This is a genomic window from Nitrobacter sp. NHB1, assembly GCF_036964665.1.
Lineage (GTDB): Bacteria > Pseudomonadota > Alphaproteobacteria > Rhizobiales > Xanthobacteraceae > Nitrobacter.
In genome coordinates this window covers 918,400-1,033,742 of the sequence record NZ_JBAMDA010000001.1, presented here as the reverse complement: position 1 = coordinate 1,033,742, position 115,343 = coordinate 918,400, and the positions used below count along the sequence as shown (strand labels likewise).

General features: G+C 61.7%; 95 protein-coding genes, 2 tRNA genes and 1 pseudogene (2 of these 98 only partly in view). 61 read left to right on the top strand and 37 right to left on the bottom strand.

What is annotated here, in order from left to right; genetic code table 11:
• The 7 genes from V4R08_RS04840 to V4R08_RS04810 form a co-directional block, all read left to right on the top strand.
• Positions 1 to 211: the 3' portion of an N-acetylmuramoyl-L-alanine amidase gene (locus tag V4R08_RS04840; protein WP_335580183.1), read on the top strand. 1,058 nt of this gene lie to the left of the window's left edge; only the last 211 of its 1,269 coding nucleotides appear in the window; the start codon falls outside the window, past its left edge; its stop codon occupies positions 209 to 211.
• Between the two features lie 204 nt (positions 212 to 415).
• Positions 416 to 2,902 (top strand): penicillin-binding protein 1A, encoded by a 2,487-nt coding sequence (locus V4R08_RS04835; protein WP_335578300.1) that lies wholly within the window; start codon positions 416 to 418, stop codon positions 2,900 to 2,902.
• A gap of 196 nt (positions 2,903 to 3,098) precedes the next feature.
• Positions 3,099 to 4,230, top strand: a protein-coding gene (prfB, locus tag V4R08_RS04830) for a peptide chain release factor 2 (RefSeq protein ID WP_335578299.1) whose coding sequence is annotated in 2 segments (ribosomal slippage) — positions 3,099 to 3,167 and positions 3,169 to 4,230 — 1,131 coding nt in all. Because the reading frame shifts where the segments join, the coding sequence is not laid out codon by codon here.
• 538 nt (positions 4,231 to 4,768) lie between these two features.
• The gene (locus tag V4R08_RS04825; protein ID WP_335578298.1) at positions 4,769 to 6,166 is read left to right on the top strand and encodes a TolC family outer membrane protein; all 1,398 of its coding nucleotides are present in this window, start codon (positions 4,769 to 4,771) and stop codon (positions 6,164 to 6,166) included.
• 303 nt (positions 6,167 to 6,469) lie between these two features.
• Positions 6,470 to 7,177, top strand: a complete 708-nt coding sequence (locus V4R08_RS04820; protein WP_335578297.1) for a PopZ family protein — start codon at positions 6,470 to 6,472, stop codon at positions 7,175 to 7,177.
• Positions 7,178 to 7,384: 207 nt separating this feature from the next.
• The gene (locus V4R08_RS04815; RefSeq protein WP_335578296.1) at positions 7,385 to 10,249 is read left to right on the top strand and encodes a valine--tRNA ligase; all 2,865 of its coding nucleotides are present in this window, start codon (positions 7,385 to 7,387) and stop codon (positions 10,247 to 10,249) included.
• A complete protein-coding gene (locus tag V4R08_RS04810; protein WP_335578295.1) occupies positions 10,246 to 11,412 on the top strand; it encodes an MFS transporter in 1,167 nt (388 codons plus the stop codon). Before V4R08_RS04815 ends, V4R08_RS04810 begins: the two co-directional genes overlap by 4 nt.
• Here the strand turns inward: V4R08_RS04810 and V4R08_RS04805 are convergent.
• Positions 11,393 to 12,013: a DNA-3-methyladenine glycosylase gene (locus V4R08_RS04805; RefSeq protein WP_442935630.1), complete on the bottom strand. Its 621-nt coding sequence runs from the start codon at positions 12,011 to 12,013 to the stop codon at positions 11,393 to 11,395. The two genes, V4R08_RS04810 and V4R08_RS04805, sit on opposite strands and share 20 nt — an antisense overlap.
• Positions 12,014 to 12,240: 227 nt before the next feature.
• Here V4R08_RS04805 and lipA point away from each other — a divergent pair, with 227 nt between their 5' ends.
• Both lipA and V4R08_RS04795 read left to right on the top strand, forming a co-directional pair.
• On the top strand, positions 12,241 to 13,200 hold the full coding sequence (lipA, locus tag V4R08_RS04800) for a lipoyl synthase (RefSeq protein WP_335578294.1): 960 nt from the start codon (positions 12,241 to 12,243) through the stop codon (positions 13,198 to 13,200).
• 10 nt (positions 13,201 to 13,210) lie between these two features.
• Positions 13,211 to 13,678, top strand: a complete 468-nt coding sequence (locus V4R08_RS04795; RefSeq protein WP_335578293.1) for a type II toxin-antitoxin system RatA family toxin — start codon at positions 13,211 to 13,213, stop codon at positions 13,676 to 13,678.
• Between the two features lie 11 nt (positions 13,679 to 13,689).
• Here the strand turns inward: V4R08_RS04795 and V4R08_RS04790 are convergent, their stop codons facing one another.
• A complete protein-coding gene (locus V4R08_RS04790; RefSeq protein ID WP_335578292.1) occupies positions 13,690 to 14,316 on the bottom strand; it encodes a CinA family protein in 627 nt (208 codons plus the stop codon).
• 1 nt (position 14,317) lies between these two features.
• Entirely contained in the window at positions 14,318 to 15,523 is a 1,206-nt protein-coding gene (locus V4R08_RS04785) for a bifunctional 2-C-methyl-D-erythritol 4-phosphate cytidylyltransferase/2-C-methyl-D-erythritol 2,4-cyclodiphosphate synthase (protein WP_335578291.1), read from the bottom strand.
• Positions 15,524 to 15,749: 226 nt separating this feature from the next.
• Between V4R08_RS04785 and dusB the strand changes: the two genes are divergently transcribed.
• The 9 genes from dusB (at position 15,750) to V4R08_RS04740 (ending at position 27,691) form a co-directional block, all read left to right on the top strand.
• Positions 15,750 to 16,799 carry a tRNA dihydrouridine synthase DusB gene (gene dusB, locus V4R08_RS04780; protein WP_335578290.1) on the top strand — a complete coding sequence of 350 codons (1,050 nt, stop codon included), beginning with the start codon at positions 15,750 to 15,752 and terminating at the stop codon, positions 16,797 to 16,799.
• Positions 16,796 to 17,971 (top strand): two-component system sensor histidine kinase NtrB, encoded by a 1,176-nt coding sequence (locus V4R08_RS04775; protein ID WP_335578289.1) that lies wholly within the window; start codon positions 16,796 to 16,798, stop codon positions 17,969 to 17,971. Before dusB ends, V4R08_RS04775 begins: the two co-directional genes overlap by 4 nt.
• 9 nt (positions 17,972 to 17,980) lie before the next feature.
• A complete protein-coding gene (ntrC, locus tag V4R08_RS04770) occupies positions 17,981 to 19,423 on the top strand; it encodes a nitrogen regulation protein NR(I) (RefSeq protein ID WP_335578288.1) in 1,443 nt (480 codons plus the stop codon).
• A gap of 191 nt (positions 19,424 to 19,614) precedes the next feature.
• Complete coding sequence (locus V4R08_RS04765) at positions 19,615 to 21,915, top strand: sensor histidine kinase NtrY-like (protein ID WP_335578287.1); 2,301 nt, start codon at positions 19,615 to 19,617, stop codon at positions 21,913 to 21,915.
• A 17-nt stretch (positions 21,916 to 21,932) separates the two neighbouring features.
• On the top strand, positions 21,933 to 23,303 hold the full coding sequence (gene ntrX / locus V4R08_RS04760; RefSeq protein WP_335578286.1) for a nitrogen assimilation response regulator NtrX: 1,371 nt from the start codon (positions 21,933 to 21,935) through the stop codon (positions 23,301 to 23,303).
• A gap of 28 nt (positions 23,304 to 23,331) precedes the next feature.
• Complete coding sequence (locus V4R08_RS04755) at positions 23,332 to 24,189, top strand: D-amino-acid transaminase (protein WP_335578285.1); 858 nt, start codon at positions 23,332 to 23,334, stop codon at positions 24,187 to 24,189.
• A 184-nt stretch (positions 24,190 to 24,373) separates the two neighbouring features.
• Positions 24,374 to 24,622 (top strand): RNA chaperone Hfq, encoded by a 249-nt coding sequence (gene hfq, locus V4R08_RS04750; RefSeq protein WP_009797508.1) that lies wholly within the window; start codon positions 24,374 to 24,376, stop codon positions 24,620 to 24,622.
• Between the two features lie 23 nt (positions 24,623 to 24,645).
• A complete protein-coding gene (gene hflX / locus V4R08_RS04745; protein WP_335578284.1) occupies positions 24,646 to 26,025 on the top strand; it encodes a GTPase HflX in 1,380 nt (459 codons plus the stop codon).
• Between the two features lie 229 nt (positions 26,026 to 26,254).
• Complete coding sequence (locus V4R08_RS04740; protein ID WP_335578283.1) at positions 26,255 to 27,691, top strand: NAD-dependent succinate-semialdehyde dehydrogenase; 1,437 nt, start codon at positions 26,255 to 26,257, stop codon at positions 27,689 to 27,691.
• Positions 27,692 to 27,743: 52 nt separating this feature from the next.
• On the opposite strand, the gene mazG is transcribed toward V4R08_RS04740, so the two are convergent.
• Positions 27,744 to 28,565 (bottom strand): nucleoside triphosphate pyrophosphohydrolase, encoded by an 822-nt coding sequence (gene mazG, locus V4R08_RS04735; RefSeq protein WP_335578282.1) that lies wholly within the window; start codon positions 28,563 to 28,565, stop codon positions 27,744 to 27,746.
• 236 nt (positions 28,566 to 28,801) lie between these two features.
• Between mazG and queC the strand changes: the two genes are divergently transcribed.
• From queC to V4R08_RS04675, 12 genes are all read left to right on the top strand, one after another.
• Positions 28,802 to 29,518: a 7-cyano-7-deazaguanine synthase QueC gene (queC, locus tag V4R08_RS04730; RefSeq protein ID WP_335580181.1), complete on the top strand. Its 717-nt coding sequence runs from the start codon at positions 28,802 to 28,804 to the stop codon at positions 29,516 to 29,518.
• A gap of 193 nt (positions 29,519 to 29,711) precedes the next feature.
• Positions 29,712 to 30,008: a hypothetical protein gene (locus V4R08_RS04725; RefSeq protein ID WP_335578281.1), complete on the top strand. Its 297-nt coding sequence runs from the start codon at positions 29,712 to 29,714 to the stop codon at positions 30,006 to 30,008.
• 55 nt (positions 30,009 to 30,063) lie between these two features.
• Positions 30,064 to 31,335 (top strand): divalent metal ion exporter subunit IhpA, encoded by a 1,272-nt coding sequence (ihpA, locus tag V4R08_RS04720; RefSeq protein WP_335578280.1) that lies wholly within the window; start codon positions 30,064 to 30,066, stop codon positions 31,333 to 31,335.
• Complete coding sequence (gene ihpB, locus V4R08_RS04715) at positions 31,332 to 32,312, top strand: divalent metal ion exporter adaptor subunit IhpB (RefSeq protein ID WP_335578279.1); 981 nt, start codon at positions 31,332 to 31,334, stop codon at positions 32,310 to 32,312. Before ihpA ends, ihpB begins: the two co-directional genes overlap by 4 nt.
• Entirely contained in the window at positions 32,305 to 35,517 is a 3,213-nt protein-coding gene (locus tag V4R08_RS04710; RefSeq protein ID WP_335578278.1) for an efflux RND transporter permease subunit, read from the top strand. The genes ihpB and V4R08_RS04710 overlap by 8 nt, the downstream gene beginning before the upstream one ends.
• Positions 35,518 to 35,740: 223 nt before the next feature.
• Positions 35,741 to 36,058, top strand: coding sequence for a hypothetical protein (locus V4R08_RS04705; RefSeq protein ID WP_442935629.1), 318 nt, complete (start codon positions 35,741 to 35,743; stop codon positions 36,056 to 36,058).
• Between the two features lie 98 nt (positions 36,059 to 36,156).
• Positions 36,157 to 36,567 carry a FixH family protein gene (locus V4R08_RS04700; RefSeq protein ID WP_335578276.1) on the top strand — a complete coding sequence of 137 codons (411 nt, stop codon included), beginning with the start codon at positions 36,157 to 36,159 and terminating at the stop codon, positions 36,565 to 36,567.
• Positions 36,564 to 37,979, top strand: a complete 1,416-nt coding sequence (locus tag V4R08_RS04695; RefSeq protein WP_335578275.1) for an efflux RND transporter periplasmic adaptor subunit — start codon at positions 36,564 to 36,566, stop codon at positions 37,977 to 37,979. Before V4R08_RS04700 ends, V4R08_RS04695 begins: the two co-directional genes overlap by 4 nt.
• Positions 37,976 to 41,158 carry an efflux RND transporter permease subunit gene (locus V4R08_RS04690; protein ID WP_335578274.1) on the top strand — a complete coding sequence of 1,061 codons (3,183 nt, stop codon included), beginning with the start codon at positions 37,976 to 37,978 and terminating at the stop codon, positions 41,156 to 41,158. Before V4R08_RS04695 ends, V4R08_RS04690 begins: the two co-directional genes overlap by 4 nt.
• Before the next feature lie 152 nt (positions 41,159 to 41,310).
• On the top strand, positions 41,311 to 42,240 hold the full coding sequence (locus V4R08_RS04685) for an IS1595 family transposase (RefSeq protein WP_335578273.1): 930 nt from the start codon (positions 41,311 to 41,313) through the stop codon (positions 42,238 to 42,240).
• A 169-nt stretch (positions 42,241 to 42,409) separates the two neighbouring features.
• The gene (locus tag V4R08_RS04680) at positions 42,410 to 43,963 is read left to right on the top strand and encodes an ATP-binding protein (protein ID WP_335578272.1); all 1,554 of its coding nucleotides are present in this window, start codon (positions 42,410 to 42,412) and stop codon (positions 43,961 to 43,963) included.
• Position 43,964: 1 nt separating this feature from the next.
• Positions 43,965 to 44,111 (top strand): hypothetical protein, encoded by a 147-nt coding sequence (locus V4R08_RS04675; protein ID WP_335578271.1) that lies wholly within the window; start codon positions 43,965 to 43,967, stop codon positions 44,109 to 44,111.
• 340 nt (positions 44,112 to 44,451) lie between these two features.
• Here V4R08_RS04675 and V4R08_RS04670 read toward each other — a convergent pair whose 3' ends face one another.
• From V4R08_RS04670 to V4R08_RS04635, 8 genes are all read right to left on the bottom strand, one after another.
• The gene (locus V4R08_RS04670; protein WP_335578270.1) at positions 44,452 to 45,276 is read right to left on the bottom strand and encodes an MBL fold metallo-hydrolase; all 825 of its coding nucleotides are present in this window, start codon (positions 45,274 to 45,276) and stop codon (positions 44,452 to 44,454) included.
• Positions 45,273 to 46,064, bottom strand: coding sequence for a TatD family hydrolase (locus V4R08_RS04665; RefSeq protein ID WP_335578269.1), 792 nt, complete (start codon positions 46,062 to 46,064; stop codon positions 45,273 to 45,275). The genes V4R08_RS04670 and V4R08_RS04665 overlap by 4 nt, the downstream gene beginning before the upstream one ends.
• Positions 46,065 to 46,078: 14 nt before the next feature.
• Positions 46,079 to 48,067: a methionine--tRNA ligase gene (gene metG / locus V4R08_RS04660; RefSeq protein ID WP_335578268.1), complete on the bottom strand. Its 1,989-nt coding sequence runs from the start codon at positions 48,065 to 48,067 to the stop codon at positions 46,079 to 46,081.
• Between the two features lie 52 nt (positions 48,068 to 48,119).
• Complete coding sequence (locus V4R08_RS04655) at positions 48,120 to 49,160, bottom strand: DNA polymerase III subunit delta' (RefSeq protein ID WP_335578267.1); 1,041 nt, start codon at positions 49,158 to 49,160, stop codon at positions 48,120 to 48,122.
• Entirely contained in the window at positions 49,157 to 49,849 is a 693-nt protein-coding gene (gene tmk, locus V4R08_RS04650; protein WP_335578266.1) for a dTMP kinase, read from the bottom strand. Before tmk ends, V4R08_RS04655 begins: the two co-directional genes overlap by 4 nt.
• Positions 49,849 to 51,093 (bottom strand): D-alanyl-D-alanine carboxypeptidase family protein, encoded by a 1,245-nt coding sequence (locus V4R08_RS04645; protein WP_335578265.1) that lies wholly within the window; start codon positions 51,091 to 51,093, stop codon positions 49,849 to 49,851. Before V4R08_RS04645 ends, tmk begins: the two co-directional genes overlap by 1 nt.
• Positions 51,094 to 51,210: 117 nt before the next feature.
• A complete protein-coding gene (locus tag V4R08_RS04640) occupies positions 51,211 to 52,149 on the bottom strand; it encodes a septal ring lytic transglycosylase RlpA family protein (RefSeq protein WP_335578264.1) in 939 nt (312 codons plus the stop codon).
• Between the two features lie 151 nt (positions 52,150 to 52,300).
• On the bottom strand, positions 52,301 to 52,585 hold the full coding sequence (locus tag V4R08_RS04635; protein WP_335578263.1) for a PilZ domain-containing protein: 285 nt from the start codon (positions 52,583 to 52,585) through the stop codon (positions 52,301 to 52,303).
• Between the two features lie 617 nt (positions 52,586 to 53,202).
• On the opposite strand from V4R08_RS04635, the gene V4R08_RS04630 reads away from it, so the two are divergent.
• The 18 genes and pseudogenes from V4R08_RS04630 (at position 53,203) to V4R08_RS04555 (ending at position 66,046) form a co-directional block, all read left to right on the top strand.
• Positions 53,203 to 53,292 (top strand) — tRNA-Ser (locus tag V4R08_RS04630).
• A 178-nt stretch (positions 53,293 to 53,470) separates the two neighbouring features.
• Positions 53,471 to 54,682, top strand: coding sequence for a tyrosine-type recombinase/integrase (locus tag V4R08_RS04625; protein ID WP_335578262.1), 1,212 nt, complete (start codon positions 53,471 to 53,473; stop codon positions 54,680 to 54,682).
• Positions 54,683 to 54,805: 123 nt separating this feature from the next.
• Positions 54,806 to 55,069, top strand: a complete 264-nt coding sequence (locus tag V4R08_RS04620) for a hypothetical protein (RefSeq protein ID WP_335578261.1) — start codon at positions 54,806 to 54,808, stop codon at positions 55,067 to 55,069.
• The gene (locus V4R08_RS04615) at positions 55,066 to 55,320 is read left to right on the top strand and encodes a hypothetical protein (RefSeq protein ID WP_335578260.1); all 255 of its coding nucleotides are present in this window, start codon (positions 55,066 to 55,068) and stop codon (positions 55,318 to 55,320) included. The genes V4R08_RS04620 and V4R08_RS04615 overlap by 4 nt, the downstream gene beginning before the upstream one ends.
• 38 nt (positions 55,321 to 55,358) lie before the next feature.
• Positions 55,359 to 55,793: pseudogene (locus tag V4R08_RS18205) on the top strand (bifunctional DNA primase/polymerase); the annotation flags it as partial.
• A 258-nt stretch (positions 55,794 to 56,051) separates the two neighbouring features.
• Complete coding sequence (locus tag V4R08_RS04610; RefSeq protein WP_335578259.1) at positions 56,052 to 57,422, top strand: AAA family ATPase; 1,371 nt, start codon at positions 56,052 to 56,054, stop codon at positions 57,420 to 57,422.
• 250 nt (positions 57,423 to 57,672) lie between these two features.
• A complete protein-coding gene (locus tag V4R08_RS04605) occupies positions 57,673 to 58,017 on the top strand; it encodes a hypothetical protein (protein ID WP_335578258.1) in 345 nt (114 codons plus the stop codon).
• 181 nt (positions 58,018 to 58,198) lie between these two features.
• Positions 58,199 to 59,638, top strand: a complete 1,440-nt coding sequence (locus tag V4R08_RS04600; RefSeq protein ID WP_335578257.1) for a terminase TerL endonuclease subunit — start codon at positions 58,199 to 58,201, stop codon at positions 59,636 to 59,638.
• On the top strand, positions 59,629 to 59,973 hold the full coding sequence (locus tag V4R08_RS18200) for an HNH endonuclease (RefSeq protein WP_442935628.1): 345 nt from the start codon (positions 59,629 to 59,631) through the stop codon (positions 59,971 to 59,973). Before V4R08_RS04600 ends, V4R08_RS18200 begins: the two co-directional genes overlap by 10 nt.
• Complete coding sequence (locus tag V4R08_RS04595) at positions 59,957 to 61,216, top strand: phage major capsid protein (RefSeq protein ID WP_335578256.1); 1,260 nt, start codon at positions 59,957 to 59,959, stop codon at positions 61,214 to 61,216. Before V4R08_RS18200 ends, V4R08_RS04595 begins: the two co-directional genes overlap by 17 nt.
• A complete protein-coding gene (locus V4R08_RS04590) occupies positions 61,216 to 61,917 on the top strand; it encodes an HK97 family phage prohead protease (protein WP_335578255.1) in 702 nt (233 codons plus the stop codon). Before V4R08_RS04595 ends, V4R08_RS04590 begins: the two co-directional genes overlap by 1 nt.
• Positions 61,918 to 61,919: 2 nt before the next feature.
• Entirely contained in the window at positions 61,920 to 62,450 is a 531-nt protein-coding gene (locus V4R08_RS04585) for a hypothetical protein (RefSeq protein ID WP_335578254.1), read from the top strand.
• Positions 62,447 to 63,511 carry a phage portal protein gene (locus V4R08_RS04580; RefSeq protein WP_335578253.1) on the top strand — a complete coding sequence of 355 codons (1,065 nt, stop codon included), beginning with the start codon at positions 62,447 to 62,449 and terminating at the stop codon, positions 63,509 to 63,511. Before V4R08_RS04585 ends, V4R08_RS04580 begins: the two co-directional genes overlap by 4 nt.
• The gene (locus tag V4R08_RS04575; protein ID WP_335578252.1) at positions 63,511 to 63,717 is read left to right on the top strand and encodes a cold-shock protein; all 207 of its coding nucleotides are present in this window, start codon (positions 63,511 to 63,513) and stop codon (positions 63,715 to 63,717) included. The genes V4R08_RS04580 and V4R08_RS04575 overlap by 1 nt, the downstream gene beginning before the upstream one ends.
• A gap of 229 nt (positions 63,718 to 63,946) precedes the next feature.
• Positions 63,947 to 64,123, top strand: coding sequence for a hypothetical protein (locus V4R08_RS04570; protein ID WP_335578251.1), 177 nt, complete (start codon positions 63,947 to 63,949; stop codon positions 64,121 to 64,123).
• A 322-nt stretch (positions 64,124 to 64,445) separates the two neighbouring features.
• Positions 64,446 to 64,631, top strand: a complete 186-nt coding sequence (locus V4R08_RS04565) for a hypothetical protein (RefSeq protein WP_335578250.1) — start codon at positions 64,446 to 64,448, stop codon at positions 64,629 to 64,631.
• A 437-nt stretch (positions 64,632 to 65,068) separates the two neighbouring features.
• Positions 65,069 to 65,200: a hypothetical protein gene (locus V4R08_RS04560; protein ID WP_335578249.1), complete on the top strand. Its 132-nt coding sequence runs from the start codon at positions 65,069 to 65,071 to the stop codon at positions 65,198 to 65,200.
• A 378-nt stretch (positions 65,201 to 65,578) separates the two neighbouring features.
• The gene (locus V4R08_RS04555) at positions 65,579 to 66,046 is read left to right on the top strand and encodes a hypothetical protein (RefSeq protein ID WP_335578248.1); all 468 of its coding nucleotides are present in this window, start codon (positions 65,579 to 65,581) and stop codon (positions 66,044 to 66,046) included.
• Positions 66,047 to 66,173: 127 nt separating this feature from the next.
• Here the strand turns inward: V4R08_RS04555 and V4R08_RS04550 are convergent, their stop codons facing one another.
• Complete coding sequence (locus V4R08_RS04550) at positions 66,174 to 66,584, bottom strand: (R)-mandelonitrile lyase (protein WP_335578247.1); 411 nt, start codon at positions 66,582 to 66,584, stop codon at positions 66,174 to 66,176.
• 122 nt (positions 66,585 to 66,706) lie between these two features.
• Here V4R08_RS04550 and pxpB point away from each other — a divergent pair, with 122 nt between their 5' ends.
• Genes pxpB through V4R08_RS04535 form a run of 3 tightly spaced genes read left to right on the top strand, consistent with a single transcriptional unit; the run spans position 66,707 to position 69,272 of the window.
• On the top strand, positions 66,707 to 67,438 hold the full coding sequence (gene pxpB / locus V4R08_RS04545; RefSeq protein ID WP_335578246.1) for a 5-oxoprolinase subunit PxpB: 732 nt from the start codon (positions 66,707 to 66,709) through the stop codon (positions 67,436 to 67,438).
• Positions 67,435 to 68,445 (top strand): 5-oxoprolinase subunit C family protein, encoded by a 1,011-nt coding sequence (locus V4R08_RS04540; protein WP_335578245.1) that lies wholly within the window; start codon positions 67,435 to 67,437, stop codon positions 68,443 to 68,445. Before pxpB ends, V4R08_RS04540 begins: the two co-directional genes overlap by 4 nt.
• Positions 68,446 to 68,504: 59 nt before the next feature.
• Positions 68,505 to 69,272: a LamB/YcsF family protein gene (locus tag V4R08_RS04535; RefSeq protein ID WP_335578244.1), complete on the top strand. Its 768-nt coding sequence runs from the start codon at positions 68,505 to 68,507 to the stop codon at positions 69,270 to 69,272.
• Between the two features lie 10 nt (positions 69,273 to 69,282).
• Here the strand turns inward: V4R08_RS04535 and V4R08_RS04530 are convergent, their stop codons facing one another.
• From V4R08_RS04530 to pcsA, 4 genes are all read right to left on the bottom strand, one after another.
• Positions 69,283 to 69,432: a hypothetical protein gene (locus V4R08_RS04530; protein WP_335578243.1), complete on the bottom strand. Its 150-nt coding sequence runs from the start codon at positions 69,430 to 69,432 to the stop codon at positions 69,283 to 69,285.
• A gap of 280 nt (positions 69,433 to 69,712) precedes the next feature.
• Positions 69,713 to 70,687, bottom strand: a complete 975-nt coding sequence (locus V4R08_RS04525; RefSeq protein WP_335578242.1) for a quinone oxidoreductase family protein — start codon at positions 70,685 to 70,687, stop codon at positions 69,713 to 69,715.
• Positions 70,688 to 70,772: 85 nt separating this feature from the next.
• Positions 70,773 to 71,504: a TerC family protein gene (locus tag V4R08_RS04520; RefSeq protein ID WP_335578241.1), complete on the bottom strand. Its 732-nt coding sequence runs from the start codon at positions 71,502 to 71,504 to the stop codon at positions 70,773 to 70,775.
• Complete coding sequence (gene pcsA, locus V4R08_RS04515) at positions 71,501 to 72,235, bottom strand: phosphatidylcholine synthase (protein ID WP_335578240.1); 735 nt, start codon at positions 72,233 to 72,235, stop codon at positions 71,501 to 71,503. The genes V4R08_RS04520 and pcsA overlap by 4 nt, the downstream gene beginning before the upstream one ends.
• A gap of 149 nt (positions 72,236 to 72,384) precedes the next feature.
• Between pcsA and V4R08_RS04510 the strand changes: the two genes are divergently transcribed.
• Both V4R08_RS04510 and hspQ read left to right on the top strand, forming a co-directional pair.
• Positions 72,385 to 73,611 carry a UbiH/UbiF family hydroxylase gene (locus V4R08_RS04510; RefSeq protein WP_335578239.1) on the top strand — a complete coding sequence of 409 codons (1,227 nt, stop codon included), beginning with the start codon at positions 72,385 to 72,387 and terminating at the stop codon, positions 73,609 to 73,611.
• Between the two features lie 141 nt (positions 73,612 to 73,752).
• Positions 73,753 to 74,085, top strand: a complete 333-nt coding sequence (gene hspQ, locus V4R08_RS04505; protein WP_335578238.1) for a heat shock protein HspQ — start codon at positions 73,753 to 73,755, stop codon at positions 74,083 to 74,085.
• A gap of 286 nt (positions 74,086 to 74,371) precedes the next feature.
• Here the strand turns inward: hspQ and V4R08_RS04500 are convergent, their stop codons facing one another.
• The gene (locus V4R08_RS04500) at positions 74,372 to 75,121 is read right to left on the bottom strand and encodes an invasion associated locus B family protein (RefSeq protein ID WP_335578237.1); all 750 of its coding nucleotides are present in this window, start codon (positions 75,119 to 75,121) and stop codon (positions 74,372 to 74,374) included.
• A 375-nt stretch (positions 75,122 to 75,496) separates the two neighbouring features.
• Here V4R08_RS04500 and V4R08_RS04495 point away from each other — a divergent pair, with 375 nt between their 5' ends.
• The 3 genes from V4R08_RS04495 to V4R08_RS04485 all read left to right on the top strand — a co-directional run bounded on the left by V4R08_RS04495 (position 75,497) and on the right by V4R08_RS04485 (position 80,039).
• The gene (locus tag V4R08_RS04495) at positions 75,497 to 77,212 is read left to right on the top strand and encodes an extracellular solute-binding protein (protein WP_335580180.1); all 1,716 of its coding nucleotides are present in this window, start codon (positions 75,497 to 75,499) and stop codon (positions 77,210 to 77,212) included.
• 4 nt (positions 77,213 to 77,216) lie between these two features.
• Positions 77,217 to 78,722, top strand: coding sequence for an AMP-binding protein (locus V4R08_RS04490; RefSeq protein WP_335578236.1), 1,506 nt, complete (start codon positions 77,217 to 77,219; stop codon positions 78,720 to 78,722).
• Positions 78,723 to 78,803: 81 nt separating this feature from the next.
• Positions 78,804 to 80,039: a GGDEF domain-containing protein gene (locus V4R08_RS04485; RefSeq protein ID WP_335578235.1), complete on the top strand. Its 1,236-nt coding sequence runs from the start codon at positions 78,804 to 78,806 to the stop codon at positions 80,037 to 80,039.
• A 5-nt stretch (positions 80,040 to 80,044) separates the two neighbouring features.
• Here the strand turns inward: V4R08_RS04485 and mfd are convergent, their stop codons facing one another.
• Together mfd and V4R08_RS04475 are read right to left on the bottom strand one after the other, a co-directional pair.
• Positions 80,045 to 83,566: a transcription-repair coupling factor gene (mfd, locus tag V4R08_RS04480; RefSeq protein WP_442935627.1), complete on the bottom strand. Its 3,522-nt coding sequence runs from the start codon at positions 83,564 to 83,566 to the stop codon at positions 80,045 to 80,047.
• The gene (locus tag V4R08_RS04475; RefSeq protein ID WP_335578233.1) at positions 83,566 to 83,856 is read right to left on the bottom strand and encodes an FAD assembly factor SdhE; all 291 of its coding nucleotides are present in this window, start codon (positions 83,854 to 83,856) and stop codon (positions 83,566 to 83,568) included. The genes mfd and V4R08_RS04475 overlap by 1 nt, the downstream gene beginning before the upstream one ends.
• 158 nt (positions 83,857 to 84,014) lie before the next feature.
• Here V4R08_RS04475 and recG point away from each other — a divergent pair, with 158 nt between their 5' ends.
• Positions 84,015 to 86,114 carry an ATP-dependent DNA helicase RecG gene (gene recG, locus V4R08_RS04470; RefSeq protein WP_335578232.1) on the top strand — a complete coding sequence of 700 codons (2,100 nt, stop codon included), beginning with the start codon at positions 84,015 to 84,017 and terminating at the stop codon, positions 86,112 to 86,114.
• A gap of 3 nt (positions 86,115 to 86,117) precedes the next feature.
• Here the strand turns inward: recG and V4R08_RS04465 are convergent, their stop codons facing one another.
• Complete coding sequence (locus V4R08_RS04465) at positions 86,118 to 86,837, bottom strand: DUF502 domain-containing protein (RefSeq protein ID WP_442935678.1); 720 nt, start codon at positions 86,835 to 86,837, stop codon at positions 86,118 to 86,120.
• Positions 86,838 to 86,994: 157 nt separating this feature from the next.
• A complete protein-coding gene (glmS, locus tag V4R08_RS04460; protein WP_335578230.1) occupies positions 86,995 to 88,821 on the bottom strand; it encodes a glutamine--fructose-6-phosphate transaminase (isomerizing) in 1,827 nt (608 codons plus the stop codon).
• Positions 88,822 to 89,170: 349 nt separating this feature from the next.
• On the opposite strand from glmS, the gene V4R08_RS04455 reads away from it, so the two are divergent.
• A complete protein-coding gene (locus V4R08_RS04455) occupies positions 89,171 to 89,365 on the top strand; it encodes a hypothetical protein (protein ID WP_335578229.1) in 195 nt (64 codons plus the stop codon).
• A gap of 81 nt (positions 89,366 to 89,446) precedes the next feature.
• On the opposite strand, the gene V4R08_RS04450 is transcribed toward V4R08_RS04455, so the two are convergent.
• The 6 genes from V4R08_RS04450 to V4R08_RS04425 all read right to left on the bottom strand — a co-directional run bounded on the left by V4R08_RS04450 (position 89,447) and on the right by V4R08_RS04425 (position 99,486).
• Positions 89,447 to 89,520, bottom strand: a tRNA-Cys gene (locus V4R08_RS04450).
• Between the two features lie 109 nt (positions 89,521 to 89,629).
• Positions 89,630 to 90,364 carry a tRNA-uridine aminocarboxypropyltransferase gene (locus V4R08_RS04445; protein ID WP_335578228.1) on the bottom strand — a complete coding sequence of 245 codons (735 nt, stop codon included), beginning with the start codon at positions 90,362 to 90,364 and terminating at the stop codon, positions 89,630 to 89,632.
• Positions 90,365 to 90,418: 54 nt separating this feature from the next.
• Entirely contained in the window at positions 90,419 to 93,517 is a 3,099-nt protein-coding gene (locus V4R08_RS04440) for an efflux RND transporter permease subunit (protein WP_335578227.1), read from the bottom strand.
• Complete coding sequence (locus tag V4R08_RS04435; RefSeq protein ID WP_335578226.1) at positions 93,517 to 96,642, bottom strand: efflux RND transporter permease subunit; 3,126 nt, start codon at positions 96,640 to 96,642, stop codon at positions 93,517 to 93,519. Before V4R08_RS04435 ends, V4R08_RS04440 begins: the two co-directional genes overlap by 1 nt.
• A 65-nt stretch (positions 96,643 to 96,707) precedes the next feature.
• A complete protein-coding gene (locus V4R08_RS04430; RefSeq protein WP_335578225.1) occupies positions 96,708 to 98,081 on the bottom strand; it encodes an efflux RND transporter periplasmic adaptor subunit in 1,374 nt (457 codons plus the stop codon).
• Positions 98,071 to 99,486, bottom strand: a complete 1,416-nt coding sequence (locus V4R08_RS04425; RefSeq protein ID WP_335580179.1) for an efflux transporter outer membrane subunit — start codon at positions 99,484 to 99,486, stop codon at positions 98,071 to 98,073. The genes V4R08_RS04430 and V4R08_RS04425 overlap by 11 nt, the downstream gene beginning before the upstream one ends.
• 648 nt (positions 99,487 to 100,134) lie before the next feature.
• Between V4R08_RS04425 and V4R08_RS04420 the strand changes: the two genes are divergently transcribed.
• A complete protein-coding gene (locus tag V4R08_RS04420; RefSeq protein WP_335578224.1) occupies positions 100,135 to 101,175 on the top strand; it encodes a cysteine synthase A in 1,041 nt (346 codons plus the stop codon).
• A gap of 18 nt (positions 101,176 to 101,193) precedes the next feature.
• Here the strand turns inward: V4R08_RS04420 and V4R08_RS04415 are convergent, their stop codons facing one another.
• The 4 genes from V4R08_RS04415 to V4R08_RS04400 are packed head-to-tail and all read right to left on the bottom strand — an operon-like array spanning position 101,194 to position 105,729.
• Complete coding sequence (locus V4R08_RS04415) at positions 101,194 to 101,937, bottom strand: amino acid ABC transporter ATP-binding protein (RefSeq protein WP_335578223.1); 744 nt, start codon at positions 101,935 to 101,937, stop codon at positions 101,194 to 101,196.
• Between the two features lie 14 nt (positions 101,938 to 101,951).
• Positions 101,952 to 103,472 carry an amino acid ABC transporter permease gene (locus V4R08_RS04410; protein ID WP_335578222.1) on the bottom strand — a complete coding sequence of 507 codons (1,521 nt, stop codon included), beginning with the start codon at positions 103,470 to 103,472 and terminating at the stop codon, positions 101,952 to 101,954.
• Entirely contained in the window at positions 103,469 to 104,674 is a 1,206-nt protein-coding gene (locus V4R08_RS04405; protein ID WP_335578221.1) for an amino acid ABC transporter permease, read from the bottom strand. Before V4R08_RS04405 ends, V4R08_RS04410 begins: the two co-directional genes overlap by 4 nt.
• Positions 104,675 to 104,694: 20 nt before the next feature.
• Positions 104,695 to 105,729 (bottom strand): amino acid ABC transporter substrate-binding protein, encoded by a 1,035-nt coding sequence (locus V4R08_RS04400; RefSeq protein WP_335578220.1) that lies wholly within the window; start codon positions 105,727 to 105,729, stop codon positions 104,695 to 104,697.
• A gap of 591 nt (positions 105,730 to 106,320) precedes the next feature.
• On the opposite strand from V4R08_RS04400, the gene metC reads away from it, so the two are divergent.
• Together metC and V4R08_RS04390 are read left to right on the top strand one after the other, a co-directional pair.
• Entirely contained in the window at positions 106,321 to 107,517 is a 1,197-nt protein-coding gene (gene metC / locus V4R08_RS04395) for a cystathionine beta-lyase (RefSeq protein WP_335578219.1), read from the top strand.
• A 254-nt stretch (positions 107,518 to 107,771) separates the two neighbouring features.
• Positions 107,772 to 109,463: a Na/Pi cotransporter family protein gene (locus V4R08_RS04390; protein WP_335578218.1), complete on the top strand. Its 1,692-nt coding sequence runs from the start codon at positions 107,772 to 107,774 to the stop codon at positions 109,461 to 109,463.
• Positions 109,464 to 109,476: 13 nt separating this feature from the next.
• Here the strand turns inward: V4R08_RS04390 and V4R08_RS04385 are convergent, their stop codons facing one another.
• From V4R08_RS04385 to V4R08_RS04365, 5 genes are all read right to left on the bottom strand, one after another.
• Positions 109,477 to 109,800, bottom strand: a complete 324-nt coding sequence (locus V4R08_RS04385; protein WP_335578217.1) for a lipid-A-disaccharide synthase N-terminal domain-containing protein — start codon at positions 109,798 to 109,800, stop codon at positions 109,477 to 109,479.
• Positions 109,793 to 110,557: a glycosyltransferase family 2 protein gene (locus tag V4R08_RS04380; RefSeq protein ID WP_335578216.1), complete on the bottom strand. Its 765-nt coding sequence runs from the start codon at positions 110,555 to 110,557 to the stop codon at positions 109,793 to 109,795. Before V4R08_RS04380 ends, V4R08_RS04385 begins: the two co-directional genes overlap by 8 nt.
• Positions 110,558 to 110,770: 213 nt before the next feature.
• Positions 110,771 to 112,513, bottom strand: coding sequence for an ArnT family glycosyltransferase (locus V4R08_RS04375; protein WP_335578215.1), 1,743 nt, complete (start codon positions 112,511 to 112,513; stop codon positions 110,771 to 110,773).
• A 47-nt stretch (positions 112,514 to 112,560) separates the two neighbouring features.
• Positions 112,561 to 114,684 carry a penicillin-binding protein 1C gene (gene pbpC, locus V4R08_RS04370; protein WP_335578214.1) on the bottom strand — a complete coding sequence of 708 codons (2,124 nt, stop codon included), beginning with the start codon at positions 114,682 to 114,684 and terminating at the stop codon, positions 112,561 to 112,563.
• Positions 114,681 to 115,343, bottom strand: the end of a protein-coding gene (locus V4R08_RS04365; RefSeq protein WP_335578213.1) for an alpha-2-macroglobulin family protein. The gene runs 4,554 nt beyond the window's last position; the window shows 663 of its 5,217 coding nt (coding positions 4,555-5,217); the start codon falls outside the window, past its right edge — the gene reads right to left on this strand; it ends in the stop codon at positions 114,681 to 114,683. The genes pbpC and V4R08_RS04365 overlap by 4 nt, the downstream gene beginning before the upstream one ends.

Here is a 115,343-nt window from a genome sequence, read left to right as displayed (position 1 = left end):
GCACAAGCACCCTCTGAAGTCGGCCGGGTTCAGGGTGCTGAAGGCGCCCGATGTGCCGTCGGTGCTGGTTGAACTCGGTTACGTTTCGAACAAGGCGGACCTCCACCAGATGACATCGGAAAGCTGGCGCTCCAAGACGGTCCGCTCGGTCGCGAAGGCCGTCGAGGCGTTTCTGGCAAAAAGGGTGGTTTCGGTCGCGCCGGCGGACTGAAAGGTGATGCCTCAAGGGCGGAAGCCCTAGTTTGGCCACAGCCGCCGCCCTATAGAAAAGTTGTCGCAAGTTCGCAGAATCGGCCAGAACCGGAGTACATGTCCGGCGGATGCTTCGACGAGCGAAATGCATCGACCGACGATTAAGACCCTCGGACGCGTCGTCATATCGCCAGGCCGCCGGTAACGAAACGGACATTCGATAATGCGCTTGCTGCTGCGATTCATGGGTTTCCTGTTTGCAGCGGGAACCATCCTGTTTCTGGTCGGCGTCGCAGCGGCTGCGGCATTGATCTGGCATTTTTCCAAGGACCTGCCGGACTATTCCCAGCTTCAGAATTATGAACCGCCGGTGATGACGCGTGTCCATGCGTCCGACGGTTCGCTGCTCGGCGAGTACGCGAAGGAACGTCGGCTCTACCTGCCGATACAGGCAGTGCCGAAGCTGGTCATCAACGCGTTCCTGGCCGCGGAGGACAAGAATTTCTATGAGCATGGTGGCATCGATTATCCCGGCATGCTGCGCGCGGCGCTGCTTTATGTCCAGAACCTCGGATCCAACAAACGGCCGCAGGGCGCCTCCACGATCACCCAGCAGGTTGCCAAGAACTTCCTGCTGACCAATGAAGTTTCCTTTACCCGCAAGATCAAGGAAGCGTTGCTCGCGATGCGCATCGAGCGGGCCTATTCGAAGGACAAGATCCTCGAACTGTACCTGAACGAGATCTACCTCGGCCTCGGCGCCTATGGCATCGCGGCCGCATCGCTGGTGTATTTCAATAAATCGGTCAATGAGTTGACCGTCGCCGAGGCCGCCTATCTGGCGGCTTTGCCCAAAGCGCCCTCGACCCTGCATCCGGTCAAGAACCACGACCGCGCGGTCGAACGGCGCGACTACGTCATCGACCGGCTGCTGGAGAACGGCTGGATCAACCAGGCCGATGCCGACAAGGCCCGCAAGGCTCCACTGATCGTCACCAGCCGGGCCAACGGGGCTCATACCTTTGCCGGCGAGTATTTCGCCGAGGAAGTTCGGCGCGACCTGTTCGAACGCTACGGCGAAAAGAAGCTCTACGAGGGAGGTCTGTCGGTCCGGACGACGCTCGACCCGAAACTGCAGGCGATAGCGCGTAAGACCATGGCCAATGGCCTCGTCACTTATGACGAGGCCCAGGGCTGGCGCGGCGCAATGAGCAAGCTCGATATCTCCGGCGACTGGGGCGTGAAACTCGCCGACGTCAAATCGCTGTCCGACATCGCACCGTGGCGGATGGCGGTCGTGCTCGAGTCCGACGACAAGTCCGCACGGATCGGCTTTCAGCCTGGCCGCGAGCTTGGTGGTGCCGTGAGCAAGGAGCGGCAAACGGGCTTGATCACGCTCGACGGGGTGAAGTGGGCCAAAGCCGCGTCCAAATCGACGCGAGGTCATTCGCCGACGAAGGTGTCGCAGGTGCTTTCGCCCGGTGACGTGATCTATGCCGATCCTCTGATTGCAAAGGACGGCAAGGTGGTCGACGGCGAATACCGGCTGCGGCAACTACCCGAAGTGTCCGGCGCGATGGTGGCAATGGATCCGTGGACCGGCCGCGTGCTGGCAATGGTCGGCGGTTTCTCGTTCGATCAAAGCCAGTTCAATCGCGCAACACAGGCCTATCGGCAGCCGGGCTCCTCGTTCAAGCCGATCGTCTATTCCACGGCGCTCGACAACGGCTATACGCCATCGACCGTGATCGTCGATGCGCCGATCGAGATCGATCAGGGACGGGGCTCCGGCGTGTGGCGGCCGGAAAATTACTCGAAGGAAAAATACTACGGGCCGCAAACGCTCCGGAATGCGCTGCGGCTCTCGCTCAACACCGTGACGGTCCGGCTGGCGCAAGACATCGGCATGCCCTTGATCGGCGAATATGCCAAGCGCTTCGGGGTCTACGACGAACTGCCGAACTATCTCTCCTACGCGCTGGGAGCCGGCGAGACCACGGTGTTGCGCATGGTGACCGCGTATTCGATGTTCGACAATGGCGGCAGGCGCGTGAAGCCGACCCTGATCGATCGCATTCAGGATCGCTATGGCCATACCATCTACAAGCACGACACGCGCGAATGCCGCGGGTGCGATGCGCCGGAAGGCTGGAAAAACCAGCCCGAACCCCAGTTGATCGACCACCGAGAGCAGGTGCTCGATTCGATGACGGCCTATCAGATCACCTCGATGATGGAGGGCGTGGTGCAGGCCGGCACCGCCACGGTCATGCGCGATGTCGGCAAGCCGATTGCCGGCAAGACCGGCACCACCAACGACCAGAAAGACGCCTGGTTCATCGGATTCTCGCCCGACCTCGTCGTCGGCGTCTACATCGGCTACGACAAGCCGCGCAATCTCGGCCGTCGCGCGACCGGCGGACACCTGGCGGCGCCGATCGCGCGTGATTTCATGAAGGCCGCGCTTGCCGACAAGCCGGCCACTCCGTTCCGTATCCCCGCCGGCATCAAGCTGGTTCGCGTCGATGCCAAGACCGGTATGCGCGCCGGGCCTGGCGATACCGGCAAGACCATCCTCGAAGCCTTCAAGCCCGGCACCGCACCGCCCGACAATTATTCCGTGATCGGCGTGGCCGACGGACGCCAGCCGCAACCGCTGCCCGACGCCGACCGCAGCCTGTTCCGGCCCGGGACCGGCGGGCTTTACTAACGCGTATTCCGCAAAAGTAGATACCGGTTTTGCGATCAGAATACGCGCAAGTTCTTGTTTGAGAGCATTTTCGTACGGCTCACCGGATTTCACTTAGCCGGAAAATGCTCTACGCGATTGCGCTTTGCGGCCTTCGCGGCTACATCACCGGCCATTCATTGTTGAACGACGGCGCGAGCCGTGGATCCGAGAAGCCATGCGCGCTGAAATCGAAAGACTCGTTGAAGAGATCAAGCAGTCGGTCGGGCTGCTGAGGAGGCATCTTTGACGTCGACACATCGACCGCGCGCCTGGCGGAGCTGAACAAGCTCGCCGAGGATCCCGATCTCTGGAACGATCCCCAGAAAGCCCAGAAGCTGATGCAGGAGCGGACCTCGCTGGAGGATTCGCTGACCGGTATCGGCAAGGTCGAGCACGAGCTCGAGGACCAGATCGGCATGATCGAACTCGGCGAGGCCGAGAACGATCAGGCCGTCGTCAACGAATCCGAAAATGCCCTGAAGAACCTCAAAAAGGAGGTCGCCCGCCGCGAGCTTGAGGCGCTGCTCTCGGGAGAGGCGGATCGCTTCAACACCTATCTCGAAGTTCATGCCGGCGCGGGCGGCACCGAAAGCCAGGACTGGGCCTCGATGCTGCTGCGCATGTATGCGCGCTGGGCGGAGAAGCGTGGTTTCAAGATCGAGTATCTGGAAGAAACGCCTGGCGAGGAAGCTGGCATCAAGTCGGCGACTATTCAGGTCAGCGGCCACAATGCTTATGGCTGGCTCAAGACCGAGGCGGGCGTGCATCGTCTCGTGAGAATCTCGCCGTTCGATTCCAACGCACGACGCCATACGTCGTTTTCGAGCGTGGCGATCTTCCCGGTAGTGGACGACAGCATCAAGATCGACATCAAGGAATCCGACGTTCGCACCGATACCATGCGCTCCGGCGGCGCCGGCGGCCAGCACGTCAACAAGACCGAATCGGCGGTGCGGCTGACGCATATTCCGACCGGGGTCGCGGTGGTTTGTCAGGCCGGACGTTCGCAGCACAAGAACCGCGCGCAAGCCTGGGACATGCTGCGAGCGAGACTCTATGAAATCGAACTCAAGAAGCGGGAAGAGCAGGCCGCCGCGGATCAGGCTGCCAAGACCGACATCGGCTGGGGCCATCAGATCCGGTCCTACGTCCTGCAGCCCTACCAGATGGTGAAGGACCTCCGAACCGGAGTGCAAACGTCGGACACTTCGGGTGTGCTCGACGGTGACCTCGACGAATTCATGGCGGCGACGCTGGCGCAGAAAGCCTTCGGCATCACGCCCGGCGCGGTCGAAGATGTGGATTAGAGCATTTCCCGGTGAAGTGGACACCGGTTCACCGTAAGGAATGCAACCACCCAATAGCTTGGAGCGCCCGTTCTGACTCCATCAGAACGGTTCTAGTCGTGGATGAACACCAATGGGCCGCAGAGATGGATCGGCGGTCATCTGATTGATTATTCATTGCGCTCATTCGACTAAGGTAAAGCAATATTTCGAATATTCGTGCTCCTCGACAAAAATAACAATAGAATCATAATATTGCCTGTTTTTGTTATTTCTTTTAATTTTCGTTTTTGATTAAAGGTACGGAAATATAAGAAAATCAGGTAAGATGGTGCGGGCTTTTGGGGACTGCTAGTTCCGGCCATTCGAGTCTGATCGGAGTGTCAAGTGTGGCCCCAAAGCCCCAGCCAGAGAGTTTCGGTCGGGATCGCCCGCAAAGGGTTTCGTAGCTCTCTGGCGGCGAATATGTTTGTGCGGGGACAAGTGACTCGAGATAGGGCGATCGGGTGCACAGGCGCAGCCTCGCTGGGTCCGGCAAAGGAAGAATGGAACTCCGCGGATGGGTGGTGTGAGACTACTGGCCGGGGCTGCCGCGTTGGCTCTTGTGACTGCATGGCCGGGGGCGGCGACACCGGCGCGCGCCGACACGATCGAGTCTGCGCTGGTGCGCGCCTACCAGAGCAATCCTCAGCTCAACGCGCAGCGCGCCTCGGTGCGCGCCACCGATGAAAACGTGCCGCAGGCCCTGTCGGGCTATAGGCCCAAGGTCGCCATAACCGCGAGCGGCGGTTATCAGTATACGGATGCCACGCAAGGTGTGCCGGGAGGTCCGGCGACGGCGCTTCACGGCGCACAGGCGCCGGCGGCAGTCGGCGCCACGGTTTCGCAGACGCTCTTCGACGGCTTCCAGACCTCCAACAAGACCCGCGCGGCGGAAGGACAGGTGTCGGCAGCGCGCGAGGGCTTAAGGGTTCTCGAACAGACCGTGCTGCTCGCTGCGGCAACCATCTACATGGATTATTTGCGCGACTCCGCCATCGTGGAAGTCCAGCGCAGCAACGTCCGTGTGCTCGAGGAGACGCTGAAGCAGACCCAAGATCGTTTCAGCGTCGGCGAAGTCACCCGCACCGACGTTGCGCAGTCGCAAGCTCAGCTTGCTGCCGGCCGCACCCAGCTTTTGACCGCCGAATCCACCCTCACGACCACACGTTCGAATTTTCGCCGCATCATCGGCAACGAACCGAGGCAACTGGCGCCGGGTTCGCCGGTCGATCGTTTCTTGCCGGCAACGCTTGCAGGCGCCACGAATCTAGCCCTGACCCAAAATCCCAATGTCACCGCGTCGATGTACGGTATCGATGTCAGCCACCTGCAGGTCAAGGTAGCCGAGGGCGCGCTGTTCCCGACCGTGACTCTCCAGGCCAACGTGCAACAAGGTTACGCACAGCAACTCACGATTCCGAAGCAGTTCTTTGCATCCGCGATCGCGCAGGTGTCGGTGCCGATCTACCAGGGTGGCGCGGAGTATTCGCTGATCCGTCAGTCGAAGGAAACGCTGGCGCAACAACGTCTCAGCCTCGAGCAGGTCCGCGATCAGACGCGCGCCAGCGTGGCGCAGGCATGGGGCCAGCTCCTCGCGGGCAAGTCGCAGGTGGCGTCGGCGCAGGCGCAAGTCAAGGCGTCCGAGATCGCGCTCAACGGCATTCGCGAAGAGGCCAAGGCCGGGCAGCGGACTACATTCGACGTGTTGACCGCGCAACAGACGCTCGTCAACGCGCGCGTGGCGCTGGTGACGGCCCAGCACGATCGCGTGGTCGCATCCTACGCCGTGTTGAATGCCGTCGGCCGGCTGTCGCCGCAGGTGCTGAAGCTAAAAACCACTGTTTACGATCCGAGTGTCCATTATCACCAGGTTCGCGACAGTTGGGCCGGCGTGCGTACGCCGGACGGGCAATGATCGCGCTCTGACAGAGGACCGTGTCCACAGCCCTTTGCTTGCAATCAATCGTTGCCGTGCCATACCTTTGCACAGGGCCGCGAAGCGATTCGTGCGATGTCCGGTGTTTACCGGCCTTGCTGCAGACGTCCGAGGCGGAGACATTGATATCGGCATCGATTCGATATCGGCATCGATTCGCAACGTCTGATCCGGGGACAAATCGGGTTTGCGATCAAGTCCGCGCCCGCATCTGGAACCGGAAAATCCTCTGTCGCATGATGCCAGGACGCTGGCGAGGATCGTGAAGATGTGGAGTTGGACATGACGCAACCAGCAACGGTCCAAGAACCCTCGATGGAGGAAATTCTGGCGTCGATCCGCCGCATCATCGCCGACGACGAAAAGCCCGCGGCGGCTGGAAAGACAGCAACCGCCGATGTCGCGATTGCAAAATCCCAGCCGGCCACATCACCCGCCTCTCAGCCGGCCGCGCCCACGAAGCCGGCCGCCATGATCGCCATTCCTTCGTCCGCGGCCGCGCCGAAGCCGGCCGCCGACAACAGTCAGGACGACATCGATGCTTTGCTCGCAAACCTCGATGCCGCAACGACCGAGGAGGAGGTCCGCCCGGCCCAGGCCGACGAGGTGTTTGAACTGACCGACGAGATGGCCCTCCCGTATCCGGCGCAGGCCGCTTTCCAGAAGGTCGAGCCGCAGGACGATCTGGAATTCGCAGAGACGACGCCGACCCCGGCCACCCGGCCGCGTCCGGTCGCCGTCGATCGGCCAGCCGTTCCGAATGCCGTGCCGGCAGCGCAAATCCTGTCGCATTCGACGGTTTCGGCGGTCGAGACCGCCTTTAATTCGCTCGCCAGCACGGTTTTGAGCAACAACGCCCGCACCCTTGAGGACCTCGTCAAGGAGATGCTGCGCCCGATGCTGAAGTCCTGGCTCGACGACAATCTGCCGGGGCTGGTCGAGCGCATCGTCAAGGCGGAAATCGAGCGGGTGTCGCGCGGGCGCTCGTGACCCGTTCCCGGGGTGCGCAATGCCATGGCCGCCGGGTCGGCGAAGGTCGGAACTTGCCCCTATCGGAAGTCTTAAGGCCGGCATCTGCCGTCTTTGGGCCGCTTTGTCCGGCGGTCTTGTTGACTTGGCGCGCGCTGAAAGGCTTTTAGGGTCAGACGCTTCATTCCGCGAACTCGCCTGAAACGGCGCCGACTGTGATTGCATCCCATGATCGAAAAGACCTACCAGCCCGCTGATATTGAAAGCCGCATGTCCCGCATCTGGGAAGAGGCCGGCGCGTTCAAGGCAGGGCGGGCCGAGCGCCGCGACGCCGAACCGTTCACGATCGTCATCCCGCCGCCGAACGTCACCGGCTCGTTGCACATGGGTCACGCGCTCAACAACACGTTGCAGGACGTGCTGTGCCGCTTCGAGCGGATGCGCGGCCGTGACGTGCTGTGGCAGCCCGGCACCGATCACGCCGGCATTGCCACCCAGATGGTGGTGGAGCGGCAGTTGACGGAGCGCCAGGAACCCGGCCGCCGCGAGATGGGCCGTGCCAGGTTTCTCGAGCGGGTTTGGCAGTGGAAGGCTGAAAGCGGCGGCGTTATCGTCAACCAGTTGAAGCGGCTCGGCGCGTCCTGCGATTGGTCGCGTGAGCGTTTCACCATGGACGAAGGCCTGTCGCGCGCGGTTGCCAAGGTGTTCGTCGAACTGCACCGCGCCGGCTTGATCTACAAGGACAAGCGGTTGGTCAACTGGGACCCGAAGCTGCTCACCGCGATTTCCGATCTCGAGGTGAAACAGATCGAGGTCAAGGGCAGCCTGTGGCATCTGCGCTATCCGATCGAAGGCAAGGGCTTCAATCCGGACGATCCGTCGACCTATATCGTCGTCGCCACCACGCGGCCGGAGACCATGCTGGGAGACACGGCCGTCGCCGTGCATCCGGATAACGAGAAGCTTGAGCACCTGATCGGCAGCAACGTCGTGCTGCCGCTGGTCGGCCGTCTCATTCCGATCGTCGGCGACGACTATGCCGATCCGGAAAAGGGCACGGGCGCGGTCAAAATTACCCCAGCCCACGACTTCAACGACTTCGAGGTCGGAAAGCGCCACCGCCTGCCGCAGATCGGCGTGCTCGATCGGGAAGGCCGGCTGACGCTATCCGACAACGAGGATTATCTGCGCGGCCTGCCCGAAGGCGCGCTGATGCTGGCGGAGGAACTTCACGGCACCGACCGTTTCGCCGCGCGCAAGGCGATCGTCGCACGTCTCGAAGATTTCGGTTTCCTCGACAAGGTCGAGCCGCACGCGCACATGGTGCCGCACGGCGACCGCTCCGGCGCGGTCATCGAACCCTACCTGACGGATCAATGGTACGTCGACGCCAAGGAACTGGCGCAGCCGGCGATGGCGGCCGTGCGTTCGGGTGATACGACGTTCGTGCCGAAGAACTGGGAGAAGACCTACTTCGAGTGGATGGAGAACATCCAGCCGTGGTGCATCTCGCGCCAGCTCTGGTGGGGTCACCAGATTCCGGCCTGGTATGGTCCGGACGGCAAGGTGTTTGTCGCGGAGACGGAGGACGAAGCGGTCGGCCATGCGCTCGGCTATTACGCCGAGCAGGGTATCATCACCGTGGACCAGGGCGCCGAAATGGCGCGCGATCCGGCAAAGCGTGAGGGCTTCATCACGCGAGACGAAGACGTGCTCGACACCTGGTTCTCTTCGGCGCTGTGGCCGTTCTCGACGCTCGGCTGGCCGGACGAGACGCCGGAGTTGAAGCGCTACTATCCGACCAACGCGCTGGTCACCGGTTTCGACATCATCTTCTTCTGGGTCGCCCGGATGATGATGATGGGCATCTATGTCATGAAGGAAGCGCCGTTCTCGACGGTCTACATCCACGCTCTCGTCCGCGACGAGAACGGCGCCAAGATGTCGAAGTCGAAGGGCAACGTCATCGATCCTTTGCATCTGGTCGACAAATACGGCGCCGATGCGTTGCGCTTCACGCTTGCGGCGATGGCGGCGCAGGGCCGTGACATCAAGCTGTCGTCGCAGCGGGTCGAAGGCTATCGCAATTTCGCGACCAAGCTCTGGAACGCCTGCCGCTTCGCGGAAATGAACGATTGCGTGGTTCCTGCGCAGTTCGATCCGACCGTCGCGAAGGAAACGCTCAACCGATGGATCGTTCATGAGACCGCGCGCGCCACGTGCGAGATCACCGAGGCCATCGAGGCCTATCGTTTCAATGACGCTGCCGGTGCGATCTACCGCTTTGTCTGGAATGTCTACTGCGATTGGTATCTTGAGCTCGCAAAGCCCGTGATGATGGGCGAGGACGGTCCCGCCAAGTTCGAGACCCGTGCCATGGTGGCCTGGGCGCGCGATGAAATCCTGAAGCTTTTGCACCCGTTCATGCCGTTCCTCACCGAGGAATTATGGGCGGTGACATCGGCACGGACGCAACTGCTGACGCTGACGCCATGGCCGATCAAGGCCGGTCTCACCCGCGCGCAGCATGCGTTGATCGCCGCCGCCGCCGCCGATCCCTTCGCTGCGTCAGAGCCGCTTGCCGAACCGTTGGAGCCGACGTTCCGCGACGATGCGGCGGAGGCCGAGATCGGCTGGGTGGTCGATCTCGTCACCGCCATCCGCTCGGTTCGCGCGGAGATGAATATTCCGCCCGCAACGCTGACGCCGCTGGTGCTCGCAGGCGTATCCACTGAGAGCAAGGCGCGGGCGCAGCGCTGGAGCGATGTCGTCAAGCGACTGTCCCGGCTCGCGGACATCTCATTCGCGGACCGTGTGCCGCAAGGCGCCGTGCAACTGCTGATCCGCGGCGAAGTCGCCGCGCTGCCGTTGAAAGGCATCGTTGATGTTGCCGCCCAGCGCGCGCGTTTGGGGAAGGAAATCGCCAAGGCCGATGCCGATATCAATCGCGTCGATTTCAAACTCGCCAACGAGAAGTTCGTCGCCAACGCGCCCGAAGAGATCGTCGAGGAAGAAAAGGACAAGCGGGAAGCCGCCGTTGCGCGCAAGGCGAAATTCGCCGATGCGCTGGAGCGTTTGAAGGCTGCTGAGTGAGCGCTGCGCGGCCGCCATCGTTGCGCCCGTTGAGTTTGCTCTGGCTCGGGGGTGTCGGTCTGCGGCTCACGATCCTTGCCGTGCCGCCGGTGCTGGCGGTCATCATTTCGGATCTTGCGCTGTCGGGAACCGAGGTCGGGATTCTCAACGCCATTCCGGTCAGCCTGTTCGCGCTGATCGCGGTTCCCGGATCGCTGCTGATCGCTCGCGTCGGCGCCGTCAATGCACTCGTGGTCGGCCTCCTGATTGCCGCAGCCGGATCGGCGCTGCGCGGTTTCGCCATCGACGCGATGACGCTGTTCGCCGCGACCGCGCTGATGGCGGCGGGCGTGGCCGTGATGCAGCCGGCGCTGCCGCCGTTGGTGCGGCAATGGGTTCCGCGCCGGATCGGTTTCGCCACAGCCGTCTACACCAACGGCTTGCTGTGCGGCGAAATCTTTCCGGTCGTGCTCGCCGCCGTCATCGTACCCTTGCTGGGAGGCGGGTGGCGCGCAAGCCTCGAACTTTGGTCGGTTGCGGCGGCAGCGATCGCGCTGATCGTCGTCATCGCTCGGCCAAGCGGGGAGGCCATGTCGGCTCAGCACCGTCGCTGGATGCCGGACTGGCGCGACCCGCTGCTCTGGAAGGTCGGTCTTGTCGCCAGCGCGAACAACCAGCTTTATTTCTGCACGAATGCCTTCCTGCCCGGCCTGCTGCTGCAAACCGGCCATACCGAGCAGATCGGGCCGGCGCTGTCGGCGCTCAACCTCGGGCAGTTGCCGGGATCGATTCTCGTGATGGTCGTCGCGGGCCGCCTGGAGCGGAGAAGGTGGCCGCTGATTCTTTGCGGTGTATTCGGCTTGCTGGGCGCTGTTGGCGTCGCAACCACCACGAACCTGTGGGGAATTGTCGGCGCGTCGGCGCTGGTGGGCTTCACCTGCGCCGTCGGCCTGACTCTTGTGCTAACGCTGCCGGCGCTGCTGGTGGCCCCCGATGACGTGCCCCGCATGTCGGCAGGAATGTTCACCATCGGCTACGGCATTGCGATGGTGATCTCCATTGTCAGTGGGATGGTCTGGGATATCACGGGGAATGCCGCCTTCGCGTTCGTGCCGATCGGTCTTGCCGTCGTGCCGATGGTCGTGCTGCCGCTGGGGATCGATTTCAGAACCCAGCGTTTCTGAACGGCTTGCTAAGGAATTTCGATCCCTTCAATCCGAATCGCCATGGCAGGTCGGCGGCCTTGGTGATGCCGATGCGGACGCCGGCGACGACTTCAACCTTGCCTGTGCGCCGATAGACCGCGATCGGTGGCGCATCGAGCGGCAGCGCGTTGTGCGCAATCGATATGCCGAGCGCCTCGCACAGTTTGCCCGGCCCTGAACACAGCAGACGCTCCTCGTGCAGCCCGCGCCGTCGCTGCATCGCCGGAATGCCGTAGGTCGGTCGTAGCGCGCGGATCAGAACCGCAGCGGCCGAGCCATCCTTTTCGCACACGAAGTTCATACACCAGTGGATGCCATAGGAGCGATAGACATAGGCGAAGCCGGGCGGGCCGAACATCACCATGTTCCGCGGCGTCGGCCCTCGATGGGAATGCGCCGCCGGCTCGGTGTGGTGATAGGCCTCCACCTCGACGATGATGCCGCCGACCCCGTCCACCAGCAGCGTCGCGCCGATCAGGTCGGGCGCGATGTCGTGCACGCTACGCCCGAAAAACGAGCGTTTAAGCGGTTTGCCGAGAACAGGCGGGTTCGAACTGTAGGAAGGCGCGATTGGAGTCATTTTCAGGCGGCGATCGGGGCGGGCGGTACGGTATGGGATATGTTACATATCTGACGGCGCTGGCGAAGTGGGTTGCAGCGCTACGCCGGGCGGATTACCTAGAGCATGATCCCGAAAAGTGGAAACCGGTTTTCGGATAAGATCATGCTCAATCGAAAGGACTAAGGCTAGAGTTGGTTCAATGCAGTTGGATCAGATTCTAGAGTCTCCTGCACAACGGATCATTCATGGTCGTCGTCCTCGATACCGTTTCTGCCAATCCCGTCCGGCCGCGCCATCCGGAAAAGGTCAACCGGCCCGACGCGCTGTCGCCGCCGAAGCCGGACTGGATTCGCGTGCGCGCGCCGAATTCGCGCGGCTATGTGGACACGCGGCGGATCGTCAAGGAGAACGGTCTCGTCACGGTGTGCGAGGAGGCGGGCTGCCCGAACATCGGCGAGTGCTGGGACAAGAAGCACGCGACCTTCATGATCATGGGCGACACCTGCACCCGCGCCTGCGCCTTCTGCAACGTCAAGACCGGACTGCCGGGCGCGCTGGAAGCCTCGGAGCCCGAATATGTGGCCGAGGCGACGCGCAAGCTGGGGCTGGCGCACATTGTCGTCACATCCGTTGATCGCGACGACCTCAATGACGGCGGCGCCGAGCATTTCGCCCGCACCATCCGCGCGATCCGTGAGCGCTGCCCGGCCACTACCATCGAAATCCTGACGCCGGATTTCCTCCGCAAGGATGGAGCGCTGGAAAAGGTCGTGGCGGCGAAGCCCGACGTCTTCAACCACAACCTCGAAACCGTGCCGTCGCGCTATTTGACGGTGCGGCCGGGCGCGCGCTATTTCCACTCCATCCGCCTGCTGCAGCGAGTGAAGGAGATCGACCCGACGATCTTCACCAAGTCGGGGATCATGGTCGGGCTCGGCGAGGAGCGTCACGAGGTCTTGCAGGTGATGGATGACCTGCGGTCGGCGGATGTCGACTTTCTCACCATCGGGCAATACCTGCAGCCGACCCGCAAGCATCATGCCGTGATGCGTTATGTCACGCCGGAGGAGTTTTCCGGCTACGAGACCGTCGCCTACACCAAGGGCTTTCTGATGGTATCGGCGAGCCCGCTAACGCGCTCGTCGCACCATGCCGGCGAAGACTTTGCGAAGTTGCAGGCCGCGCGCGCAAAATTGCTGCGTTAAGCCGCGCAGGATGCCGACATTCTCCAGCAAGCGCCGCGTGCAACACAGTTCGCAACAGATGTTCGATCTCGTCGCGGACGTTGAGCGCTATCCGGAGTTCGTGCCGCTATGCCAATCACTGAAGGTGCGGCAGCGTACGTCTGCGGCCGATGGCACGGAAGTCGTGGTGGCCGATATGACCGTGTCGTTCAAGCTGGTGCGGGAGACGTTTACGAGCAAGGTGACCCTGGACCGACCAAACCGCAAAATCCTGGTCGAATATCTGCGCGGTCCGTTCAGCCACATGGAAAACCGCTGGACCTTCGAGCCGAAGTCGGATCTGGCCTGCGACGTCGGGTTTTTCATCACCTATGACTTCAAGAGTCGAATGTTGGCGATACTGATGGGCGCGATGTTCGACGCTGCGTTCCAGCGCTTCGCATCGGCATTCGAGAAGCGCGCGGACGCCGTCTACGGTACGCCGCATACCGCGAAATAAAGCGACGTCTCTCAGGTTTTCTTCGGAGAGGGTTTTAGCGGTCCCGCGGTCCGGCGCCGCTCGGCCACACGACGCAACGGCGCTCGCGCCGTTCGCGGCCGCAAGCGGCTGACGCTTTCGCGCCGGACTTTTGCGGGCGGCTTGGGTCCCCGCGCCAGTTCCATCAGCATCCGCAGCGCTTCGACGACCGAACGTTGCCGCACCGAGCTACGGCCGATCGCTCCGAAGCGGCATTCGCGATGGGTCAGGCGGCCGTCACGCGCGGCAACAGCGAAATGAACGAGGCCCACGGGCTTGCCGGGCGTCGCGCCGCCGGGACCCGCGATCCCGGTGATGGCGACGGCCAGATCGGTGCCGGCGCGTTCCAGCGCGCCGACCGCCATGGCGGTTGCGGTTTCCTTGCTGACCGCACCAAAACTGTCGAGGGTGCCGGCCTTGACGCCCAACATCGCGCGCTTGGCGTCGTTGGAATAGGTGACGAAACCGCGATCGATCACGTCCGAGGAGCCGGGAATGTCGGTCAGCGCGCCGGCGACCAGCCCGCCGGTGCAGGATTCGGCCGTTGCAATGGTGAGCTTGCGCATCCGGCAAAGGTCGAGCAGCGAACGCGACAGGGCGCGTGTGTCGCTGCCGCCCATGTCAGGCGCTCCAGCCCTTGTCGTCCCTATCGTTCCAAGGCAGGCGGACAGTGGCGCTGGCTGTCGCCGCGATGCCTTCCTCGCGCCCGGTGAAGCCGAGCCGCTCGCTGGTGGTCGCCTTCACGGCGACGCGCGAGACCGCGACGCCGGTAATTTCGGCGATGCGCGCGCGCATCGTATCGCGCAAGGGTCCGACCTTGGGCCGCTCGCAGATCATGGTGACTTCGAGATTGGCGATGCGGCCGCCGCGCGCCGCGACGCGGTCGACGGCGTATTTCAGGAATTTGTCGGAAGCCGCGTCTTTCCACTGCGGATCGCTCGGCGGGAAATGCGAGCCGATGTCGCCGTCCGCCAGCGCGCCCAGGATGGCATCGACCAGCGCGTGCAGGCCGACGTCGCCGTCGGAATGGGCGCGGAAGCCGCGATTGTGCGGCACCTTCAAGCCACACAGCATGACATGGTCGCCTTCGGCGAAGGCGTGGACGTCGTAGCCGGTGCCGGTCCTGATGTCGCCGAGCGATGCGGCCAGGCGCGCTTCCTCGCGCACGAAATCTTCCGGAGTTGTCAGTTTCATATTGGCAGCATCGCCTTCGAATGTCGCAACCGTCAATCCCACCCACTCGGCGAGCGCGGCGTCGTCGGTGAAATCGTCGCGGCCGTCGTGCGCCGCGCGGCGATGGGCGTCGAGGATCACATCGAAACGAAACGCCTGCGGTGTTTGCGCGATCCGTAGTCTTGCACGATCGGGGGTCGCATTGACGGCACCGGAGTCGTCGACCTGTTTGATAGTATCGGTAACGGGAATGACCGGCACCGCCGCACCGGTTATATCGGCGGCGTTGATCGCGCGCGCGATCAGCGCCGGCGTCACGAACGGCCGGGCGGCATCGTGAATCAGCACGATGTCCGGCGCATCGTTGGCGAGGGCCTCGAGGCCGGCATGAACCGAGGCCTGGCGCGTAGCGCCGCCATTCGCCGGCGGCCGATAGCGAAACCCGGCGACGGCCTGATTGAACATCGCAAGGTCATCCGGATTGAGCACCGGCTGGACCGCGAAAACGGCGGGGTGATCGCAGAACGCCTCCATGGCTCGCGCAATCACGGTCCGTCCGGCGATGGTCCGGTATTGTTTGGGACCGCCGGTCCCGGCGCGGAGGCCGCGGCCTGCGGCAACAATGATGGCGGCAGTTCGTTTTGAGGTCGGCATTGGAATCGATGAGGTCGAATCAGGTTGTCGGGAGGAGGAAACTCCGCTGCCCTTACCATGCCCGGGCCAAAAACAGCAGGACACTCAACCGTGGACGATAGGGATTATTTGTGTTGCAGCGCACTTGCAAGATACCAGAAACTGGCTACGGTATAGGCATCAATCAGTTTTGCCTAATAAATAAGCTGACTATTTCAGAATCGCTGCGACGGAGCAGTTTTGGACCATGAGCACGAACCCGACAGGTCCAGCACCATCATCAGGTCTCGGGCCATTCACCGTTGGGGATATTCCGGTCACCAGCCGGGTTCTTCTCGCGCCGATGTCGGGGATCACCGACAGGCCTTTTCGGAGCCTTGCGGAAGCGCTGGGGGCAGGGCTCGTCGTCTCCGAAATGACGGCCAGTGACGATCTCGCCCGCGGACGGCCCATGTCCGTGCTCCGCTGTGAGGCCACGGGCGGCGGACCGCACGTCGTTCAGCTTGCCGGCTGCGAGACACACTGGATGGCAGAGGGCGCGCGGATCGCCGAGGCCGCCGGCGCCGACATCATCGACATCAACATGGGCTGCCCCGCCCGCCATGTGACCGGCGGCCAGTCGGGCTCGGCGCTGATGCGCGATCTCGACCATGCGCTGCGGCTGATCGAGGCGACGGTCGGCGCGGTGAAAGTGCCGGTCACGCTCAAGATGCGGCTCGGATGGGACGATCGCTCGCTCAATGCGCCGGCGCTGGCGCAGCGCGCCGAATCCGCCGGCGTCCAGATGATGACCGTTCACGGCCGCACCCGTTGCCAGTTCTACAAAGGCAGTGCCGACTGGCAGGCGGTGCGGGCAGTCAAGGACGCCGTCGATATTCCCGTGGTCGTCAATGGCGACATCACATCGTTCGATGCGGCCGTCGTTGCGCTGGAGGCGTCGGGCGCCGATGCCGTCATGGTGGGACGTGGTGCGCAGGGCCAGCCCTGGATGCCGGGCCAGATCGGACGCCGGCTCGAAACGGGTGTCGCGGAACCGCCTCCTTCGCTCGCGGAGCAGTTGGTATATATCCGCGCGCTCTATGACGACCTGCTGCGGCACTACGGCCTGCGCATCGGGCGTCGTCATGCGCGAAAACATCTTGGCTGGGCGCTCGATGTCGCGGCGACGGTCGGCTCAGTACCGACATCGGTCCTCAAGACGTGGCGGGGAAAAATTCTGACGGCCGACGATCCGGCCGGCGTGCAGCGGTCCCTGGCGGATGCATTCGAGGATTTTGCGTGGAGTGCCGCAGCATGACACCGCTCGCGGAGCGCTCACATATCGCGCCCTCCGACGGCGAGGCCATTCTCAATGCTCTGCCGAACCCGGTGCTGCTGGTTGCACCCGATGGCAGGATCGTCAACGCCAACATAGCGGCGGAATCCTTCTTCGAAATGTCGGCGCAGTTCCTGCAACGACAGCCGCTGAAGGAGGTCGTTCCGTTCGGCAGCCCGCTGCTGACGCTGATCGATCAGGTTCGGAACACCGGCTCGCCCGTGAACGAATTCAGGGTCGATCTCGGCACGCCGCGGATCGGCCGCGATCGCCAGGTGGACCTGCACGTCGCGCCTCTGACGGAACGGGCCGGCCATGTCGTGGTGATGATTCAGCAGCGCACCATCGCCGACAAGATGGATCGGCAGTTGACCCACCGCAGCGCGGCGCGCTCGGTGACCGCGCTCGCGGCCATGCTCGCGCACGAGATCAAGAATCCGTTGTCCGGCATTCGCGGTGCGGCGCAGCTTCTCGAGCAGGGCGCGTCGTCGGAAGACCGGATGCTGACCCGGTTGATTTGCGACGAAGCCGACCGCATCGTCACGTTGGTCGACCGCATGGAAGTATTCGGCGACGAACGTCCGGTGACGCGCGGTCCGGTCAACATTCACGCGGTGCTCGATCATGTCAAACGGCTCGCGCAGTCCGGATTCGCGCGAAACGCCAAGTTTATCGAGGATTACGATCCCTCGCTGCCGCCGGTTCTGGCCGATCGGGACCAATTGATTCAGGTCTTTCTGAACCTCGTCAAAAATGCCGCCGAAGCCGTCGTCGATCTCAAGGGCGAGGGAGAAATCCAGTTCACGACCGCGTTCCGCCCGGGCCTCCGTCTTTCCGTGCCGGGCAAGAAGTCGCGAGTGTCTTTGCCGCTGGAATTTTGTGTCAAGGACAACGGCCACGGTGTAGCGGAGGATCTGTTGCCGAACCTGTTCGATCCATTCGTAACCACGAAGCCGACAGGAAGCGGGCTCGGCCTCGCGCTGGTCGCCAAGATCGTCCGCGATCACGGCGGAATCGTCGAGTGCGAATCGCAGCCGCGCAAGACCACCTTCCGCGTTCTCCTCCCGATGTTCGACACCGGCCCAAAACAGCGGCAAAGCGATGATGCCGCCGTGCCGGGAATGCCGTCACCTGCCTCACGCGATTTAGGATGAGGACGAAACATGCCCGCAGCCAGCATACTTGTCGCAGACGATGACGCGGCCATCCGCACGGTGCTCAACCAGGCGCTGTCGCGTGCAGGATATGAAGTGCGGCTTACCGGCAATGCAGCGACGCTGTGGCGATGGGTCAGTCAAGGTGAGGGGGACATCGTCATCACTGACGTCGTGATGCCGGACGAGAGCGCCTTCGATCTGCTGCCGCGCATCAAGAAGATGCGGCCGAACCTGCCGGTCATCGTGATGAGCGCGCAAAACACGTTCATGACGGCGATCCGCGCCTCCGAGCGTGGCGCGTATGAATACCTCCCGAAACCTTTCGACCTCAAGGAACTGGTCGCCATCGTCGGCCGCGCACTCGCCGAGCCCAAGGAGCGTGCAGCCAGTCGCGGGGGCGAGAACGAATTCGATTCCATTCCGCTGATCGGACGCTCGCCGGCCATGCAGGAAATCTATCGCGTGCTGGCGCGGTTGATGCAGACCGACCTGACCGTGATGATTTCCGGCGAGTCCGGCACCGGCAAGGAACTGGTCGCGCGCGCGCTTCACGACTACGGCAAGCGGCGCAACGGCCCGTTTGTCGCCGTCAACATGGCGGCAATCCCCCGCGACCTCATCGAGTCGGAGTTGTTCGGCCACGAGCGCGGTGCGTTCACGGGCGCCAACACCCGCGCCTCCGGCCGTTTCGAGCAGGCCGAAGGCGGGACCCTCTTCCTCGACGAAATCGGCGACATGCCGATGGAAGCGCAGACGCGCCTGCTGCGCGTGCTTCAGCAGGGCGAATACACCACCGTTGGCGGGCGGATCGCGATCAAGACCGATGTCCGCATCGTTGCGGCGAGCAATAAGGACCTCCGCGTCCTGATCCAGCAGGGGCTGTTTCGCGAGGATCTGTTCTTCCGCCTCAACGTGGTGCCGCTGCGGCTGCCGCCGCTGCGCGAACGCATCGAGGATCTGCCTGATTTGATCAGGCACTTCTTTGCCCTGGCCGAAAAGGACGGGCTGCCGCCCAAGAAGCTCGATGCGCTCGCGCTCGAGCGCTTGAAGCGGCATCGCTGGCCCGGCAACGTCCGCGAACTGGAAAATCTGGCGCGCAGGCTCGCGGCGCTCTATCCGCAGGACGTCATCACCGGCCCGGTGATCGATGGCGAACTTGCATCTCCTCCGGTCGTCTCCGGATACGGCGGACAACAAGGCATCGATAGTCTCGGCGGCGCCGTCGAGATGTACCTGTCGTCGCTGTTCTCAGGCTCCCCGAATGGCGTCCCGCCGCCGGGCCTGTACCACCGCGTTCTCAGGGAGATCGAGGTCCCGCTTCTCACCGCTGCGCTGGCCGCGACCCGCGGCAACCAGATTCGGGCCGCTGACCTGTTAGGTTTGAACCGCAACACGCTGCGCAAGAAAATCCGCGATCTGGATATCCAGGTCTATCGGATTGGAGGATAGCGGCCCCATCCGGCCAGGTTTCGACGATTTTCCGGTGCGAATCGACGACTTGTCCAAAGCTTGTCGTTCCGCGCTACGGTTGCGCCGCGGAAATGTCTCAATTGCGCAACATTGTTGTAGGAATGCATCAGTTCGCTGTCGGGGTATCGGCCGATAGTCAGCGAACCTCCACCGCTCAAACCTTTTCGCGGATGACTAGCGCAGACACGCCGGTTTCAGCACACGATCCGACACTCGCCGAACCGCGCGGCTGGACCTTGCGCCGGTTGCTGGTGCCGGTCGCGATCGGCCTCGCGCTACTGTCGGCGTTTCTGACCTTCGTCGTTTTGGTCGGCCTCACGCCAATCGAGCCGACCCACCGGGTCGTCATCACATTCCTGCTGATCGACGCCGGCGCCATCCTTCTGCTTGTCGGCATTATCGCCCGCGAGGTCTGGACCGTGGTTCAGGCCCGCCGCCGGGGGCGCGCCGCGGCGAAGTTGCATGTCCAGATTGTCAGTCTGTTCTCGGTGATCGCGGTGCTGCCGGCGGTCCTGGTCTCGGTGGTGGCCAACGTCACTATCGATCGCGGCCTCGACCGCCTCTTTTCGGGTCCGACCAAGGAAGTCATCCAGAACTCGCTGATCGTCGCCAACGCCTACCTGCACGAGCACGCCCAGCTCATTCGCGGCGATATCCTTGGCATGGCCAACGACATTTCCAACGCGCGGCCGCTGTACGACCAGGACCGCGGAACGTTTCGCCAGCTTCTGACTTCGAGCGCGAAGGCCCGCAACCTGCCGGGCGCGATGCTGATCGACAAGGATGGCCATCTGCTCGAGTCGGCGCAAACCGGCATCGAGCGGACCTACACCACGCCGAACCCGGACTTCCTCAAAAATGTGAACGCGGACGAGCCGCAGATCGCGGTGTTTCCTGAGGCGAACTATGTCGCCGCCGTCATTCGCCTGCGCTCGTTCCAGGACACCTTTCTTTACGTCGCAAGACTCCTCGATCCACATGTCGTCGCGCAACTGAAGCAGACCGAAGCAAGCGTTGCCGAATACGCCACGATCGAGGCCCGGCGCCTTGGCATCCAGGTGGCGTTCGCGCTGATGTTCGCCGTGATCGCGCTAACCATCCTGATGGCGTCGGTATTGCTGGGCCTGAACTTCGCCGACCGGTTCGTCGCGCCCGTCCGTCGCTTGATGAACGCAGCCAACATCGTATCCACCGGCGACTTGAACGTTCAGGTGCCCGTCCTGAAGTCGGAAGGCGATCTCGCCCAACTCGGCGAAACCTTCAACAAGATGACGGCCGAGTTGCGGATGCAGCGCGATGAACTCGTCAACGCCAGCGGCCTGATCGACAGCCGGCGCCGCTTCATCGAGGCTGTGCTGTCGTCGGCGAGCGCCGGCATCATTGGCGTCGACGGCGCCAACACCATCGGCGTTCTCAACCGCTCGGCGGAGAAATTGATCGGTCATTCCGAATCGGAAACGCTGGGACGCCCGCTATCCGACGTCATTCCGGAGTTGAACGACCTCATGCGGTCGGCGAGGGAGGGGACCCAGCGGCTGGTGCAGGGGCAGATCACCATCAATCGAGACGGCAACGAGCGCAACATCTCGGTGCGTGTCAGCGCCGAGCAAACCAGTCAGTCGCGCGATAGCTATATCGTCACGCTGGACGATATCACCGAACTTGTGACCGCGCAGCGCACTTCAGCGTGGGGCGACGTGGCCCGGCGAATCGCGCATGAAATCAAGAATCCGTTGACGCCGATCCAGCTCTCGGCCGAGCGCATTCGCCGCAAATTCGGCAAGGTGATTACCGAAGACAAGCCAATCTTCGAGCAGTGTACCGATACGATCGTGCGTCAGGTCGAGGATATCAGGCGGATGGTCGATGAGTTCTCGCGTTTTGCGCGAATGCCGAAGCCGGTGATGGAAGGAGAGGACGTCGCCGATACGGTCCGCCAGACGGTTTTCCTCATGCGTGTCGGACATCCCGAAATCGATATCGGGGCCGATATCAAGCACGAACCGATGCGCGCGCAGTTCGACCGGCGGCTGATCTCGCAGGCCCTAACCAATATCATCAAGAACGCGACCGAAGCTATCGAGACCGTGCCGCCGGAGACGCTTGGAAAAGGTCGGATCGACGTCATCGCCGCGCGGGAGGGCGACGACATCGTCATCGACGTGATCGACAACGGCATCGGCCTGCCGAAGGTTGGACGAGCGCGGTTGCTGGAGCCCTACGTCACGACCCGCGAGAAGGGCACCGGCCTCGGTCTTGCGATTGTGGGGCGCGTGCTGGAAGACCACGGCGGAAAGCTCGAAATCAACGACGCATCCGTCATAAGACCGGGAGCGCGAGGAGCCTGGATGCGGTTGCGGTTTGCGGTGTCCGGGAGCGCGAATGCTGAAACCGGTGGGAGCAGTGGCGCGACTAACGACGATACCTTGACCGGCGACGAAACGAAAACAGAGGTTGCAACCGGCAACTGACCAGACGGATCCAATCTATGGCACACGATATTCTGATAGTTGACGACGAGGCGGATATCCGCGACCTCGTTGCGGGCATCCTGGAAGACGAGGGTTTCACGACCCGAACCGCGCGCAACAGCGATGAGGCGCTTGCGGAGGTTTCAAGCCGCCGTCCGCACATGGTGTTCCTCGATATCTGGCTGCAAGGCAGCAAGCTCGACGGGCTGCAACTGCTGGAGATGATCAAGCAGGACAGCCCCGACATGCCGGTCGTCATGATCTCCGGCCACGGCAACATTGAAACGGCTGTCGCGGCGATCAAGCGCGGCGCCTATGACTTCATTGAAAAACCGTTCAAGGCGGATCGCCTGATTCTGGTGGCAACGCGTGCGCTCGAAACGTCGCGTCTCAAGCGTGAGGTTAGGGAATTGAAGCAGCTTGCGCCGGCAGCCGGCTCGCTGGTCGGCCGTTCGCCATGCATGAACCAGCTTCGGCAGACCATCGAGCGCGCGGCGAAGGCCAACAGCCGCATCATGATCGTCGGCCCTTCCGGATCCGGTAAGGAGCTGGCCGCGCGAACGCTTCACAATCAGTCGGGCCGCTCGGAGGGACCGTTTGTCGTTATCAACGCCGCGGCGATTACGCCGGAACGAATGGAGTTCGAACTGTTCGGCGTCGAGCAGACCGACGGTCAGCAACCCCGCAAGGCCGGGGCGCTGGAAGAGGCGCACGGCGGGACGCTGTTCATCGACGAGATCGGCGACATGCCGCGCGAGACTCAGAACAAGATCATGCGCGTCCTGGTCGACCAGACCTTTCAGCGCTCCGGCGGCGTGACCAAGATCAAGGTCGATGTGCGCATCATTTCGTCGACGGCGCGCAACCTGGAGGAGGAGATCGCCGCCGGCCGTTTCCGCGAGGATCTTTATCATCGGTTGTCGGTCGTGCCGATCCGGGTTCCGCCGCTCTCCGAACGCCGTGAGGACATTCCCGAACTGATCGAGTTTTTCATGGACCATATCTCCACCGCGAGCGGGTTGCCCAGACGCAATATCGGCGACGACGCGATGGCCGTGCTGCAATCGCACGTCTGGCCCGGCAACGTCCGGCAGCTCCGTAACAACGTCGAGCGCGTGATGATCCTGGCCGGCGGCGGTCCGGAGGTGATCATCACCGCGGATATGCTGCCGCAGGATGTCGGCTCGATGGTCCCGGCGATGCCGACCGGCGTCAACGGCGAGCACATCATGGGCCTGCCGCTGCGCGAGGCTCGTGAGGTGTTCGAGCGCGACTATCTGATTGCCCAGATCAGCCGCTTCTCCAACAATATCTCGCGAACGGCGGAATTCGTCGGCATGGAGCGCTCGGCGCTGCATCGCAAACTCAAGGCGCTCGGCGTCAACTAAAACCCATTTCGGTGGTCGGACGCGCCGGATGTCACGAATTGCTTATGTCAACGGCCGATATCGCGATCTGCGCGACGCTTGCGTTAACGTCGAGGACCGCGGCTATCAGTTTGCCGACGGCGTTTATGAGGTCTGCGAGGTGCGCGGCGAGAGACTGGTGGATTTTCCCCGGCACATGGCGCGATTGCAGCGGTCGCTGCGCGAGTTGCGGATCGCCGAACCGATGCCGCTCCCGGCGCTCGGCATTGTCATGCACGAGGTGGTGCGGCGCAACCGTGTGACCTACGGTCTGATTTATCTGCAGGTGACCCGCGGCGTGGCGCGGCGCGATCATGCATTTCCGCCGCATCCCGTGAAGCCGAGCATCGTCGTCACGGCCCGTGCGCTCAACTACGAGAAAAACCAGCAAACCGCCGCCAACGGCATCAAGGTCGTCACCGTGCCGGAAAATCGCTGGCCGCGGGTGGATATCAAGTCCGTATCGCTGTTGCCCAACGTGCTGGCAAAGCAGGAAGCGCGGGAGCAGGGGGCCTATGAGGCCTGGTACGTCGGTAGCGACGGATTCGTTACCGAGGGCGCATCGAGCAACGCCTGGATCGTGACGAAAGACGGCCGCGTCGTCACCCGCTCGGCGGACCACGGCATTCTTGCCGGCATCACGCGGGCCGTTCTCATGGAGGTCATGGACGCTCTTCAGATCAGATTGGAGGAACGCCCATTCACGCCGGCGGAAGCGTGCGCGGCTGCGGAGGCTTTCGTGACCTCGGCCTCCCAGATCGTCATGCCCGTCGTCGCGATCGACGGACAGACGGTAGGGAATGGTCAGCCGGGGGGTATTGCCAGACGGCTGCGGGAAGAATTCCACCGTTTTTCAGCATTTTCCTGATAGTTTTTGCGTATCCGGACGAACCCGTCGCCCGAACCGGCTTGCCTAACACCATGCTCTGCCCTCTAATCAAGGCGCCGGGTCCACGAGGAGGATCTCAGAGGGGGCCGGCGGCCAGGAGACGCTCCCCGGAGAGCTGTGTCCGGTTAAAAAAAACGCAAAGCGAAACTGCGGGATAAAAAAAATGGCGATAGACCGCGCACAAAACCTTCAGGACACCTTCCTCAACCACGTTCGAAAGACCAAGACTCCCCTGACGATCTTTCTGGTGAACGGGGTCAAGCTGCAGGGAATTGTCACCTGGTTCGACAATTTCTGCCTGCTGCTCAGGCGCGATGGTCATTCGCAGCTTGTCTACAAACATGCGATTTCGACCATTATGCCGGGCGCCCCGATCCAGTTGTTCGAAGGCGGCGAGGACGCTCCGCTTTGATCACATATCTGAAAGTTTCCTGATTGGAACCCCGGAATCCCGAGGGGAGCATCGGCCGTTCAGGGCCGATGCAGGGCAAACCGACCGGGCGGGCAATCGTCATCGGCCCTTATCTGCGGCTGCGGCGCGGCAATGCCGACACGCCGCAGGTGGGACACGCCATGCGCGATACCGACGCCCGGCTGGATGAAGCCGCCGGTCTTGCGCGTGCGATTGACCTCGACGTGGCCAAAGCGATCGTCGCGCAAGTCACCCAGATCAGGCCCGCGACATATCTCGGCAAGGGCAAGGTCGAGGAATTTGCCGGCCTGATTGCCGCCGAAGGCGCCGATCTCGTGGTGATGGATTGTGCGCTGTCGCCGATTCAGCAGCGCAATCTGGAAAAGGCCTGGAGCACAAAGGTGCTCGACCGGACCGGCTTAATCCTCGAAATTTTCGGACGCCGCGCCAAGACAAAAGAGGGCGCGCTTCAGGTCGAACTCGCTCACCTCAACTACCAGCGCAGCCGACTGGTGCGCTCCTGGACCCACCTCGAACGGCAGCGCGGCGGCTTTGGCTTCATGGGCGGCCCCGGCGAAACCCAGATCGAGGCCGACCGCCGCCTGATCGGCGACCGCATAGCGCGGCTGGAGAATGAACTGAAGAAGGTGCAGGCGACGCGACGGCTGCATCGCGCCGGGCGGCAGCGCGTGCCCTATCGCGTGGTCGCGCTGGTCGGCTACACCAATGCAGGGAAGTCGACGCTGTTCAATCGGCTGACGCGCGCGGAGGTCCAAGCCGCCGACATGCTGTTTGCAACCCTCGACCCGACGCTGCGCGCGCTGGCGCTGCCGCACGGCGGCAAGGCCATGCTGTCCGACACCGTCGGATTCATATCCAATTTGCCGACCCAGCTTGTCGCTGCGTTTCGCGCGACGCTGGAAGAGGTGATGGAGGCGGACGTTATCCTCCATGTTCGCGACATTTCGCACGAGGACGCGGAGGCGCAGCAACACGACGTCGAGGCTGTGCTGCGTCAGCTCGGCATCGATCCCGGACACGGCGCGCGCATTCTCGAGGTCTGGAACAAGATCGATCGCTTCGACGCGGATCAACGTGAAAATCTGGAAAACATCGCTGCGCGCCGCTCGGTAGAGGTGCCGTGTTTCCTCGTCTCCGCCGAAACCGGCGAAGGGCTGGATACGCTGCTGGCGGCGATCGAGGATCGGCTTGCGGCGACCCGAACCACGCTGGACCTGTCGGTCGATGCCTCCGACGGCGCGGCGATCAGTTGGCTGCACCGCAATTCCGAAGTGCTTGTCAAGGAACTGCGCGACGGTCGTTACGATATGACCGTCCGCGTCGACGAAACCAAACGCGACATCCTCGTCAACCGATACGCCGCGATACCGCACCCGCTTTGATGGATTGCGCCATCCCGTCCCTCTTCGCAAGGCAGGCAGGACGGACTTGACCGGCAAGGTGGCGGCACTAGATCACAATGGTCTTGGATTGAATCGATCCAAGATCATGAACGTGATCGATTCCTATATTTTTGAGCGGGATGCGGGCGGAAAGCCGCTACACACTTTTCCTCATCCCGCTCTATTCCATACCCCTCGAGCAATCGCAGGACAGCCGCAGGAGATGCCCGTGAATTATCAGAACACATCGCTGCTGATCGACGGCAAGTGGCGTCCCGGTGCGTCCGGCAAGACCATCGCCGTGCTCAACCCCGCTACCGAAGAGCAGATCGGCACGGTGGCTCATGCGGATCGCGTCGACCTCGACGAGGCGCTCGCCGCTGCCGACAAGGGCTTCAAGGTCTGGCGCGCCGTCGCGCCCTTCGAGCGCGGCAAGATCATGCGAAAGGCGGCGGCCTTGATGCGGGAGCGCGTCGACAAGATCGCAACGCTGATGACCATGGAGCAGGGCAAGGTTCTCGCCGAGGCCAGGATCGAGACGCTGGCGGCGGTCGACGTCATCGAATGGTTCGCAGAAGAATCCCGCCGAGCCTATGGCCGGGTGATTCCGGCGCGCGGACCCGGTATCTACCAGATCGCGATCAAGGAGCCGGTCGGCCCGGTGGCGGCTTTCACGCCATGGAATTTCCCGATCAATCAGGTCTGCCGCAAGCTGTCTGCCGCGCTTGCCGCCGGCTGTTCGATCATCGTCAAGGCGCCCGAGGAAACACCGGCGTCTCCGGCCGAACTGCTCCGCGCGTTCGTCGATGCGGGCGTGCCCGACGGCGTGATCAATCTCGTATTCGGCGTGCCTGCCGAAATCTCCGAATACCTGATCCCGCATCCGATCATTCGGAAGATGTCGTTCACGGGCTCGACCGCTGTCGGCAAGCAACTTGCGGCGCTCGCCGGACTGCACATGAAGCGTGCGACCATGGAACTCGGCGGCCACGCACCGGCCATCGTGTTCAACGACGCCGACATTGCAAGCGCCGCGAAGATCATCTCGGGCGCCAAATTCCGTAACGCAGGCCAAGTCTGCATCGCACCGACACGCCTTCTCGTGCAGGACAAGGTCTATAAGGATTTTGTCGGCAAGTTCACGGAAGCCGCCACGGCGATCAAGGTCGGCAACGGGCTCGACGCCGATTCAACGATGGGCGCGCTCGCCAATTCCCGCCGCATGACCGCCACCGAGAGCTTCGTGCAGGACGCGGTGGGTAAAGGCGGCAAGCTCGTGGCCGGCGGTCATAGGGTCGGCAACAAGGGTTATTTTTTCGAGCCAACCGTGGTCACTGATGTGCCGAAGAACGCCCGCGCTATGAACGAGGAGCCGTTCGGCCCGCTGGCGCTGATCTCGCCGTTCTCGACCTTCGAGGAGGTCGCGGAGGAGGCGAACCGCCTGCCGTATGGCCTCGCGTCCTACGCCTTCACCAGTTCGACCAAGACCGCGACCGCCATCGGCGCTGCGATCGAGAGCGGCATGGTGGCGATCAACAATGTCGGCCTGGCCCTGCCCGAAAATCCGTTCGGAGGCGTCAAGGATTCAGGTTACGGCTCCGAGGGCGGAATCGAGGCGATGGAGGCCTACCTCATCACCAAGTTCATCAGTCAGACGGGGGTGTAAGCCGGTCTGTCGGTTTGCGGGGACGACACGGATTCACGGGGACCACGACCGGTCAGGTTCTCTCCTGCGCCTTCGCCTCGTTCCACAACGCATCCATCTCGGCAAGAGATGCGTCCTCCAGCGAGCAGCCCCTTGCAGCAAGCGCCTGTTCAATATAAGCGAACCGCCGCTCGAATTTCGCATTGGTCCCGCGCAGCGCCATCTCCGGATCGGCATCGACATGACGTGCGAGGTTAACCAGTGCGAACATGAGATCGCCGGTCTCGGACGCGATGTCAGACTTGTCGCCACAATCCAGCGCCGCTTCGATTTCATCCGCCTCCTCGCGGATTTTATCGAGCACCGCGCGGGGATCGTTCCAGTCGAACCCGACGGTCGAGGCCTTTTGCTGCAAGGCTATTGCGCGCGCCAACGCAGGCTGTCCGGCCTTGATGCCCGCGAGCAGGCCTGAGACGGGCGCTTCCTGCATCGGTTTGCGCGCCGCACGCTCGGCCTTTTCTTCCGCCTTGATGCGCTCCCATGTTCCTTTCACGTCAGATGGCGCGATAGTGCCCGAACTGTCGGCGAACACATGCGGATGCCTGCGGATCATCTTGCGCGTGATGGCCTCGACCACATCGCCGAACGAAAAGGCGTTCTGCTCTTCGGCCATGCGGGCGTGAAACACGACCTGCAATAGCAAATCTCCGAGTTCATCGCAGAGATCGATCAGATCATGACGGGTGATCGCGTCCGCAACCTCGTAGGCTTCCTCGATGGTGTAGGGCGCAATGGTCGCAAACGTCTGTTCGAGGTCCCACGGGCAGCCGGCGCCGGGCGTTCTCAATTGCGCCATGATTTCGATCAGGCGTGAAATATCGCGGGAAGGGATCATCGGTTCACCGGTATCGGGAAATCAGCGCTCTCTATGCCGCAAGCCGCGCCGCCGTCCCAGCAGAAAAGCGGACGGTCAGCAACGCAATCTTAGAGCGTTTTCGAGCGAAGTGGATACCGGTTCGCGTGAAGAAAACGCGTCAAATCAAAATCATAGAGCCTCGCTTCTGATTCCATCAGAAGCGAAAAGGCTCTAGCCGATTGGCGAGGGTGCCGATGGATGCTATTGGCATCGTCATGATCGATCAGCCAGCCTCCCGAACCGCGCTAGTGCTGTTCTCCGGAGGGCAGGACTCCGCGACGTGCCTTGCCTGGGCGCTGCAACGCTTCGCGCACGTCGAAACGCTGGGATTCGACTACGGTCAGCGCCACGCCATCGAACTCGACTGCCGCGACGCATTGCTCGCGGGCATGACATCGCTACGCCCGGACTGGGCGGAGAAACTCGGTGAGGGGCATACACTTGCCATTCCGACGCTGGCGGAGGTTTCCGACACCGCGTTGACCCGCAACGTCGCGATCGAAATGGGCGAGGGCGGATTGCCCAATACCTTCGTGCCCGGCCGTAATCTCGTGTTCCTGACCTTCGCGGCGGCGCTGGCCTATCGGCGCGGCATGACGGATATCGTCGGCGGCATGTGCGAGACCGATTATTCCGGCTATCCGGATTGCCGCGACGACACCATCAAGGCGCTGCAGACCGCGCTCAACCTGGGAATGGACAGGCAGTTCGAACTGCATACGCCGCTGATGTGGCTCGACAAAGCGGCGACGTGGGCGCTCGCGCATGAACTCGGCAGGGCAGGGTTGGTCGATCTGATCCGCGAACACTCGCACACCTGTTATCTCGGCGAGCGCGGCGAGCGCCATGACTGGGGCTATGGTTGCGGCAAATGCCCGGCGTGCCGGTTGCGCGCAAAAGGCTGGCGCGAGTACGCGGCGCGGGCGGCTTGACGGAACTCCCGCGACGACGGTCCGCGCCCTCGCCTTCGATGACATGGCGGACGTGTTATAGTGTTGCGGTCGACTCGACGTTCGCGGTCGTGTTAAATAAAGTCTGCCGGCTTGGAACGAGTAGCCTTTGACCCTCACTGCCACCAATGATGGAACGCATCGCCTACGCGCTTCGCGCGGCAGGTTCGCGGTCGTGTCTCTGATCGTCGTTTACTTGTTATCGGGCGCCCTGCACCAATTCTTCCACATGGATGTGACCGCTCCCAAGGGTGAGATCATCGTCTCGATGGCGCCAATCCATACGGACACGAACGGGCCGGGAATGATCGCAGACCACCACTGTCATGGTTGTTTTCCCGTCTCACTTCCGAATCCGCCGACGCTCTCTGTTATCATTGCTCCAGAGGCCGCCGCGATTCCGCGGGTGCTTTCGCGGGCCTCTGATCTTGTCCCGGATACCGAGACTCCGCCACCAAAAATCCTGACATGAACGTGTTCGCGGAGCGCATTGACGCTCTGAATCCGTCGTTCGTCAGGAATATTTCATGTTGTCAAAATCCGCCGCGCGTCTCGCGTGGGCGATGGCATTGCTGGTCAGCCCCTGGCTGACGGTACCGTCGCATTCGCAAACGCTTACGTTGAAGACCGCGCTTCAACGCGCGCTCGCCGCCAGCCCGCGTCTGACCGCCGCCGAGCGCGACGTCGGCATCGCGACCGGCCAACGCATCCAGGCTGGCGCGCTGATCAATCCCGAAGTGTCCTATGAGCAGGACAACTCGTTCGGCTCCAGACGCTATCGCGGAACGAAGTCGGCCGAGACCACGCTACAGATCAGCCAGCTATTTGAGCTTTTCGGCAAGCGCGATGCGCGAATTGCCGTCGGCCGCGCCAGCATTGAGACCGCGGCCATTCAGCGCAAGGCCGTTCGCCTCGAAGTTCTGTCGGAGACAGCCGTCGGTTTTCTGGGCGTCCTCGGTGCGCAGCGCAGAATCCAGATACTGGACGAGCAGGTCGCCGCAATCGACAAGTTGACGCCGCTGTTGCAGCGGCGGGTGGACGCCGGCGCTTCGTCGCCTGCTGAAATCGGCCGGGCGGAAGTCGCGTCCGCATTGGTGAAAGCGGACCGCGAGCGGGTTCGCTCGACGCTTGCCAGCGCCCGGCGCGAATTAGCGGTGCTGATGGGAGACACCGCAGCAAAGTTCTCGGCTGTTTCCGGACGACTGGACGTTCGGGGCCGGCCACCGTCTTTTAAGGCCGTTGTCACCGCGATCGATTCAAATCCGCAACTGATGCGTTGGACCGCGGTCTACGCGCAGCGCAACGCCGAACTTCTGCTGGCCCGGCTGAAGCCCTATCCGGACGTTCGCGTCAGCGCCGGCTGGCGTCATTTCAACGAGACCAACGACGACGCGGTCAGGCTCTCGCTGTCCGTCCCCATTCCGGTTTTCGACCAGAACCAGGGCAACATCCTGTCCGCTCAGGAAAGCCTCGCGAAGACCCGCGCCGAGCGCAAAGCCAATCGCAACACGCTGATCGTGCTTGCCGGCCGCGCCTACGATTCGCTTCAGGGGGCGTTGCGCGAGCTGAAAGTGCTGCGCGATGTCGCGATCCCGAAATCGCGCCAGGCCGCCGATGCGATCTTCGAGGGGTACGGGCAGGGGCGCTTCACGTTGCTCGAAGTGCTGGATGCGCAAGCAAGCGTCGCTCAGGCGCGCCTGCGCGAGCAGGAGGCCCAGCAGAACTTCCACGTCGCCGTCGCCACCATCGAGGGACTCGTCGGAAACCCGTTCTCACTGACGCGGGAGAAGGCGCGATGAGGACGCTCACGATCATCGTTGCGGCCATAGTGGTGCTGGCGCTCGCAGGCGTCGGCTACCGCATGATGGAGTCGGAGAAACCCAAAGCGCCGGCGACGCAGACGAGCCATAAGAACGAGAAGACAGCAAACGAGCACATCGAGCAGGACGAGCACGGCGCCGACCGCATTCTGATCAGCGACGTCAAGCTCGCCGCCGCCGGTGCGATACTCGCAGAGGCCGGTGCGGCCACGCTCAGCGACACGCTGTCCTTCAATGGCGTGCTGCGCGCTAACCAGGAGGCCGTGGTTCAGGTCACGCCGCGTTTTCCGGGTATCGTCCGCTCGATCAGGAAGCGAATCGGCGACGCGGTCACCAAAGACGACCAGCTCGCCTCGATCGAAAGCAACCAGAGCCTGACCGTCTACGATCTGAAGGCGCCGATCAGCGGTACCGTGATCGACCGCCAGATATCGCTCGGCGAGTATGCCTCGGAACAGAAGCCGTCCTTCGTCGTCGCCGACCTGTCGACGATCTGGGTTGACCTGTCGATCTATCGTCAGGATCTGAAGCGAGTCCGGACCGGAGACGAAGTGCTGATCGACCCGGACGACGGCGGCGCGGACATCAAGGGCCACATCTCCTATGTCGCGCCGATCGGATCGAGCGACACGCAGACAGCGCTTGCCCGGATCGTTCTGGCAAATAAGAACGGACGCCTGCGTCCGGGACTGTTCGTCACGGCGCGGCTTGTGCTGGCAAAGCGCCACGTGCCCGTCGCCGTGCGCGCGGGAGCGATTCAAACGCTGGAAAACAAGACGGTCGTGTTCGTCCGGGAGGGCGGTGACAAGATCGAGGCCCGTCCCGTCGAGATCGGAGAATCCGATTCGAAATTCGTGGAGATTCGAGCGGGCATGTCGGCGGGAGAACCCTATGTCGCCGAGAACAGCTTCGTCGTGAAGGCGGAGATGGGCAAGGGCGAGGCAGGACATGATTGACACCGTCCTTGCCTTTTCTATCCGCCAGCGCTGGCTGATGATGCTGTTCGTGCTGGGGGTCGGAGTCTTCGGAGCCTGGAGCTTCACCCGGCTGCCGATCGATGCCGTGCCTGACATCACGAACGTCCAGGTGCAGATCAATACCCGCGCGCCAGGTTATTCTCCGTTGGAAACAGAACAGCGGATTACGTTCCCGGTCGAGACGGCGATGGGCGGTCTCCCGAAGCTTGAATACACGCGATCGAGTTCGCGCTACGGCTTGAGCCAGGTCACGGTCGTCTTTCTCGACGGCACCGACATCTACTTCGCGCGCCAGCTCGTCAACGAGCGCATCCAGCAGGTGAAGGACCAATTGCCGGCCGGCGTCGAAGTTGCGATGGGTCCGGTGTCGACCGGGCTCGGTGAAATATTCATGTACACCGTGGAGGCCAGGCAAGGAGCCAAGGCACCCGGCGGCGAATTCACGCCGAGCGACCTGCGCACGATCCAGGACTGGATCATCAAGCCGCAACTGCGCACCGTTCCCGGCGTGATCGAGGTCAACACCATCGGCGGATACGAACGCCAATTTCATGTCTTGCCGGATCCGGGGCGTCTGTTGGCTTACAATCTTGGATTCCGCGACGTGATGACGGCTCTCGCCGCCAACAACGCCAACGTCGGCGCGGGCTATATCGAACGCAACGGCGAACAATATCTGGTCCGGACACCAGGGCAGGTCGCCAACATAGCGGAGATCCAGGACATCGTCATCGGATCACGCCGGGGCATTCCCGTCCGCATCCGCGATGTGGCCGACGTGAAGGAAGGCAAGGATCTCCGGACGGGGGCCGCGACGCTGGACGGCAAGGAGACCGTGCTCGGCACGGCGATGCTGCTGATCGGCGAGAACAGTCGCGCTGTCGCGAAACGGGTGGCCGCCAAGCTCGGCGAGATCGCACGGTCGCTTCCCGACGGCGTGATCGCGCGTACGGTCTACGACCGAACGGATCTGGTCGATGCGACCATCAGAACCGTCCAGAAAAATCTGATCGAGGGCGCGCTCCTCGTCATTGCGGTGCTGTTCCTCATTCTCGGCAACATTCGCGCGGCTATCGTGACGGCGTGCGTGATCCCCCTGGCCATGCTCTTCACCATCACCGGCATGGTCGAGGCGAAAGTCAGCGCAAACCTGATGAGCCTCGGTGCCATCGATTTCGGCATCATCGTCGATGGCGCGGTGATCATCGTCGAGAATTGCCTGCGGCTTCTTGCGGAGGAGCAGCGCAGGAAAGGCGGGATTCTGTCGCTCAAGGAACGCCTGCGGACGATTCTCGACGGATCCCGCGAGGTGATCAAACCCAGCCTGTTCGGCACCATGATCATCGCGGTCGTGTATCTGCCGGTGCTGACGCTCACCGGCGTCGAAGGAAAGATGTTCACGCCGATGGCGCTCACCGTGCTGATGGCGTTGCTGGGCGCCGCCATCTTTTCCGTGACTTTCGTTCCCGCGGCGGTCGCGATCGTTGTAACCGGCAAGGTCTCCGAGAAGGAGAACGTCTTCATGCGCGGGGCGAAGCGAGTCTATCTGCCGCTGCTGAAAGGTGCGATCCAGTATCGGCATCTGGTGGCGTCGGGGGCTGTCGTCATCGTGTTTGCAAGCGGCATTGCCGCGACCCGCATGGGCGGCGAATTCATTCCGTCTCTCGACGAGGGGGACATCGCCATCGCCGCGATCCGGATACCGGGGACCAGCCTGACCCAGTCGCTCGATCTCCAGATGGCGCTGGAAAAACGGATCAGGAAAATTCCGGAGGTGAAGGATTTCTTCGCGCGAACCGGCACTGCCGAGGTCGCCACCGATGCGATGCCGCCATCGATCTCGGACGGCTACGTCATGCTCAAGCCGCGCGAGGAGTGGCCCGACCCGTCGAAGCCGAAATCCGAACTGGTGGAGGAGATCGAGCACGCTGCGAACGAGATTCCGGGCAGCAACTATGAAATCTCGCAACCGATCCAGTTGCGGGTCAACGAACTGATTTCGGGTGTACGCAGCGACCTTGGCATCAAGATCTTCGGCGACGATCTGGACATTCTCCAGGGCGCCGCGAAGCAAGTGCAAGCCGCGATCACGAGTATCCCCGGCGCGACCGACGTGAAGACCGAGCAGGTGTCCGGGCTTCCGATTCTGACGGTCAAGCTCGACCGCCGGGCGTTGTCGCGGTACGGCCTGAGCACTGCGGACGTCCAGAACGTCGTGGAGATTGCGATCGGCGGCAAAAGCGTCGGCAAGCTGTTCGAGGGCGATAGGCGCTTCGATATCGTGGTCCGCCTCCCCGAAAATCTTCGGGGCCGTCTGGATTCGATCCGCGCCATCTCCATTCCGCTGCCTCCCGTCGAGAACGCAGCGGCGGAGACGACGAAGGCCGCATGGTCAGCATCGTCCGTGGCGCAGATGCGATACGTGCCGCTGTCGTCGGTGGCAACAATCGATATCGCGCCGGGTCCCAACCAGATCAGCCGCGAAAACGGCAAGCGTCGCATCGTCGTCACCGCCAATGTCCGCGAGCGGGACCTCGGATCGTTCGTGGCCGACGCGCAACGGGCGGTCGCGGAGAAAGTCAAACTGCCGCCGGGCTACTGGATCGGCTGGGGAGGGCAGTTCGAGCAACTCGTTTCGGCAACCAGACGCTTGACCATTGTGGTGCCGGTTGCGCTAGCGCTCGTGCTGCTGCTGTTGTTCATGAGCTTCGGATCGGTCGCCGACGCGCTGCTGGTGTTCAGCGGCGTTCCGCTGGCCCTGACCGGCGGCGTTCTGGCGCTGCTGCTGCGTGGCATCCCGCTGTCCATCAGCGCCGGCGTCGGTTTCATCGCGCTGTCCGGTGTCGCGGTTCTGAACGGCATCGTCATCATCGCCTTCATCGAACGGCTGCGCCGGGAGGGAAAGCCGGTGTTCGACGCCGTGTATCAGGGCGCATCGACCCGGTTGCGACCGGTCCTGATGACGGCGCTCGTCGCCTCCCTCGGATTCGTTCCAATGGCCATCGCGACCGGCGCCGGCGCGGAGGTACAGCGGCCATTGGCGACCGTCGTGATCGGCGGCATCGTCTCGTCGACCATCCTGACGCTGCTGGTGCTGCCGGCGTTGTATATCCTGTTCCGGAAAGACTCCGAGCCGGCGCACGATCTGTCCGCAGCAGAAACCTCTCCGGGAACGGCGGGGTAGTTCTATCGGACCGGGCGAGTATGATATCGGATTCCTGATCGCATTCAGGCGGCAAATGCCTGCAATCGCACCGATATAGCGGATTCTCCCGTGATCACGGTTGTCGCTGATGTGGCCGTTCGGTTCCGAACATGTGAAAATTGCTGCTTTCCCGGTCCGGCGTGCCATGGCAAGGTAGTTCATGGGTTTTCGTCGCCTAATCGGTCATCTGCTGGCGGTCTTCGTGATCGCGGGGCTTGTCATGGCCCCATTGGTTTCGCCGGTGGCGGCGATGGGGCCGTCCAACGTCGCGATGTCCGGCATGGTATCGATGGCCGACGAGATGCCGTGCTGCCCGGACACGCAAAAGCAAAAGAAGAACGATTGCAAGGATTGCCCGCTGCTTGCGATTTGCATGCTCAAAAATTCGGTAACTCAACCTGTTGCCGATGCCATCATTATGCGGCTTGCCAAGCATTACCAGCTTGCGGCTCATGACGACCTTATGAGCGACGGGCTCGATCGTCCTCCGCCCGACCATCCTCCTCGAACCCTGGTCTGATCGGCGCACCAGCGCCGCTCCACTCCGCGCGGCCGAAGCCCTGCGCGGTTGATGCATGCCGCCTTGCGGCAGACCAGCACTGTTCGAGGATTTTACAGATGAATTCGTCACGTTACGCGCGCGCCCTTCGGGGTGCGTTGATCGCCATGACCGCAATCGGCATGGCCGGCACCGCAGCCCTTGCGGACATCAACGACTACAAGTTCGAATTGGTCGATCAGACCGTGCAGGCCGGACCCGACAAGGTCATCACCGTCAGGCTGATGAATACCAAGACCGGAAAACCGGTTCCTGACGCGGTGATCTTCGCCACCCGTCTCGATATGGCGCCCGACGGCATGCAGGAGATGGCGACGAAGATCACGCAGACGCCGGGAAGCGACCCCGGCGTTTACAGGTTCAAGGCGACGTTCGGCATGGCGGGGCGTTGGCAGTTGTCGCTCGGTGCCAAGGTCCAGGGCGAGACCGGCACCGTCGAGAACAAGTTCGTCATCACGGCGCAAAAATGAAACCGGCCGTCCTGACGGGCGTTGCCGCCGCCGCGCTTATCGCGGCGGCTGGCGGCGCATTCATTGCCGACCATGTGCGCAGGGTTGGCTCGATTCACTTGGTGACGCCGGCCCCGGCAGAGTCCGCCGGCGCAGCGATTTACTATCGGGATCCCGATGGCAAGCCGTTCTACTCGCTGACTCCGAAGAAGACGGAGGATGGACGCGCGTACCGTCCGGTCCCGCCGGGTGCCGACCTGAGCTTCGACAATCCCGCTCACGAGACGACGAGCTCCGAGGCTGCCGATGCCGAGGGCGACGACCGTAAGATCGAATACTACCGCAATCCGATGGGCCTGCCGGATACGTCGCCGACGCCGAAGAAAGACTCGATGGGGATGGATTATATCCCCGTGTACGAGGGCGAGGATACTGGCGACGGTTCGGTCAAGCTGTCGCCGGGCAAAATCCAGCGCACAGGCGTGCAATCCGAGCGAGCCGTACCTCGCATCATCCGGACGTCGGTGCGGGTACCCGGCACGATCCAGCTCGACGAGCGACGGGTGTCGGTGATCTCGATGCGCGCGGAAAGCTGGGTGCAGAAGGTCTCGAACGTCACCACCGGGTCCGCCGTCAAGAAAGGGCAACCGTTGATGGAGATCTACAGTCCGGCGATTTCGTCGGCCGCGGCGGAGTACATCTCCACGATCAACTCGCCCAACACGACTACTCCAGAGCGCTACGGCCGCGGATCGCGGCAACGCTTGATGAACCTCGACGTTCCGGATGGCGCGATCGTCGCCATGGAAAGGAGCCGGGTGGTTCCGATTGCGATCGAATGGACCGCGCCGCGGGACGGCATCGTGCTGGAACGCAATGCCATCGAGGGCATGCGGGCACAGCCCGGCGAGGTCCTGTTCCGCGTCGCCGACACCTCGGTTGTGTGGGCCGTGGTCGATGTCGCCGAGCGAGACCTCGGTGTGGTGCGGGTAGGGCAACCGGTCACCGTGAGGGCACGCAGTTTTCCGGGACGCACGTTCGCCGGAAAGATCAGCGTGATCTATCCGCAAGTAAACCGCGAAACGCGCACGGCGCGGGCCAGGGTCGAACTCGCCAATCCCGATTACGCCTTGCTTCCCGACATGTATATCGACGCGGAAATCGACACGGACAATCCGACTCCGGTTTTGGCGATTCCGGAAAGCGCGGTGCTCGATACCGGGGCGCGACAGTCCGTGCTGGTGGACAAGGGGGAAGGGCGCTTCGAACCGCGCGAGGTGAAGCTTGGCCGGCGTGGCAATGGTTACGTCGAGGTACGAGAAGGTGTGCATGACGGCGAGGCTGTCGTGGTGTCGGCGAACTTCCTGATCGATGCCGAAAGCAATCTGAAAGCTGCGCTGAAGGGCTTTTCGGAAGCGGGGAGCCAGCCATGATCGCGCGCCTGATCGCCTGGTCGGCTCGCAATCTGCTGCTGGTCCTGTTCGGTGCTGGTTTCGCGGCCGCCGCGGGCATCTACGCCCTAGTCCACCTGCCGCTTGACGCGATTCCTGACCTGTCGGACACGCAGGTCATCGTCTACACCGATTACCCCGGCCAGGCGCCGCAGGTCGTCGAAGATCAGGTGACCTATCCGCTGGCGACGGCGATGCTGACGGTGCCGAAATCCAAGGTCGTGCGTGGGTTCTCGTTTTTCGGCGTGTCGTTTGTCTACGTGATCTTCGAGGATGGAACGGACATCTACTGGGCGCGCTCGCGCGTACTCGAATCCCTCAATAGCGCGTCCTCGCGATTGCCATCGGGCGTAACGCCGACAATCGGCCCCGACGCCACCGGGGTCGGCTGGGTCTACCAGTACGCCGTGGTCTCCAAGGAACTCAATCTATCGGACACGCGGGCCATACAAGATTGGAACCTGAAATTCGCCCTGGCAAAGGCGGGAGGCGTCGCCGAGGTCGCCAGCGCGGGCGGGTTCGTGCGCCAATACAATGTCATTCTCGATCCGCAGCGCATGCGCGACCGCGGGATCACGATGCAAAAGATGCGCGACGCGATCCGCGCCAGCAACGCCGACGTCGGCGGCAGGACGGTCGAACTATCCGAATTCGAATACGTCATTCGGGGCAGGGGCTACATCAGGGATATCAACGATCTCGGCAACATCGTGCTCAAGACCGACAACGGCACACCGGTGTTGCTGCGCGACGTCGCCCGCGTCGAACTCGGGCCGGACGAACGGCGCGGAATCACGGAATTGAACGGAGAAGGAGAGGTCACGAGCGGCATCGTCCTGCAACGCTTCGGCGCCAACGCCCTCGATGTCATCAATAACGTCAAGAAGCGGTTCCAGGAGATTGCCACCAGTCTGCCGAAGTCGGTCGAGATCGTTCCGGTCTACGATCGGTCGACCTTGATCAATGCCGCCATCGCGACGCTCAAGCATACGCTGGTCGAGGAAAGCATCATCGTCGCACTGGTCTGCATCGTCTTCCTGCTGCATGTCAGGAGCGCGCTGGTCGCGATCCTGATGCTGCCGGTCGGTGTGCTGATGGCGTTCGGCGCGATGAAGCTGCTCGGGATCGGTTCAAATATCATGAGCCTCGGCGGCATCGCGATCGCGATGGGCGCCATGGTGGATGCGGCGATCGTGATGATCGAGAACGCGCACAAACGCCTGGAACGCGCCGCGCCGGGCCAATCACGTCTTCAGATCCTGATCGATGCCGCATCCGAAGTCGGACCCGCGCTGTTCTTCAGCCTGCTGGTCATCACCGTCTCCTTCATGCCGATCTTCACGCTGGAATCGCAGGAAGGACGTCTGTTCAGTCCGCTCGCCTTCACCAAGACGTTTGCCATGGCTGCGGCCGCTCTTCTGTCGGTTACGCTGGTGCCTGCGTTGATGGTGATCTTCGTCCGCGGCCAGATCGTTCCGGAGCACAAGAATCCGATCAACCGGTTCCTGGTCTGGATCTACCGACCGGTGATTAAGGGCGTGATGCGGGCGAGGGCGCTGGTCATCGTTCTCGCCATCGCAATCCTCGCCGTCACCGTCTGGCCCGCCCGACAGCTCGGGACCGAGTTCATGCCTGACCTCAACGAGGGAACGCTGCTCTACATGCCGACGACGTTGCCGGGCATTTCCGTCACCAAGGCGGGCGAACTGCTGCAGACCCAGGACCGGATCATCCGGTCGTTTCCGGAAGTGGCATCGGTGTTCGGCAAGGCGGGCCGCGCTTCCACCGCAACGGACCCGGCCCCGCCTGAGATGTTCGAAACCATCATCAATCTCAAACCGAAAGAACAGTGGCCGCCCGGCGTGACGATCGACACTCTGATCGCGAAGATGGACAAGGCGTTGCAGTTTCCGGGTGTCTCCAATGCCTGGACCATGCCGATCAAGGCCCGCATCGACATGCTGTCGACCGGCATCCGCACCCCGGTCGGCGTCAAGGTGATCGGTCCCGATCTGGCCGGAATCGACAAGCTGGCGAAACAGGTCGAGCGGGTTCTGAAGGCCGTGCCAGGCACCTCCTCGGCCTATGCTGAGCGCGGGATTGGTGGGTACTATCTGGACATCACGCCCGATCGCGCGGCGCTCGCGCGTTACGGCATCATGATTCAGGACGTGCAGGACACTATCGCCACCGCGCTCGGCGGACAGACGGTGACTACGACGGTCGAGGGCCGTCAGCGCTTTAGCGTCAACATGCGATATCCCCGCGACCTTCGCGACAGTCCCGGGAAGATCGCGTCCGACGTGCTCGTGCCGATGCCGCAGGGAGGGGCCGTGCCGCTGGGCGAGGTGGCCAAAATTACCCTGGATCGCGGGCCGACTTCGATCCGGACGGAGAACGGGCAACTCGCGGCTTACGTCTACGTCGACATTCACGATCGCGATCTCGGCGGGTACGTGGCCGACGCGCAGAAAGCGGTGCAGGCCAACATCGCGTTTCCGCCGGGCTACTACGTGATCTGGAGCGGCCAGTACGAGTATCTCGAGCGTGCCACCGCGCGTCTCAAGATCGTCATACCGGTGACATTGCTGATCATCTTCCTGCTGTTGTATCTGAACTTCCGCTCGATCACTGAAACCATGATCGTCATGCTATCGCTGCCGTTTGCTTTGGTAGGTGGCCTTTGGCTGATGTGGTGGCTCGGGTTCAACCTGTCCGTCGCCGTCGCCGTCGGGTTCATCGCACTCGCGGGCGTCGCCGCCGAGACCGGTGTGGTCATGCTGATCTATCTCAACCAGGCCTATGCCGCGATCGAGGCCCGGCGCGCGGCGGAGGGGCGGTCGGTCACGCGCAAGGACCTCTACGACGCCGTTATGGAAGGCGCAGTCGGGCGCGTCCGCCCCAAGATGATGACCGTCGTCGCGATCATGGCGGGGCTGCTTCCGATCATGTGGAGCACGGGGACCGGATCGGAAATCATGCAGAGGATCGCGGTGCCGATGATCGGCGGCATGGTCTCGTCGACGCTGCTGACGCTGATCGTGATCCCGGCGATCTTCGGCCTGATCAAGGGCATTGGGCTGCGGGATGGCAACGGTCATCAGCCGCCGGCCTACACTGGGAGTGTCGAACGTGCGACCGCTCCGGAACTTGTCGAATGAAACGGTTGGATGAGCGACGACAACATATCGTGCGTGAGCCGGATCGGCTGTGACTGAATTCGCATAAGGTATATTATGGAATATAATATGGCGATGTTTCACTTGACGTACCCACTGGAAAATGATTCTATGCGGCCATAGGAGTTCTGGCCATGGCCAAGTCTGTTCTGTCCGATGCTAGGTTTCACAATGAGGTAGCGGCCTTCGCTTACGTGGAAGCGGAGCTTTGGCCGAACGGTCCCGTTTGCCCTCATTGTGAGAACGCGGATCAGGCCAAGATTGGCCGCCTTCAAGGCAAGACCACTCGCGTTGGGCTGCGCAAGTGCTACGCCTGCCGCAAGCCGTTTACCGTGCGGATCGGCACCATTTTCGAGGACAGCCACCTTCCCCTACGGCTGTGGCTTCAGGCAATCCACTTGCTTTGCAGCAGCAAGAAAGGCATTTCCACCCGCCAGCTTCAGCGGACCCTTGGCTGCGGCATGAAGACCGCTTGGCACCTTGGTCACCGCATCCGCCACGGAATGGCTCCGCTGCCTTCCGCTGGCCCATTGGGAGGTGCCGGTAAGATCGTCGAAGCCGACGAAACCGAATTGGCTCGGTCCCGCAAGACCAAGCGTCCGGCAGACTTCCGCCGCAAGACCCATAATCCGGTCGTCATGAGCCTTGTAGAACGGGGCGGCGATGTCCGTTCGACGTTTCTGGATCATCGCATGGCAATGTCCGTCATTCGGCAGAACGTGCATCACGAAAGCCGCCTGATGACTGACACCGCCGCGCGCTACAAATACCCGCCGGTTGCCAGCCATGAAATGGTCGATCACTCCAAGTTCGAGTGGAAGCGCGACGACGTGTATACGAACACGCTGGAGGGCTTCTTTTCGGTCTTGAAGCGCGGCCTTGTCGGTATCTATCAGCACGTCGATAAGAAGCATCTGGACCGCTATCTGGCAGAATTCGATTTCCGCCAGAACACCCGCGCCAAGCTTGGCATCAACGATGAGCAGCGTGCCGATCTGGCCCTTAAGGGGTTCGCCGGTAAGCGGTTGACCTATCAATCAGCTAATTGCGAAACGGAAGCCTAAGGCTCCCTTTCAATTAGAGTTGCCACTAAGAAAGTCGCGGAAAAAGCGCCGATTCTGATTGGACATTGGCTACCAGAGAGGGTGATTACCACGTATAGTCACCCCTTCGACCTGATGCTGAAACACCTTATTTGGGGTGTCGAGCCAAACTCGACATACTATATGTAGCATGTCCGACCAATTTTCGTTCGACTTTGAATCTCCAATTAGCGCCAATGATAATCCGGCCATCTGGACTCCGCGCGATATTTGGGCGCGCCTCAATCAAACTGTTCTCGAATATCTGGGAGAGGATCGACGATTTGAGCGGAAGGGTTGCAAGAAGATCAATCTGGACGACCTAGCGACATACTACAGCACTTTTTCAAACACTCCGGATGGTGGTCTGCTCATTTTCGGAATCGACAACGACGCTACGATTGTCGGATGCAATTCGCTCAGCGGAGCGCAACTCAATGATATTGAAACAACCCATCTAATGCGCTGCCCGCAGGCCAAGCCGGAATTTAAGCGACTTCCGGTTATCGTAAATGGTGCGCCGGATTTCTGCGTGGCCATATACGTGCCGTACATTGGCAGGCTCGTGGAAACCAACAAGGAAGAGGCTTGGATTAGATACGGCGAAAGCCGTCACAAGATGAGTATGGAGGAAAAGCAAGACTTCCGCTCAACCAGACAAGAACTCTCATTCGAACAAGAACCTGCTCCATACAAATTTCCAGAGGATTTTGATCTTCGTGTTATCCAAGATTTTTGTGACGAATATCGGCGCGTCGAAGGCGTCAAATTCACGAATGAGGAATTGCTGATAGACCGGCGGCTCCTTCAAAAAGACGATGAAAAACTTACACCTCTGAATGGGCTTGTTTTGTTGGCTGCAAAGGATCCCGGCAAATCGATACCAGGATGCAGGGTGCGCATTCAAAGGTTCGCCGCCGAACAGGAAGGTCAAGGAACGTCTTACAATCCCCAGCGAGATCGAACAGTTGAGGGGAATGTCGTTAGTATTCTGCGTGACTGTCAGGCGGTCATCGCTAGTATGCTTTACGATGTAACTTGGCTGGACGATCAAGGAAAATTCGTCACCACCCCAGAATATCCATTCCATGCTTGGTTCGAGACGATTGTAAACGCTGTAGTTCATCGCTCCTATAGTTTCAGTGGCTCTGAAATATTCGTCAAATTTTTTCCAGATCGCATGGTGGTGGATAGTCCGGGCGGCTTCATCCCGCCCGTGAATGAAAAAACTATCTATGAAACAAGGTCGGCCCGAAATCATAATTTGATGGATGCGATGCGTCATCTCGGATACGTGCGAATGGCTCGTGAAGGTGCCCGCCGTATTCGTGAGAGCATGAAGGAATTCAATCTCCCAGAACCTAAGTGGGAGCAAGAAGCCGTGCATGGCGTTGTGGTTCGCGTAACTCTGAGAAACGACCACGCAAGCCGAAAGAGAGCAACGGACACGGATGTAGCCCATCATTTCGGCGTTGATACTTGGAAACTCCTTCAGGAATACGAAATCAAAATTCTGGCTTACGCCTACCGCAATAAGCGAATTCAGGTTTCAGAGGCAGCAAGAGTGACAGGCCGGACATGGCATACGAGCAAAAAGGATTTAGACAAATTAGCCCGTAATGGACTTCTGATATTTCACGCCGGGGAGTACGAGCGTGATCCTAAGGCTCACTACACGGTTCAAATGTCAGAAAGCGGTGAGTGATATGCCCGATAAAAAACCAAAGCACGACGACCCTGAGCAGTCCAAACGCTTCCTAGAGGCCGCTAAAGAGGCCGGAGCGGACGAGACTGAAAAGGGCGCGAAGCGCGCCTTTAAGGCTGTGGTGAAGCCTCGGAAGCCCCAGAAATGAAAACGCCGCTCGACCCACAAGGGGAGCGGCGCAATTCAATGCGGCGTGTTCCTGTCTACACTAACGGCCCCCAGGTAGTGGTGGACCGTGCCGGTACTGCCCCGGCGATTCCGCGTTTCTCTTAAATCCGTTCCCACACATAGCACATTTCGGGCGCGGTCGCATCTCGAAACACCAGGAAAGATTCAGCCGCAAAATCAGTGACCCAGAGGACGATATTGCCTTGGGTATGCGAAGTGAAACATCGCCTATAATATAAGGTAAGAAAGTCAGATGCTTATGCACCGGAATAGAATTGCTCGCTCAGATTTGGCGCGGTCCAAATGACACAGCATTGCTGTTATTCGAGTGCTGAGGCACGATGGGGACCGTCAATCTCCAGCCGCATCCCGTCATAGGCCGGCATCACATTTGCCGGCAGTTCGCGACGCAGCACCTCGTAATCCAGATCGGAGTGCATGTTGGTGATGACGGCGCGCTTCGGCTTGAAGCGGTCGATCCACGACAACGCATCCGCGACGCTGAAATGGCTGGGGTGTTGCTTGTAGCGCAGACCGTCGACGATCCACAGATCGAGATTTTGCAGCGCCGGCCAGCTGTCGCTTGGAATATCATTCAGGTCAGGCGTATAGGCGGCGTTGCCGATCCGATAGCCCAGCGCTGGAATGCCGCCGTGCTGCACGAGAAAGGCCGACAGTGTGAGCGCGCCGCCCTTGCCGTCGATGGCCTGGCTTTCGCCAGCCTCGATCGCGCGTTGCTCCAGGATCGGCGGATAGAAGCTGCCTTCGGGTGACTCGAAGCAATACGAGAACCGCTGCATGACATCCGCGGCAGTGGATTGATTGAGATACACAGGAATCCGCCGGCGCTGATGCAAGACCACCGAACGCAGGTCGTCGATCCCGTGGGTCTGGTCGGCGTGTTCGTGGGTGAGAAACACCGCATCGATGTGGTCGACATTGGCGTCGATCAACTGCTCGCGCAGGTCGGGCGAGGTGTCAATCACAACACGCGTTGTCCCCTGCTTCGATGCCCGCTCCACCATCAGCGAACAGCGGCGGCGGCGGTTCTTCGGGTTTGTCGGATCGCACGCGCCCCAGCCCAGCGCCGGACGCGGCACGCCGGCGGACGATCCGCAACCGAGAACGGTCAGCGTCACCGTCATGCGGACGTTTCCACAGGCGGCACCTTGGAGAACAGCCGGAAGAAATTCTCCGTGGTCTGTCGTGAAATCTCTTCGAGGGAAACGCCGCGCGTATCGGCCAGCACCTTCGCGGTCTCGACGACGTAGGAGGGCTCATTGCGCTTGCCGCGAAACTTGCCGGGCGCAAGATATGGCGCGTCGGTCTCGACGAGAATCCGGTCTGCGGGCAATTCGGCAGCGAGCGCACGCAACGCATCGGATTTCTTGAAGGTCAGGATGCCCGTGAAACCGATATACAATCCAAGCGCGACCGCCTTCATCGCCAGTTCGCGGCCGCCGGTGTAGCAATGCAGCACCGCACGGAACGCGCCCTTCGCCATCTCATCTTCAAGGATTTGTCCGCAATCCTCGTCCGCCTCGCGGGTGTGGATCACTAGCGGCAAACCGGTGGCGCGGGCGGCGGCGATGTGGGTGCGGAATCCCCGCGCCTGCGCGTCGCGCGAGCCGTGCTCGTAGAAATAATCCAGCCCCGCCTCCCCCAGCGCGACGGCCTTTGGATTTTGCGTCAGCGCGATCAATTCGCTCGCAGTAATTCCGTCCTCCTCGTCGGCGTGATGCGGATGAGTGCCGACCGAGCAATAGACGTTCGGAAACCGCTCCGCGATCGCGAGCAGTTTCGCCTGCTCCCTCACCCTGGTCGAGATCGTCACCATGCGCTCGATGCCCGCCGCTGCCGCGCGCGAAACAATTCCGTCGAGATCATCGGCGAAATCCGGAAAATCGAGGTGGCAGTGGCTGTCGACAAGCATCGGCGGTTATCGGTTCAGGCCACGGACGGTTCGACATAGCGCGGGAATACGGGGACCGACGCTGGCAACGTCGTGCCCGGCTTGATGCGGACATGACCGCCAAGCATCGCAAAATTTCGCTCAGAGGCGGGAATGCCGAGGAGGTCGAGCATCGTCGCGCATGACGCGGGCATCGCGGGCTGCGCCAGGATCGCGATCTGGCGCACCACCTCGGCCGTGACATACAGCACCGTCTTCTGCCGCGCCGGATCGGTCTTCGCCAGTACCCATGGCGCTTCGCCGGCGAAATAGCGGTTGGCTTCGGCGACGACGGCCCAGACCGCATTGAGCGCCTGGTGAATCTGCTGCGTATTCATCGCGTCGCGCGCGATCGCAATCATGCCGTCGGCCTGCGCGAGGATGGCTTTGTCGTTGTCGCTGAAATCGTCTGGCTCCGGCAGAACGCCGTCATGCTGCTTCGCGATCATCGACAGCGAGCGCTGTGCAAGATTGCCGAAGTCGTTGGCGAGGTCGGCGTTGATGCGCGCCACGATCGCCTCGTGGTTGTAGCTGCCGTCCTGCCCGAACGGCACCTCGCGCAGAAAGAAGTAGCGTACCTGATCGACGCCGTATTGCGCGGCGAGGTTGAAAGGATCGACGACATTGCCGACCGACTTCGACATCTTCTCACCGCGATTGAACAGGAAGCCGTGGGCATAGACCCGCTTCTGCAACGGGATGCCCGCCGACATCAGGAAGGCAGGCCAATACACCGCGTGGAAGCGGATGATGTCCTTGCCGATGATGTGGACGTCGGCCGGCCAGTAGTGCCAGTTCCTGTCGTTATCGTCGGGAAAGCCGACACCGGTAATGTAGTTGGTCAGCGCGTCGACCCAGACGTACATGACGTGCTCGGGATCATCGGGCACCTTGACGCCCCAGTCGAAGGTGGTGCGCGAGATCGACAGATCCTTCAGGCCGCCCTTTACGAAGCTGATGACTTCATTGCGGCGGGAATCCGGTCCGATGAAATCGGGCTGCTTGTCGTACAGCGCGAGCAGCCTGTCCTGATAGGCCGACAGTTTGAAGAAATAGCTCTTCTCCTCGACCCACTCGACCGGCGTGCCCTGCGGGCCCCGCCGCACGTTGTCCTCACCAACGACCGTCTCGTCCTCCGCGTAATAGGCTTCGTCGCGCACCGAATACCAGCCGGCGTAACTCGACAGGTAGATGTCGCCATTCGCCGCCATGCGTTTCCAGATTTCCTGGACCGAATGGTGATGCGCGGGTTCCGAGGTGCGAATGAACCGATCGAACGAAATATTCAGCGTCTCGTCGAGCTTCCGCAGCAGTTCGGCATTTCGTGTAGCGAGTTCAAGCGCGGATATGTTTTCCCGCTGCGCGGTCTGAACCATCTTCTGTCCATGCTCGTCGGTGCCGGTCAGGAAGAACACGTCCTTGCCGTCGAGTCTCTGGAAGCGCGCCAGCGCATCGGTGGCAATCGCCTCATAGGCGTGCCCGATATGCGGCGCGCCGTTCGGATAAACGATCGCTGTGGTGATATAGAAAGTGTTGGTGCGGGCCGGCGCGACGCTCGAAGGCGTCGGCGGCGCGGTCGTGCCGGGCCGACGTGACGTCGCGGGCTTTGCGGACTTCGCCGGACGCTTTGCTGCGGGTCGCTTCGGCGCAGCCTTTTTCGCAGTAACCTTTTTCGTCGCCGCTTTTTTCGGAATTTTTTTTGTCGCTGGCCGTTTTTTGGCCGCTCGCTTCGCCGCCTTCTTTGCTGTCTTTTTGACTTTCTTCGGTACGCGCGCTTTTGCTGTCTTTTTGGTCTTCTTCGGGGCGCGCGCTTTTGTCGTCGTCTTCGTGCTCGTCTTTTTCGTGCGTTTGCCGGTCTTTCGAGGGCTCGCCTTCTTGCTGCGCTTCTTCACGATAGAGGCGCGATCGGTGGCGGCGTGGCGCGATTTGCGCGCCTTGCCTGCGCGGGACTTCTTGGCCGGTTTCTTCTTAGCGGGAGCCACCACGAATTCCTTATGAGTGAGGCTGAAGGTCGAGAACGATCATGGCTGGAGCGTTTTACCGCGTTGCTTCTGCAAGAAGCCCGAACACCGAAAAAACCAGCGGTTTTCGCTCGAGATTGTAGGTTTCCGTCTCGCGCGCGGCGTTGTTGATCTTTTCCCATACCTCCGCCAGCCGTGCAAGGCGAGGAAGATTGGCGTTGGCATCGCCGGTGCGGAGACGCTCGGCGACCCAACGATCGACACTGTCGACGAAGGCGCCAAGAGCAGCGCGATCGCTGCCGCCAAGCGCATCGCCCAGTGCGTGGAGTTCGCGCGGGTCGACCTGCGGAAGGCTGTCCAACAACGCCGTCGTCCGCTGATGAAGCTTCAGCGCGCCGCCTCCCACCAGGGCCAGCGCTCGCGCCACGCTGCCTTCGGCCGCGTCGGCGGCTTCCCGTAGCGACGCATCGTCGGGCGCGATCTGCGCCGCCTCGGCGGCCGCCCGGATCACATCGTCGGCGACCAGCGGCCGCAGCGCGAGTTTGCGGCAGCGCGACTGGATCGTCGGCAACATCCGGGCCGGCGCGTGGCTGACCAGAAGAAACAGCGACTGACGTGGCGGCTCCTCAAGAACCTTGAGCAGCGCGTTGGCGGCATTGGGGTTGAGTTCGTCGACGGTATCGACGATGCACACCCGCCAGCCGCCCACGGCCGCGGTCGAACCGAAAAAGGCGATTGTCTCCCGGGTCTGCTCGACGCTGATGACTGTACGCATCACACCCTTTTCGTTGGGCGTCCGCTCCAGCGTCAGGAGCCCGCCATGCGTGTCGGCCGCGACATGGCGGGCAACCGGATGCATCGGGTCCAGTTCGAGCGTTTCCGCCGATTGCACCCCTGCCATGGCGGGGTCGGCGTGCGCTAGCACAAACCGCGCCATCCGATAGGCCAGCGTCGCCTTGCCGATCCCCGGAGCGCCGCCGATCAGCCACGCGTGCGGGATGCGGCCGCCTCGGTAGGCGTCGAGCAACGTTCGCTCCGCCTCGCCATGACCGAACAGCGCGGTGGTTTCGCGCGGATGCAGGAAAGACTTCTCCGCAGCGGTGGGGCGGGCGATCATGCCCGTGTGACCGTTTTGGTGGAGTCCGCTGTCAGCACGCGGTCGCGCAGTGCTGCCCACACGCCGGCGGCGACGGTATTGATGTCGGCATTGGCGTCGATCACCACGCAGCGTTGCGGGTCGCTCGCGGCGATGTCTCGATAGGCGCCGCGGAGATTCTGGTGAAAAGCAACGTCCTCGGCCTCGAAGCGGTCGGGTGCGCGGCTGCCGCGGCGAGCGGCGGCGCGCTGCATCCCGACCTCTACCGGAACGTCGAGGATCACGGTCAGATCAGGCTTGAGATCGCCAATGGTGACGCGCTCCAGCGCGTTCAGCACGCTTGGCAGCACGTCGCCCAGCCGGCCCTGATAGGCACGGGTCGAATCGGCAAAGCGGTCGCAGAGCACCCAGATGCCCTGCTCCAGCGCGGGCTTGATGACAGTATGAACATGGTCGTCGCGCGCCGCAGCAAACAGCAAGGTTTCCGCATAGGCGCCAAGCATTTTTCCCATGCCGGATAGCACGAGGTGACGAATGATTTCGGCGCCCGGCGATCCGCCGGGTTCGCGCGTGACGATGGCCCGCAGTTTCGCCGCGTTGAGGCGCTCGGCGAGGATTTTGATCTGCGTCGATTTGCCGGACCCCTCGCCGCCCTCGAAGGTAATGAAGCGCCCACACAGCAGGCCCGCTTTGGGTGCGGCCTCGGTCATCAGAGCCTCGCGACGCCCGAGCGCACCATCCCGATGACAAGCGCGATTGCCCCGTCCATCGCGCGGCGCATGGTCGAGCCGACACCGATGGCGTCCGTGGCATGAACCGGCGTCTCGACCGCGACTTCCTTGCCACGCCACACCCTGATGACCCCGACCGGCTGTCCCGGCGCTATCGGGGCGTGAACGGGGCCCGTATAGACGATGCGTGCGATCAGCTTGTCGCTGCCGGTCTTCTGGACCATGACCTGAACCGGTTCAGACGCGGCGACCCGAACCGAGCCGCTGTCGCCGCCAAACACCTTGGCGTAGCCGACCGGCTGTTCCGCTGCGAACAAGGTTCGGACTTCGAAATTCCGAAAACCCCATTCGAGCAACTTCTTGGCGGCGGTCGCGCGGTCGTCGGCACTCTCGAGGCCGTTTACCACGACGATCAGCCGCGTGCCGTTCTGGACGGCCGAGCCGACCAGGCCGTAGCCGCCCTCCTTGGTGTAGCCGGTTTTGAGCCCGTCGGCCCCGTCCATCGCGGTCAGCAGCGGGTTGCGGTTGAACTGGCGGATCTTGTTCCAGGTGAATTCGCGTTCGCCGAACAGCTTGTAGAAATTCGGATACGTCAGAACGATGTGGCGCGCCAGCATAGCAAGCTCGCGAACCGTCATCTTGTTGTTCGGATCCGGAAGGCCGTTGGAATTGGCGAAGGTCGAGCGGGTCATGCCCAGTTCCCGCGCCCGCGCTGTCATCTTTTCCGCGAAGGCGCTCTCGTTCCCGGCGATACCCTCCGCCAGCGCCATGCAGGAATCGTTGCCGCTCTGGATGATCGCGCCGTGCAGGAGATCGTCGACGGAGACGCGGCTGTTGATCGCCGCGAACATGGTCGATCCGCCAGAGGGCGCCCCGCCCTTGCGCCAGGTGTTTTCGCTGATGAGGAACTCGTCGGTGAGCTTGACCTTGCCTTTCCGGATGGCGTCGAACACCACCTCTACCGTCATCAGTTTCATCATGCTGGACGGCGCACGTAGCTCGTCGGCATTCTTTTCGAACAGCACGCTGCCGCTGTTAGCTTCGATCAGAATCGCGGTCGGGGCGCTGGTCTCATAGACCTCTTCCTTCTTGGCGCCCTGTACGCTGTTGTTTGCAGCCAACGCGATGCCATTGAGGCCGATCGCAAGGCCGACCGCGGCGGCCATCAGACCGCGCCAGGCGAACCTCCGGCGTTTGTCAGGCGTGGAAGATCTGGTTGTCATGCGCCGTGTTCCGAATGGGCCATTCTAACAGTTGGAACCATCGCGAACAACACGGACCACGCCCGAGGAGCACCGGGGAATGTCAAGACGGCGGGATCGGTTGCTGGTGGGCGGCGCTTAGTAGAGTCCGCGCCCCGAGAGCAGTTCGCTCGGTCCGCGCGGGTCGATGGGCGCATAAGCGGCGACCGGGTGGACATCGCCTGACACGCTGTCGCCGCTGGCGTCGTATGAAACCGCTCGCGGATTGTCCGGCCTCTGTGGATGCGACCGGACGCGGCTGGACGCCGACATTTCGGAAGTCGCATTGATGGAGTCAGCGTCCATCGAGGTATGTCCGAGCGTATAGGGTCGCCCGTCCGGCGTCGGAACATCGCTGCGGATCGGCCGCTCGGACGACGCGAGTTGAGGCACAAACGGCCGTGCCGACGCGATCCTGACCGTGGATGGCGACGGCGCCGGTTCGCCGGTTCGTAGGGTCGCCATCAGTTGCCGGTCATCCGAACCTTCAAGCGGCGCGCGTCCGACATATTCGACCCGTACTCGCGCGACGCCCTTGCTCTTGAACTTCAGCAACTCGGCGGCCTTGTTTGAGACGTCGATCAGCCGGTTGCCGTGATACGGTCCGCGATCGTTGACGCGAACGATCAGGGATCTGCCGTTGCCGAGGTTGGTCACCCGTGCATAGCACGGCAACGGGAGCGTCGGGTGCGCGGCGGACAGTGAGGCCATGTCGAAAACCTCGCCGTTGGCAGTCAGACGGCCATGAAAGGCGTCACCGTACCATGAAGCGAGTCCTTCAGCACGGTAATGGGTATTTTCCTCAGGAACGTAGACGCGTCCGGCGACAGTGTAAGGCTTGCCGACCCGGTAAGTGCCGCCGCCTTTCGGCACCGGCTCGCCGAAGCCGACGACCCGGGGGCTGCTCGAAACTCCGTACTTCGGATCAATCCGGCTAAACTTGCCCGATGAACTGCAATTGGCCAGCATCAAGCACGCGCCCGCGGCGGCTACAGCGCGTGCAGCACGTCCAATTCGATCTGAATCTGGTTTCCCCATCCGTCCCCAAGACCAATTCCCGGACGCCATGCCACGCATCGTAGCGCCGGTCAGCATGATACGGCCCACATCCATACCAAGCCGTGAACATATCGCAGCGCAAACACGGCGGAAATGGGGTGAGCCGTCGGTTGACGGAACGAATAGTAAATCAGGGGTTGCTGCCCGGCTCGGTCGAGCCGTCCTCCGCACCGGGCTGATCGAAGGTAACTCCGATCCGGTTCTGCTTGATCCAGATCACCCGACAGTGGCGGATCACACGATCCTTCTCGGTCATGAGCTGGAAATGCGACGGGACAAAAGCCGGATTCGGAACCTCGACGGCGGCTCCATCGGCGGACATGTTCAACAGCCGGCATCGCATGCTCAATCCGCTAGCAGAAATGTAAGCCGATTCGTCGATTTCGACGCGCGGATGTTTGCGGCGATCATCCATTGGTGAATTTCTTTGTCTTTACGTAGGAGCACCATCATGATCGCGACGCGCGCGCAACACCCCGCATTACCCGGCGGAATGAACTCTATAGCGGCCGGCCTAACGAAACACCAATGCGCATGAAGTTTCCCGGCAGCATAGGGCCGCATTCTCATTCTCCGCTAACGGCTTTCCGCGCGGGAGGGTCTTCGTCGCCCGTCAGAAAGCGATCCCGATCTATCGGAAGGCATACGGAAGAGCGCATCACCCTCCCCGAGATGTATCGAAGCCTGGCTGTGATGCTCCAAGACGGCGCGTCCCGAGGTGATACAGAGGCGCAATCGAGAACGGACCATCAGCTTAAGGAAACGATCAGCACAAACAGGCATATCTTTGTAAAACCGTCTGTTTTTAAATAACGGAAGCTGACTTTCTGCTGAAAACGAAATCGGCGAAGGCGTGATCGTGTCCTGCTCCAGTATTGCGAAGCAGGCTCGACGACTTGGCCTTCGATCTGCCTCCGTCCGCATCGCGGAATCGAATCATCCTTCCGCGACCAATCTGGCTTCTTTCAGAAAACCCGTTCGCATTGCGCTTCGGCGAGGCGTGCGCTAAGCGGTCGAAATTCCTGAGACGACGGAAGGGTGGCCGAGTGGTTTAAGGCACCGGTCTTGAAAACCGGCGTGGGTGCAAGCCCACCGTGGGTTCGAATCCCACCCCTTCCGCCAGTAAAGTGTCCACACCATATCAAGCTAATGCGGATTGTCGAGAGAAGTGGCTATATAGCGGCTGTGCCGCAGCCACTTCCTCGCTTTCAACGGTTCGGATCATTCCGAATTGTTGCTAATCGATCCGTAGAATTAGCGACATTTTAGCGAGGGATATGGCGTAGGTTTGGAGGACACTTTGGGAAATCTCACCGCTGCCAAGGTTAAGAATGCAAAGCCTGGCGATCGTCTTGCTGATGGCGATGGCCTGCGGCTCGACGTGGATGCCAACGGCAATGCGTCATGGGTCTTTCGTTTCAAATCACCGGTCACGGCGAAGGAACGATACCTAGGATTAGGACCTGCCCGCGACGTCGCGCTTTCCGAGGCGCGCGATTTGGCAGCCGACGCCCGCAAACTTGTTCGCAGCGGAGTCGACCCGATAAATCAGAAGCGGGAAAAAAAGGCTTCTGCGCGAGTTGCCGCGCGCCGTGACATGACCTTTCGGCAGTGCGCCGAACGATTCATCGATAGCCGCGAGGCGACGTGGAAAAACCCCATCCATCGCCAGCAATGGAAGAACACCTTACGGGATTACGTCTATCCGGTAATCGGTTCATGGCCAGTGGCGGAGGTCGACGTTGCCGCGGTTCTTAAAATCCTTGAACCGATCTGGCAGAAAAAGCCGGAGACAGCCTCGCGCATTCGCGGCCGGATCGAAGCCGTGCTAGATTGGGCGACGATGGCGGAGTACCGCAGCGGCGATAACCCGGCTGTCTGGCGCGGTCGCCTTGCCCATTTGCTGCCCTCGCGAAAGAAGGTGCGCGCCGTCCGCCACCACGACGCCCTGCCCTACGTTGAAATGCCGAAGTTCTGGAAGTCGCTTTCGGCTGACACGTCGGAGTCCGCCGCGCTGCTCAGATACATCATCTTGACCGGCGCGCGTTTCAGCGAAGCGGCCCGCGCTGAGTGGTCCGAGATCAACACGGAAAAGCAGATATGGACCGTGCCAGCCGTTCGAATGAAAGGCGGTCGCGAACACGTCGTGCCGCTGACTGACGAAGCAATGGCAGTCCTCGAACTTTCCCGCACGAAGGCGGGGCTGATATTCCCCGGCCAGCGCGTCGGCCGACCGATCAGCGACGTGAGCATTGCCAAGGCGATCAAGCGCCACACTGCCCTGCCTGCGACGTGTCACGGCTTTCGATCGTGCTTCAGGGATTGGTGTGGCGACAAAACGGACGTGCCGCGCGAGATCGCCGAAGCTGCATTGGCACATGCCATCAGCAACGATGTTGAGGCGGCTTATCGACGCTCATCAGCAATCGAAAAACGTCGCGCTCTCATGGTGCTTTGGAGTCGGTACTGTTGCGAAGCGGTCCGACCCGTTGACAAAATTCCTAAAACGTAGTATGGTGCCTGCGTTCTAAGGGTAAGAAGACACGGCCACGTTGGCGGGTGACACGTAAGCGGGTACGACCCCCCGGTGTCATTTTCACCCTGAACGACTGCAACCGGATTGCAGCCGAGGCAGATGCGCAAATTACATGCGCTCGTCTCGGCTTTTTGTTGCCCGATGGCGAGCCATATCAAAATGGAGCTCGCCGTGGCTAAATCACTTGACCTTCAAAACCGACTGGCCGTCTCGGTCTCGGAATTCTGCCGCCTCACCGGCAGCAGCAAGTCTTATTTCTATTCCCTCCCCGACAATGAGCGGCCGAAGATGGTGAAGCGCGGTGGCCGCTTCTTCATTCCGATTGGCGAAGTGCATCGCTTTGTTGGCGAGGTGGCGGCATGAGAATCACCGCAATCTCCAAAATCAAAAATCCGAAGACTTGGGAAAACGGCGATCACCCTCTCGCCTTTTTCGATGTGGAATTCGCCGGCGTTCGGATCAGCAAGTGCTTGCTCGTTCGCACCGCGCGCGGCTTCAATCACACTTCGCCGCCGAAAACGAACGGCGAGCGGCTGGTCGAATTCACCGAAGGCTCGCTGTCGAAGGCTGCGGCGGACGCGGCCTATAACGCGCTGCTGATTCTCGGCAACTGACGCCGATTGAAAAACCCGCCGACGCGGGAGCAACTCTTATGCATCAATCAAAGAAAGCAATCAAACGTATGTCATCTAAAACTTCGAGCTTTTTCGACTTTTACGAACGTCACGGCTTCGCTCTGCATCAAGTCCATGAGGGCGATAAAGCCCCGATCGGCAAGGAGTGGCAACTCCGACACACGAAGGACACCCTGCGATGGGAGACGTGGGTCGCCGACGGCTACAACATCGGCATTAACCCCGGCGCATCCGGGATCGCGGTTTGCGATGTCGAACGGGGCTGCGAGACAGTCTTCAAGGAATGGTGCAACAACCTCGAATTTGAGCCACCGCCCCCGCACATGACCAGCCCCTCCGGTGGCTTTCATACATATTTCCGACTTCCCGACTCGGCGACATTTCAAAAGCAGGGCAAAGGGCAGACAGGATGGGGCGATCTCCTGGTTGGCAACGCTAACGCTGTGTGCCCGCCAAGTTATTTCACAAACCCCCGCAACATCGCCGGAAAGACGCCTGGGCCTTACGTCTCGACTGGCGTTGAGGATATTTACGACGGCAATGTGCTGCGCCCCGCATTGACGACAGCGCCCCCCAAGGGCGAGGTAGACCTGTCACGCTTGGCGCCGGCTGACCATGCGCCACTTCCGCGGGGGCGCGCTGAAACGGTGCTTGCGGAGGCGTGCGCGGAGCTTCGGGCGCTGGACGGCACCGGCTCGCATCCCGTCATCTTGAAGGTTGCCAATGCGGTTGGCGCCCATGTCGCGATTGGTAATATCGGTCGCGAGTTTGCCTATTACGCGCTGGCGGAAGCGTTCAGCGAGAGCGGAGTGTCGAGCGAAGGATGGGAGCGCGCAATAAATAATAGCTTCGACAACGCGATGACATTTACGGATATGCCGCTGAGGGACAAAACCGCCAAGGAGATGTTTGCGGATGTCATCATTGGGGCGCCTCCAACTCCGCAACCGCCTCTAGAGCCCTACACCGGCCCGATTCCCCTACCCGGGCCTGCCGAAGATGATGGCTATTACGAAGAACCCGGCAACGCCTTTGTTGAGCGATCGTTCAGCGCAGCCGAATTGGCAGGCTTGCCGGTTCCGGAGCGCGATTGGTTCATTCGCGAGTGGATTCCGAACGGTCAGGTTACGATGATCTACGGCGACGGTGGCGTCGGTAAATCGCTGGTCGCGTTGCACATGGCGGCTTGTGCGGCATCCGCGGTTCCGTGGTTCGGTCGACCGGTCAAGCATGGCAATGCCATCTTCATGACGGCCGAAGATAGTCGGGACGAAATCCACATCCGCCTCGCCGCCATCTCGCGCGAGCATGGCATTTCGCTTGAGCGCATGGCGAGTCTGTATCCTTCCAGCTTTGCGGACACAGATGCCGTGCTGGCTTCGCTGAATGGCGAGGGCGTTCTAAATGCCACGGGGCTCTATGACGAGCTAGTCGACGTCTGCGAGGCTGGAAAGCCATCGCTGGTCGTTCTGGATACCCTCGCGGACATCTACGGCGGCAACGAGGTCATTCGCCAGCAAGTGCGGTCCTTCGTCGGCATGCTTCGCAAGATCGCATTGCGCTTCAAATGCGCGGTTGTGGTGCTGGCGCATCCGTCACTTTCTGGCTTGAACAGCGGTTCGGGTACGTCAGGCTCGACGGCTTGGAATAACTCCATCCGCTCCCGGATGTATTTCGATTGGGTGAAGGACGAGGGACAAGTGGGCGATCCCGATCTGCGTGTCTTGAAGCTGATGAAATCGAACTATTCGAAGATCGGCACCGAAATCCCCATGCGCTATCAGCGAGGCGCCTTTGTCCCTGACCGCGCACGCGCAGTAACGGGCGATCCGCTGGAGCGGCAAGCAAAGGCTGATCGGGTGTTTCTCGAACTGCTTGAGAAAGCCACGGGCCAGAACGTCCACGTCCATGTAGCTCCGGGGCGAGGATACGCGCCAAAGACGTTTCAGAGCGACGGCGGTTCGCAAGGCGTCAACAAGAGCGATCTTGAAATGGCGATGAAACGCCTTCTCGACACCAAGCGAATTGTCAACGCACCGTACGGCCGATCGGGTGGTTATCGCTTGGAGGTCGCCAGATGATGGGCGTCTATCGCCCGTCTATCCCTCCGTCTATCGCATGCAGATCGCCCGTCTATCGGGCGTCCATCGCCCGTCTATCACCGCATATATCAACCCCCTTATACCCCCTGCGATAGACGCCGCTTGGGCGCGGCGCCCACGCATCAGAACCATTGACCAATGCTGGCGGCTGCCATAGCCAAGACCATGGGTCAATGGCATAGGTTGACAAAAGTCCGTGATCGTAGTAAACTTTTGTTACATGAGTATATTGACCGATGGCACGCTCGCCACCCGCCTATCCGCCGCGCTCAATAGCGCTGGCATCCCCTACGGCCTGACGCTTCAGCATCAAGAGTCGGACAACGATCCGTTCAACCCAACGGTGACGTGGGTTGACCACGATGCACAGGGCTGGGTGGACAACTACTCCCAGCAAGACCTCACTGGCACGCTCATTCAAGCGAATGATCGCAAAGTCTTCATTGTTTGCAGCAGCTTAGACCTTACGCCTGCGACTGTTGATCGCCTCGTCATCAGTGGCATCACGTACACAGTGGTCAATGTCGCGCTCGATCCAGCATCTACATGTTGGGTCATTCAGGCGCGCAAGTGACGTACAACACCATATCTTGTGCTGGTGCCAATACCCCGAAATGGGGGGGACCGTTCGCCGCAGTAGGCGGGCAGACGCTTTCTCGCTCCCCGAAAAAATCGGGTAAGAAATGAGCGCCGAAGACGCCATTAAGTTCTTGGAATCACTAAAAATTCCAGAGGGTCCGCTAGCCGGGAAACCGGTGAGATTGGCCGATTTCCAAAAGCAGTACGTCCGCGGCGCGCTGGCAGATGGCGTTTCCATCGCAGCGCTATCGGTCGGGCGCGGCGCCGGCAAAACAATGCTGGGTTCCGGCCTGTCCTTGGCGGCGCTGCTCGGCAAGATCGATCGCCAGCCGCGGCGCGAAGTCATCATCGGGGCCAAGACCCGCGACCAGGGCCGCATTGCGTGGTCCTTCATCGAAGGTCTGGCCGAGTCGCTCCCGACCAAAACCCGCAAACTGCTGACGTTCGTCCGCTCTCCGCGCCTTGAGGTGCGGTTCGAGGGTGACGGCGGTGGTCATGTCCTGCGCGTGCTGGCATCGGACGCCAAGAATGCTTTGGGACTGGCACCGGTATTCAGCCTGCTCGATGAGCGCGGGTTCTGGGACCGGGACAAAGGTGACGCCTTGGAAGCGGCCATCTTCTCGGCGCTCGGCAAGCGGTCCGGGCGAGCCATGGTCATCTCGACGTCGGCGCCGGACGATGCCCACTCGTTCAGCAAATTACTCGATGCGCCGGGCGAGAACGTCTACGTCCAGGAACACCGCGCGCCGGCGGGCTGCGCTCCCGACGATCTCGAAGCGATCAAGGCTGCGAATCCCGGAGCGGTCACCGGCATCGGATCCTCGCTCGACTGGCTCCAAGGCGAGGCACGCCGCGCCCTTGCCCGCGGTGGCAGCACGCTATCGAACTACAGGCTTTTCAACCTCAATCAGCGCGTGTCCGGCGAAACCCGCGACATGCTGCTTACTACCGATGAATGGCTCAACTGCGAGGTGGACGAACTCCCCGAGCGCGCCGGCAGCGTCGTCGTCGGAATTGATCTCGGAGGCAGCGCCTCCATGACTGCGGCAAGTTTCTACTGGCCGGACACGGGTCGCCTCGAATGCCTTGGATGGTTCCCTTCGCAGCCTTCGCTCCTCGACCGGGGACAGCGGGACGGCGTCGGCAGCCGCTACACCGAAATGGCGAGCCGCGGCGAATTGACGACGCTTGGCGCGGCAACCGTTCCTGTGGCGCCGTGGGTATCCGAGGTCATTCGTCACGTCGAGGGCGAGCGCATCGCCGCACTGGTCATGGACCGATACAAACAAGCGGAGCTTGGTCAGGCGATCGACGCCGCCGGCATTCGCTGCCCGATCGTATGGCGCGGTTTCGGCTTCAAGGACGGTTCGGCCGACTGTCTTCAATTCCAGCGCGCGTGCTTTGACGGGCTGGTAAAGGCGAAGCCGTCGCTGTTGCTGCGTAGCGCGTTCGGCGATGCCGTATGCCTCCGCGACCCGGCCAACAACATCAAACTGGCTAAGGCCCGTTCGCTCGGACGTATCGATGCAGCGAGCGCGACCGTGTTGGCGGTCAGCCATGGCGCGCGAATGCTTGCAGCGCCAGTTCGCAAAGCGCGGGCGCCCGTATGGTTGTGAAAACCTACGATCGCAAATCGGCGCACGTCATTCGCGACAAGCGATGGCCCGCGCTCCGCTATCAGGCCAAGCAACGCGACAGATGGCGTTGCGTCAAATGCGGATTCCGCGGCCGGCTCGAAGTCGATCACATTAAGGCGGTACGCGACGCGCCAGAATTAGCGTTCGAATTATCGAACCTCCAGACGCTTTGTCGCTTCTGCCATTCCAAGAAAACTCAGATCGAAGTCGGTTTCTTCACTGAAGTCGACCCGAAACGCGCCGCCTGGCGCGATCTTGTCCGCCAGTTGGCGAAACCCCAAACCCACGAGGTACTAAATGTTGACGTCAGTTAAAATTCAGCGGGAACAGAGCGAGCTTCGCTCACAGCTTGCGGTGCTTGCCGGCAAGCAGACGCCCGACGATACAGAGCTTCGTCAGATGACTGAGCTTGATGGCCGCTATCAGGCCAATGAGCAGCGTTTCCGTGCTGCTCTGATTTCCGAAACCGAGGAACGCTCGGCAGCCAAGGACGATCTGGAAGGCCGTTCGGATCGCGAGTACGCCGATCTCATTTCGCGATTTGAGCTTCGACAGGTTGCGCAATTCTATGACGAGGGCAGGTCCCTGTCCGGTCAGACTGCGGAAGTGGTCGAGGAAATGCGTTCGAAGGGCAGCTATCGCGGCGTGCCCGTTCCGCTGGCGGCTCTTGAGCAGCGCAGCGGCGAGACGATCAGTTCGGGAACGCCGGATCCGATCGTTACCAAGCCGATCATTGACCGGCTCTTTCCGCAGTCGGTTGCAGCGAAGATGGGCACGAGCCTTATCAACATCGACACCGGCGCGGTCGAGTATCCCGTCGTCACGTCCAGCGTAACGGCAGGCTGGGCCGATGGCGAGCTAGCGGACGTTGCGGCTGCGCAGGCATTTGCGACGACGGACAAACCGCTGAAGCCGGAACAGAACTTCGGCGTTCAAATGGTTTTGTCACGGAAGACCCTCAAGCAGTCGGCAGGCATTGAGGACGCGGTTCGTCGCGATATGAATTCCGCGATTGCCGCCGGTCTCGATAAAGCGATCTTCCTCGGCACTGGCGCGAACGGTCAGCCGCTCGGCGTCATTTCGGGTCAGGCGACGTACGGGATCAGCACCACGGCGATTTCGGCCGCTGCGAGTTGGAGTGCCTTCCGTGCTGCGGTTGTGGCGTTCATGCTCGCCAACACCGCGAACGGCGCTTCGGACGTGAATCTTTTGATCCGCCCCGAAGTGTGGAGCGATCTTGATGACACGTTCGCGGATTCCGGTTCGGGTATCACCGAATGGGATCGGCTGCTGAAGAACATTCCGGCCGGCAACATTGCCATGAGCAACAATGCGCTTGTGGCTCCTGCGGGTTCTCCGCTCGCCAGCAAGGCTTTGCTTACGACTTCGGCCGGCGGGGTCGCTCCGATCTTCGCCGCTCTTTGGGGCGGAATTGACCTGGTGAGGGATCCCTACGCTGGGGCAGCCGCTGGATCGCTGAAGCTCACGGCAATTCTGACTGCGGACGTGACCGTTGCTCGTCCGTCTCAGTTGGCTGTGCTCACGGGCATTCAGTAATGTCAGATGGATTCGCCATCGGTATAGGCGAATTGGAATTGCGCGCTTCCCCTCGCGGGGGGAGGCGTCGCATCCGTGGTCGCTTTCCGTACCGCAAGCGCGCCATCCTCAGCGATGGAGGCGCACGCGGTAAACCGGTCAAGGAGCAGTTTGAAGCCGGCGCCTTTTCATATTCGATCAAATCCGATGCAGAAATTCATTTGCTCAGTGGTCACGACTATTCGAAACCACTCGCCAGCAAGAACACCGGAACACTGACATTCGACGACGGTCCGGAAGCGTTGCAGTTCGACGCGGATATTGCGCCGGAAATCGCGGACACGTCATATGGCAGCGATTTGATTAAGCAGATTTCGAGCGGCCTCGTGTTTGGCTTATCGCCGGCATTCAGAATTCCGCCGCCTGCGGCTGTGCCAGCGCACAAGGCGCAGAAGGTTGAAGACGAAGACCCGAAGCTCGGCCGCGCGATTATTCGCACAATCTTCGAAGCGATCCTGACGGAACTGTCGATCGTAACGAGGCCCGCATATTCCGACGCCAGTGTCGTGCTGCACGACGCGCTCGGCAACGTCATCAATCCCGAAGACATGACGGACGAAGAGAAACTTGCCGCGGGCTGGACCTACAACGCGGCTGGAATCCTGATCCCGCCGCCACAGACAATCAAGCGCGCGATGCCCGCGCCGCTTCGCTGGAGATAACAATGTACGTCGTTGCAGATCATATCGATGAAGCCTCGCCCGCCGAGTATCTCAACACTTCCCCCGCATTGCCAATGGGCGACTTGGCGTGGCAGCGGATTGAAGGCTGGATCAGGTACCGCTACACGCCCCGCACGGTCATTTGGTTCGTCAACGGCTCCGGCTATTTCGAGCCGAACCGGTTGCCCTACAGCATCACGGCGACTGAGGTGTGGTCAAACCGGGCGAAAGAGTGGGAATCGGCAACGCTCGATCCCAGCCCGCGCGGTGGATTTTATCTGCCATGCACAGGACCATGGCGCATTACCGCAACCGTCGGCGGCGGAAGCCCTGCGCCTGTTGTGCCGCCGCTTGTTCTCGAAGCCTGGAAGCGGCTCGCGACGTATTTCGCTGCGGCACCTGGCACGCCTGGCGCGACGTCGGAATCCATTTCCGCAGGATCAATCAGCATTGCGACCCGACGCTCCGAAAGCTGGGTGTCGCAAGCAATGGTCAATTCCGGCGCTGCCGATCTTTTGAGGACATTCCGATGAAATTTCTTGATCTCTTTCGACGTGGCGCACCCGCAGTTGAAAAGCGTAGTAGCGGCGCTGGGTACACCGCGGAAGTGATGCAGGCTCGCTGGGCTTACGTTCAGGGCCGCACCGGTTTGGCAGAACTCACAGGCACTGTGTCGAGTTGCGTGTCGCTCTGGCAGAACGGTTTCGCGCTCGCAGCCGTCGATGGCACTGACATGCTCGATCGACGCACCATGGCAATGCTTGGGCGGTCGCTGGCATTGCGCGGCGAATTCGTGGCTCTGATCGACGGCGACGAATTGGTGCCGGCGTCGGATTGGGACGTGTCAACATATCAGAGCAAGCCTAAAGCGTACCGTTTGAGCGTCCCCGAATCCGGTGGCGGTCGCAGCATGACCGCACTCGCTGGCGAAGTTCTTCACGTTCGGATCAACGCCGACAATGCGGCGCCATGGTCGGGCGTCAGTCCGCTGCGCACCGCATCGCTAAGCGCTGGTCTCTTGCACGCGGTCGAGACAGCTTTGAGCGAGGTTTTCCAGAACGCACCGCTCGGCTCGCAAGTCGTGCCGATGCCTGAGAACCCGGAGCAAGACAACACGGCACTGGCGAACAGCTTTATCGGCAAAAGGGGGCGGATCCTTGTTAGAGAGTCGGTCGCGGTGACGGCGGCCGGCGGGCCAACGCCTATGCAGGACTGGTCGCCGAATGATCTTTCGCCCGATCTCGAAAAGAGCATGACCAAGGAGACGCTGGACGCGGCGCGGGATTCAATCCTCGCCGCCTTCGGTGTTCTGCCCGGCCTGTTCAACAGCGCCACCACGGGGCCGATGGTGCGCGAATGCCAGCGGCATCTTGCCCAATGGGCGCTTCAGCCCTTGGCGGAATTGCTCGCCGAGGAAGCCAGCGAAAAGCTTGGCGGTGCGGTGACGATCGACACCATGGGGCCGACACAGGCATTCGATAGCGGCGGTTCGGCGCGAGCGTTCGCTACCCTGGTCCAGGGCTTGGCTATGGCAAAGGAAAGCGGCGTCGACGCAAAGGGCGCGCTGGCAATGCTCGATTGGGAGGCAAAGTGATGGCAACCGGCGTTGTGAAGTTTTTTCTCGATTCCAAGGGCTACGGATTTATTGGTCCGGATGACGGCAGTCAGGATATTTTCCTGCATGTGCATGGGTTGGCGGACAAGCTTCGCTATCCATCTCCGCAGGACCGCGTGGAATATGACGTCGGTCGCGGCCCTGACGGGCGGCTGCGCGCGAACAACGTCGCGATAATCAATTAGAGTTCGGCCCGTGGACTCCTACGCGGGTTGATGGCAGCCGGCGATGCTGGCGAGAGCGGCTCGGATCGATGGTCCGGGCTTTTTCTTTGTGTAGTACTACTACGCGTCCGTAGTTTGTCAACGGAATAGCACAATTATAACAACAACTTAGTCGGCGTCAAGATATCGACGTCGCGGGCTGAATAAGCCATGTTCGTCTGCGGCCATGGGGCCGTCGAAAGGAAAACACATGACAACGCAGATTGAAGAAGCCGATCCCCAATTCACCGCGCGCGTTCTGATGAGCCTAGTGGTCGATGTCGCCGCGCTGGCTGAGAACGTTGAGCGGATGAAAGTGCAAATCCACGCGATGGCGAAAGAGAACGGCGTCTATATTCCCGATGATGAGGGTGACGACGTGGATTAAATCCGGAAGTGCGAAATAGCCCTTACAAAACAACGGCTATTGACGGACACCCCTTCCGCCACAATCACAATAGATATATTCCCTCGTTACAGGGAGCTTGTTGGCCTCCAAGTTCAGCCAGACATGACCAAGGCTCTGGACGGCTGGCGTCGTCGCCAGGAGGATCTACCAAGTGACCGGAGACGACTTGTAGGCTGGTCGGGATTGCCTTAAGTCGAAACAGAAATATAGATTGCGCCTTCCGATCCGTGCCTTAGAGTTGTCGGAAGGTTGAGGGCGATCAGGGCAGCTTGTAGAGATTGGAATTCAGAAAGGCGAGATGATGACAGAAGGACTGCGCGCGAACCAAGCAACGATCGAGGCATTAAAGAACATTATGCAGGGACTTCACGTCGCAATGGACGCCGTTCTCAAAGACAAGGACGAAAAGCTGGCCGAGGAGACCTTGCAAAAGTTAGATGAGCGTCTTGGCACCCTTATTACCAAACTGACCACCGAGCCGCGCTAACTATTAAATCCCACCAACGCTTCCTCCCATTCGGGGGCACCGTAAAGCGACAGCTCTTCCGCTCCCCTGTCCGCCCTCACTTCCCACCTCTTCCGCCATCTCGGTATGCATCACGCGTTTAACACGATTTCCCCCACGCCGCTTGCCGTCCAAGAGGCCCATCAGTTGAGTATAGCTGGTTGCTGCTGCTGGTCGTCGGCGACGGAACCTGTGCGCCTTGGCCTACGGACAAGCCCTACCGCGATGCGCCGCAGCCCTCGTCGGGCGTACCTCGTGGTCTCAAGTTTATTTGCCTCCTCCATCTTCCGGCCGAGGCTGCGAACTCCGATATTGCTCTTTTCGCCTTCCGCGATCTAGAGTTGCACCATCAGGGACGGCGCCGGTCGCTTTTACGATAGGCGATCGTTCTGTTCCGCTGTTTGAGGCACGACAACACCATGCCCCTGGTCATGTTTGGCGCAATCGTTGGCTGCGGCCTGCTCTTTTATGCAAGCTATCGCTACGTGCGATCTCATCCGTCGACGCGCAAAGAGGAAGAGGCGCCGAAAGAGATCGCGAAAGACGATTGAGCAGCCGCGCAATAGAGAATTCGGCTGAAGCATCATTCGCGCTTTTTGACTACGCGAAACGCGGCGATCTCGGGGGCGAAAGCTTCCTCCCTGTTAAAGAAATTCCAATGGAATCGGCTTTAACAGGCTGGTAAATCTATGTTTTGAGGAATGGTAAACGGAGGACATTCACTTCCATCGCCAGGCGGTGCTTGGCGATGCGCGAGTTGACCGTCCGCATTCCACGAGCTTCACGGTCCTGCCCAACAGCGCCCCCGGAAAGACAAAAAACCGCCATTTGCGTCTGGATACATGTCCAGATGTGCATGGGGACGGACGCGCCAACAACTTGCGGACGCGTGCGCCGCGTCGCCTCCATTCTCAATAGGGGGATAGCGGGTGAGTGAAGGCGATCCGACCGACGACACCCTCGAGGCGATTGCGGGCCTCGTCGACACGCCGGAAACTTCCGAGGAACGAAACGACACCGGGGGCGCCCCTGAGTCGGAGGCGACAGACCGGCCCAGGGTTTGCCCGACCGAGGAAATACCGGCGGCGACTTCGGTCGTGCCCGATCCCGCTTCCGATTCTCCTTCCGATTTCGTCGAAACCGACAGCTACACCAAGTATGGGCCCGGCCCGCTCGCCGCCGTCCGGTTCAAGTGGACCACGCGCCGCGATGACAGCGGCGACTATTTCGTTGATGAAACGATCGGAGAAAGTTCGCACCCGCTTGTCAGCGGTCCCATGACAAAAGAAGCCGCGATCAAGTTTGTCGACGACCGCGAGCATGACGCCTGCCAGCGGTTTGAAGCGCTGCGAAGCGAGATGGCCGGTGGCGAAGTCGGCCCGCGCGACGACGAGTAGCCCGCCCCGGCCCCACACCGAACTGACGGGAGAACGCTCCTTCGAGCCGGCGGCTGTTTGCTCTCGCGTCGAGAGGGCCACCCGTCACGGATTGAACCCGGGCGACCCGTCACGACTTTTGATTTGGTCAGCCGCCGACTTGACCGCCGTATTGCTCGTCGGTGACGTGTTCCATCCAGGTGACGGCGCTTCCGTCGAGGGATTCGTGCACCGCGATGTGGGTCATAGCGGTGGTCGGCGCCGCGCCGTGCCAGTGCTTTTCTCCCGGCGGAAACCATACCGTGTCACCGGGGTGTATCTCTCGGATCGGCCCACCCTCGGTTTGGACCAGCCCGACGCCGGAAACCACGTATAGCGTCTGGCCGAGCGGATGGGTGTGCCATGCGGTGCGTGCGCCGGGCTCGAACGCGACGCTCGCGGCCATGACGCGTGAGGGCGCATTCGCAGCGGCGATGATCGGCTCGACCAAAACCGTGCCGGAAAAATACTCCTTGGGCCCAGTTTTTGCCGGCCGCGAACCTGCTTGATGGATATCCATGGGTGACCTCCTGTGGCGCTTGCCATCAATAATTCATTTGCACGTATTATTGCTGCAAATCCATCTATCGCCAAGACAATGCTGACGGCTGGAATCCCCGCTGACGAACTTATCGATCGGTCATGACCGCAACTTTGTCTCCGCCCCGCCTTCTGCCAAGCGGCGATGCCGCCATCACGGTGGAATTCGGCCGCGTCATCGACGAGCAGGCCAACCGTCGCGTGCTTGCGCTCGACCGCGCACTTGCGGACGCGCCGATTGACGGCGTCACCGAAACCGTGCCGACCTACCGATCGCTGCTCGTTCACTACGATCCGGTCCGGGTTGGTTTCGATGAACTCGGCGAACGCCTGACGGCACTCGCTCGATTGCCGGCGCCGCCGGCGACCGCGACCCGGCGCTGGCGCATCCCCGTCGCCTATGGTGGCGAGCATGGCATCGATCTCGAAAATGTCGCCAGGACGTTGAACCTGACGCCGGACGATATCGTCGCGCGTCATGTCGCTGGTGATTATCGCGTCGCCATGATCGGATTTACGCCGGGCTGGTCCTATCTCAGCGGCCTCGACGATTCACTTCGAATGCCGCGACGCGCGAGCCCGCGCCTGCTCACACCCGCCGGCGCAATCCCGATCGGCGGTCTCCAGACTGGTATCCAGTGCCTCGCCGGACCCAGCGGCTGGCACCTGCTCGGCCGGACCGCCGTGCGCACCTACCAGCTTCACCGCGATCCTGTTTTCCTGCTCGAACCGGGAGATGCCGTCACGTTCCATGCGGTCGACGACAAGCAGTTCCTCGAACAAGATCGCGCCGCCGCGCGCGGGGAGTTCGTCGCGGAACTAGTGACCTCATGAGCAAGCTTGTCGTCACCGCTGTCGGACCCGCGACGTCGGTTCAGGACGGCGGGCGCTACGGCGTGCAGCGCTATGGCCTGACGCCGAGCGGCGCGGTGGATCGCCTCGCACTGGCGGCCGCCAATTGCCTGGTCGGCAATCCGCCCTTTGCCGCTGCGATCGAAGTCGGGCCGTTCGGCGCCGCTTTCGTCGCCCGCGAGGGCAAGGTACGCGTTGCGCTCGCGGGCGCCGTGCGGAACGTCGAAGTCGCAGGCCGCCCGGTGTCGCTCAACGAATCCTGCACGCTCGATGACGGCGAAAGCCTGACGCTCGGCTTCGCACGCGGCGGGATCTTCAGCTACCTCGCCATCGAGGGTGGCGTGAAAGGCGAGCCGATGTTCGGCAGCCTCGCCGTCAATGCACGCGCCGGCCTCGGCGGTCCGTTTCCGCGGCCGTTGCAGGCCGATGACGCCCTCGATGTCGATGCAGCAAAGGCCGCGACCGAGCGACGGATCGACCTTCCGGCGGTATCCGACGGCCCGATCCGCGTCGTGATGGGGCCGCAGGACGACGAATTCGGCGACGCAAAGGATCTGTTCCTCCGCAGCGAGTGGAAAATCTCGTCGGCAAGCGACCGCATGGGCTATCGCCTTGAAGGTCCGACCATCAAGCATCTGCACGGCCATAACATCGTCTCCGACGGCACCGTGAACGGCAGCATTCAGGTTCCCGGCGACGGACAGCCGATCGTGCTGATGCCGGATCGCGGCACCAGCGGCGGCTATCCGAAAATCGCGACAGTGATCACCGTCGACCTCGGCCGCTTCGCGCAAATCCCCGCCGGCCGTGGCTTCCGCTTTGAGGCCGTCACCATGACTGATGCCCAGGCCGAGGCGCGCGCGATGGCGGAGTTGTTGCGAACCCTCCCCGACCGCATCAGCGACGTGCGCAATTTCGACATCAGCGACGCGTTGCAGAACGCCAATATCGCCGGTTCTGCGGTGAATGCATTCGACAATGGAACGTGACAAGCTTGGCCGCCTTCGGAGCCATAGCAACCGCTCTCCGCATTGGAGCAAAAAACGACATGACGATCGACCTCAACTGCGATCTCGGCGAAAGCTTTGGTGTCTGGTCGATGGGCAACGATGCCGCGATGATCGATCTCGCGACCTCCGTCAACATCGCCTGCGGCTTCCACGCCGGCGATGCCGACACCATGAAGAAGACGGTCGATCTCGCCAAAGCGCGCGGCGTCAGCATCGGCGCGCATCCCGGCTATCGCGATCTGCACGGGTTCGGCCGGCGTCCGGTCGTGGGCCTTTCATCGTCGGAGATTGAAAACCTCGTCGCCTACCAGATCGGCGCATTGCAGGCGATCGCCACCATGGCCGGTCACAAGGTCACGCATGTGAAGGCGCACGGCGCGCTTTCCAACATCGCCTGCGACGACGACATGACCGCGCGCGCGATTGCCTCGGCAATCAAGGCGGTCGATCCCGATCTGGTCTTTGTTGTACTCGCGAACTCACGCCTCGTTGCCGCGGGTGAAGCCTTCGGCCTGTCGATGGTGCATGAAGTATTCGCCGACCGTGCCTATGAAGACGACGGATCGCTGGTGTCGCGTCGCAAGTCCGGCGCGGTGCTGCACGATGCGGACGCCATCGCCCGGCGCGTGGTGAAAATGGTTCAGTCCGGAGAAGTCGTCTCGATCACCGGCAAGACAATCAAGATGCGGATGGATACCGTTTGCATCCACGGCGACACGCCCGGCGCGGTCGAAATCGCACGCGTGCTGCGCAAGACGCTCAAGGACAACGGCATCGCTGTTGCGCCGTTCAAGACAACGAAATAATCCGTTCCGATCAGAACGGATGGATTGATAGCGAACCGAATACCACGGCGGCGATCAGGGCGAGCGAGCCGTACAGCGCAAACGTCTGGACACGCAACACCGTGCGCTCTGTCAGGCGGGTGCCAGCGTTCAGTCGGGTTTCGTCGGATCGTTGGTACATCTTCGGTCTCCGGCTCAACACGCTCCACAATGAACGATGCTTCCCGCCGGCGGCAAGATCGGTAAGGAAAATAAGCGATGAGATTCTTCAAAAGACCGGATATTCGGACGGAAATTCTCCGCAAGCATGTTTGCGAAAAATTCTGTTCGCGGGCATCTCGATCAATGCCGGCTGGAATCTGGTCCCAACTGCGTTGGATCGGACTCCAGCCTTATTCTTTTGATTGAGCATGATCTTATCCGAAAACCGGATTCCACTTTTCGGGATCATGCTCCAGGCTCTATGGCTTGAGAATCGCGGCTCCGGTCGTCAAGCGGCCTTCCAGGTCGGTCTGCGCCTTCGCCGCATCCTTCAAGGCGTAGGCATGGTTGATCGGAACGTGCAGCTCTCCATTGATGACGGCGGCGAACAGTGTATCGGCGCCTTCAAGCAGCTCCCTGCGCGTCGCCACATAGTCGTTCAGCTTCGGCCGCGTCGCGAACAGCGAACCGTGATTGTTAAGTTCAGTCAGCGCGAACGGAGGCACCGGACCGGAAGCGTTGCCGAAGCTGACGAACAGGCCGCGCGGCCGCAGGCAGGACAACGAGCCCGGAAACGTGGTCTTGCCGACGCCGTCATAGACCACGTCGCACAACTCGTCGCGGCTGATCTGTTTGACGCGCGCGACGAAGTCCTCCTCCTTGTAAAGGATGACATGATCGCAGCCATTGGCCAGTGCGAGATCCGCCTTGGCCTTCGATCCGACGGTGCCGATGACGTTCGCGCCAAGCGCCTTCGCCCACTGACAGGCGAGAAGCCCAATTCCGCCGGCCGCGGCATGGATCAGCACGCGATGGCCCTGCCCGACCTTGAAGGTCTTGTGCAGGAGATACCACACCGTCAATCCCTTCAGCATCAGCACAGCACCCTGCTCGTAGGTGATGTGGTCCGGCAACTTGACCAGCTTGTCGGCCGGAGCGTTGCGCTCGGTCGCGTAAGCGCCGAGATTGGCATAGTAAGCGACGCGGTCGCCGGGATGGAAATCGGTGACGCCCGGCCCGACGGCAACGACTTCGCCGGCGGCCTCGTTACCGACGACAAACGGCATAGTCGGCGCCTTGTAGAGGCCGGTGCGATAATAGACGTCGATGAAATTCAGGCCGACGGCATGTTGCTTGATGCGGACCTCGCCCTGCCCCGGCGCGGGCAGGTCCACGGCCTCATAGACGAGCGCCTCGGGACCGCCTACCTGATGAACGCGCACTGCCCTGGTCATCTGTCCTCTCCCTGCCAACTGCGCTTCGGAGAGCGAAAAGCATTGAGCCTATGTTGTCAACTCAACGCTGGAGTGCCTCCATAAATCAGCGGGCCGCCCTGTTGCGATTGCGGTTGCGCCTGGCGAGCACGTTGAACAGTTCTACCGCCGCCGAGAACGCCATCGCAAAGTAGATATAGGCGCGCGGGATGTGGAAATGGAATCCGTCAGCGACGAGCGCGACCCCGATCAGAACCAGAAACGTCAGCGCCAGCATCTTGGTGGTTGGATGCTCGGCGACGAACCGCGCCACCGGTCCCGACGACACATACATGATGAAACATGCGATGACGACGGCGGCGATCATGATCTCGAGATCCTTGGCCATGCCGATCGCGGTGATGATGGAGTCCAGCGAGAATACCATGTCGATGACGATGATCTGGACAATGATCCAGAAAAATGTACTCGATCTCGATGCCCCGTTCTCCTCGGAGTCGCGCGCTTCCACTTCGCCGTGAATCTCGTGCGTTGCCTTGGCGATCAGGAACAAGCCGCCGCCGATCAAGATGATATCGCGCCAGGAGAACTCAAAGCCCTTCACCGCAAACACGGGCGCGGTCAGACCGATCAGCCAGACCAGAATGCTCAGCAGGAGAATGCGGAAGATCAGCGCCAACGCCAGGCCGATCTGACGTGCCCGCTTCGCCTGCGGCGGCGGGATTCGCGACACGATCACCGACAAAAAGATGACGTTGTCGATTCCCAGAACGATCTCGAGCACCGTCAGCGTCAACAGCGCGGCCCATGCTTCCGGACTGGTCAGCAGTTCGATCATCGGTTCTCTCGCCGCATGACACGGATCACGGCATCGCCGCAAATGACGTAGAGCGCAATAGCGCAAAGCATGGCGGTGACCGGCATCGCCACATTGAAATTCTCTACGACGGTCATGATCGCCAGCACGGCCCATACTGCGATCAGCGACAGATTAAGACCGCGCAGCCGCTTCACCCGTATCGGATGCAGCACGTTGATGGGCACGAAGGTCAGTGCAATAAGCGCGGCGATGCCGAGCGTCGATATCGCCGCCGACGGACGCAGCAGGAACAGGTAGAACGCAGCCGCGTTCCAGAGCGCCGGAAAGCCGCGAAAGTGATTGTCCGCCGTCTTCATCCGGCGGTCGGCAAAATAGAGCGCACCGCTGATCACGATGCCCACACCCAGCAAGGGCGCGGCGACCGGCAGCAGCAGGCCGCTCGCGGTAATGGCATAGGCAGGAACGAAGACGTAGGTCACGAAGTCGACCACCAGGTCCAGCACCTCGCCCGACCAGTTCGGCTGCGCCGCTTCGACGTTCAGTCGCCGTGCGATCGGCCCGTCCAGGCCATCGATCACGAGTGCGAGACCAAGCCAGACGAACATGGCCGCCCAATGCTCCCGCACGGCTTCAAGCAGTGCAAGCAGCGCAATGCCGGCGCCCGTCGCCGTCAAAACATGGACAAAGAACGCGGCAACGCGCGACGCTCTCGGTCCGGGTAGCGGGTCCTGCCGGCTTGACTGGCTCATTTGCCATCTTGCTATCAGGAATCGTGCCGGTTTGCATAACGGTCCTTGCGGCGTTCCGCCGCGCGAACGACCGGGAACAGACCGGTCATCGCCGAACAATGTTGGCCTGCGGGCTTGAAAATGCCGTTGCGAATGTTGATTGTCTGCACATGAACGAGAGTGCGAAGCCGGATGCCATTTACGACGTCGCGGTGGTCGGCGGCGGCCCTGCCGGACTGGCGGCGGCGATCGCGCTGTCCGATGCAGGCGCACGCACGGCGCTGATCGCTCGTCGCGTCCCCTACAGCGATAACCGGACGACGGCGCTGCTCGGCGGCTCCGTCGATCTGCTGCGGCAGCTTGACGTATGGACCCGCTGCGAGGCCGATGCCGCGGCTCTCCGCGGCATGCGGCTCGTCGACGATACCGGACGTCTTATCCGGGCGCCGGAGGTGCGGTTCTCGTCCGACGAGATCGGACTCGATGCGTTCGGCTACAACATCGAAAACCGCGCGCTGATGGCCGCCATGGAAGCGCGGACCGCGGAAGCCGGACGCCTCACGCGGATCGACGGCGAGGCGGAGGGCGTGGTGCCCGACGATGCCGCAGTCACCATCACGACGCGGCAGGGCGAGACCTTGACCGCCCGTCTCGCCGTCGGCGCCGACGGACGGCAGTCGCTCTGCCGCAAGGCAGCCGGCATCGGCGTCACGCGTCGCACCCTCGATCAGGCTGCATTGACCTTCAACGTTACTCATGCCCGGCCGCACAAGAATATCTCGACCGAATTTCACACGCCGCATGGTCCCTGCGTTTTCGTACCGTTGCCGGGAAATCGCTCCAGCGTCGTATGGGTCGCCTCGCCGAAGGAGGCCGAGCGGCTCAAGGCGCTCAGCGACGACGACCTGGCCGAAGCCGCCGAACGGCAATCGCATTCGATCCTGGGACGGCTTCATGTCGGGCCGGGGCGGAATCTGTTTCCGCTCGGGATCGAACGACCCGCGCGCTTCGCAAACAACCGCATTGTGCTGGTTGGCGAAGCCGCCCATGTTCTGCCGCCGATCGGCGCGCAGGGTTTGAACATGGGTCTGCGTGATGCTGCTGACATCGCAGACGTTGTCCGCCGCGCTCTATCGTCCGGCGAGGACCCCGGCTCACCCCGGGCTCTCGCACGTTTCGATACGGCGCGGCGCAGCGACGTGCTGAGCCGGACGTTGGCAATCGACATGGCCAACCGGTCGCTGCTGAGCGATTTCCTGCCGACCCAGACCGCACGCGCGCTCGGTCTGCACCTGATCGGCAAGATCGGCCCGCTCCGACGCCTTGCCATGCGCGAGGGTCTCGCGCCGTCGTGGCGGCAACGTTCATACAGCGAAACGCGATCCGGCCGGTCTTGAACGGCCGCGTCGGTCGCCCGCGACGGTGGTTTTCGGGGTTCGCCAGCCATGCGCGAGGCGCAGCCGTTCAACGAACCCGGGAACCCGATTCGTTAGTTTTGCCTCTAGCTTCGGCCGTAATCCTGGTCTATTCGACGAGGCATGGCAAAAGCGCGTACCGCCAGGTTTCAGATCGGCCAGATCGTTCGCCACCGGATTTTTTCGTTTCGGGGCGTGATTTTCGATATCGATCCGATTTTCAACAACACGGAAGAATGGTGGCTCTCGATCCCGGAGAATGTCCGGCCGCATAAGGACCAGCCATTCTACCATCTGCTTGCCGAGAACGCGGATTCCGAATACGTGGCTTACGTGTCCGAGCAGAACCTTCTGCCCGACGACTCCGGCGAGCCGATCCGGCATTCGCAGGTGACGGAGATTTTCGTCAAGGATAAATCCGGCGGCTATCGCCCCCGCAATCCATCGCTGAACTGAGGCGGTCTTTCGACCGTTACTCGCCAACAAAAAAGACGCTTCGCAAGGGTCGCCTTTTCCGTTTGCCTTCTCGAGGAGGGTTGGAACGGGATGGGTTCAGTCGGGATCGACGTCATTGCGAGGAGGCCGAGGGCGACGCGTAGCGTCGTCCCGACGCCGACAAAGCAATCCAGTCCTTTCCGTGTGGTCTCTGGATTGCTTCGCTCAGCGCAAAATTGGCGAGAGCCAATTTTGTCGCGAGCTCGCAATGACGGCAGAGCCGACCGAACCTAACTTGATTCCCGCTTTATTGCTTGGCGGCGGGTGCTGTGCCCGCATTCTGCTGGGTGGCCTCGAGCTTTGCGCGCGCTTCGGCGGCCCGCTTTTGCAGCTCTTCCTGCAGTTTCTTCTGGGTTTCCTCGAACACCTTCGGATCGGTCGGCGGGCCGTCATAAGCCTTGGCGAATTCAGCCAGCGGAAGCGGCAGCGTCAGCGGCGCACCGTTGGAATTGATCGCCTGAACGATCAGGTTCTTACCTTTCTTGAGGTTTGCAAGCATCTCCGGCGTCAGTTCGTAATCTGACATGCAGCCGTTGGCGAAGCAGATCACGTAAGGGCTCTGCTGCGGCGGATTGTTGTCGATGATGATGCGCGTTCCGTGAACAAGCTGCATGCCGAGCGGCAGCGTTACGCGGAGGATTTTCTTCGGCTCGCCTTCCGGCTCGATGATGACCGCTGCGATCACAGGCTGGCCGGATTCGATCCGTCCGTCCTTGCCGGTGAAGCAGACCTGCTTGGCCTTCGCGTCCTGCCCCTTCAGGCAGAACTTGGTCCAGGGCGCGTAGATCAGTTGCACCTGCTGGTCGGCCGGTGCTGCCGCAGGCGCCTGCGCAGCATTCGAGGGCGCGGCTTTCTTGCCCTTGGATGCCGCGGCGGGCGGGTGTTGGGCGAAAGCGTCCGACATAATAAATGGAGCAGCCACGAGCGTCACCGCGGCAAACAGGGCAACGGCCCGTCCGCGCGGCAGAGCCGACGCGGCCAAGAGACGAAAGTTCATTGCGGAAAACCCTTTCTGAACACTAGGATTCGAACCCCGTGACGCAGGCACCGGCACCACACCATTTGGCGGCTGTCTCTTAGTGAAATGGGGCGGTTACGTGACGGTCCGCACTATCATGGTCAATTGCCCGCTTTCAATACAGCGGCGGGTAAAAAGATCAATGGCAACAGATGTTTTTGATGCCCATTCAGGACCGTGCCGCGACGGTTGTGATAAAATTCCAACGTGCGCAAGGCCGAATCAAAACGGACCCCGAGTTTGCGATCGATGCCGCGCTACCGTATCCGGATAGGAGCGTGTCTGGGCCTCGTGGTCGGGCTGCTCGCTGCGGGATCCGAAGGGACTTTGGCGAGTCCGAGCTATGCTATCGCAATGCACGGCAAACCGGCCTTGCCGGCCGATTTCAGCCAGATGCCCTATGCCAATCCGGACGCGCCCAAGGGTGGCCGGCTGGTTCAAAGCGTTCCGGGCAGCTTCGACAGCCTCAATCCCTTCATCGTTAAAGGCGTTGCCCTCCAGCAAATACGGGGGTTCGTGGTCGAGAGCCTGATGGCCCGAGGCAACGATGAACCCTTCACGCTCTACGGCCTCCTGGCGGACAGCATTGAGACCGACGATGCCCGAACCCATGCCACCTTCCACCTCAACTCGCTGGCGCGTTTTTCCGACGGGCAACCCGTCCGTGCCGAAGACGTGCTGTTCTCCTGGCAGCTCCTGCGGGACAAAGGCCGCCCCAATCATCGCCAGTATTATTCGAAGGTCGCAAAGGCCGAGGCGCTCGATGAACGTACGGTGCGTTTCGATTTCGGCGGAGCCAGAGATCGCGAACTGCCGCTGATTCTCGGCCTGATGCCGATTTTGCCGAAACACGCGATCGACGTCGCGACTTTCGAGCAGACCTCGATGACCGCGCCGTTGGGTTCCGGGCCGTATCGCGTCACCGCGGTAAAGCCTGGAGCCAGCGTCACGCTGACGCGCAATCCGGATTATTGGGGGCGTGACCTGCCGGTCAATCGTGGCCTGTGGAATTTCGACGAGATCAGGTTCGACTTCTATCGCGAAGCCAACAGTCAGTTCGAAGCCTTCAAGCGCGGACTGTACGATTTTCGCGTCGAGACAGAACCGCTGCGCTGGCACGACGGGTACAATTTTCCGGCCGCCCGCAACGGTCAACTCGTTCGCGAAGCCATCAAGATCGGCACGCCGGCGCCATCGGAATTCCTGGTGTTCAATACGCGACGCCCGATCTTTTCCGATGTCCGTGTCCGGGAAGCACTGACGCTGCTGTTCGACTTCGAGTGGATCAACCGGAATTATTTTTTCGGGCTCTACAGCCGCGCCGGCGGCTTCTTCGCGGGATCGGAGTTGTCCGCTTACGCACGTCCCGCCGACGAACGGGAACGGTCGTTGCTGAAGCCGTTTGCGTCGGCCGTGCGGCACGACATTCTCGATGGCAGCTACCGTCTGCCGATGACAGACGGTTCAGGCCGCGACCGCAAGGCCTTGCGCGCCGCCCTCGCACTTTTGTCGCAAGCCGGTTACGAGCTTGACGGGACGGTCTTGCGTCACCGTTCGACGAGGGCGCCCCTCGCCTTCGAAATTCTGGTGACGACGCGCGATCAGGAACGAATCGCGCTTACCTATGCGCGCGATCTCAAACGGGCCGGCATCGAGGTGTCGGTGCGTTCGGTCGATGCCGTGCAGTTCGACCAGCGGCGGCTGAGCTTCGATTTCGACATGATCCAGAACCGCTGGGATCAATCGCTGTCGCCGGGCAATGAGCAGTCGTTCTACTGGGGCAGCGAGGCAGCCGACACCCCCGGAACTCGAAATTACATGGGCGCGAAGAACCCGGCGATCGATGCCATGATCGCGGCCATGCTCGAGGCCCGGGAGCGTCCGGTTTTCGTGGATGCGGTACGCGCGCTCGACCGGGTCCTGATGTCCGGCTTCTACGCAATTCCGGTCTACAACGTTCGAGAGCAATGGATTGCGCGCTGGAATCGGATAGAACGACCGGCAGCGACCGCGTTGACCGGATACCTCCCCGAAACATGGTGGCAAAGGCCGCCGAAGCCGAGCCAGTGACGCCGTGCTCCAGAACAACACATCGCCCACGCTGGATGAACTATTCGGCCGCATCCTCGCCCGGCAGCCGGATCAACTGGCGCTGATCGATCCGCCCGACAAATTGCGGGTGACCGGACAGCCGCCGCGGCGCCTGACCTTTGCGCAGGCCGACCGGTCCGTTTCAGCTTTGGCGACCCATTTTATCGAAGCCGGCTTGCCGGCCAATTCGGTGATCGCGGTTCAACTGCCCAATACCGTCGAGCTGGTGCTGACAGTGCTTGCCGCCTATCGCGCCGGCCTGATCGTCGCGTTGTTGCCTCAGCTTTGGCGGCAGGCCGAATTGACCGTCGCGATCAACCGTACCGGCGCGCGCGCGATCGTCGCCATGGGCCGCATCGACGGCGTCGATCATGCCGATCTCGCGATGAACGCGGCCGCCGAAGCCTTCTCCATCCGCCATGTCTGCGGCTTCGGCAGCGACTTGCCGGAAGGCATGGTTCCGCTGGATATTGCCACGAGCGACTTGATGGCCGCCGGCTCGCGGCTCGCGGTCCAGGATTCGCGCCGCCCCGCGCTGGTGACGTTCGAGGCGTCGGGCTCGGGTTTCCGCGCCGTGCCGCGAACTCATGTCAACCTGATCGCCGCCGGGCTTGCCATCTTCCTCGAGAGCGGACTGCCCCAGGGAGGAACGATTCTCTCTGCCCTCGCGCCGTCGTCGTTCGCCGGACTGACTTCGTCGTTCGTGATGTGGCTGCTCAGCGGCGGCACGCTGGCGATGCATCATCCCTTCGACGAGACCATCATGATGCGGCAGATCGAGGCCGAACATTGCGATACGCTGGTCGCGCCGGCCCAATTGGCCTTGCGGATGGCCGAAGCCGACCTTCTGTCATCCGTGCCGAGCCTTCATCACGTCGTCGGTCTCTGGCGGGCCCCGGAGCAGGTTACGTCGAGTGCGCTCTGGCCTGAAAACGGGATCCGGATGACGGATGTCTACCTGTTCGGCGAAGCCGGTCTTTTCGGTGCCCGGCGCGCGGACGACGGGTCGCCTGCTCCGGTGATGCCCGGTCCTTATCGGGCGCCGCCCGAGGTTCCCGCATTATCGACGGCGGGCGAGATCGTTTTGACTCCCAAGGGAACGCTTGGGCTGCGGGGGCCGATGGTTCCGGTCGCGGCTTACGCCACATCGGAGCAGCCTTCCGATGCCTTCGCCATGCTTTCCCAGCCGGATTATGTCGATACCGGGTATGCTGCGCGGATCGATCGCGCCACGGGTGCCATCGCCATCACGGCTCCGCCGGCCGGCGTCATGGCCGTCGGCGGCTACCGGTTTCTTGCGCAGGATCTTCAGGAATGGGCACGGCGGCTCGGGCAGAACGCGATGCTGACGGCGCTTCCCAACCGCCTCAGCGGCCATCGCCTCGCCGGGCGAGCCAGCGACAATGCGCGCGCTCGCGAAGCACTTACGGAACTTGGACTTAACCCATTGATGGTGGAAGCTTTTCGTGATCGGTCGGCAACTGGCTGATCGAATCTGGCGTCATTCATTGACGCCGCATTAAGGGCGGTAAATTAGGATCGGGCGTTTTGCGTATCCGAGTTCCTCGAAATGTCCCAGCAAGGCCCGATCGTCGTTGTCGCAGCCCGAGAGCGCCAACGGTCGGTCACGTTCCTATCCCGCCTGAACATATTTCCCGTCGTCGATATCGATTGGTCGGAGGCACCGAAGGCGGTCGAGCGGCTTCATCCCGCCGCCGTGTTTGTCGCCACGACAGAAGGAGCGGGCGCAGCATTCGATAGGCTTGCGAGCCAGGTCGCTGCAATGCAGCCCTACGTTCCGCTGATCGTCGCCGATCCCATTATGCCATGCCCGGGCAACGCACTTCCGTATTCATCCTCGAACGGCAGTTTCGATCGACTCGGCGCGCGTCTCAAGGCGGCGTTGCGCGTACGGGCGCTGCACACGACCGTGCTTCGGCGGCTTGCGAGCAATCCAGCCGCGCCGATACGCGAACCGGACAACGATCCGATCCATGACGCGGCCGTTCTCCTGATCGGGCGCGGCGCCGCCTATCCGACGCTATCGGTTGCTTTTGGCGAACGGCTCGGTGTCGTCGGCGCGCTCAGCATCGAGGCGGCGGCGAAGCACCTCAACGCGCGCGACCTGGACGGCATCGTTATAAGCGAAGGGTTCACCCCGCGTGTGGTTGACGCGCTTCTGACCGTGCTGGCGGAAGACACGCGCTTTCGTAATCTGCCGATCGCCGTCACGACCGGCAGTCTGGTGGCGACCTATGATCTTCCCAATCTCGAAGTGATGTCGGGCGAGCCCGCCCATATCGCAAGCACATTCCTGCCCCTGGTCCGGCAACACGCATTCGAGGCGCGTCTCGATCGTACGCTGAAATCCCTCGATGCGGGCGGGTTGCTGGATCCGCGAACCGGCCTTCTGACTACAGATGCCTTCCACCGCGAACTCGCCACGGCAATCGATCAGACCCAATCCCATGGCGGAAGGCTCTCCGTTGCGCGGTTTTCGCTCAGCCAGAAGCAGGAGCGTCCGCTATTCGATGCGGCGCGCATTCTCAGTCGGCTGATGCGGCGAATGGATTTCGGCGCGCTCGAAAACGACGGGTCGATCATTGTGGTTTTCGCCGACGCCGATCTGCGCAATGCCCACATGATCGCGCGGCGACTTGCGAGCGTGATGAAGCATACGGCGCACAGCAACAAACGAGCACTGCGGGTCGATCCCCATGTCGCCTTGACGGTGTCCCGGCCCGACGATTCCGCAAAATCGCTTCTCGCCCGATTGAATGACGAGGCGTGCCGCGCGGCATCGTAACCGCGTCACGCCGCCTTGCGATCTTCCGCGAGATTGGCGAGCTGGCGCATGACTTCGGTGGTTCCCGTCAGGCGTTCCTCCGGCGTTTCCCAGTTCTGGAAGAACACGACCTTCATGTCTGGACGGACCTTTGCCGCCTGTCCATGCTGGCGAATGAAATAGACCAACCGATCAGGTTGCGCGAACTTATTATCGCGGAAGGAAATCACCGCGCCCTTCGGCCCAGCATCTACCTTCTCGACATTGGCGCGGCGGCAATAGGCCTTGATGGCGGCGACCTTGAAAAGGTAACGGACTTCATCCGGCAGCGGACCGAAGCGGTCGCGCAACTCCGCGCCGAAATTTTCGATTTCGTCATCGGTGTCGAGGTCGGCAAGCCGGCGATACAGCGACAGCCGCACCGCGAGATCCGCGACGAAATCGTCCGGAATCAAAACTGGCATTCCAACGGTGATCTGCGGCGACCACTGATCAGCGGCCGGCTCCGCAACACCGGCCTTCAGATTCAGGATCGCCTCCTCCAGCATCGACTGATAAAGTTCGAAGCCGACTTCCTTGATGTGGCCCGACTGCTCCTCGCCGAGCAGATTGCCGGCGCCGCGAATGTCGAGATCGTGCGACGCAAGCTGGAAGCCGGCGCCCAGCGTTTCCAGCGATTGCAACACCTTCAGCCGGCGCTCGGCCTGCGCCGTGATCTTGTGGGTCGACGGCAGCGTGAACAGCGCGTAGGCGCGCAGCTTCGACCGGCCGACCCGGCCGCGCAACTGATAAAGCTGCGCCAGACCGAACATGTCCGCGCGGTGCACGATCAGGGTATTGGCGGACGGGATGTCGAGACCCGACTCCACGATGGTGGTCGAGAGCAGGACATCGTACTTGCCGTCGTAGAAGGCCGACATGATGTCCTCGATCACCGTCGGCGCCATCTGCCCGTGGGCGACGGCGACCTTCATCTCCGGCACATGCTTGTCGAGGAAATCCTTGACCTCGGCGAGATCATCGATGCGCGGCACCACATAGAACGCCTGGCCGCCGCGATAGCGTTCGCGCAGCAACGCCTCGCGGATCATCAAGGGGTCGTGCGGTGCCACAAAGGTACGGACGGCGAGTCGATCGACTGGCGGCGAGGCAATGATCGAAAGATCGCGCACACCGGTTAGCGCCAGTTGCAGCGTGCGCGGGATCGGAGTCGCGCTCAGCGTCAGAACGTGCACCTGCGCCCGCAACTGCTTCAGCCGCTCCTTGTGGCTGACGCCGAAGTGCTGCTCTTCGTCAACCACGAGAAGCCCGAGGTCTCTGAACTTGATGGATTTGCCAAGCAGCGCATGGGTTCCCACGACGATATCGACGGAGCCGTCGGAAATCCCCTTCTTGACCTGAGCCAGCTCCTTCGGCGACACCAGCCGCGACGCCTGCGCGACGTTGACCGGAAAACCGCGGAACCGCTCGGTGAATGTCTTGGCATGTTGGCGCGCCAGCAATGTCGTCGGCACCACGACCGCGACCTGTTTCCCGTCCAGTGCGACGGCAAAGGCCGCCCGCAACGCCACCTCGGTCTTGCCGAAACCGACATCGCCGCAGATCAGCCGATCCATCGGCCGCCCGCTCTCAAGATCCTTCAGCGACGCATGGATCGCGCCGAGCTGATCTTCAGTTTCCTCATAGGGGAAGCGCGCGCAAAATTCGTCGTAGAGGCCGGACTGTATCGGCATCTTCGGCGCTTCGTGCAAATGCCGCGCCGCGGCAATCTTGATCAGTTCGCCCGCGATCTCGCGAATGCGGTTCTTCAGTTTGGCCTTGCGGGCCTGCCACCCACTGCCGCCGAGGCGATCGAGCTCGACGTTGGCGTGATCGGAGCCGTAGCGCGACAGCAGTTCAATATTTTCAACGGGCAGGAACAGTTTTGTTTCGTTCGCATAGCGCAGCTCCAGACAATCGTGCGGCGCACCGCCTACCTCGAGCGTCTGCAAACCGGTGAAACGCCCTATGCCGTGCTCGACGTGCACGACGAGATCGCCAGCCGCGAGGCTGGTCGCTTCCGAGATGAAGTTTTCAAGCTTACGGCTGGCCTTGCGTGGCCGCACCAGACGGTCACCGAGAATGTCCTGTTCGCTGATGATCGCGACAGTCTCGGTCTCGAAACCCGATTCCATGCCGACGACCGCCAGCATCACTTCATTGCGCGGGGTGGCCTGCACCGTGCGCCAAGTGTTGACGCTGGTCAGATTGAGCAGCTTGTGATCCCTGAGCATACTCGCCATGCGGTCGCGCGAGCCCTCGCTCCACAACGCGACGGCGACTTTCTTCCGCGCGGCCTGCAAGGCCTGCACATGGGACACGACGGACGCGAAAACGTTGACGGCGGCATCTGCCCGTTCGGGTGCGAAATTCCGCCCCTGCCGCGCGCCGGCATCGACGACATTGACGGCCTCGTCAGGCACCGCGAAAGGCGTCAGTCGAACCAATGCTGCTTCATTAATGCGCTTCGTCCATTCATCCGGCGTCAGATAAAGCCGGTCGGTCGGAAGCGGCTTGTAGACAGCGCCGCCGCCGGGGTGCTCAAGGGCCTCGCGCCGCGCTTCGTAGTAATCGACGATCTGCTTGAAACGCTCGTTCGCTGCGTCTTCCCCCTGCGGTTCGATGGCGATGGGCGCGCCGTCGAGATAATCGAACAGCGTATCCATGCGCTCGTGAAACAACGGTAGCCAGTGCTCCATGCCCGGATGCCGCCGCCCTTCGCTGACGGCCTCGTACAACAGGTCATCGCGTCCGGGCGCACCAAAAGCGGCGACATATCCCATCCGGAAACGCCGGATGGTTTCGGTGACGAACTGGAATTCGGAGATCGGGACCAGATCGAGCGAACGCACGTCGAACAGCGTGCGCTGGGTTTCGGCGTCAAACGACCGGATCGACTCCAGCGAGTCGCCGAAGAAATCGAACCGCACAGGCTGGTCGAGACTGGACGGAAACAGATCGATGATGCCGCCGCGCACGGCGTATTCGCCGGGTTCGCGGACCGTCGAGGAGCGATTGTAGCCGTTATGCTCGAGCCATGCGACGATCGAGTCCATCGGCACCACGTGGCCGGGCGCGACCGACAGGGCTTGAGACGCGACGATCGCGCGCGCGGGCACCCGTTGCAGCATGGCGTTGACCGTCGTGAGTACGATCAAAGGCGCCTCGCTGCCGGTCAGACGAGACAATCGCGCCAGCGTCGTGAGCCGCTGGGCCAGGATGCCGCCGTGCGGCGAGACCCGGTCATAGGGCTGACAGTCCCACGCCGGAAGCTGCATCACCGAAATATCAGGCGCGAAGAACTCAAGCGCGCGCGCCAGTTGCTGCATCCGTGGACCATCCCGACAGACCACAGCGAGGCTGACGGCCGAAGCCTGCCGCCCCGCTTTGGCCTTGATGGCCCGCGCGAGGTCCGAGACGACGAGCCCTTCGGCGCCTTCCGCGACGTTCGCGAGCGTCAGCGGACGGCCGGGCGACAGCGATTCCGCCGGTGATCGTACTGTCGCCATCACGCGCCCTGCCCTGACGGCCGGAACGACTTGATACGATCGAACAGCGCCGTCCTGTATTCGGGGACAAGCGGAGCGCCGCCGCTCAGCGCGGCATAAAGGTCCGGGTCCGGAACCTCGATCAGACTTTCGAGATCGATCAATTCCGCATCGGTCAGCGAACCGATTTCGGCGTCGGCGAACCGGCCGAGGATCAGGTCCACCTCGCGCATCCCGCGATGCCAGCAGCGAAACAGCAGCCGTTTGCGGCGGTCATCCAGGCCGTCGCTCGATCGTGTCGATCCCGTCATCCGTCAATCCCATCCGAACGCCAAAAGCCCGGACGAGCCGGGCCGGCACCATATAGCCTTCGCAATCGGGGATGTCAGCACCTGTTCGCGCATTGCATAATCCGGAAATTGCATTCAAGGCTTGCAACCGGTCCATCTCACTTTCGTTGAAACGCTTGATGCGCCCTGCACTGCTCAATCCTCTCTTTGCATCGGTGACCAGCCTGTCCGGCGTCGGCCCGAAGCAGGACAGGCTGTTCCGGTATCTGCTCGGGCGCGATGAAACCCCACGGCTGATCGATCTGCTGTTTCACCTGCCTGCAAGCGTCATCGATCGCAGGGCGCGGCCGAAAATCCGCGACGCCATTCCCGGCACCGTCGTGACGCTTGAGGTGACCATCGACCGGCATCGCCCTGCGCCGACCGGACGCTCGCGCGCGCCGCATCTGGTCTATGCCAGCGACGAGACCGGGGACGTCGTGCTGACCTACTTTCGCGCCCAGCCGGGCTACGTCGAAAAGCTGCTTCCCGTCGGAGCCAGGCGCTATGTGTCCGGCACCGCGCAGATGTTCGACGGCACCTTGCAGATCGTGCACCCCGACCGGGTGGTCGATGAGGCCGGGCTGGCGAAGCTCTCAGGCATCGATCCCGTCTATCCCCTCACCGAGGGCCTGGCGCTGGGCTCCTTGCGGCGCGCGATCGCGGGCGCCTTGCAAAAGCTCCCCGTATTGCCCGAATGGATCGGTCCGGACATTTTGCGCCGGTGCAGCTTCCCGTCGCTGGAGGAAGCACTCCGTCGCGTTCACGTCCCGCTGGAATTGACCGATATTCTACCGGAAGGTCGGTTCTGGTCGCGCCTTGCCTTCGATGAGTTGCTTGCCGGACAACTCGCGCTGGCACTGGTGCGCGCGCAGCTTCGCCGGCCGGCCGGAAGCCGACACGCCGGCGATGGGCACCTGCGCAACAAGATCATCGACGCGCTTCCCTACGCCCTGACCGCATCGCAACAGCAAGCGGCCGCCGCGATCAGCGACGACTTGCGGCAGCCGGTGCGGATGTTGCGGCTGCTTCAGGGCGATGTCGGCTCGGGCAAGACGGTCGTCGCGCTGCTCGCCGCCGCCGCCGTGACTGAGGCCGGCAAGCAGACCGCTTTGATGGCGCCGACCGAAATCCTTGCCCGCCAGCATATCAAGACCATCGCGCCGCTGGCCGAACAGGCCGGCCTGCGCGTTGCGATCCTGACCGGCCGCGAGAAAGGCAAGGAACGGCGCGAGATCACGGCGCGCCTCGCCGATGGCGACATCGACCTGCTCGTCGGCACCCACGCATTGATCCAGGACGATGTGGCGTTCAAGGCGCTGGCGCTTGCGGTGGTGGACGAACAGCACCGTTTCGGCGTGCGCGAGCGTCTCGCATTGACGGCCAAGGGAGAGGCCGTGGATGTGCTGGTGCTGAGCGCAACACCGATCCCGCGCACGCTGGTTCTCACCTATTTCGGCGACATGGACGTATCCGAGTTGCGCGAAAAGCCCGCCGGCCGGCAGCCGATCGATACCCGCGCCGTCACCGCTAGCCGCTTGAACGAGGTGATCGACGCGGTCGGCCGCGCCGTGAAGGCCGGCAAGCTGGTTTACTGGATCTGTCCGCTGGTCGAGGAATCCGACACCGTCGACCTGACCGATGCGGAGCAGCGCTTCGACAGCCTCAAGGCGCGCTTCGGCGACAAGGTCGGCCTTGTTCACGGCAAGATGCGAGGCTCCGAGAAAGATCGCGTGATGGCGCAATTCGCTGCGGCCGACATCAATCTGCTGGTGGCGACCACCGTTGTCGAGGTCGGCGTTGACGTGCCGGCGGCGACCGTCATGGTCATCGAGAACGCGGAACGCTTTGGCCTCGCGCAACTGCATCAATTGCGGGGTCGGATCGGCCGCGGCTCGGAGCCCTCGACCTGCCTGCTGCTATACCGCGAGCCGCTGGGCGAGATGTCCGCCGCCCGGCTGCGGGTGATCCGGGAGACCACGGATGGCTTCCGTATCGCCGAAGAAGATCTGAAACTGCGCGGCGAAGGCGACGTGCTCGGGACCCGTCAAAGCGGCCTGCCCGGCTATCGCATTGCTCGCTCAGATGTTCACGCTCAACTCATCACGCAAGCCCGCGACGAAGCCTTGCGTATCATGAAGCAGAACCCGAAGCTCACGGGCGCACACGGCGAAGCCCTGCGACGCCTGCTGCATCTGTTTGAGCGCGACGAGGCCCTGCCTCTGATCGGTGCGGGCTGAAGGTCAGTCGACCTTTGCAGTCTGGGGCTCAAGGGCAGAGTCATTCGCCGCGCGCGACGCTTGGGCCATCTCTGCTAGAGCTGCGAGCTTCTTCTGCGGGTCGGAATTTGGCTGAACGACGCCCGCGGACATGATCAGGGTTGCCGCTTCCTCCGTGCTCATGTCGATATCGACGACCCTGCTCTTGGGTACGTAGAAGAAGAAGCCCGTGGTCGGGTTGGGCGCGCACGGCAGAAACACCGAAATATGCTCTTCCTGACCTGGCAGCCGGGCGGCAACATTCTCGCTCGGCACTTGCGAAATGAGGACGATCGACCACATGCCGGGCGACGGGAATTCAACGAGACCAACCCTGCGGAGGCTCGATCCGGACCCGGAAAAAAGCGTTTCGAAGACCTGCTTGAGTCCGCGGTAGATCGCCCGCACCACCGGCATCCGGCCCAGCAGCCTTTCGCCAAGATCGACCAGCGTCCGGCCGATCAGGTTGGCCGTCAGGAAGCCCAGCATCGTCAGCGCGAACACCGCAACGATCAAGCCTGATCCCGGCACTCCGAAAGGCAGATACGTTTCCGGCCGATACGCGATCGGAACGAACGGCCGTACCAGGCTGTCGACCCAGTTCACGAACCACCAGGTCAGGTAAAGTGTTATAGCAACCGGGCCGGCTACGATCAGGCCGGTCAGAAAATAGTTCCGGAATCGCGCGATGACGCCGCGGGGCATATCCGGGTGATGGTCGCCTGGCGCGCCGCTCGAAGGATTGTCACGGGTCATCGTGGTTCCAGATCAAAGATGTGTAAAAAATGGCTGATATCTGCTCATATAGGCATTCTAGCCGACTTTGCACGCGGCGCGATGGACCGCCCTGCGACCCCCCGTCTTATTCGACAGTGACGGATTTTGCCAGATTACGCGGTTGGTCGACGTCCGTGCCCATGACGACCGCGGTATGGTAGGCCAGCAACTGCACCGGAACCGCATAGACCAGCGCGGCAAAGGTGGCCGCCATATCGGGCAGGATAATCGTCACCAGCGACTTTATCGTCGCCTCCGCTGCCCCCTTTGCGTCGGTCATGAGAATGATGTTGCCGCCCCGCGCCGCCACCTCTTGCATGTTGGACACGGTCTTCTCGAAAACGCGATCATAGGGGGCGATTACTACCACCGGTATGTTCTCGTCGATCAATGCGATCGGTCCATGTTTGAGTTCGCCTGCGGCGTAGCCTTCCGCGTGGATGTAGGAGATTTCCTTGAGTTTGAGCGCCCCCTCCAGCGCAAGCGGATAGCTGGTGCCTCGCCCGAGATACAGGACGTCCCTTGATTTGGCGATGTCGCGCGCGAGCCTGTCGATCTGCGGTTCGGTGTTCAGCGCTTCCGACATCAGCCGCGGAATTTCGATAAGGCCGTGCACAAGCCTGGATTCGTCCTCTTCGGATAATTCGCCGCGCGCCTTGCCGGCGGCGATCGCGAGCGCCGCAAGCACCATCAACTGGCAGGTGAAGGCCTTGGTCGAAGCGACGCCGATCTCAGGGCCCGCCAGAGTTTGCAGCATCGTCTCGCTTTCCCGTGCGATCGTCGATGTCACGACGTTGACAACCGACAGCGTATGCAGTCCCTGCTCCTTCGCATAACGAAGTGCCGCGAGCGTGTCAGCGGTTTCCCCCGATTGCGAAATGAAAATGGCGAGGTCGCCTTTGCTGAGCGGCGCTTCACGATAGCGAAATTCCGATGCGATATCGATCTCGACGGCCAACCGGGCCAGACGCTCCAGCCAGTATTTGCCGATGTAACCGGCGTAATTCGCGGTCCCGCACGCGATGATCGAGACCCGTCTGATATCGCGAAAATCGAACGGGAGGTCCACCGGAAGCAACACACGCTCCGTTGCCATGTCGACATAGCGGGCGAGCGTATGCCCGACCACTTCCGGCTGTTCGTGGATTTCCTTGGCCATGAAGTGACGAAAGTTGGCTTTGTCCACCAGAGAAATCGAGGCGCTGTGCTTGACGATGTCGCGCTGAACGATGGCATTCCGGTGGTCGTAGACGGTCGCGCCCTCGCGGGTCAAAACCGCCCAGTCGCCGTCCTCAAGATAACTGATCGTATCGGTAAACGGGCCGAGCGCGATCGCGTCCGATCCCAGATACATTTCGCCGTCGCCATATCCGATGGCCAGCGGAGGTCCGTTGCGCGCACCGATCAGAATGTTGTCGTCGGCTGCGAAGATAAAACCGAGGGCGAAGGCGCCGCGAAGCCGCGACAACGTGGCTCTGACCGCTTCAACCGGATCGAGGCCGGCGGCAAGATAGCCGTCGACGAGATGCAGGACCGTCTCGGTATCGGTTTCAGTCTCGAAGACCGCTCCTTTTTCTTGAAGCTCTTCGCGCAGTTCGCGGAAATTTTCGATGATTCCATTGTGAACGACGGCCACGCGCTCGGTGGCGTGCGGGTGCGCGTTGTTCTCGGTCGGCTTGCCGTGCGTTGCCCAGCGCGTGTGTCCGATCCCGACGCGCCCGCCCAGCGGTTCGGCCCGCAGGCGCGCCGCCAGATTCTTCAGCTTGCCCTCGGCGCGACGACGCGCCAGATGCGTTCCCTCCAGTGTCGCGATGCCGGCGGAATCGTAGCCGCGGTATTCGAGGCGCTTGAGCGAATCAACCAATTGATCCGCAACGGGACCGCGTCCCAAAATTCCGACAATGCCGCACATGCGGATCAATATCTCCAAGATCGCAGAAAAATTGCAGAAAAAGCTCGTGCCCTCTTAACGAAAAGCCTGGAGCGCAAGGAAACAATAATTATTGCCGATTGCGACAGGGTTAAATCACCGCGATGGCTGGCGGCGTCATAACGTAACCGCCCCCGATTAACCGCTCGGTAACCTCGATGTCCGTGGACCGACAATCCGTAGCATCGAGGATGGCCTCGCAAGTCACCAATGTTCGGTACTCAAAGCCGCTTTGAATTTTAACGTGCGATCGCAACAATTTTAGCGATTCCTGCAACGGGAGCCCAAACCCTTTTTGTCACGATGTGCGCAAAGAAAAAATGAGGCGCACATGAGTGAAGTCGAGTTTGAACGGTTGCTTAGCGCAGTGAACGCCGCGATCGCTCCGCGCATTGAAGAAGCCGTGCTGAACGGCCTGTCGGATTTCGACGAGTTGCATTTCGACAAGCCGCCGCAGGCTGCAAACGACAACCAGATCGCATGGCCGTTTTTTCCTTTTCCCGATGGATGGAACGGCGCTTGCTGAATGATACGGCGAGCCCGATCGGCGCATCGGTAAGATTAAGAAATTCATCAAATAATCATCGTAAGGTATTGATTATATTGATGGAGGCCACGTCCGGAATTGAACCGGAGTACACGGTTTTGCAGACCGTTGCGTAACCACTCCGCCACGTGGCCCCTTGAATCGGATCAATATAGAGCATCCGCCGCTTAGGCAACCTGCTCGTGCAGGCCGCGGCGAGGTTCTGCAATTCGATACCCTTCGACGACCTGCCGAAATGGTCGGTCAGTCACGGCGGCGGCGATAATCCCTGCGCGGTTTGGGTCGGGGCGCAAGTTCGGGCATCGTCGTCTGGACCTCACGATATTTCGCCAACATCCGCTCAAAACTCGCGAGCAAGGTCGTCTCGATGTCCGGACGATTTTCGAGACCGGCAAGCATCATCGCCGCGGCTTCGATCGTGGCGAGTCCGTCCCGACGAGGCTCCTTGCGAAGCTTGCCATAACGTGAGGGTTGGCGCGGTCCCAGAATGATGCGCTGGCATTTGAGCATCCACGCGTTGCGCCACCACAGCGCCTTGGCCTGGCTCCAGGTGCCGTCCAGCAGCACCAGACCCTCGATATCCGCGAGGATGGCGCGTTGATTGTCCTCCATCTCACCCTTGCGGTCGATCGCCACGATCGCGCGGTCGGTGTTGAGATCGTCGACCCTGGCCGATCCGAGATAAAGCACCGCCCAGCGCGACGGATCATGCTCCGGTCGGCCCAGCGCCCGGGATAGGCTCGGCCAAGACAGCCCGATCTTCAGCACGGCGTCCTGGAAATGTAACGCCGTCAGGCGGGCGGTCCCGAGAGCCCTGTCCTGCTCTTGCGGATGCTGCAGGATCAAGAGCGATGTCCTGTTCCTGATCGGCTCGACGCTGTCGCAAATGCAGAGCGCCAACGGCTTGTGGCATCGTTGGCAATCCGGAATCGGGTCCGGCCCTGTGTCAGCAGCGACTATCTCGGAATTCCTTGGCATTGCCCGCTATACGCCGCGCCGATCTGTCCAGCAAGGAAACCGATCGGGTCCCGCTTACTCGGCCGGCGCGACCGCTGGCGCAGCCTCGCCTCGCCGCCGCAACCGATCGATCAGGAGGTAGATCACGGGTGTCGTGTAAAGCGTCAAAACCTGTGAAACGAGCAGCCCGCCGATGATGGTGATGCCGAGCGGTCGTCGTAGTTCCGTGCCCGGGCCGGTTGCGAGCACCAGCGGTATCGCGGCGAAAATCGCCGCCATGGTGGTCATGAGGATGGGTCGGAAGCGCACGCTGCATGCCTCGAAGATGGCGTCCGTGGACGACAGGCCGCGCTGGCGCTCGGCATCCAGCGCGAAATCCACGATCATGATGCCGTTCTTCTTGACGATGCCGATGAGAAGAATGATTCCGACGAATGCAATGATCGTCAGCGACGTATTGGTGATCTGCAAGGCCAGCAGCGCGCCAAGACCGGCGGATGGCAAGGTCGAGATGATGGTGAGCGGATGCGCGAGGCTCTCGTAGAGAACGCCGAGCACAATATACACAGCGACGAGCGCGCCGAGGATCAGTAGCGGCTGCCGCCCGGAGGTTTTGCGGAAATCGGCGGCGTTGCCCTCGAAGCTTCCGCGTATACCCTCGGGCATGTGCAATTCATCGACCGCGCGTTGAATATTGGTGGTCGCTTCCTGAAGCTCCACACCCGGTAACGTATTGAAGGACACCGTCACCGATGGAAACGACTGCGTATGATAGACGGCGAGCGGCGAGAGGTCGCGCCGGTAGCTGACGACGGCGGACAGCGGCACCTGTACTCCGTTGGCTCCCGCAACGAAGATGCGTTCCAGGTTGGATGGGTCTTGCTGGAATTGCGGGTCGATTTCCAGAATGACCTGGTACTGGTTGCGCTGGGTGTAGACGATCGAAATCTGCCGTTGCGAAAAGGCGTTGTTGAGCGCGTTGTCGATATCCTGAACCCTGACGCCAAGGCTGGAAGCCTTCTGCCGATCGATCGACAAGGTCAGTTGCAGACCGCCGGGATCGCGGTCGCTGGAAACGTCCGTGATTCCCTCCACCGTCTCCATGCGCTTGGCGACAAGGGGCGCCCACTTTTGCAACAAATCGAGGTCGGTGCTGGAGAGCGTGTACTGGTAGTTGGAATCGCTCTGGCGTCCGCCACCGCGAATGTCTTGCGCTGCGAACATGTATAGCCTGATGCCCGGTACGTCGCCGAGATTTCGGCGCATCCGGTCGATCACCTGCTGGGTCGTCAGCCCGCCCCGTTCGGCCGGGGGCTTCAGCGTGATATACATGAATCCGCGATTTGAGCCTCCGCGCGTGCTGCTGCCACCGATGGAGGAGCCGATCCCTTGCACGGCAGGATCTGCCATCACGATATCCATAACGCGCTGTTGAAGCCCGAGCATGGACTGAAAGGAAACGTCCGCCGACGCGCGCGTCGAGCCGATCACGAAGCCGCTGTCGTCGATGGGGAAATAGCCCTTCGGCGTCTTGATATATAGCGTCACTGTCAGGGCGATCGTCGCAAAAAACACCAGCAATGTGAGGATGGGAAAGCCGAGTACGACGCGCAGCGTCCGCGTATAGAACGCCACGATTCGCGACAGCAAGCTTTCGACCAGCCGGTCAAGCCGGGTCGCATCGGCTGATGTCGCGTGCTTGATGTAGTGGGCGCAGATCACCGGCGTGACCGTCAACGACACGACGGTCGATACCACGATCGCAAATGTGAGGGTGAGCGAGAACTCCCGTAACAACCGGCCGACCATGCCGTCCATGAAGATCAGGGGCGTGAATGCGGCGATCAACGACAGGCTGATCGACAGCACCGTGAAACCGATTTGCCTTGCTCCTTCGAGCGCAGCCCGATAAGGCGGCAGCCCCTGCTCGAGGTTGCGGTACATGTTCTCGATCATGACGATGGCATCGTCGACCACGAAACCGACGGAAATGGCCAGCGCCATCAGGGAGAGGTTGTCGATGGAGAAGCCCGCCAGCCACATCCCGGCGCATGTGCCCGCCAGCGCCAGCGGAACCGACACACCGGCCGCGAGGGTCGGCGTGAGGCGGCGGAGGAACGCATAAACCACGACCATCACCAGAAACGCTGTCGCCAACAGCGTCCACTCCATGTCGTCGACGCTTGCGCGGATCGAGCCGGTGCGGTCAACGATGGTCGATATCTCGACACCGGCCGGAATCCATCGCTTGATCTCGGGGATCATCGCCTTCACCCGGTCGACAGTGTCGATGACGTTGGCATCGCCCTGCTTGGTGATCTGGATCAGCACCGCGGGTTGCTTGTTGAACCAGGCGATCGAGCGGCTGTTTCGAGTGGCATCCTTGACATCGGCCACGTCCGAGAGCCGGACGAAATTCCCTCCGGAGCTTTTGATAACGATGTCGCGAAATTCGACCGCCGTCCGCATCTGCTTGTTGGTCGACAGCGTTTCGCTCTGGCGGCCACCATTGAAGATTCCGACAGGGCCGAGCGGATTCGCGCTCACGATCGCGGTCCGGACATCGTCGGTCGAGATGCCAGCGTTCGAGAGCGTTACCGGGTTGAGCGCAATCCGGACGGCCGGCTGATCGGCGCCGCTCACGGTAACCTCGCCGACACCTGGAACCTGCGAGATGCGCTGAACGATCACGGTGTCGGCCACATCATAGATCGCGCTGGTCGACATGGTTTTTGACGTCAACGCCAGAATAAAGACCGGCGCCGCAGCGGGATTCGCCTTGCGGAATTTCGGCAATGTCGGCAGATCGGTCGGCAGATCGGCGAGCGAGGCGTTGATCGCCGCCTGGACGTCGCGTGCTGCATGGTCGATGTCTCGCCCGATAGCGAATCGCAAACGGATGCTAGTAGCGCCAAGCGTGCTCGTGGATGTGATCTGATCGACGCCGGCGATCTCGCCGAGCCGGCGCTCCAGCGGCGCGGCGACGGTCGCCGCCATCACCGAAGGGTCAGCCCCCGGCCGGTTCGCCGACACCCTGATCATCGGGAAATCGACATTCGGAACCGAAGCTACCGGGAGGAACCCGTAAGCGACCACACCGATCAGAAACAGGCCGATCGCCAGAAGCGTGGTACCGACCGGCCTCCGGATGAACGGCTCGGAGATCGAGGCCACTACTGCATTCCTTCGGTCGTACCCGCGATCGGCGGCTCCGGCCCAACCGTCGGGACGGCCTTCTCGATACGCTTGTTCAGCCGATCCAGCGCCAGATAGATCACGGGCGTGGTGTAAAGCGTGAGCAACTGGCTGAGCAGCAGGCCGCCGATGATCGAGATGCCAAGGGGAAATCGCAGTTCCGCGCCGGTGCCGCTTTCGATCGCCAGCGGCAGCGCGCCGAACAGCGCCGCCAGCGTGGTCATCATGATTGGCCTGAACCGGAGCAGACAGGCCTGCGTGATCGCCTCGGTCGGCGATAGGCCTTGATGGCGCTCAGCCTCGAGCGCGAAATCGATCATCATGATCGCGTTCTTTTTCACGATGCCCATCAGAAGAATGATGCCGATCAGACCGATGACGGACAGATCCTGTCCGAACAGCATCAACGCGAGAATGGCGCCGACACCCGCCGAAGGCAGCGTCGAGAGAATCGTGATCGGATGAATGTAGCTCTCGTACAATACGCCCAGCACGATGTAGATCGTGACCAGCGCGGCCAGGATCAGCCAGGGTTGTCCGGCAAGTGATTTGGAGAACTCCGCCGCATCGCCCGAGAACAAGCCGACGATACTGGTGGGCATGCCGATGCGGGTCTCGATGGTCTTGACCCGCTCCACTGCATCGCCGAGCGATTCTCCCGGAGCAAGGTTGAAACTGAGCGACGCCGCCGGGAATTGCGCGTGATGCGAGATCGCCAGCGGTGCAGTCGTTCGGGTCAGCGTCGCGACCGCGGACAGCGGCACCTGTGCGCCGGCAAGACCCGGCAGATAAAGCTTGGAGAGGATCGAGGGGTCGCGCTGATACCGCGGCAAGGCCTCCAGCACGACACGATACTGGTTGGCCTGCCCGTAAACGGTCGATATCTGCCGTTGCGCGAAGGCATCGTTCAACGTGTCGTTGACACCCTGAAGGCTGACGCCGAGCTGGCCCGCACGCGCGCGGTCGATGTGCAGCGCGGCACGCAGTCCGTTTTCCTGAGCCTCGGATGACACATCCTGAAACAGCGGATCGCGACGCAGTTCGGCAACCAGTTTACCGGCCCACTCCGAAACCTGAGTGGCATCCGTCCCCGTCAGAGTGTACTGATATAGCGAACGGCTTGACTGCGTACTGATCTGGACATCCTGCACCGGCTGAAAATAAACCGTCATGCCGGGGATCGGGGCAACGCGCGCCTTCAAACGCCCGATGACGACAGCCACATCGTCACGGCGGTCGCTCCGCGGCTTCAACGTCATCACCAGACGTCCGACATTCGTGGTGGGATTCACGGAGCCGGCACCAATGACCGATACGACACCCGTGACGTCGGGGTCCTCTTTGATGACGTTGGCCACCTCGGCTTGATGCCTTCGCATTTCGGCAAAGGATACATCGGGCCCTGCTTCAGTCACCGCGATGATCGATGCCGTGTCCTGCAAGGGCAGAAAGCCCTTGGGCGCGACGACATAAAGGGCCATCGTTGCGGCGACTGTCGCAAACACCACAACCAGTGTCGCGCGCTGATGCCGAAGCACCCATAACAACGTCCGATGATAGAACTCGACCATCCGATCGATACTGCGGCTGACCGCCGCCAATCCCGGAACCGCTCGCTCTCCCCCGGAGTGCTTCAGCAGCCGCGAGCACATCATCGGCGTCAAAGTCAGCGACACGATAGCGGATGTGACGACCGCGATGGTGAGGGTCAGGGCAAATTCGCGGAACATCCTACCGACCAGCCCGGACATGAACAGCAGCGGAATGAACACCGCGATCAGCGAGACCGTCAGCGAAATCACGGTAAAGCCGATCTCGCTCGCGCCACGGAGCGAGGCTTGCATGACGCTTTCGCCGTTCTCGATGTGACGGACGATGTTTTCGATCATCACGATGGCGTCGTCGACCACGAATCCGGTGCCGATCGTCAGCGCCATCAACGACAGGTTATCGAGGCTGAATCCGGCAAAATACATGATGCCGAAACTGGTAATCAGCGACAGCGGCAGCGCCACGCCCGCGATCAACGTCGCCCGCAGCGAGCGCAGGAAAAGCAGCACCACGAGCGTGACCAGCACGACACTGAGGATGAGCGTGAATTGCACGTCGTGGACGGAGGCACGAATCGTCACGGTCCGGTCGCTGACGACCGTCAGTTTGACACCGGCGGGAATCGCGCGCTGGACCTTCGGAATCTCCTCCCTGATCTGGCGGACGACATCGATCACATTGGCGCCTGGCTGGCGTTGGATATCGATGATGACGGCCGGCGTTCCGTTATACCAGCCGCCGGTGCGGTCGTTTTCCAGCCCGTCGACGATCTGGGCGACATCGCCAATCGTCACCGGAGAGCCGTTGCGATAGGCGATAATGATGGGCTTGTATGCGTCCGCCACCGCGATCTGGTCGTTGGCGGCGATGGTGTAGGCTTGCTGCGCGCCGTCCAGCGACCCCTTTGGGCCTGAAACATTGGCGCCGGCAATCCCGGCCCGCAAATCTTCCATTGAAATGCCGTAGGCGGCCAGCCGTGCGAGGTCGGCCTGGACACGCACCGCCGGCTTCAGACCTCCGAGCACGGAAACGCGCCCCACGCCCGAAATCTGGCTGAGACGCTGGGTCAGGATGGTGTCCGCAATATCGCTCATGGCTCGCAGCGAGACCGTGTCCGACGTCAGCGCGAGCGTCATCACCGGCGCATCGGCAGGATTTACCTTGGCGTAAGTCGGCGGATACGGCAGGTTTTTCGGCAGTATCCCGGCGGCGGCGTTAATCGCCGCCTGCACATCCTGCGTAGCGCCGTCGATATCGCGGTCCAGGTTGAATTGCAGGGATATCTGACTGACGCCAAACGAGCTTGTCGATGTCATCGACGACAGTGAGGGGATCTGTCCGAGCTGGCGTTCCAGCGGTGCGGTCAGCAGTGACGCAACAACATCGGGACTCGCGCCCGGCAACTGCGTCCTCACCTGCACCGTCGGGAAATCGACTTGCGGCAACGCCGAGATCGGCAACGCCCAATAGCCGAGCGCGCCTCCGATCATCAGCGCGATCCCGAGCAAGGAGGTTGCGATCGGACGACGAATAAACGGTTCGGAGACGCCCATGTCTGTCAGCTCATGTCTGGCAGCTCGCTGCCGCGGGTTCGATGCTCAGCACCCTGCCTCCGGGATCACGGTCGAGCCTTTGCGTTGCCGCTAGACTGCCCGTTTTCCTGCGCCCCATTGCCCGACTGCTTTTGACTTCCCTCGCCCCGCTTGCCGCGGTGCTCGCCGTTGCCTCTGCCTTGACGAGCGCCGCGTTTGCCCGGCCGCTTCTGTGGCGCGAGATCGGCCGTCGGCGGCCGGTCGTTCTGGCTGACGGTCACCTTTGCGCCGTCGGACAGATTGGCAAAGCCCGTGGTCACCACCCGATCCGTGGGAGCAATGCCCTTGGCGATCACCGCGTCGTTTTCGTCCTGCTGCGTCACCGTTACCGGCTTCGCTGTCGCGATATCGTCGCTTCCGATCACATAGCTGAAGGTTCCGAGCGGACCACGCTGTACCGCGGACGTCGGTATGACCGTCGCCTGCGACAGCGTTTCCACCTTGAGACGCACATTGACGAACTGGCCGGGCCAGAGCTGGAAGTGTCCGTTCGGAAATTCGGCCTTCAGCTTCAACGTGCCGGTCGTCGGATCGACCTGATTGTCGATGCCGATCAGCTTGCCGGTATCGGCAATTGTCGTTCCGTCGTTTCCGAATACATCGACTGCGAGGGCGCCCTTCGCCGCTGCTGCATTCACACGCACAATCTGCTGCTGCGGAAGGCTGAATTGCACAGCAATGGGCTGGAGCTGCGTAATGACGACGAGTCCGGTCGCATCGGACGCGTGGATGATGTTGCCCCGATCGACCTGGCGCAAGCCCACGCGGCCCGAAATCGGCGCGATAATCTTGGTATAGCCGAGCATCGCCTGGGCGTTGTCGATCGCGGCCTGATCGGCCCTGACGAGCGCCTCCTGCTGCGCAACGACCGCACTCTGCGTATCGGCCTGCTGCTTCGATCCGGCTTTGGAGGCGGCCAGTTGCTGGTAGCGCTTTAGATCGAGGCGCATATTGGCTAGTTGCGCCTCATCCTGAGCCTTCTTCGCGACCGCCTGATCGAACTGCGCCTGGTAGATCACGGGATCGATCTCGCCCAGCACGTCGCCTTTCGCGACGTCCTGCCCTTCGGTGAAATTGACGGCGATCAGCTTGCCGTCGACCTGCGAGCGCACGACGACCGTGTTCAGAGCCCGGACGGCTCCGACGCCGTCGAGGTAGACCGGCACGTCCTCGATGCGCGGCGTTGCGGCAAGCACCGGAACTGCGAGATCGGGACGCGCCCTTGCGTCGCGCTTCTTTTGCGCGAACATGGTCCAGCCGAGATAGGCCAATCCTCCGACGATCAGAAGCGTGATCGCGATCCGCACGGCAGGCCGCCGCCGGCCTCGACCCGTCATCTTGTCAGGTATCCCGTCGCCGACTGCTTTTGCGGTTTCGTCCAGACCCGGTTTAAAGAGCATTGCCCGGCCTCTCAATCCTTGGTTCCCAGCCGCCACCGAGAGCCTGATAAAGGCTCACGACTGCCAGTAGCCGCGCAAGCTGCGCCTGCGACAGCGAATCCTCCGCCTGAAACAGCGTCAGTTGCGTATTCAACACGGTTACGATATCGGCGGTGCCAGCCCGAAGCTGCTGCTCGCCGAGTTCGAATGCCCTGCGCGAGGCAGTCAGGACATCCCGCTGAAGGCGCAGCCTCTCCGTGGTCTGACGGATCGCGATCAGCGCGTTGTCGACGTCGGCAAACGCCGAAACCACCGTCTTGCGGTACATCTGAAGCAGTTCGTCCTGTTTCGCCCTTGTGTACTCGAAGTTGCCGAGAATCCTGCCGCCGTCGAAGATCGGCTGCGTCAGTCCGCCGGCGAGGCTGAAAAATGCGGCGTTAGGCTGAAACAACGCGACCAGGGCCGAACTTTGATAACCACCCTGCCCGGTCAACTGAATGCTCGGGAAAAACTGCGCGCGCGCGCTGCCTACGTTGGCGGTGGCTGATGCGAGTTGCGCTTCCTGACGGCGGATGTCCGGACGCTGCGTCAATAATTCCGACGGCAGGCCTGGCGTCACCCGCGGTGCGGCGATCCGGTTGAGCGAGCCGCCCTTGACCTTCACGCTTTCCGGCGGCCGCGCCACCAGCGTCGCGAGTGCGTTGATGTTCTGCAGCAGGATCTGACGAAGCGGCGGAACGGCGGCGCGCTGATTGGCCAGCACGCTTTCCTGTTGCGCCACGTCGAGATCGGTCCCGGTGCCGGCACTCAGCCGCTGCTTGATCGCGTCGAGGATGCGCGCGGCGCTGGCGATGTTGCGCTCGGCGGTGCGAATACGATCCTGCGCCGCGAGGACCTGAAAATAGGCATTCGCAACGCTGGTGAGCGTCGTCAGGGCGACCACATCGCGATCAAAGCGGTTTGCCGTCGCGGTTTCCTCAGCGGCCAGGGCGGCATCGCGGTTTTTGCCCCAGAAATCGATCTCGTAGCTGGCGGCGCTCAGCGAGGACGAGTAGTTCACAACCTCCCGACCGCGGTTGGTCAGGCCGCTGGAACTCGACCCCGACGTGCGGGAATAGGTTTCCTGTCCCCCGACACTGAGGCTCGGCAACAGCGCCGCCCCCGCGATCCGGGCTTGCTGATCGGCCTGCACGATCCGCGCCGTCGCCGCTGCAATGTCCAGATTGACGGTCTGGGCTTCCTCCATCAGGCCCGTCAGCTCTGGCGAGCGAAAGCCACGCCACCAGTCGAGCGTCGGCGGAGCCTCAGTCGTGGTCAGCCGCGCAGCCTTGTATCCGGCCGGAATGTCCAGCGCCGGATCGGGAAGATCCCTGGTCAGAACGCAGCCAGCCGACGTTGCCACCGCCGCCAATATCGCGAGGAGCATGGCGGAACGATAAATCCACGTCGCAACCCCTTGTGGATCGATCGAGGCATTCGCAGGAGAATCACCCACGCCGGCCCTCCAAGGGGCGGCAGAGGCGATAACAGGCATTCGCGTGAGGTCGCAGCACCCACGTACCAATCTTTTCAAATACAAAAAACAACGCGGTCACCGGTGGGATTGCTTCCTCTTGGAACCGCCCTATTCTAGCGGCCCGATCAATCGCCGGACAGTCCTGCACGGCCGCGAACATTAGATACGTTCTATCGACGTCGCTGCTCTGTAGGTAACCTGATTTATCAAAAAGCCCTGTTTAACAGGCTTTCCAGACGATCAGTTCGCAAGCGGTCCCGGCAATCTTACCAAGATTTCATGCGGCGCAGTGGCGCGGACGACACGCTGCCGAGGATTCTCGGGCCAGACGTGCGCTTCACGCGACTCGAAGCCCGGCCAGGCGGATCGTTTCGCCCGTTGCGGAGCCCACCGCTCCGGAAGCGCTTGCGACAAATTCCTCTTCCTCGCAAAAGAGCGTGCAGCAACGCAACTCAAACCGGTTGTGAGACCGACCGTCTTCGCGCCCTTGTACCTCCCTCGCCTCTCAACTAGGGTTGCCCTCAATTCCTCCAATGGGCCGACAAGATTTAGCATCTCATGAGAATCAACAACGACGTCGTCGAAGCGATCGGCAACACACCGCTTATCAAGTTGAAGCACGCATCGGAAGCGACGGGATGCACCATCCTCGGTAAGGCCGAGTTCATGAATCCGGGTCAGTCGGTCAAGGATCGCGCCGGCAAACAGATGATCCTTGAAGCCGAAAAGCGGGGCGATCTCAAGCCCGGCGGCCTTGTGGTCGAAGGCACGGCCGGCAATACCGGCATCGGCCTTGCCGTCGTTGCCAGCGCGCGCGGCTACCGCACGATGATCGTCATCCCGGAAACGCAGAGCCAGGAAAAGAAGGACATGCTGCGGCTGTGCGGAGCCGAGCTGGTCGAGGTTCCGGCGCTCCCATACAGCAATCCGAACAATTATCAGCACATCGCAAAACGTCTCGCGGACGAGTTGCGCAAGTCCGAACCCAACGGCGTCCTGTTTGCCGATCAATGGAACAACCTCGACAATCCCAAAGCCCACTACGTTTCAACGGGGCCCGAGATCTGGGAGCAGACCGGCGGCACGGTCGATGGTTTCATCTGTTCGATCGGGACCGGCGGCACGCTGGTGGGGACCGGCGCTTTCCTGCGGGAGAAAAAGAAGGACATCGTCATCGGCGTTGCGGACCCGTGCGGGGCGGCCATGTATGAGCTGTTCAAAAACGGCGTGGCCAAGGCGACCCCGGGAGGTTCGATCACCGAGGGAATCGGCCTTGGGCGGGTAACCCCGGTGATCGCCAACGCCAAGGTCGACGAGGCCTATCTCATTCCCGACGAGGAAGCCGTGCCGGTGATCTACGATTTGCTTGAACACGAGGGGCTTTGCCTTGGCGGCTCCACCGGCATCAACGTCGCCGGCGCAATTCGTCTTGCACGCAAGTTGGGACCCGGCCACACCGTCGTGACGATCCTCTGCGACTCCGGCAACCGCTATCAGTCGAAGCTGTTCAATCCGGACTTCATGCGTTCCAAAAACCTTCCCGTGCCACAATGGCTGGAGCGGCGGAGCACCGTGAAGGTCCCCCTCGCGCAAACTTAGTCTCAAGTCGCCGCGGTCTCAACGCAGGATCTGGCTGAGGAAGAGCTGGGTTCGCGGATGTTGCGGATTGGCGAAAAAGTTCGCCGGCGTATTGGATTCGATGATCTGTCCTTCGTCTATGAACACGACGCGGTTGGCTACTTCCCTTGCGAATCCCATTTCGTGCGTGACCACAAGCATGGTCATGCCTTCCTTGGCGAGATCGACCATGGTGTCGAGCACTTCCTTGACCATCTCGGGGTCGAGCGACGATGTGGGCTCGTCGAACAGCATGACCTTCGGATTCATCGTGAGCGCGCGCGCAATCGCCACGCGCTGCTGCTGGCCTCCCGACATCTGGCCGGGATATTTGTTGGCCTGATGAGGAATCTTGACACGTTCGAGAAACTTCATCGCCGCCGCTTCGGCGTCCTTCTTCGGGATATTGCGAACCCAGATCGGAGCAAGCGTGCAGTTTTCGAGCACAGTCAGGTGCGGAAACAGATTGAAGCTCTGGAAAACCATTCCGACCTCGCGTCGAACCTCCTCGACGCGCCGCAGATTGGGACCAAGTTCGATTCCATCGACGACGATCCGGCCTTCCTGAAATTCCTCGAGCGCGTTGATGCAGCGGATCAGCGTCGATTTTCCCGATCCTGAAGGTCCGCAGATAACGATACGCTCGCCGCGCGCCACATCGAGATCGATGTCCCGCAGCACGTGGAAGCTGCCGTACCATTTGTTGAGGCCGGCGATGGAAACGATGGCATTCGTGTCTGTCATGGCTAATCCCAGGCTCAGCTTCGCCGGTGCGCGTTCAGCCGGTGTTCGACGAACAGTGAATAGCGGGACATGCTGAAGCAGAACACGAAATAGATAATTCCGGTGAAGGCGAACCCTGTGAACAGCGTGGTCGGCGTCGCCCACGTTGGGTCTGCGAACGAGGCCCGCAAGCTCCCGAGCAGGTCGAACAGAGCAACGATCGAGACCAGCGAGGTATCCTTGAACAACGCGATAAAGCTGTTGACCAGTCCGGGGATGACATGCCGCAACGCCTGCGGCATCACGATCAGTCCCGTCGTCTTCCAGTACGACAAGCCAAGCGCGTGAGACGCTTCCGCCTGTCCGCGCGGGATCGCGGCCAGGCCGCCGCGAATAACCTCGGCATTATAGGCGCCGGCGAACAGCGCGACGCCGATCAACACCCGGACCAGACCATCGACGGTGAAGTTTCCGGGGAGGAAAAGCGGCAGCATGTAGGTCGCGAAAAACAGCACGGTGATTAAGGGAATGCCGCGCCAGAACTCGATGAAGGCGATCGAAAAAATCCGGATCAGTGGAATGGTGGAGCGTCGTCCCAGTGCCAGCGTGATTCCGATCGGTATCGACGCTACGATGCCGGTGACCGACACCACCAATGTCACCAGCAGACCGCCCCAGAGTCGGGTACCGACGACCGGAAGGCCGCCGCGATCGAGGTGCATCACCGCGATCACCAGACCAATACCGACGAACGTTGTCAGGCTGGTGAGCAGCGCGCGCCAGCCCGTGCGGAATGCGCCGCTCAGAAGAAAGAGCAGCAGCGAAACGATCGCAGCGGTACACGCAAAATCGGACCAGACCGGTTGACCGGAGTTTTGGACCCGATCGCGCAGCCAGATCAGGGGCCACGCCAGCGAGTTCAACGCATCGCCGATCCATGCAACGGCATTTCCCAGAAGCCACAAGGTCGAACCGATTCCGCCTGCCTCTCCTGACGCGGCGAGTTGCCGCCCGGCATTGCCCACGCCGTCAGCGAAGTTCGACAGAAAGCCGACGGTCCAACTCACGCCGAATCCACCGATGCCTCCGCCATGCAGCAGAAAAAATGCCACAACGGGAAAAGCGACAAAGAACAGGCCCGCGTTGAGACTTTTGGCAGGCAATCGCGGGATCAGAAGCGGCAGCAGCAAAACGGCCGCCAGCAGGAAGGTCAGATTCACCCGCCAGCGTTCGGGTTCGGGATAAAAGCCGTAGATAAACTGCGTGATTTTCGCTTGGACGAACGGCCAACATGCCCCGACGGAATGCCCCGCATCCGCAGCCAGACACGATGTCCGATCCTTGCCTTCCCAGACTGCGTCCACGAGAAGAAACTGGATCGTGGGGACAATGATGAACCAGAGCAGCAACGCACCCACGATGGTCAGCAGTGCATTGGTCGGGGTATTGAACAGACGGGTCCGCAGAAAGCCCACAAAGCCGATGGTTTTGATCGGCACGGGCCGCTCCGGAACAAGATCGGCGCGAACGAACGACAATGCGGGCTGATCGGTCATGCGCCCATGCTCCGCGCGACGCGCCAGCCGTAGAAGCTCATGATCGCGCTGGTCACCAGTGAAATCAGCAGATAAACGCCCATCGTGATTGCGATGATCTCAATGGCCTGTCCGGTCTGGCTCAGCGTGGTTCCGGCAAACACCGAGACCAGGTCCGGATATCCGATGGCGACAGCCAGCGACGAATTCTTGGTGAGATTGAGATACTGATTGGTCAGCGGCGGCAGAATGATCCGCATCGCTTGCGGCACCACGATCAATCGCAGCGTCGATCCGCGCGAGAGCCCGAGCGATGCTCCCGCCTCCATCTGCCCTTTATGAACCGAGAGGATTCCGGCACGCACGACTTCCGCGATAAACGCGGCCGTATACGTCGAAAGCGCGATGGCGAGCGCAACGAATTCCGGGGTCACGCGCGCTCCGCCGGAGAAATTGAATCCTTTGAGGACGGGCATCTCGAATGTGAAGGGTGCGCCGAAAACGAGTATCGCAATCAACGAGAGACCGATCAGCAGACCAGAAACGTAAGGCCAGACGACCACCGCTCGTCCGCTATGGAACCGTGCGCGGCGCGAATAGCTGCGCAGCAGCGCGGACCCTGCAATCGCGACGCCGATCGCAATCGCAAAGGCGACAAGCCCCTCGTGCCCGATCGGCTTCGGAATGACGAGACCGCGATTGTTGAGAAAGATACTGCCGAAGATCGAAACGCTTTGCCTTGGACTCGGCAGCGCCCCCAGCACAGCAAGATACCAGAACAGAATTTGAAACAGCAGCGGCAGGTTTCGGACCAACTCGACATAGCCGCCGGAAATGCGCGATATCAGCCAGTTCGGTGACAGCCGGCCAAGCGCCACCATAAAGCCGATGATCGTTGCGAAGAAGATGCCGACCACGGCCACCAGCAGCGTGTTGAGAAGGCCGACCAGAAACACGCGCGTGTAGGTGTCGGTCTCGGAGTATGGAATCAGGCTCTGGCTGACGCTGAATCCGGCCGTGCGCGACATGAAATCAAAGCCGGACGCGACATGCTGCGTCTCCAGGTTTCCTTGGGCGTTGGCCACGATCTCATAGCTGATCCATGCCAGCGCGGCGACGAACAACACCTGGAGCGCGAGTCCGCCCCAACCTGCCCTGCCCCCGAGCGCGCGCCGGAGCTTTAAGAACAACTGAAGCGGCGGTTTTCGAGGCTCGGCGGCCATCGCTGTTTCTGGCGCTGGCGCTAACGGATCGGCGGCGCGTACTGAATGCCGCCCTGGTTCCAGAGCCTGTTGAGCCCCCGCGCGATCCCGAGCTTCGAGCCGGCGCCGACGTTACGATCAAACGACTCGCCATAATTGCCGACGGCTTTGATGATGCGCGACACCCAATCCTTGGTCACGCCAAGCTGTTCGCCTAAATTGCCGTCGGTCCCGAAGACGCGTTTCAGTTCCGGGTTGCTCGATTTGGCCATCTCGTCGACATTCTTCTGGGTGATGCCGAGTTCTTCGGCGTCGATCATCGCAAACAGGGTCCACTTCACGAGATCGAACCACTGATCGTCGCCATGACGCACCATCGGCCCGAGCGGCTCCTTCGAGATCACCTCGGGCAAGACCGCATGATCGGCGGGGTTGGAGAGCTTCAGCCGCTCGGCATAAAGCTGCGAAATATCGGCCGTAAACACATCGCACCGGCCTGATTCGTAGGCCTTGATGGTTTCGTCGGCCGTGCTGAACGCGATGACCTCATACTTCATCTTGTTGCTCTTGAAGTAGTCGGCAAGATTCTGTTCGGTCGTGGTGCCGGTCTGGACGCAGACAGACGCGCTGTTCAATTCCAGCGCCGAATTGACCTTGAGCGATTTCCTGACCAGAAAACCCTGTCCGTCGTAATACGTCACGCCGGTGAAATTTGCACCGAGCGAGGTGTCGCGTGAGAGCGTCCATGTCGTGTTGCGTGACAGCACATCGATCTCGCCGGATTGGAGGGCGATAAACCGGTCTTTGGCAGACAGCGGAACGAATTTGACCTTGGTCGGATCGTTGAACACCACTGCCGCGATTGCGCGACAGATGTCCACATCAAGGCCGGTCCAGTTGCCTTTGTCATCAGGCGCCGAAAACCCCGGCAACCCCTGGCTCACGCCACAGGACAACATGCCTCGCGCCTTGACTGCTTCGAGCGTGGTCTTCGCCTTCGCGGAATCCTGTGCGGATGCCGATTGCAACGAAAGACCGGCGGCGATAGCGAAGATGACAGCAAGTACGCATTTCATGGCAATGCCTTTCAGGGACATCAATGGATTGTCAGTTCGTTGCCGTTCGGACGCTCGGTTGAATTCGGTCGATCGATTTGTTTTCCTCCACCAGGATCCCGGCCAAAGACAGACTTTTGTCGATCAGCCGAGGTTGAGAACAGATCGAAACTCGCAGCGGGCCTCTCAACATGCGGTCAGCAGAGAGTTGGATTTCATCACAGAACGAATAGTGTTTCGATTCTAACATTCGCATCCCGTTTCAGCGAGTGTGTTGCGAATGTTAGAATCGAAGGAGCACTAGCAAATATAAGCTGCTCGTGGAGTGAATTTGACATTCGCATCCGGAACGCGCGGCTAGTGTGGTGGTTCAGACGTTCGCTTCATTTTCTCTGCAAGTCCTTCCAGCGAACGTGTGAGCCTGTACCACACTAGATCGGGACACCAAGTGGGTCGCGAATGTCAAATTCTCTCCACTGGCGGGCAGGGTCAAGGGGTTGACGAGGGTCTTCCCCTTCCTGTTACTGGTGAAATCACGCCGGAACTTAAGATCCGGCAAAGTTCGAGGCAGCGCGTCAGCGGCAAAATGCCTCCTTTTGCAGCGGCGAACAGATGACCTTCTCAAAGGACGACGGACCGACGGATTCGCTTCATGCGGAAACCAGACTGGTCGTTTCGGGTCGAGATACCGAGGCCCAGAAGGGGTTTGTCAATCCGCCCGTCGTTCGCGGTTCGACCGTACTCTACCCGACCGCCGGTGACCTTCACGCCCATCGCGGAGAATTCCATTACGGACGGCACGGCACGCCCACTACCCGCGCCTTGCAGGATGCGTTGACGGCGTTGGAAGGCCCACAGTGCGCAGGCGTCGGCCTCGTTCCATCGGGGGTGTCTGCGATCTCCACCGCGCTGCTGTCAGTGCTGAAGGCCGGCGATCACCTCCTCGTCTGCGATAATGTCTATCGCCCCACGCGAAATTTCTGCGACGGGCTCCTGGCGCGTTACGGAGTCGAGACCACCTATTTCGATCCGCTGGCCGGTTCGGGTATCGCGGCGCTGTTCCGGCCCAACACCCGCGCGGTCATGGTCGAGGCTCCGGGTTCCCAATCCCTGGAGATGCCCGACGTTCCGGCGGTCACCGCGGTCGCGCACGCGCGAGGAGCGCTCGTGGTCGACGACAATACGTGGGCCACTCCCCTATTCCGCAGGGCGCTCGAACAAGGTGTGGACATCAGCATTCAGGCGGCGACCAAATACATCGGGGGACATTCCGACATCATGTTCGGAACCATATCCGCCAACGCCAACGCGTGGCCGGCCGTCGCCGAAACGATCAGGCTGCTCGGCGTCTGTGCGGGACCTGACGATGTGTTTCTGGCATTGCGAGGACTGCGGACACTCGCAGTCAGGCTCGCGCATCACCAGCAAGCCGCGATCGACATGGCGCAGTGGCTCGCGAGACGGCCGGAAGTCACGAGGGTCCTGCATCCGGCGCTGCCGGACGATCCCGGCCACGCGATCTGGAAGCGCGACTTCACCGGCGCATCGGGACTGTTCAGTATTGTCCTCAAGCCCGCGCCACAACAGGCCGTCGATGCGCTGCTCGATACGGTGAAGCTGTTTGGCATGGGTTACTCGTGGGGTGGCTTTGAGAGCCTCATCATTCCCTTCGATTGCGCCGCGTATCGCACCGCGACGACCTGGGCACCGGGCGGCCCGACGCTGCGGCTCCACATCGGGCTGGAGAGCGTGGACGATCTCAAAGCCGATCTCGACCGCGGATTTGAAGCCTGCAACGCCCGGCGGTGAACCTCTCTGACTCGCTTGATCACGTTCATGATTTTGAATCGAATCGATCCAAAATCATGAACGTGATCAATTTCAATATTTAGAGCGGGATGCGGGCGGAAAACCGCTGCACACTTTTCCTCATCCCGCTCTGGCGGACGCTTTTCGTCAGCTCGTTTGTTCGGCCTGCGGCGAAACACACGAATAAAGAGATTGATCCGCCGCCGTTTGCCGATAGCCTGACCCTTCGACTCCAATTCGTTGACGGGAAACTTATGGGAAGCCTTGTTCTTCTCGATCTGATGGGTGGTATCGCGCTTTTGCTCTGGGGCCTTCATATGGTCCGGAGCGGAATCTTGCGCGCCTTCGGTCCGGACCTCCGCCGATTTCTGGGCAAAGCGCTTCGCAATCGTTTTGCCGCGTTCGGCGCCGGCCTCGGTCTCACCGCCCTGCTCCAGAGCAGCACCGCCACTGGCCTGATTACCAGCTCGTTCGCGGCGGAAGGTCTGGTAAGCCTTGTTCCGGCGCTCGCGATCATGCTTGGCGCGAACGTCGGAACCACGCTGATCGTTGAGGTGCTGTCGTTCAATATCTCCGCCGTCGCGCCGATCTTCTTCGTGGTCGGACTGGTGGCGTTCCGCAGCGGCGCCCGCACGCGCATCAAGGACGTCGGCCGTGTCTTTATCGGCCTCGGTCTGATGCTGCTGGCGCTCCATATTTTACTTACGACGCTCGCGCCGGCTGAAAATGCGCCGGGCGTGCGGGTTTTTCTCAACGCCATCACCGGCGACCCGGTCCTGTGCATCCTCATCGGCGCCATCGTGACCTGGGCCGTCCATTCCAGCGTCGCGACCGTTCTCCTCATCATGTCGCTCGCCTACTCCCAGTTCGTTTCGCCACATGCGGCCTTCGCGCTGGTGCTCGGCGCCAATATCGGCAGCGCCGTCAACCCCATCGTCGAAGGCGGCCGGCGTGATAATCCCGCGAGCTATCGGCTACCGCTCGGCAACATGCTCAACCGGCTCATAGGAGTGCTGCTGGTCGCACCATTTCTGCGACCGATGGTAGACTTCATGCTGGCATGGCAGCCGAACCTCGCCACAGCGACCGCGACGTTTCACATTGCATTCAACGTTATGACCGCAATCCTGTTTATCGGCCTGCTCGACGGCTTGGCACGCCTGCTCGAGCGGCTTCTGCCCGAAAGGGTGTCCGAGGCCGATCCGTGGCGACCCCGCTATCTCGACGAGAGCGCGCTGGAAACGCCATCGCTTGCGCTCGCCGACGCGGCGCGCGAAACGCTGCGCATGGGCGACCTCGTGGAAGCCATGCTGCGCAAGGTGATGGATGCGATGATGACCAACGACAAATCGCTGGTGGATCAGGTTTCGCGGATGGATGACGGCGTCGACGGGCTCGATGAAGCTATCAAGCTCTATGTGACCAAACTGACCCGCGGCAGCCTCGACGAATGCGAGGGGCATCGCGCGATGGAAATCATCGCATTCGCCATCAACCTCGAACATATCGGCGACATTATCGATAAGAATCTGAGCGATCTGGCCACCAAGAAAATCAAACACCGTTTTCAATTTTCGCCCGAAGGCGCCAGCGAGCTTTCGGCATTTCACAAGCGGACGATGGATTCGCTTCGTATCGCCTTCGGCGTCTTCATGTTCGGCAATGTCAATGGGGCCAGCCAGCTCATCGCGGAGAAAGTTGCCTTGCGCGACCTCGAACTCGCAGCCACCGAGCGGCACCTTGACCGGTTGCGCGAGGGACGCCCCGAAACGATCGAGACCACGTCGCTGCATCTCGACGTCCTGCGCGATCTGCGGCGGATACATTCGCACATTTGCTCGGTCGCCTATCCGGTTCTGGAGGCCGCAGGCAAGCTCCCGGCTTTACGGCAGGGTGAAACCGATTTGCTCGGGATTTCCCCGCCAGCGCATCCGTCCACGCACTAACCGGACACCACCCTCAGCTCGATGATTGGCGTCCGTTGAGCATGATGAAGTAGACGTTCCGGAAATAGACGACAAGGCCGAGGGCCTGGCCCGCAATGAACACCGGGTCTCGCCGATACAGGGCGTAAGCCAGAAGAAGAGTGCCGCCTCCGATCGAGAAGAACCAGAACGCGACCGGTACCACGCTCTTCCGCGCGCGTTCGGATGCAATCCATTGCACGACGAACCGCATGGTAAAAAATCCCTGCGCGACAAAACCGAGAATGACCCAGCCGTCGAACTTGGTGACGAACACGTCATAGAGATAGTTCGTCAGCGTCCCGATGATATCAGTCATGACGCAATACCTCGGTTGCGACCGGCGTCGAATTCTTGCGGCGGATCAGCCACCACACCCCGGCGAGGTCCATGATTCCGATCCACAGCCGATCGAAAAAACCATAGTTCGACACGCCGGAACGTCGTGGCCGGTCGATCACGTCGACATAGGCGATGTCATAGCCCTCCCGCCGCACCAGCGCCGGAAGAAACCGGTGCAAGCCATCGAAGTAAGGCAAGGACAGGAACACCTCCCGCCGAAAAGCCTTCAGTCCGCAGCCGGTGTCGCGGGTGCCGTCGCTCAGCACCCGGCTTCGCACCTTGTTGGCGATCCGCGACTGGAATTTCTTGAATCCGGTATCCTTGCGGCCGACGCGCTGGCCGGCGGCAAGACCGATACGATCGCCGCCGTTCTCGATTGCGATTATCAGGTCCGGCAGAAACGCCGGATTGTTCTGGCCGTCGCCATCCAGCGTCGCAACGATCTTGCCGCGCGCCGCGCGCACCCCGGTGCGGACCGCCGCCGATTGTCCGGATGACCTTTCGTGGCGGATCTGACGCAGGTTCCCGCGCTGGGTCATAATCCCCGCCAACCGCTCGGCGGTCGCATCGGCGGAGCCATCGTCGACGTAGACGATCTCGTAGGCCCATCGGCCGTCGAGCGCCGCAGCGATCTCGTCAACGAGGGGCGCGACATTGTTTGTCTCGTTGCGCACGGGCACAACAATGGAAACCGTCGGCGCTGTCGCGCTGGTGGCTGACATGTCGTCGTTCATCGTCCGATTGGTCCGCTGGTCAGAGCCGCGCCAAACTGGTCTGGCCGCGTCCGCTTCTTATGGCGCGAACAGGCCGCGGGCAACCCTTTTGAAATGGTCCGCTTCGACGCGCGGAGAATGTGATGGCGGCCGTGCCAATCGCAGGAACGATTGTCCGGCGAACGGAAAGACACCGGCAGCGTATCGCTGCACCGTGCTAACGCCCCGGATATCCTAACGTGTTCCCTCCGAGCGGAAGATGGCGATCGAAATCGTCTTGCCCTGCGAAAAGTTGTAGCCGTCGATGCGCGTGGCGACGTTGTAGCGCAAGCCGATCGCTTCGGCGCGCTGTGCGAAGGCCCGCTCGGAGCGCGATTCGACGAGCGCGAACCGGCAGCTTCCGTGGCCGAGGAAATCGGCGGCGCCGGGACCATCGGTCAGCAGCGTCGACGTTCCCGTCATAAAGACCAGACTTGGCTCATGGTAGCCCGCCGCCGCTACCTTCGGCCCGACGCACACCACGTTTCGTAGCGCGCGCGCGATTTCCGGACTCGGGAACAGCGGTGTCAGTGCCGCGACAATGATCCCATAGACGGAAACGCTCAGGAACAGCGCCGCCATGACCGCATTCAGCAAGGAACGTTCCGCATTACGGTCGTCATAGAGCCACCACGCGAACAGTCCGGAGATCAGGGCCGCGGCGGCAAACGGCCATGCCATAAAGACCGGCTGGCGCGTCAGGGTAATGGTCGCGATGACCGCAAGCACCAGGGTGATCGCGGGGATGGCAAACCACCATGCGGCGCCCTTCGTGAGCCACGACCGGGACAACACGCCGCGCTCCAGCGCGTAAACCGACAGGATCGCGATCGCCGGACACAGCGGCAGCACATAGTGCGGCAGTTTGGTCAACACCAGTTCGAACACGATCCACGACGGAACCAGCCACGCGAGCAGAAACCGCACCCCCGGCTCCCGGCGCGCGCGCCAGACCGCCGGCGCCGCCAGCCCTGCCAGCGGCGCGCCAGGCCAGAACGTAATCCAGAACAACAGAAAATAAGTTCCGGGCGGCGCTCCATGTGATTCCTGAGCCGCGAGCTTGCTCAGCATGTCGCCGCCAATCGAGTCCGCGAAAAACGTATCTCCGGCGCGGAGGAAAATCGCAACGAACCACGGCATGACGAGAACCAACATCCATATCAGCCCCCAGACGGGCCGCAGACGCTTTAGCCACGACGCCGAGCGATCGAGAATGGAGACGGTCCCGATCGTCAATCCCACGAACATCAGGATCAACGGCCCTTTGAGTAAAATTCCCCCGGCGAGTGCGGTCCAGAAGATCGCCGGATGTATCCATGACGGATGCTCCAGGTTCTCGCGCCGCTGCGACGACAGATAGATCCGCGCGAGCGCGCCCATCGCTGCGACAACGGTCAGCAGCAGCATGGCGTCGGTCTTTGCGAGCCGCGCTTCCACCCCCAGCAATACCGAACTGCACAGGATCAGCCCGGCCAGAACAGCGCAGCGCCGCCCCACGAAAGCGAGCGCCGCCCAGTAGGTCAGGAGTACCGCGCCGATCGCGCCGATCAGGGAGGGTACGCGATACAGCCAGATACGGATTTGCGCTCGCGGGAGTCCGAGCGACGACGCCGTTTCCACCGCGGCTGCCTGCAACCAGTAAATGCCGACCGGCTTCTTGTAACGCACCTCGTTCTGAAAGCGGATGTCGACGAAATCGCCGGTCTCGACCATCTGTTTGGTCGCCTGCGCGAAACGGGGCTCGTCGCGATCGATCGGCGGGATGTTGAAGAAGCCGGGCAGAAAGAACATTAGACCGACGATCGTCAGAAACAGCGCCGACCTGATGTGGCTGGTAGTGACAAAATCGATCACGTTCGCAAGGCCCCGTCCCACATTCACCGGGTTCTTCGGCTCGCGCGATTGTCCAAATCGGGGACGGGGAAGGGTCTCGGCCATGGGTTTCGCATACGCTGAAGCCAACGCAGGGACAACCGCTTAGCCGGTCAATATTGAATTCTGACGGTAACTGTGTCCGCGCTGCCAGCCGCGTCCATCACCGTCAGACGGACAAATCCCGGTCCCGGGGGATCGATGGTCCGCTGGCGACGGCCGTCGATCTCCCCGACCGCAACCCCGTTGACCAGCATCGTCATCGGCAAAATGCCACCCGCCACTTTCACCGGTAGCGCGGAGAGCTTTACTCCGTGCCCTCCTCCGGCATCGATCCGCGAACCGTTCAGCGGAAACTGGATATGGAGCGTGTGCTCATTGCCGGTTCGGATGAGTTCACCCGCGGGACGAAACCGCCGCAAGGGAAGCGGGAGCTTTGCATTGCTGGCGATCAGGGTTCCTCGCGGGGCTTTTGGCAGCGGCACGAGCAACTTGCCGGTGCGAGCGAAAGCATCGAATAAAACCGGCGCGGCTGCCACGCGCCCGACAAGACCCGGCACCGGCGCGCCGTCCGGGCGTCCGACCCAGACGCCGATTGTCATGCGGCCATCGAAGCCGACTGACCACGCATCGCGATAGCCGTAGCTGGTGCCGGTCTTGAAAGCGATCCGGTTCCGGACCGCGTTTTCCGGCGGCGGCGTCCCCAAAAGAACGTTGCCGACCTGCCACGCTGCGACCGGATCCAGCAGTCGCAAAGGCTCCTGAACGCTGCCGCCGCCGCGCTCGATTTCACGCAAGGGCATCACGCTGCCCAGCCTGGGGATGCCGGAATAGGCCTGCACCAGATCATGCAGGGTCACCCCGACGCCGCCGAGTCCCATCGCCAGACCCGGGGCTTCGTCCTTCGGAAGCACGAGGTCGGCGCCCGCCTGTTTCAGCCGCGACGACAACCGACTGGCGCCGACCCGGTCGAGCAGTTCGATTGCCGGAACATTGAGTGACAATTGCAGGGCGCGGCGCACGGCCACAGTGCCCTGGAATGTCATGTCGAAGTTTTCTGGCGCGTAACTGCCGAACCGGACCGGGCGGTCGTCGATCAGGCTGTCCGGGTGAACGAACCCGTCTTCAAACGCCAGTCCGTAGATAAACGGCTTTAGCGTCGATCCCGGCGAGCGCACGGCCCGCGTCATGTCCACCTGCCCGGCGCGTCGCTCGTTGAAATAATCTGCGGACCCGACATGGGCCAGCACGTCGCCGGTGGCGTTATCAACCGCAATGATGCCGATCGAAATGTCCGGCCCGAGCGCCGCCGCGCGGTCGCGCGCCAGCGCTTCGAGCGTTCGCTGCAATCCGGACTCGAGCGTGAGTCGGATGACACTGGAATCCCTGACCGTCGCTTGGGCCTGATCCGCCGAATGCGGCGCCAGCATCGGAAACGGTCTCCGCATGCGTATGACCGGCACAGTCTTGGCTTGCGCTGCATCTTCCGCGGAGATGCGCGATTCCTCGACCATGCGTGCGAGCACGCGGTCGCGTGCGGCGCGCGCAGCAATCGGGTGCCGGTCGAGACGCCGCCTTTCAGGCGATTGCGGCAGGGCCACGAGCAGCGCCGACTCCGCCAGCGACAGCCGCTTCGGCTCCTTGCCGAAATAGGCAATGGAGGCAGCGCGAATGCCTTCGAGATTGCCGCCGTACGGTGCCAGCGCCAGATACAGGTTGAGGATTTCATCCTTGGAGAGTTCGTGCTCGAGCTGGAACGCGCGCACCATCTGATGCAGCTTGGCGTAGATCGAGCGCCGGCGGCGCGGCTCCATCAGCCGGGCGAGCTGCATGGTGATGGTCGATCCGCCCGAGACGATGTGGCCGCTGGTCAAGAGTTGCAGCGCGGCGCGCCCAAGCGCGAGCGGATCGACGCCTGTGTGCGAATAGAAACGCTGGTCCTCATAACCCAGCAGCAGGTTGATATATCCGGGATCGACATCGGTCCTGGCATTGACCGGCAATCGCCAGCGGCCGTCGGCCATGGCGAAGGCGCGCAGCAATTTGCCGTTGCGGTCGAGTACCGTCGTCGAGACCTCGCGCGCCTTTGCCAGCGGCAGCGGCCCTAGCGAGACGATCCAGCCCGCAACCGCGCCGACGGTTACGACAACGACAATCGCGACGATCGCCGCCGCCAGCTTCATCCGCCGCCAGCGGCGCGGCCGTATCCTCGTTGCCATGGTGTCGGATGCGGTCATTTCGCGGGACGCACCTCGACGCGACCGGTGCCGGTGCGGCCGTAGCGCGAGGGATTGTACATGTCCTCGACATAGGCTTGCGGCAAAACGTACTTGCCAGGCGACACCGCGCGCACGACGTAGGCGACGGTGAACACCGCCTTGTTGTTACCGGCGCGATCGAAGGCCGCGGTGAACCGATCGTCGCGGAATTCCGTGTTGACCGGCTCCTGACCCTCCCCGATCCAGTCGAGCGTGCCGGTGTCGCCGGACGAGACCAGGTGCGGATTGTCGATTTCGAAACCTGCCGGAAGATAGTCGGCCACCATGATGTGACCGTATTCCGGCTTGGCCTCGGTGATCCTGAGAACGACGGCCAACCGGTCGTTCTGCCTGGCCTGCGTCGGATCCGCCGGCGTTCCATCGAGAGTGAAATAGTTGCGCTCGATCTCGAATCCGTTCGAGGCAGCCGGTTCCGGGGTCACCGGCGCGCCGGCCACGGAAATCACCGCCTGCACCGGCGCATCGCCGGTGTTGGCGATCTTGATCGGCTTGTCGGCCATCTCGGCTGCCTTGTAGCTGCGATAGAGCGCGGTTTTGACCGGTGTGCCATCGACATCGAGCGACATGGATTCTTTCGCAAGCGCCCTCGCCGCCAAAACCAGCCACGCGTTCTCCTG

Bases quoted from the DNA above. Each gene is read 5' to 3' on its own strand.
- hspQ (WP_335578238.1), top strand. From the start codon at position 73,753: ATGGCAAAAGCGCGTACCGCCAGGTTTCAGATCGGCCAGATCGTTCGC.
- ntrC (WP_335578288.1), top strand. From the start codon at position 17,981: ATGCCCGCAGCCAGCATACTTGTCGCAGACGATGACGCGGCCATCCGC.
- V4R08_RS04690 (WP_335578274.1), top strand. From the start codon at position 37,976: ATGATCGCGCGCCTGATCGCCTGGTCGGCTCGCAATCTGCTGCTGGTC.
- V4R08_RS04700 (WP_335578276.1), top strand. From the start codon at position 36,157: ATGAATTCGTCACGTTACGCGCGCGCCCTTCGGGGTGCGTTGATCGCC.
- V4R08_RS04645 (WP_335578265.1), bottom strand. From the start codon at position 51,093: ATGACAACCAGATCTTCCACGCCTGACAAACGCCGGAGGTTCGCCTGG.
- V4R08_RS04485 (WP_335578235.1), top strand. From the start codon at position 78,804: ATGTCCCAGCAAGGCCCGATCGTCGTTGTCGCAGCCCGAGAGCGCCAA.
- V4R08_RS04550 (WP_335578247.1), bottom strand. From the start codon at position 66,584: ATGGATATCCATCAAGCAGGTTCGCGGCCGGCAAAAACTGGGCCCAAG.
- V4R08_RS04530 (WP_335578243.1), bottom strand. From the start codon at position 69,432: ATGTACCAACGATCCGACGAAACCCGACTGAACGCTGGCACCCGCCTG.
- pxpB (WP_335578246.1), top strand. From the start codon at position 66,707: ATGACCGCAACTTTGTCTCCGCCCCGCCTTCTGCCAAGCGGCGATGCC.
- metC (WP_335578219.1), top strand. From the start codon at position 106,321: ATGACCTTCTCAAAGGACGACGGACCGACGGATTCGCTTCATGCGGAA.
- V4R08_RS04375 (WP_335578215.1), bottom strand. From the start codon at position 112,513: ATGGCCGAGACCCTTCCCCGTCCCCGATTTGGACAATCGCGCGAGCCG.
- ihpA (WP_335578280.1), top strand. From the start codon at position 30,064: ATGTTGTCAAAATCCGCCGCGCGTCTCGCGTGGGCGATGGCATTGCTG.
- V4R08_RS04815 (WP_335578296.1), top strand. From the start codon at position 7,385: ATGATCGAAAAGACCTACCAGCCCGCTGATATTGAAAGCCGCATGTCC.
- V4R08_RS04785 (WP_335578291.1), bottom strand. From the start codon at position 15,523: ATGCCGACCTCAAAACGAACTGCCGCCATCATTGTTGCCGCAGGCCGC.
- V4R08_RS04500 (WP_335578237.1), bottom strand. From the start codon at position 75,121: ATGAACTTTCGTCTCTTGGCCGCGTCGGCTCTGCCGCGCGGACGGGCC.
- V4R08_RS04710 (WP_335578278.1), top strand. From the start codon at position 32,305: ATGATTGACACCGTCCTTGCCTTTTCTATCCGCCAGCGCTGGCTGATG.
- V4R08_RS04775 (WP_335578289.1), top strand. From the start codon at position 16,796: ATGACACCGCTCGCGGAGCGCTCACATATCGCGCCCTCCGACGGCGAG.
- queC (WP_335580181.1), top strand. From the start codon at position 28,802: ATGATCGATCAGCCAGCCTCCCGAACCGCGCTAGTGCTGTTCTCCGGA.
- V4R08_RS04615 (WP_335578260.1), top strand. From the start codon at position 55,066: ATGAGAATCACCGCAATCTCCAAAATCAAAAATCCGAAGACTTGGGAA.
- lipA (WP_335578294.1), top strand. From the start codon at position 12,241: ATGGTCGTCGTCCTCGATACCGTTTCTGCCAATCCCGTCCGGCCGCGC.
- V4R08_RS04455 (WP_335578229.1), top strand. From the start codon at position 89,171: ATGAGTGAAGTCGAGTTTGAACGGTTGCTTAGCGCAGTGAACGCCGCG.
- V4R08_RS04565 (WP_335578250.1), top strand. From the start codon at position 64,446: ATGACAGAAGGACTGCGCGCGAACCAAGCAACGATCGAGGCATTAAAG.
- V4R08_RS04380 (WP_335578216.1), bottom strand. From the start codon at position 110,557: ATGAACGACGACATGTCAGCCACCAGCGCGACAGCGCCGACGGTTTCC.
- V4R08_RS04560 (WP_335578249.1), top strand. From the start codon at position 65,069: ATGCCCCTGGTCATGTTTGGCGCAATCGTTGGCTGCGGCCTGCTCTTT.
- V4R08_RS04695 (WP_335578275.1), top strand. From the start codon at position 36,564: ATGAAACCGGCCGTCCTGACGGGCGTTGCCGCCGCCGCGCTTATCGCG.
- V4R08_RS04425 (WP_335580179.1), bottom strand. From the start codon at position 99,486: ATGCTCCTCGCGATATTGGCGGCGGTGGCAACGTCGGCTGGCTGCGTT.
- V4R08_RS04820 (WP_335578297.1), top strand. From the start codon at position 6,470: ATGACGCAACCAGCAACGGTCCAAGAACCCTCGATGGAGGAAATTCTG.
- V4R08_RS04635 (WP_335578263.1), bottom strand. From the start codon at position 52,585: ATGGATGATCGCCGCAAACATCCGCGCGTCGAAATCGACGAATCGGCT.
- V4R08_RS04405 (WP_335578221.1), bottom strand. From the start codon at position 104,674: ATGGCCGCCGAGCCTCGAAAACCGCCGCTTCAGTTGTTCTTAAAGCTC.
- glmS (WP_335578230.1), bottom strand. From the start codon at position 88,821: ATGTGCGGCATTGTCGGAATTTTGGGACGCGGTCCCGTTGCGGATCAA.
- V4R08_RS04795 (WP_335578293.1), top strand. From the start codon at position 13,211: ATGCCGACATTCTCCAGCAAGCGCCGCGTGCAACACAGTTCGCAACAG.
- V4R08_RS04805 (WP_442935630.1), bottom strand. From the start codon at position 12,013: ATGACTCCAATCGCGCCTTCCTACAGTTCGAACCCGCCTGTTCTCGGC.
- pcsA (WP_335578240.1), bottom strand. From the start codon at position 72,235: ATGAGCCAGTCAAGCCGGCAGGACCCGCTACCCGGACCGAGAGCGTCG.
- ihpB (WP_335578279.1), top strand. From the start codon at position 31,332: ATGAGGACGCTCACGATCATCGTTGCGGCCATAGTGGTGCTGGCGCTC.
- V4R08_RS04570 (WP_335578251.1), top strand. From the start codon at position 63,947: ATGACAACGCAGATTGAAGAAGCCGATCCCCAATTCACCGCGCGCGTT.
- V4R08_RS04535 (WP_335578244.1), top strand. From the start codon at position 68,505: ATGACGATCGACCTCAACTGCGATCTCGGCGAAAGCTTTGGTGTCTGG.
- V4R08_RS04390 (WP_335578218.1), top strand. From the start codon at position 107,772: ATGGGAAGCCTTGTTCTTCTCGATCTGATGGGTGGTATCGCGCTTTTG.
- V4R08_RS04520 (WP_335578241.1), bottom strand. From the start codon at position 71,504: ATGATCGAACTGCTGACCAGTCCGGAAGCATGGGCCGCGCTGTTGACG.
- V4R08_RS04495 (WP_335580180.1), top strand. From the start codon at position 75,497: ATGCACGGCAAACCGGCCTTGCCGGCCGATTTCAGCCAGATGCCCTAT.
- mazG (WP_335578282.1), bottom strand. From the start codon at position 28,565: ATGATCCCTTCCCGCGATATTTCACGCCTGATCGAAATCATGGCGCAA.
- V4R08_RS18200 (WP_442935628.1), top strand. From the start codon at position 59,629: ATGGTTGTGAAAACCTACGATCGCAAATCGGCGCACGTCATTCGCGAC.
- V4R08_RS04685 (WP_335578273.1), top strand. From the start codon at position 41,311: ATGGCCAAGTCTGTTCTGTCCGATGCTAGGTTTCACAATGAGGTAGCG.
- V4R08_RS04675 (WP_335578271.1), top strand. From the start codon at position 43,965: ATGCCCGATAAAAAACCAAAGCACGACGACCCTGAGCAGTCCAAACGC.
- hfq (WP_009797508.1), top strand. From the start codon at position 24,374: ATGGCGATAGACCGCGCACAAAACCTTCAGGACACCTTCCTCAACCAC.
- V4R08_RS04435 (WP_335578226.1), bottom strand. From the start codon at position 96,642: ATGGGCGTCTCCGAACCGTTTATTCGTCGTCCGATCGCAACCTCCTTG.
- V4R08_RS04400 (WP_335578220.1), bottom strand. From the start codon at position 105,729: ATGAAATGCGTACTTGCTGTCATCTTCGCTATCGCCGCCGGTCTTTCG.
- V4R08_RS04575 (WP_335578252.1), top strand. From the start codon at position 63,511: ATGGCAACCGGCGTTGTGAAGTTTTTTCTCGATTCCAAGGGCTACGGA.
- V4R08_RS04835 (WP_335578300.1), top strand. From the start codon at position 416: ATGCGCTTGCTGCTGCGATTCATGGGTTTCCTGTTTGCAGCGGGAACC.
- V4R08_RS04430 (WP_335578225.1), bottom strand. From the start codon at position 98,081: ATGCTCTTTAAACCGGGTCTGGACGAAACCGCAAAAGCAGTCGGCGAC.
- V4R08_RS04620 (WP_335578261.1), top strand. From the start codon at position 54,806: ATGCGCAAATTACATGCGCTCGTCTCGGCTTTTTGTTGCCCGATGGCG.
- V4R08_RS04595 (WP_335578256.1), top strand. From the start codon at position 59,957: ATGTTGACGTCAGTTAAAATTCAGCGGGAACAGAGCGAGCTTCGCTCA.
- V4R08_RS04415 (WP_335578223.1), bottom strand. From the start codon at position 101,937: ATGACAGACACGAATGCCATCGTTTCCATCGCCGGCCTCAACAAATGG.
- mfd (WP_442935627.1), bottom strand. From the start codon at position 83,566: ATGGCGACAGTACGATCACCGGCGGAATCGCTGTCGCCCGGCCGTCCG.
- recG (WP_335578232.1), top strand. From the start codon at position 84,015: ATGCGCCCTGCACTGCTCAATCCTCTCTTTGCATCGGTGACCAGCCTG.
- V4R08_RS04790 (WP_335578292.1), bottom strand. From the start codon at position 14,316: ATGGGCGGCAGCGACACACGCGCCCTGTCGCGTTCGCTGCTCGACCTT.
- V4R08_RS04525 (WP_335578242.1), bottom strand. From the start codon at position 70,687: ATGACCAGGGCAGTGCGCGTTCATCAGGTAGGCGGTCCCGAGGCGCTC.
- V4R08_RS04655 (WP_335578267.1), bottom strand. From the start codon at position 49,160: ATGATCGCCCGCCCCACCGCTGCGGAGAAGTCTTTCCTGCATCCGCGC.
- V4R08_RS04765 (WP_335578287.1), top strand. From the start codon at position 19,615: ATGACTAGCGCAGACACGCCGGTTTCAGCACACGATCCGACACTCGCC.
- V4R08_RS04445 (WP_335578228.1), bottom strand. From the start codon at position 90,364: ATGCCAAGGAATTCCGAGATAGTCGCTGCTGACACAGGGCCGGACCCG.
- V4R08_RS04465 (WP_442935678.1), bottom strand. From the start codon at position 86,837: ATGCCCCGCGGCGTCATCGCGCGATTCCGGAACTATTTTCTGACCGGC.
- V4R08_RS04825 (WP_335578298.1), top strand. From the start codon at position 4,769: ATGGGTGGTGTGAGACTACTGGCCGGGGCTGCCGCGTTGGCTCTTGTG.
- V4R08_RS04755 (WP_335578285.1), top strand. From the start codon at position 23,332: ATGTCACGAATTGCTTATGTCAACGGCCGATATCGCGATCTGCGCGAC.
- V4R08_RS04665 (WP_335578269.1), bottom strand. From the start codon at position 46,064: ATGCTTGTCGACAGCCACTGCCACCTCGATTTTCCGGATTTCGCCGAT.
- V4R08_RS04580 (WP_335578253.1), top strand. From the start codon at position 62,447: ATGAAATTTCTTGATCTCTTTCGACGTGGCGCACCCGCAGTTGAAAAG.
- pbpC (WP_335578214.1), bottom strand. From the start codon at position 114,684: ATGACCGCATCCGACACCATGGCAACGAGGATACGGCCGCGCCGCTGG.
- ntrX (WP_335578286.1), top strand. From the start codon at position 21,933: ATGGCACACGATATTCTGATAGTTGACGACGAGGCGGATATCCGCGAC.
- V4R08_RS04540 (WP_335578245.1), top strand. From the start codon at position 67,435: ATGAGCAAGCTTGTCGTCACCGCTGTCGGACCCGCGACGTCGGTTCAG.
- V4R08_RS04410 (WP_335578222.1), bottom strand. From the start codon at position 103,472: ATGACCGATCAGCCCGCATTGTCGTTCGTTCGCGCCGATCTTGTTCCG.
- dusB (WP_335578290.1), top strand. From the start codon at position 15,750: ATGAGCACGAACCCGACAGGTCCAGCACCATCATCAGGTCTCGGGCCA.
- V4R08_RS04670 (WP_335578270.1), bottom strand. From the start codon at position 45,276: ATGACGGTGACGCTGACCGTTCTCGGTTGCGGATCGTCCGCCGGCGTG.
- V4R08_RS04680 (WP_335578272.1), top strand. From the start codon at position 42,410: ATGTCCGACCAATTTTCGTTCGACTTTGAATCTCCAATTAGCGCCAAT.
- V4R08_RS04640 (WP_335578264.1), bottom strand. From the start codon at position 52,149: ATGGGGAAACCAGATTCAGATCGAATTGGACGTGCTGCACGCGCTGTA.
- V4R08_RS04475 (WP_335578233.1), bottom strand. From the start codon at position 83,856: ATGACGGGATCGACACGATCGAGCGACGGCCTGGATGACCGCCGCAAA.
- tmk (WP_335578266.1), bottom strand. From the start codon at position 49,849: ATGACCGAGGCCGCACCCAAAGCGGGCCTGCTGTGTGGGCGCTTCATT.
- V4R08_RS04510 (WP_335578239.1), top strand. From the start codon at position 72,385: ATGAACGAGAGTGCGAAGCCGGATGCCATTTACGACGTCGCGGTGGTC.
- V4R08_RS04420 (WP_335578224.1), top strand. From the start codon at position 100,135: ATGAGAATCAACAACGACGTCGTCGAAGCGATCGGCAACACACCGCTT.
- V4R08_RS04385 (WP_335578217.1), bottom strand. From the start codon at position 109,800: ATGACTGATATCATCGGGACGCTGACGAACTATCTCTATGACGTGTTC.
- V4R08_RS04585 (WP_335578254.1), top strand. From the start codon at position 61,920: ATGTACGTCGTTGCAGATCATATCGATGAAGCCTCGCCCGCCGAGTAT.
- V4R08_RS04590 (WP_335578255.1), top strand. From the start codon at position 61,216: ATGTCAGATGGATTCGCCATCGGTATAGGCGAATTGGAATTGCGCGCT.